Genomic DNA, 115,343 nt, shown 5'->3' on the forward strand with positions numbered 1-115,343 from the left:
ACTTATAAAAGGCCACCAAGCAAAAGCGCGGTAGCCTATGTTACCCCAACATTTGACGTAGAACCAAAAAATAATACCTGTAAATAAAACAGACCACCACATATTCCAACCATTATGATAGGTAATAAACCCTAGCTTACTGTTAACATATTCAATTAATAAATATATACCTGACCATAACAAAAACCATAAAGAGCGTTTTTTCCACCCTCTAGGAAACCTCCCTAAATATAGTAGTACTGTTACAGTGTAAGAAATAACCATTGCTAAAAGTGTAACCATCGTATGATTAGGTAAAATTACGTCATGAAAAATCCACATTGATTTCTCATAAAGCAAAAAGTTATATAACAAATCCCCTATAATGAAGAAAAGAAGTGTTGGATAATACTTTTTCCAGTTTCTCCAATCGCCCCATATAATCCCTGCTATCAAATAGATGGCATTTATTAAAATATACATAGGTTCATTCCTTTAGACAGATTAATCCTATATTCCCCAACAGGTAGGGAATTTATAATGGTTATACACTTAGGAGCTAAATGTAAATTTTCTTCTCTCCCCCACCTTTACTTCAATAAGTCTAAAAAATATAGGAGCTGCCGAAACAACTCCTATATTTTTTTACTCCAGCACCCTACTTGCTATAAAACAAGCTATTAGTAAGTGAAAAAATGCTTAAATAGCTCTGCAGACACACGAATATTTCGATTTTATAAAAACTTTATCTAGTTACAGTTTGAATTCCTATAAGTTAGGTGATAATTACTATTAGTTGTAAATACAATTGTAGATACAAGTGAGGGGGTCCACATGAATTTCGGTTACAAGCAAAATGCTGTTTTAATGGTAAGGGCCTTATATTTTTGCATGGAACAAAAGTGGGCTGAACTGGCGAAAACGTATAATATTTCACCAGCCCAACAACATATTTTATTTATCCTTTCCACTAATAACCAAACACTAACACCTTCTGAAATTAGCGAAATAGGTTGTTGGCATTTATCTACTGTAACAAGATTACTTAAACCGTTAAGAGAAAGAGGATTTATTACTATTAATCAAGATCCAAACCGAAATAGGTATAAAAAGGTCACCATAACCTCTTCAGGAGGAGAAATATTTCAGAAAATCATTGGTGCCATATTAGAAAAAGATTTCTTTCCTTTTGAGATGAATTCTTTGTCTGAGGAAGAATTAGAAAGTTTTCTGCGGGTCGGCCAGAAGATTCTCGATACCAATAAAGGAGAATCTTTCAGAGAAAAGATATTCAATGCTAAGATTGACGGGATTGATTATACTTAATGACTATTGATAGTTATATCTAACTACAAACTCACTCGGAGAAGTTAAAGTTAGGAGTAATATAATGCTTTTTGCCTACACAACTATCTCAATATTGTTTCTACTTGCTGTTTTCACCCCTAAAAAAATAGCTGGTATTGAAATTTATTCCACCTTCTTTTTCGCCTATTGGCTTGGAATTACATGCGATATTATCTTTGACTTAACTTACCACTTGTATGGGTATGTAGCAGAGGGTGCTCAGCTAACCAGCGTTTGTTTTATCACAGTTATTTATTTTTCGGTGAATACTTTGTTTTTAAATTCCTTTCCGTACAATAAATCAATACTAGCAAAAATAGTATATATATTGGCTTGGTCAATCTTTGCGACTATTTATGAATCAATCGCTGTAAATACAGCGTTCTTTTATTATAATGGTTGGAAGTTGTGGTATTCAGCGGTACTGTATCCCATTATCTTCACAAGCTTGGTATTAAATTTGTTATGGGTCCGAAAACTGTTATTTAGGTATATAAACAGAGAGCAAAGCAGCATGTAGTAAATAAAAAAAGAGCCTGTTTTTAAAGAGGTTTATCTTTAAAAAAACAGGCTCCTTTGAGTCGGGACAAATCACGATTTACTATTTTTCATTGTTTAGAGTGAAGAGAACTTTATTGATATTTTTGTTTAACCGTTCCATCCATTCATCAGCAAGATGAGATTCGCTTTGTTTTATTGTCTTTTATCAAGCTAGGGTTTTGGCATTTTTTCTATAACTTATCTTATGAATAGAAACTATAAATAGCCAAATGCTTAGTAAACCTATCACTACATACAGTGAACTGATAATAATTGGTGAAACAAATGCTCCTATTGTAATGAATAAAGAAGCAATAATGGAAGCTCCTCTAACAACGAAAGAATTAACAGCCATATACGAACTTCTTGCATTTTCGGGAATAAGGTCTGCCAAATAAGCCTGTCTTATCGGCCAAAACATAATTTCTCCAACCGTCGCAATAAAACCAGCTACCAATAATAGAATAGGCGCGTTACTAAAACCTAAAATAAAGGTGCCACCTGTATAAATTAACAAAGCAATTATTAAAACACGCAAGCTATTAAATTGTTTCATCATTTTTCCAATAATTAGCGTTGTTGCAACGACAAGAATCGTGTTTTCTGCATTTAACAGACCTACCATACTTGTGCCGTCAACATTGAGATGAAAAGAACCAAGAGTGAGTAGATTTTGAAATTCAAGCTCTTTTGCAAGGCGAATGCCGATATAGTTAGAAATTTGGAATTCCAGTGTGAAAAATAATAGCGTTGCTAAGGTAAAAATCATAAAAGTTACATCCATACTTACACGTTTATATTGTAATCCAATATCCTTTAGAACACCCCAACGTGATTTTACTGTCGATTCCCCCGCTGGTTTATATGTATCTGTAATAAAAAACGAAATCATCAAGACAGAGACTAACGAAAGAACGAAAGAAATAGTTAAGATGATTAAAAGATGCGTAGAGAAAAAATACCCTCCAATAACCGCACCAATAACTACAGAAAGATTACTGAACCAATACATTACACTATAAACAGACTTTCTGTTTTCCGTTGTCGTGACATCAATCACCATAGCTTCTGCGACTGGCTCTGTAATGGCACCACAAGCAGAAATAATTAGAACTGCAATAAACGTTATAACAGTAGACTGAAACATCGGTGTATTTGTTAAGATCATCAGCAACAAACCAAGAGACCTTGCAAAAGCTGCGCCAAGAATAATTTTTTTCCTACCAATCAAATCTGAAAAATATCCCGCATATAAACCAGCACCAAAACCAAAAATTACTGTGAAGATCATTAAAACACCAGTAAGTTCCGCTCCAAATCGAGAAGCAAAATAGATGGCCAAAAAAGGAAAATACATCGAACTTGATAAACTATTAATAAAAACATCAAGTAAACGAATTTTTACATTTTTATGTAGCTTGCTTAGCTCCATTTTCTATAACCTCGTATGTTATATTTTTTAATTTTATACAAAAACAGAATTTTAAAAACAATAGTACTATACTGATAAATCCAAGTCAATGAAGCATTTGAAATCAAAATGATTTTCTTGTCCACTAATAGCTATATATATATACTTCAACTAAAGAAGTTACTAAAAAAGGAAAGGGCCCTACCATTGTTTTGGTAATGCCCCCGTTCTCTAAATCTTATTTTATTTAACAAGCCTGCTTACGCCCCATTCGGTTTACTGTCTTCCCTTAAAATTTCTTCCAAGATGTTTTTTCTGGGTAAATTAGTACCTTTAGGTTTTGAAGAAAATAGCTATGTTGTCAAAAGCAACAATCTTTTAAAACACAGTCTTTTTTAAAGAGAAATATGTAACGATCCCCAAACTAAGATACATTAAACACAAGATAAAACCCACAACTATGGAGTAATTAAATACATTAAATAATGTCAGCGCCCCCATACATATCAATAGAACTAAGAAACTATATCCTCTTTTCGCATTTTTGCGAAATATTGAAGAGAATATAGTCAATGCCAAGGTAGTTGTTACTAAATGACAAATTAATAGTATTGCCCCCCATAGCACATTATTGTCCATGGATAACCACTCTGGATACATACCTACCCTCCTCCTCATGATATCTTTCTTTAAGAAAACATTAACGTCACCTAAGTAACCTATGTTGTTAGTAAAAAATGGTAGACACGCATTACTTTTTCGTTTTCTCAAATAAACCTATTGCAACAGCTATGGCAATACCTATTCCAATCCAAGAACCTACACTCAACACACTCGCCACCTTAAAACTCTTTGTCTTATTATACGATTTAAGACTAATAATGTTTCACTGACTACTACACTAAGGGACAACACTAAAAGGTAAATCAAAGGAATCTTTTTCATAACTGAAACGTACTAATTAATGCTAGTTACTTTAACGATAGGTTGTCATGAAAGTGAGGAGAAGTAATGACTGTTTTAGAAGTTAGGAATCTACAAAAATCGTTTGGTTCGATTCGTGCTGTACAGGACATTAGCTTTTCAATAGAAGCTGGTGAGGTGTTCACCATCATCGGACCTAACGGAGCAGGAAAGACAACGACACTTGAAATGATTGAAGGACTGGTTCCTCCCGATCAAGGAGAAATACATTTTGGAGAATGGAACTGGGAGCAGGATGCAGTAGCTATAAAAAAGAAGATTGGTGTACAGCCGCAATCAAGTGCGATGTTTGACCTGTTAACTCCTGAGGAAAATTTGAATCTTTTTGCTACGTTTTACGATAAGGCACGGTCTACCGAAGAAATTTTAGAATTAGTAAACCTAACGGATCACCGAAAAAATCAAGTGAAAAAACTATCTGGTGGCCAACGACAACGGCTCGCCATTGGTCTTGCGATGATTAGTGATCCGGAAATCATTTTCCTAGATGAACCAACAACCGGTCTTGATCCGCAAGCACGTCGTAATATTTGGGACATTATTTTAGAGCTAAAGAAGTTAGGAAAAACGACCATTTTAACCACTCACTATATGGAAGAAGCGGAAAAACTAAGTGATCGGGTTTGCATCGTCGACCAAGGACTCATCGTAACGCTAGATACACCGTCTGCACTCATTGAAAAGTTAACAGAAGAAAGAGAAGTCAGATTATCATTCCTTGATGGAGAAGAAGCTGCAGAAGCGGCTGATCTTTTTTCAAAAAGTCTTGATTCCGTCGCCCGGACAGAGCGTGAATGTACTGCACTAAAACTATGGACTGCAAGACCTGAAGATACGCTCTATGACTTGTTTAAATTCACAAAAGATAGGGAGTATCAGGTCGAACAGGTCTCTATTCGCGAAATGAGTTTGGAAGATGTCTTTATCGCCTTTACCGGCAAGGAATGGAGGGATTGAGATGAACAATTACAAACAATTTAAACAAATGTTCCTTGCTCAATTAAAGTTGACCCTTCGTGAGAAACAAGCATGGTTTTGGGGTATCTTTTTCCCCGTCATTTTAATGGTCATCTTTATGGTCATTTTTAGTGGCGATTCTAGTGATGAATTCCAATCAAAGGTTGCTATTGTTGATGAAAATCAAAATTCCACATCAGAAACGATGTTAGCTGGGTTAAAACAGATTCCTGTACTAGAGGTGAAAACAGACCAGACTGTCAGTCAAGAGAAAGCAACGGAATGGGTAAAAGAGCAAGAAGTTGATGCTGCAATCATCTTGCCAGCATCTAAAGAAGCAACATCTATCGAACTGATTGTGAATAAAGAAAACGAACAAAATGCCTCTACTCAAGTCGTTGCTGGCGTTCTCGATAAATTCGTTCAACAAGCTAACCTTTCTGCTGCTGGTGCAGCCCCTATTTATGAAGTGCAATTTGAATCAGTATCATCTGGAAATAACGAATTAGATTATACGGACTTCCTTTTAACCGGGATGATCGCTTTAGCCATTGCCCAAGGTGGTCTGTTTGGGATGGTTGATCTAGTAGAAATGCGCAGAAAAGGTTTGATTAAAAGGCTACGAATGACTCCAGCCAAAATGGGAATCTTTGGCCTAAGCGATATGGTCATGCGATTGTTATTTAGCATTATCCAAATTATTCTATTATCATTAATTGGCGTGTTTATATTTGGTGCCAATCTATACATCAATATTCTTAGTCTCATCGTTATCTTTTTAATTGGTGCCTTGTCCTTTAATGCTTTAGGCTATTTCATTTCTGCATTCAGCAAAACAACAGAAGCCTATATGGGAGTAGCAAACATTATAAGTTTTCTCATGATGTTTTTAAGCGGTGTATTCTTCCCGATCGAATCCATGCCAGAATGGCTACAACCAGTATCGAACATCCTCCCTCTTACCTATTTTGCTGAAGGTTTGAGAGATAGTATGGTTTACGATACTAGTATTCTTTCAAGTTCACTTTGGTTTGGCGTTGGGAACATGGCTATTTGGGGTGGAGTTGCCTTTATCATAGGCTCATGGTTGTATAAAAGAAAGTCGATTGTCGCGACTAGATGATAGAATTTCAGTAAAGGGGCATTACATCAACATTTTGCTGCTGGTACTGTATATAAGGGTGCGTTAATGTAATAAAGAAAGTTTCCGACTATTGTTACAAACGCACCTTTTATCATTTCCCGAAAGAAGACTCCCTCTTCAAGCGCGAGAAGGGATTTATCCCAGCGGTAAGGGGAGATGAATTTCGGTTGGCGATAGCCAAAATAGTCCTCACTATGGCATAATAAGAACAAACGTTCCTGATGGTGAGGTGAAAATCATGCAAGTCAAAAAAGCCTTTACGTTTCGTATCTTCCCGAATAGAAAGCAAGTTGATTTGATCAACAAAACCATTGGCTGTTCGAGATTCGTCTACAACTTCTTTCACGGTAAACAGAAAGAGAAGGATGCTTATTGGTACATCGTGGAGGAAATGAAGCAAAAGGGGTAGCTCCCAACCAATGAGTGGAAAGGTTCTTTTTTTAATAAGCATGAAACGGTAAAGGCAGTCCGCCAACTGAAAAAACACTATCCTTTTCTAAAAGAGGTAGACAGTATTTCGCTTCAAAAATCGGTTGAAAACCTAGCCGATTCTTACCAGCGCTATTACAAAAAACAAACGAAAGCACCTCGCTTTAAAAGCAAAAAGAATAAAGTGCAATCGTACACGACAAAACAAACGAATGGAAATATCGCTGTATTCGATAAGCACCTCCAGTTACCGAAACTTGGAAAGGTTCGTTTTGCGAAAAGTCGTGACGTAACGGGACGGATTATCAATGCGATGATTAGACGGAGCCCTAGCGGAAAATATTTTGTATCCATTCTTGCAGAAACCGAGGTAGAAGAATGGTCCAAAACAAATACAGCTGTCGGTGTGGACCTGGGATTAAAAGATTTTGCGACACTTTCAGATGGAACGGTATTCGGTAACCCCAAATGGTTCCGCAGATTGGAAGAAAAACTAGTAAAAGCACAGCGCATTCTTTCGCGACGGAAAACAGGTGGGGAAAATTGGGATAAACAACGAAAAAAAGTCGCTCGTATTCATGAAGCTACCACTAATGCGAGGAAGGATTACTTAGACAAAATTTCCACCGATCTCGTCAAAAACCACGACGTGATTGGCTTGGAAGATTTGTCCGTAAGTGGCATGTTGAAAAATAACCACATGTCCAAAGCTATTAGTGAAGTAGCTTGGTCACAGTTCAAACGGATACTCGAATACAAGGCAGAGTGGTACGGCAAGAAAGTTGTCGTTGTTGCCAAAAACTTTGCCAGTAGTCAACTCTGTTCGTGTTGTGGGTACAAAAATAAAGACGTTAAAAATCTCGCTTTGCGTGAGTGGACATGCTCTTCTTGTGGAAGTCATCACCAAAGGGATATTAACGCAGGATTGAATCTCCGAAACGAAGCCATTCGTCTCGTAACTGTCGGTGCGACAGGGATCGCCTAATCAATATCTGTTCGATAGAATGGAGTTCTTAGGAATCCCCCACTTCAAGCTTGCTAAGTGGGGGTAGTTCAAATGTACACTCCATTAATTTAGCTTATTTTAGAAACGCATGCTGCGCAGTAAAAATAAATTAATTTTTCTTATTCCATTCTGTTAACTCCATCATCTTGAAATCGATTTCCTCATCTATTTTCAGTGGGGCAATAAACTCTAAAGAGTTTCCATCAGGATCGTTAAAATATAATGCAGCATGTGATTGAGGATTGTTTGGGAGTACAATTGGTTGTTGTTCCGGTGCGAAGTTAAAAGCTTCCCTAACGTTTATACCTCTTTTTTCTAACCATTCTTTGGCTGCTGTTAAATCATTTAAGTCTACATGGAATGCAATGTGTCTTAGTGAAGGATGATAAGGGGTTTCAACTTTTTCCGTTTCCCATAAGCCAAGCCAACTCTTCCCTTTTTCAATCCAAAAGAAAGTCACTGCTTCTCCTTGATGAGCTAATTCCAACCCTAAGCTGCGATAAAACGCAATGGATTTAGATATGTTGCTTACTGGTAAATGTGCCTCATAAAGCCCTTTAATCATACCTATGAACCTCCCTTATCTGTATTTTGAATTACTTATTATTGTACAATAGGCACGATTTTTTATCTAATTATTCAGTTTATTTCACGAAACCGCTTGTATTAATTGAATAAAGTTAGAGAGAAAGGGAATACATTTAATCCCAAATATCATCCAACTTATTAGAGTAGAAGTCAATTGCTTTCTTATAGCTCAAGATGTCCTTGTCTGTTGTTGTGTCTAACAAGCATTTTAATAGTAACTCCATAGCAGTATGATGCTCATTAAGATTATATAAGGTCATGGAATAAAACACTTGAATTGCTCTATTGTTTGGAAATAATTCTATTCCCTTTAGAAATGTGTTCTTTGATTTTTCATACTCTCCTAATGTTCTATATGTACTCCCTAATCCCAATAAGGCCCCTTCTAAATCTTTTCCAGACAACCCCAATTTGATTGCATTTTCGTAAAAGGGTACTGCTTTCGATTCTTCTCCTAATACATCAAAACTCCAAGCACATTGATAGTTAATAGATGCATCATCGGAAAACTCCTTGACCAATTTTAAAAGTAATTTGTTAGATTCCTTTGGATTTCCATTTTTTCTTAAATCAATTGCTGTATCTAATTCTTTTTTCATTATTCCCATCTCCAAAACTTAGTCCGTTTAATTTACTCAGCCTCAACGGTTCTTCGAGTCTTGCGTCAGTTCGTTGCATTACTATTTTGCATTTATATAATAGACCAGATTGTCGGTCCATTCGCCAAATTCAAATATAAATCCTTTTCTTTTGCATTCAAACTTCATTCCTACGCTCTCTGCTAAATTCATAGAGGGAGTATTATCAACATTTATATGAGCTTCGATGCGATGGAATTTCAAGTCTTTAAAAGCGATATTGAGTGCTTCTCTGACCGCCTCTTTGCCATAGCCTTTTCTCCAATGCTGATTATGGATGGTGTAGCCTATCCTTGCCCATTGAAAATCGTCTCTTGCTAAAGTGGAGAAGTCTACCATACCTAAGTGTGTACCATTATCCTTTCGAAAAACGCCAAATACATGAGCAGTATCAGTCAATGCTAATTCTTGATGCTTTTTCACCAAATTAGTAAACCATTCCTCCGTACATTCACTCATATCAATCTTTCCTTTGTCATGTCTATGCTGAGATGGAAGTCTATTATTAAATTCATTAAGCCAATTTTTGTAATCCTCTTCTTTTAATGGTCGAACTACTAATCTCTCCGACTCTGCTACGTAATTAAATGTATTCAAATGAACACCCCACAGATTTTTCTTTTGTTGCTTAAGTTAAAGTAAAAAGTAAATGTATCTGTTACACCACTAACTAATTTCATAGAATAACCATTGGGCTAATTTACCACCCATTTTATTATAAAGAGATTGCGCAACAACGTTATCCTTTGCCGTTTCCCACGTCATGGATGAAAAATCATTCTCTCGTATGTAGTCTAAACTAGTTTGAAATAATTTCTCTCCAACCTTTTTCCCTCTTACATTAGGAGCAACGAATAAGTCATTTAAAATCGCTTGTCTCTTCACGCTTAATGTACTAAAAGTAAAATACAACGTAGCAAAGCCCACTAATTCCCCATTTTCTTCCGCTACAAATTGAAGTCCACTTGAAGGGTTATCAAGCAGATGGTTGATCAATCCTTTTAAATCATTTTCATTCGGTTCTGGCTGTTCATAAAAATCTACAATATACTGTCTCATAAGGTTATATAACTCCGGTACGTCTTGATTTGATGCAGGTCTAATTACAATGCCATTGCTCATTTTTTCTTTCCCCCTAGAACAAATGTAAACTATTACTATATTTCTTATTTAACAAAACTACTCCATTTACTTAGCGCATTACCGCTCAGGGTAGCCACATTAGCCATCCTAGAGCTCTTAAAATAAACGAATACATAATGGTAGTTCAACAAGAATAATTTGGATTACTACTCTAGTTTGGCATAAATACAAGTATCTGTTAGTTTCTTTCTGTCTGCTGACAAATCCTCGTTTCTGAGAGTGCCCTCTAAGTTAAACCTTAATCTTTCAGGGATAGCACGACTTTTTTCATTGGTAGACTCGCACCTAATTTCTAATCTCTTAAAATGCAGTTGCTCCAAACCAAAATTAGTTACTTCCTTTATCGCTTCTGTCATATATCCATGACCACTAAACTTTGTATTAATCCAATATCCAATTTCAGCTTTTGGTATGTCCCAATCTATCCCCTGAAGGCTCGCCGTACCAATAAATTCATTGGTATCTTTATGAAAAATAAGAAAACGAAAACTTTCTCTTTTTAAAAACTTAAGGTGAGCTTCTCTCAAATTAATTTCTGTTTCTTCAACAGCCGGGATATTCTGTGCAAATGGCAACCAAGCCTTTAATTCACTATAGGACTCCTTTATTGCTTCGTTTACGACTCTGCCATCCCCTGCTGGTAATGGCGCTCGTAGTATTAATCTTTCTGTTTCTAATTGGGACGGAACATCTAATAATATTGGATCCACTACATTTCTCCTCCAAATAGTCTTTTACCAAGTTAAATTTTAAAAATAAAAAACTCCCATCCCCAAGATAAATATCTTGAGGACGAGAGTTGTAATTTCGTGGTACCACCTCAGTTTGTTGATATATTGCTATATCAACCTCTTCGGGTACATTTATACCCTGTCTTTATATCGGTAGAATCCGTCTTACTATCCCTAATTATCGAATTAGCTTGGTAAGAAGCTCTGAGTCTTTATTCGTCAAGCTGATTATTACTCTCTTTTCAGCAGGATGAGAGCTCTCTGTCAATAACCATTCCTTAACTACTCTTCTCTTCAACGCTTATAACTATTTATTTTCAATTATGCTAACAATATTTTCTTAATTTGTCAATAATTCAAATAATTAAAGGCGCACTTCATTAACATCAAATAGTATACAAGTCCTGAATCAAAGGAATACATGAGTTATTTATTTTCTAAGTCTTTAATTCTTTTTTCCAATTTTTCTATTTTAGATAGTAAAAGTAATGCTAAACTCAAAGCACCTGCTGCAATAGAAAATGCCAAAATCGTCCCTACCCCATTTACTTGCCCCCTTCTTTTCGTATTGTCCCGTCCGTTTCATACGCTTTGTTTTTGAGTTAGTACCGCTACCAGCCTCCTAAACACTCATTCTCATAATATTTATGCCAAGATTTAGACAAATAGCCAATAGCAATGTTGTTCTTTACCACAGTCTATTAAAAAACAAGGTTGTTTTCATGAAATATGTTGTTTGGGGCACTAAACCGTTCCTTTCCGCTGCAGGCCCACAATGTTTTCAACTGTTGTAAAAGCAATAATCTTTGCGAAAACAGCCTAAAATAAAGAGCCTTCCTACCTATGCAGAAACGCCCTTGTCGTTTAAGAAACTCATTACGCAAAGAAAACTACTTGAAAGGTAACGAAGAAACAAAATAAGGAAGCAGCTATGCCCAAGTATCCATAGCCTTTCCTCCCTTTTTTAAGTTCATCTGCTCCCATCACTGCCATTAAAACACTTAGCAAAAAGATATTGTATGGCATAAACTCAAAGTTTCGAGTAATTAACATGTAGGTTGCTACAATAACAATAATTACTGATAGGCCAATTCGTGCTATTTTTAGCAAAGTCCATCTCCCCTTTTAATAAAAATTCCCTTTCTCCTATTCCTTTACTTTTTTAACACTATTTACGAATAAAAAATAATGTAGGTTCACTTTCTTTTCATTATTCTTCTTATAACTGCAAAAAAAGCTATTACCGACCCTTTAATGTAACAAGCCTAAAATATTTTTCAGCTAGAATTATAGTATTGCTCCACATTCAGCAAATACAGCCGTCGGGGGTCACTCCACTATTGAACCCGGCATTTTATAAACAATGCATTTCCCCTTCTGCCTCTTCCCAAGTCACGGTATAGCCTTGCCCTTTAGAACAGAATATTGACGAGGAAGTGTATTCAGAATCAGCATCTTTATTGTAACTAATCTGCTCTATTACCTCTTTTTCATTATGACATCGGTCGTAGCCAGCAAAGGTTAATTTTATTGAACCCTTTCCTTGTGTAAAAGAAGCTAGTTCACTAGTGTAGTTCATAAATGTAGCTACCGGCACGATTCCAGTTAGGATAGCTTTGTCTCCTTCTGTTTTTGGAGCATCAAAGCTTCCATGTGCAGTTTGAATGTCTGATAACACACGGCCCATTTGATCTACATCGACTTTAATTTTATAGTGATAATAAGGTTCAAGCAGGATGTTAGATGCCTTTTCCAGCCCTTGCCTCAACGCTCTGTAGGTCGCCTCTCTGAAATCACCACCTGATGTATGCTTATTGTGAGCTCTTCCAGTCAAAAGCGTCACTTTTACATCCGTCAGAGGTGAGCCTGTTAATAGACCACGGTGCTTCCGTTCAAAGAGATGGTGGCGAATTAAGTTCTGATTTCCGACAGTCAAGTCATCCGCGTGGCAATTGTTGGTAAACGTGATTCCGTTATTTCTTTCACCTGGCTCTAGCTTAAGATGGACCTCAGCGTAGTGCCCTAACGGCTCAAAGTGCCCATATCCAACTACCTCTGTATCGATTGTTTCTTTATAAAGAATTTCTGGATTATCAAAAGCTACATTTAAGTGGAACCGCTCCTTTACTAATTGTTCTAATACCTCTAGTTGAATCTTCCCCATTACATGGATATGAATCTCCTGCAAACTCTCTTCCCACGTTACGTTCAAAGAAGGATCCTCAGCATCTAAAATTTTAAAATAGTGCAATGCTTCCTTCATATTTATCGCTGGTTCGAAGATAACTTTGGACTTTAAGGTTGGAACCATTTCATACGTAGCACTTTCTTTTAGTGCTCCCACCCCATCACCGACAGATACATTCGATAAACCCGTTACTGCAAAAAGCTCACCTGCCGCTACGTGATCAACCGTTTTAAATTTACTTCCGCTATATACGCGTATTTGCGTTACCTTTTCTGAAATACCGTTCTCTTCATCTCCGTAATTTATTTCATCTCGCACTTTTAATGTTCCGCTCAGTGCTTTAATAAATGTGATCCTCGTCCCATTATCATCATGACGAATTCGGTAGACACGACCAGCAAATGCTTTTTCACTTGGATAATTGGTCATTGTTAACAAATCCAATTTCTCTAGGAAACTCTCTATTCCACTATCTTGAAGAGCAGAGCCACTTGCATAAGGGAAAATTTTGTTTTCCTTAATCATTTCTTGCATCGTTTTAAGCCACAAATTTTTATCGTAGCCGATTTCCATATACTGTTCTAAAAGCGCTTCATCACGTTCCGCAATGAATTCAACTAGTTCCTCTTTCATTCCACTCTCTTCAAAGGAATCGGTAATGTCACAAATATCGTCTGTTATATTCCTTTGAATGTCTTCTACCGTTTTATGCACATCTGCCCCGATCCGATCGGTTTTGTTAATAAAGAAAAAAACAGGTACTTGATGTTTTCGGAGAAGCTCCCAAACAGTTTCCGTATGCCCTTCTATTCCCTCAACGGCACTAACGATAATAATCGCATAGTCCATCACCTGAATCGCACGTTCCATTTCAGGAGAAAAATCGGCATGCCCCGGTGTATCAAGTAAATAATAGGTAGCGTCACGATACGAAAACATTCCTTGATCAGAAAACACCGTGATGCCCCGCTGCCTCTCTATATCATGGCTATCAAGAAACGCATCTTTATGATCAACGCGCCCTCTTTGTTTAATACTTTTTGTATGATAAAGAAGTTGTTCCGAAAATGTCGTTTTTCCAGCATCAACATGTGCTACGATTCCAATCGTCTTATTCATTTTGTAACCTCACTTCAGGTATTCACTCTACTTATTTTATTAACAATTATAACAAAACTAGCTGAAAGTGGATGTCCATTAGAGAAAGAGACATTGGATTTATTTTGGATTACTTGTTTATACTAAGCGAAAATACCTGTTAAAGGAGACGATTGCATGCCACATAAAAAGCAAGTTAATCGATTAACTAAACAAGAGGATACGTACAGCATATTCAAACAAGAAATGGAAGTCGACACGGACGTCAACGAAGACCCAAATCGCGAAAGATTATTGGATGAATCCGTTGATTCTTTTCTAGAATCGAGAGGGGAACGGTAATGCAAGGGGAGGAATTGTCGTGGCGCATGTTACGGTTCCTTTTAGCACCTAATGCCTTACGTATTAACTAGCCCACTCCGTTACTTCAGTAAAAAATCTTTTCTCTTATTTAAGAAGTTTCAAAATACCGTAATCAACCTTTACAACTCAATCACTTGTCAAAGTAAAAGTTTCCGATTTTCCGTTCCATGTTATCGTCGCTTTTATTTCATCATTCTCTTGTGTTACGGAGCATCCGGAACATCTATTTCCATTACCTGTTAGCGAAGAAGTCTCGGTGTCTAACGTGCGACCTGTTTCCGAGCTGTTACCTAAATTAAAATTAATGGTTTTAGTCCCTGGTTCATCTCCTACATATCGAATTGTATAGTCAATACTTTCGCTATCTGAACTGTGAATGTGCGCAATATATGTTACCGACCAATTCTCACCCTCTCCAGTGAATTCAAGCGTTTTCTCCTCCGAACAAGCCACTAATATAAAGGAAACAAATAGAATTAACAATAGCCTCTTTTTCAAGCTTTCCCCCCCTAAATCATTTTTTTCAAACAATAATTCATTAGGTCGTTACACAGCTACCTGTTTGCTTACTAATTATTTACAATTATTTCAACATAAATATTCGATAACCTTTTAGCTACATTGCACTTTTATATATTTAAAAACACACAGACTTTTCATCCCATGTGCTCTTACTTGCGATTTAATTGTTCGCACCGCTTCAGTGGATCCGTTACTACTTTAATAAGTTTTTTAGATAGTACGACTAACATCATCATGAATCTTGCAAGACTTATTATTACTTAATTAACTTTTGATGGTGGAGGAAGATACTTTGTAAAATAAGCCCCAAGTAGAATCAAACTAAAGGTAAGCAGCCAACTCACGATTCCTAAAGAGTTTAGCCAATAAGCTGTAAAATTGACAATGGCGATGAGAAAAAAGCAAATCGATGTTAATGCGCTTTTTATCCCCGTTACACCTGCCTTTTTCCTTCTCTTAAAGAAAAAGAAAATCGAGACAAGGAAGGTTGTAATAAATACTATCGATAGTACTATTCGATTCAATGAATTCACCTTCTTTCACACTTTCCTCTTAACATTGATACCAATATTTTACCATAAAAATGGCGGTTGCCTTCCTCCAGTACAAGAAAAACGGAACTTTGTAATGTTGCATAAAGTGGAAGTCTTTAGAAGGAATATTTGAAAATAGGAATGAGGTTACCATGAAAAGAATCACATCCATCCCTAATGACAAAACTATATGGGTGTCGAAGCTTTTAGACGGGAATCACGCAAAAATAAAAGGGGAGACCTAAAAGATTCTACAAAAGAACCTTTTGATGGTCGCCCCTTTCAGCTTTTAGAAATAACCTTTAAAACATCCTATGTGCCTTTGCATTGCTTAATGCTCTAATAATGGACTGTGATCGCATCGTATGTCCATTTACTTGAGAGCTTGCGTGCTTAGGTCTTGTCCAATTATGGTGAAACTTTTGAGAATGTGGATCTAAATGATCTTTATAGCTCATTCGTCATCACCTCTTAGTCAGGATAGGATATTTCTGAAACCAATTGATATTACAAGGAATATCATTTAAAAGTATGTGATAAAGTAGACGAAAAAATACACTCATTTCATTAGAAACAATTGTAATTTAGAATGACACTAGACAAGTTGTTCTTTCGATTGAAGTAAGTCAAGAATTCTTTGCCGAGTTTGGTAACAATTAAAAAATGCCCATTCCAAGCGCCAACAACACATACTTGGAACAGACACCTATTTCTACAATCATCCCTGTATATCTCGTTTTCTATACCCAATAAACCCAATAAAAATGGTAACTGCTGCAATAACCGTAAGAATCGAAGCCTTTGCAAAGTCCATGTCTTCAATAGGTAATTGCGGGATATGTGCGTAAGGGGAGATTTTCCCCACCCACTCTGGAAATTGGAATAACCCTCCTAAATATACGACGATGAAGGAGTATACTAAATAAAGCCAAGTCAATCCTGTTACGTTTGGTGCAATCCCAATCAACAGAACCCCAATTCCTATCATAATCCACATTGCCGGTAAATACACCATCGCTGCATTATAAAAGGTGCTAAAGACAATTTTTTCGTCCATTACAGAATTCCCTGCGACTCCAAGTCCAATCGCAGCAAGAGACAACATGACAAAACTAACAACAATCGAGATAATAAAATAACTAGCAAGTAATCGTCTACGAGAAACCGCACGTACAAGTAAGTGCTCGGTACGATTCTTTTTCTCTTCTCCCTTCAGTTTGAACAATGCCATTAGAGCTGGAATCGTACAAATCATTGCGATAATTGACATTAACATCGGGAGAAATTGTTCCACTAAACTAACCCCTTCTACTGGAGTTAAAATTAATTCGATTTCTGCAGAGAAAGATTCCAAGTCACCTAAAATGGAACCATAGGAGACACCTAGAATAAACACCCCAACTGCCCAGGAAATTAATCCAGTGCGCTGCAGTCTTAGTGCTAAACCAAACGGACTTTGTAAAAAGCGCGACGCATGTTTTCGACCCGGCTTAGATGGGAAAAAACCAGCTTCGATATCACGAATTGCATTCAAATAAAAAGTTAGCAAAATGATAGCAAGCGCAACCCCTATTGTTAAAAGAATTGGCCACCAATAATTAGTAACATACGTTTCTGTCCCCAAGACCCATCCTAATGGAGAAAACCAAGAAAGTGTTTCATTTCCTACATCTCCAATTGCACGAACAAGATATGCAATGCCTAACACCGTAAAAGAAAAACCAATCGTTCCCCGCGAACTTTCTGAAAGCTGTGCAAACAACGCAGTAATTGCCGTAAATAGTATTCCCGTTGCTCCTAAAGCTGCTCCATATAATAAGGATCCTTCTAAATCCATACTTTCAATACGTAAACTATACAACCCAAGCCCTATGATAAGTGCTAATACCACATTCGTTCCTATCAAATTACAAATCGTTGCATGCAAATTAGCTAACCGGCCAGATGGTAATGAACGGATCATTTCAATTCTGCCATCCTCTTCGGCAGCTCGTGTATGACGTGCAACAAGCAGAATACTCATAATCGCAACCGTAATCGCAGTAAACAGCAGCATCTGGTGTGCCATCATCGCACCATTTGTATAGTTGTCTAAGCCGTACCCTTTTCCAACCATTGCGGTCATTGCCGGGTTTACCATTGTTTCGGCAATTCCCTGTCTATCTTGGTCTGTCTTGTATAAGTCAGTAAGCGCCATCGCCGTCGCAATGGTTACAATCGCCAAAGACAACAACCAAATGGGAATACGTAACCGATCCAGCCGTAATTGGAACCGTGCGAGTTTTCCGGTGTTATAGAATAGCTGACTCCACACTATTTCACACCTCCCTTACTCTCTTTCCCATCCTTTCCATAATGACGCATAAACAAATCCTCTAACTTCGGTGGCGCACTTTCTAATTTGACTATCCCAAATTGACTTACATATTTAATCACATTGTCTAGCTCTTCCGTGTCTATCTGGAAGGAATACTGCGAACCTTTTGCCTCGATACCATGAATCCCTTTTACCTCATTTAAAGAAGGGATGAATTCTTTTGTCTCTACAAGCAAGTTCGTACGTGTTAAATGACGTAACTCCTCTAACGTACCCGTTTCAATAATGCTTCCTTGTCTAATAATCCCAACCTTATCACATAATTTTTCTACTTCCGATAAAATATGACTAGATAAAATAACACTCTTTCCTTGATTCTTCACTTCCATTACACACTCTTGGAAAACTTGCTCCATTAACGGATCGAGCCCTGATGTTGGTTCATCTAAAATATAAAGATCCGCATCAGATGAAAATGCTGCAACTAATGCTACCTTTTGCCGATTACCCTTTGAATACGTGCGACATTTCTTGGTCGGATCTAAATCAAATCGCTTAATCAATTGTTCCCGTCTATTTTTATTACTAGAGCCACGTAATTTCAAAAATAAGTCAATTACCTCTCCACCCGTTAGATTTGGCCACAAATTCACATCACCTGGTACGTAGGCAATATGCTGATGAATCTCGACTGCATCCTTCCATACATCTTTCCCAAATATTGTTGCTTCCCCTTCCGTCGCTTTTAAAATTCCAAGCAACACGCGAATTGTCGTTGATTTTCCCGCTCCATTTGGTCCAATAAACCCATACACTTCTCCTTTATTTACTTCCAAGTTCACACCGTTTAAGGCAGTAAACTTCCCAAATGTTTTCGTTAAATTACTTACTTTTACTACGGCCATTTTTCATCCTCCTCTTTTGTATGAAAACGGATGCCTTTCATTTGGTAGCTGTTTTCCATCTATAGCATTTTAACTATGCAGTTTACGAAAACAGCCTTTTTAAATAAGCTTCTGTATAAGTTATGAAATATATTAACTTATATGTTTCATAATATATAATGTTTTTTCATTTGACAATAGGTTTTGAACTATTTCATTTGTTATATTACATAACTTTGATTAAACTATAGAAAGAGGTGAAAAATATGGACGGATTTCAACGACGTAGAGAACAAAAGAAAACACATATATTAGAAGCAACACTAGCGTTAATTATGGAGTTTGGCGTACAGAAGGTTTCAATCGCTGAAATTGCAAAAGAAGCAAATGTATCTCAAGTAACGATTTATAATTATTTTGAAAGCAAGCATAATTTAATGCATGCAACCTTTATTTATTACGTAGATAAAGTGTGGGCTGAATATGAAGAGCTATTACAAAAAGACATCCCATTTCCAGAAAAAATCAAACAAATCATTTTTACTAAGAAAGAAACAGCAAAACAAATTCATCCTGACTTTTATGAACAGCTTATGAAGGAATACTCCGAAGGATTTCACTATCTTGAAAACTTGTACAATGAAAAAGCCATCCCCTATTTTATTGAATTATTTAACCAAGGAAAACAACAAGGCCACGTCGATCCGGATTTATCTAATGAGGCAATATTATTTTATATTCAAATGATGAAGGAATATATACAGCGGGAGGATGTGTATCAAAAGGTACTTCCTATAACGGAGGATTTAACGAAGCTTTTATTTTATGGGATTGTTGGGAAGCGAGATAATTGAAGATAGGGTGGTAGTTGGGTGTGATGCAACAGATCGTGATTCAACTGTTGAAAATAAGGAAAAATTCAACAGTTGAATTTACATAAGATTTCAACAGCTGATTTCAAGCAATCATTCAACTGCTGAAATAACGAAAATATTCTCCTGTTGAATAAACCAAAATATTCTCCTGTTGAATCAATATGTCGAATCAATAATTGAACTGTGTTGAATAACTTGCTCATCCATCCTTTTCTTGGTATCCGCCCACACCAGGAATAATCCGCTTATTCTAAACCATACTAACTTCGAATCACCAATAAGGAGGATGGTAGGATGATGCAAAATCAAAATCAACAAGGTCCGCTACATCAAAATATGCATACAGGTAATGTGCCTCAGCAACTGAACCATGGTGGGCATGAAGTGTTTGATGTTCATGAAGTGTTATCAGGTGCTATTGGCGCTTTAGATACTTATACGATGTTACTTCAGCATGTAAAGGATCCTGAATTGCAAGACATGATGAATCGCCAATACCAATTCATTCTAGATGAATACAATACAACGGTTGAATGTTTTCAATCTGGTCAAGACCCTTCTAAACCAACACAAAGCTATAAAATGCAGCAAGAAAATGACTTTGTGTATGGTATGAAGCCATCTCAACCAAAAAAACCGTTACAATCTGCAACAGAATTAACCGATGAATGTATTTCGGGCTTGATACTTGGAGCCGTAAAGGCATGTGCCACTGCTAAAACAAAGGCGGCACTTGAAACGACTAATCCAGTAGTGCGACGTGTGCTTGCCGATTCTGTACCAAATAGTATTGAAATGGCGTACGAGATTTCTCTTTATCAGAATAAGCACCATTACTATCAAGTACCACAGCTCGCACAGCAAGATATGCAACAAATGATGAATTCCTATAGTATGGCTCAGCCAAAGCCACAAATCCCAAACACTAACACGCAACATTAAAAAAATACCTATCCTCTTTTAAAATTTTAAAAGAGGATAGGCATTTTAAATTAGTTAAAGCTTCGCAAGTTTCTCTATATCATAAATTAAAATCCCTTGTCGGTCTGCCTTCAATAAACCTTGTTTTTTCATTTTCGTTAAGGCTCGGCTGATTGATTCTCTTGACGTTCCGACCATATTGGCAAAGTCTTGATTGGTAATCGAAATGTTAAGGTAAACCCCATTTTCCTGGTCCACCCCTTGTTCTTCTGCTAGCTTGAGCAACGTATGGGTAAACCGGTGTTGCACGTCCTTAGAGATGAAACCTTGGATTCGTTCTTGTAAATCAAGAATTTTCTGCCCGAGCATCTTCATCACTTTAATTGAAATTTGTGGATGTTTCATCATAAAATCTTCAAAATCATCAATTCGGATTACGAGCAGTTCCGCATCATCCACTACTTCAACCGTTGCTGGATATGGTGATTCATCAAAAAAACCGACATGTGGAAACATGTCACCCTCATGTAAAATGGAAATCACCTGTTCATTGCCTTCTTCATCAATTTTATATGCTTTTACAACTCCCGATAAGATAAAAAAGACAGCTTCACGAACCTCCCCTTCCATAAAAACATTCATGCGTTTTTTATAAGGACGAGTATTCGTTATCGTCGCAACTAGTTGTAATTCTTCCTCATTTAACCCCCGGAACACGGTGAATTTTTGCAAGAAGCTTTTTATATTTTTCACGACTTTCCCCCTACTTGAAAACATTCTGTAGTAGAGTATAACATTTATTGTTCATTGTAGGGTACAAAATACCCAATGTATCAACCCATTAACGTACTAGTAAGTAAATACTCATTCACTACTTTTTTCGACGTTAGTAAGACAAACTTCCGATAGTGCACCTACAATTTATTGCCCTTTTCTAACTTTTCGATTATCCCCCATGCATTTTCAGTAATTTTCCTTACTTCCTGTTCATCCTCTGATTCTCGGAAGGCATGAGACAACGAAATTAGTACACTTTCTAATAAAAATAAGCGTGGATGCTCCTCTTGAAATTCGTTCAGTAGAAACTGAATATAGTCCCGTTTTTTCGAGATGTCTTCTCCCTCTCTCTGATCGTTTTTAAGGAGATCTTCTAATTGTGTTACCACCTGTTTTATCATTTTATCCGTATCTGTTTCTACTTCCCTTGTAGCCAGGCCCAGCCAGTTTTCTGGGAAAAAGACTTCTTCTGACTGTATTTGCTCTTCGATAATCGGCTTGATTCGTGCGAGCGCAAAATGAATCACTTTTTCTGTTTCTATTTCTTCGCTTGTACCAAGTGTCCAGCCATGTAATAAATGATGAATGATTCCGAGAAGGATTACCGCATGATCCAATGCATAACGGTCTGTCTCCAATGGAAAAACTTCTATTAATCTTTTGGCTATCCACTCCAATTCTACGCAGTGTTCCCTTTTCAAATATGCTTTTAAATCGGCATCTTTTGATGAAAAAACGGATTCAAACAGTGCCACTAAATTGTGTTGACGGTTCGTATTCATACGGACTGCAATTTGTTTAATAAATACTTCCTCATCGTCTTTAGCTTTACCATGGGCAATCTCTCTCCGTTTTTGATTACCTTCTTCTCTAACAAATTCCAATATTGCGATGAGACTTTCATTCTTTGAAGTGAAGTAATTATAAAAAGTCCCTTTTGAAATTTCCGCTTCATTCAAAATATCTTGAATAGATGTTTGATGAAACCCTTTTGCAATAAATAACCGGTGTGCTGCATCGATAATTTGTTTTCTTTTTGAAGTCATATAATCACCTTTTATAACAGTAGTATACTTTTAAAAATAACAATCAAAACGCTTTAAATCAATATTTTTAAACATGGTAAATTTTTTTATTGCAGATTTTGTACCGATAGTATAATATTGTTACGTACTAAATGAGTATGCCTAATAATTATAAAAAGAAGGAAGGAAACAATAATGTCGGAAACAAAATCGATTGAAAAGAAACCGCCTTATGGAATGATTGCGATTTTATTTATTGGGGCTTTTGTTGCCATCTTGAATGAAACGCTACTCAATGTAGCACTCCCATCGATTATGGAAGACTTCGATGTTAATGCAACATCAGTCCAATGGCTTTCGACAGGATATATGCTTATAAATGGGATATTAATTCCTGCAAGTGCGTTCTTTATTCAACGTTTTACAAATAAAAAATTATTCATTACAGCAATGGGGCTATTTACAGCTGGAACATTGCTTGCAAGCTTAGCACCATCATTTGGTGTTCTTCTTACAGCACGAATGATTCAAGCGTCAGGATCTGCGATTATGATGCCGCTTTTAATGAATGTCATGTTGACAGCTTTCCCGGTAGAAAAACGAGGAGCAGCAATGGGAACATTCGGAATCGTTATGATTGTAGCACCTGCCATTGGTCCGACACTATCTGGATGGGTCGTGGAGCATTATAGTTGGAGAACACTATTTGATATCGTTTTACCATTTTCAGTTTTAACGCTTGTTCTTGCAGCGTTTAAATTGAAAAATGTTACCCCTCAGCATGATATTAAGCTCGATATTTTTTCGCTTATTTTATCAAGTATCGGTTTTGGGGGCCTCCTTTACGGATTCAGCACGGCTGGTGACAAAGGCTGGGATGATCCACTTGTATACGGAACAATCATTGCCGGAACAATTGCATTAATTTCCTTTGTACTTCGTCAGCTTCGGATGGATGACCCAATGCTGGAATTTAGAATTTATAAATACCCAATGTTCGCCTTATCATCTGCGATTTCGATGGTAATAGCTATTGCAATGTTCTCCGGGATGATTTTAATGCCAATTTATATCCAAACAATTCGTGGCATTTCCCCTATGGAGTCAGGACTACTTATGCTTCCTGGAGCTTTAATGATGGGGATTATGTCTCCGATTACAGGACGACTATTTGATAAATATGGTGCAAGAGCACTCGCTACTATTGGGTTAACGATTATGATCGTGACAACGTATTTCTTTAGCCGTTTAGATATGGAAACGTCTTATACAAGTCTCATCCTACTCTATACTATTCGATCTTTCGGTATGTCGATGGTAATGATGCCAGTAATGACAAATGGTCTTAATCAATTACCAATGAGGGATAACCCACACGGAACAGCATTGAACAATACCCTTCAACAAGTATCTGGTGCGATTGGTTCTGCCCTTTTAATCACTATTATGAATAACCGTACAGAATCAGAGGCGAAAGAATTAGCAGCCGACGCTATGGCCAATATGGATCCAAGCATGGCACAGCCATCAGCGGAAGCAGCAGCCGGAATGCAACAACAAATTATGAATGAAGCAATGTTACACGGGATTAATTTCTCTTTCCTTATCTCTACATTGATTGCTGTCATCGCTCTCGTTTTAGCCTTCTTCATTAAAAGAGTTAAACCCGCTACAGAAAAGAAAGAGGCAGACTTAACTCTATCTAACGCAAGTGCAAATGCAGTAAGTGAATAGTTTTCATTCTATCACTCTAACAATGCATACAAATGAACGGAATGAAATGTAGAAAACAATATTATTTATAAAAGAATCCCACTGGCTTGTCATCTTATGATAAAGTTCAGTGGGGTTTTTTACATATAGCAAATAGAGATGTATGCCCCTCCCCCTTTTAACCTATTAACGTACAAAGGAATAGAAATACAATTTAGTAAGCTTAGCATAGTGCCCGATACTATATTTATTGACAGTGTCTACTACCCATGTTATATTTATCTCGAATTAAAGATATATTAATTAAATGTAACCTCAATTAACTTTTTTAAAATAACGATGAAACAAATACAAATTTTCAGCTCCATTGGAGGAATTAAAATGAACGGATTAAAAGGAATACATCACGTAACAGCTATTACAAGTAGTGCAGAAAAGAACTATGAATTTTTCACGTATGTTTTAGGAATGCGTTTGGTAAAAAAGACTGTCAATCAAGATGACATTCAAACGTATCATTTATTTTTCGCAGATGATACAGGTAGCGCCGGAACAGATATGACTTTCTTTGACTTTCCTGGTATTCCAAAAGGCGTACATGGTACAAATGAGATTTCCAAAACATCTTTTCGTGTACCAAGTGATGCGGCATTAGATTATTGGGTAAAACGATTTGATCGTCTAGACGTAACCCACACTGGAATTAAAGAACAATTTGGGAAAAAGACGCTTTCTTTTGTTGATTTTGATGATCAACAATATCAATTGATTTCAGATGAAAACGATGAAGGTGTTGCCGCTGGTACACCGTGGCAAAAGGGGCCCATCCCACTAGAATATGCAATTACTGGCTTAGGACCAATCTTTGTTCGAATCGCACAATTTGATTACTTTAAAGAAATGATGGAGAAGGTTCTATTATTTAAAGAAACAGCTAAAGACGGTTCATTCCATTTATTTGAAGTTGGCGAAGGAGGAAACGGAGCATCAGTAGTTGTCGAACATAACACAATTCTTCCCCAAGCCCGTCAAGGTTTTGGTACGGTGCACCATGCCGCATTCCGCGTAGAAGATCGTTCTGTTTTAGAAGAATGGATTACACGCATGCAACGTTTCGGATTCCAAACATCCGGCTATGTCGACCGCCACTTCTTTGAGTCATTATACGCAAGAGTAGCACCTCAAATTTTATTTGAATTTGCTACAGATGGTCCAGGATTTATGGGAGATGAACCTTACGAAACACTTGGAGAAAAATTATCACTACCCCCATTCCTAGAGCCAAAACGGGAAGAAATTGAAAAATTAGTTCGCCCAATTGATACGGTAAGAAGTTCAAAAGAAATGATAAAAGAATAATAGTCATTAGGCACTTTCCTTTAAAAAATGGAAAGTGCCTTTTCCGTATGATGGATTTTCCATCTATATCCTTCCCTTTTTCTGTTTTATCCGATACTATATTTAGAGTATTATAGTAATATAGTAAGTAATGGATAATAGAAATGGAGATATATACCCAATGTTTAATAAAATTGATTCTCTAGATAACGTTGTTGCAATGATATCTATTATAAAAGCATCAATACCTGCTGATTTATCTATCGCTATATGTGATTTGGAAAAATTTATTGCCTATTCTCCTGGCGAGAACATAGATTTAAACATTAAAATAGGGCAAACCTTAGACCCGGAAGAACCCCTATCTGTTGCACTTCGTCAAAACAAACGTTTACAGGCAGAGGTACCAGCTGATTTCTATGGCTTTGAGTTTACAGGAACAGCACTTCCCCTTCATGATAAAACCGGTAAAGTGATTGGTGGCGTTGCCGTTCAGTTACGTAGACAAAGTGAATTACGAGCAATTGTCTCCCAAATTTCAGAATCATTAACACAAGCCAATGAACAAATTAGCAGTGTGGCCAATGGATCGAATTCACTCGCTACTTTCTCTCAAGAGCTTCTAGTCCAGTCGCATCAGGCAGGAGAAGAAGTTAAAAATACAGATGAAGTATTAACGATGATAAAAAGAGTGGCAGATCAAACGAATTTGCTAGGACTAAATGCAGCAATTGAGGCAGCACGTGCTGGGGAAAAAGGCAAAGGATTTGAAGTTGTCGCAAATGAAATTCGGAAGTTTTCAAAAGAAACAGCTACTTCAACGCAAAAGATACGGGAAACAATGGCTGAAATCCAATCCGTTACAAAGCAAATGGGAACTTCCATTGAACAAATAGCTGCTGTTGGTCAAGAACAGGCTGCTTCTATTCAACAAACCTCCACTTTTATAGAGGAGATTAAAGAGTTATCTAAAAAACTTAACGAGTTTGCTAATAAGTTATAAGACTCTTCCCTTCCACTTGGCTTTTTATAAGCTGTTTGTGAGCAATGGACCGTTCCACTCTAATTTTCAACTGTTGTTAAAAGCAACACTCTTTTAGACAACAGCTTGTTCCTAAGGTGGAATTTTCAGTGGGGATTGTTTCACCCCCACTGATTTATTTCTAACGGCTAGAAGGTTAGGTTTTTCGTCTCCTTCTATTCCTCTTTTTCTGTAAAACTACGAGGCATCACTACAGCGACGACTTCTCCTCGAGCACAAACAGCGTCATTCACCAATACCTCTGTCTCAATTTTCCACTTTTTCGGATGAATTTCTTCGATTGTACCAACTGCTTTTAATGGAACGCCATGTGGAGTTGGTTTTACATAGTCTACTTTTAGTGATGCTGTAACAAAACGTGGTGGTTCCGCTCCATCCCCTACTTCATGTCCATTTTTTCGATGTAATGCCAATGCCGCTGAGCCTGTCCCATGACAATCAATTAATGACGCAAGCAAGCCACCATAAACAAATCCTGGAATTGCCGTATGCTTTTGCTGAGGTGTATAGACTGTCACCGTTTGCTCCCCTTGCCAACCTGTTCGAAAATGATGACCATCTTCATTCAATCGACCACAACCATAACACCAAGCAAAATCATCTGGATAAATATCTTGAATCGCTTTATGTATCTTCTCCTCCATCATTACCCCTCCCTTTTTAGAATAGTATAAGCATTAAAAAGGCAACAGCATGTATACCGTTACCTCCTCCTTTTCATTTTCACCGATAGGAAATTGGGAACCCTTCAAAATATACAATTTGGGAAATTCGGATATGAACTGCTTTTTCTTCGCTAACATTCAGTTGGATATGGTCAACGGCCACGCCTGTCAGAACACCTTCCACTTTCCCTGCTGTTGTCATCACAACCATATGTTGACCTTGATGCCTGCTCAAATGGTCTACATAAACTGAGTCAAGTGGTGTCACATATTGAGTTGGTTGAGGTATTGATGGAACGGGGGATATCGGTGTAGCTGGGGCTGGTAGTTGATTTACATATGCAGGCTGAACAACTGGGTTTAGCTTTACAGGAACTTTTTGGTGTTTCGCTCTTTCATATTCACTTGCCATCAAATTTGGATGATTTTTATTAGCCATCATCAACACTTCCCCTCTAAAAGTCTAATCACTATACATATGATAGAAGTGTCTTTGCTATTCATTTTTAGGTAAAAAGAGCTTTTACTAAAATTTTTAGCTAATAATACATATTCTCACTAATAAAAGGTATGTTAAGTATGAAAAATAGTTTAAGAAAGCATTTCAAAATCAACAGTACATATAGTTACACTTGAATTTTCAAATAAAAATCACCTATTAAATGAACAATGTTACATAAAGAATTTTGGAATGATTGTACTAACTATTGGAGGTTTATTTTGTGGAAAATATTAGTCATAACGTTCGACTTACTTCAGCTGAAATAGCAAATCTTTGGACCCAATATATGAATGATTCTTTATCCATTTGTGTTCTAAGATTTTCTATTGAGAAGGCTCAAGATAAAGATATTAAGAACATTCTTAAATTCTCTCTTGATATAGCAGAATCTCATATTGACAAAATTAAAAAATTTTTTAATGAAGAGAACTGGCCTATTCCAAAGGGCTTTACAGAAGAAGATGATGTTAATTTTAGTGCTCCTGCCTTATTTACAGATACTTTTATGTTAGTATATATGCACGTTATGACATTACACGGATTAACAGGCTATGCTGGTGCTGTAGGAACATCCGCCCGTGCTGACCAGGTAACCTACTTTATGCAATGCAATAAAGAAACAATGGAGCTATACGAACGAATTGTAGATGTAATGCTGAATAAAGGAATTTACAGTAAGCCTCCCCGTATTGACGCACCTAACCAAATTGACTTTGTAAGTGATCAACGTTACTTAAGCGGTTGGTTTGGAAAGAAACGACCGTTAAGTGCTATCGAAATTAGCGGTGTTAGTTATAATATGCAAAAGACCATCGTTAAAGTCGTATTAGAAATTGCATTTGGACAAGTCTGTCAATCGAAGGAAGTTAAAAAGTACTTTCAAAAGGGGAAAAATATTTGTAAAAGTCAATTTAATCTTCTTAGTTCTATTTTATCAAAAGGAGATTTGTCCTCTCCTGCTTCATGGTCGTCTGAAGTGACAGATTCCACTGTTCCCCCTTTTTCAGATAAACTGATGTTGAATCATATCGTATCGTTGGTGTCTGCAGCAGTAGGATTTTTCGGAGCCGGTTTAGCCGTTACGCAAAGAAGAGACATCGCAATGGATTACACACGTATTATAGCGGAAATAGGTCTATATGCTGAGGATGGCGCCCAATTATTAATAAAGAATGGATGGTTAGAGCAACCACCTTTAGCAGATGATCGAGAAACTTTAGCCAATGATAAATAATTTATTTTTAAATACTTTGTCTCACTCATTAAGGTTGGAATGTTTCCCTACTTATTGTTACCTTCTCCCCGTAATTCCATATACATAACAAGACAGAAGTTTTTTAGTGAGGGGGGAAACAAATATGCCTAAGGAGATTTGGGGGGTAGATTCCGCAGCCAAAGTGACAGATAAGTTATATTCTTGTGTTGTCGATAACTTTGGAAAGCCGAAGTATTGGGGAAGGTACTTATCCACTGTACAAAATGCTTCTGACGGACTTACCAATGAAGAGGTTGGATTTCTTCATGAAAAAAACGTGAAGATTTTGCTTATTTATAATAACTTTAGTGCCGCGGTTGGCAATCGAAACGGTAGAGTTGCTGCGTTGAATGCGACCCATCATGCACGAAGACTTGGTGTCCCAGACGGAACATTTATTTTTGCCAATATCGAGAAGTTTTTTGATGTGGATGAAGCTTGGATACGAGGCTGGGTTAATGCTTTATATACAAGCGGATATCGTCCTGGTATTTATGCAGATCCAAGTAAAGCAAATTTTAATAAAGCTTACTGTACAGCCGTATCGAATGAAGCAAAGATTGGCGAACAAGTAGTCATTTGGAGTCAAGAACCAACACCTGGCGCTACAACGAAGGCAAAAGCGCCTACGTATAAGCCAATCTCACCACCCTGCATTGCTCATGTTTGGGCCTGGCAATATGGAGAAAACGCTAAGACATGCCCAATCGATACAAACCTTATGGAACCGAAGCTTTTTCAAGCAATTTGGTAAAGTTCAATAATCATCCTATCCCCAGCTTATTACTCGCCAAAAGCCCATCCATATTTCCACTTTAATTTTATTGCCGAAATGCCTGTTGATTATTTCTCTTAACAATTGTCATACAGATGCATTTAACAAAATAAACCTTGCAATAGAAGGAACATTTTGTTAAATTACAGTTAACTAAATATTTTTTTCTTATTTCAATACCTTTTGAAGTAAGGATAGAGGAGCAAAGACCATTAGTACATAATGTGAGGATAATGAGATCCAATGACTATTATGGAAAGGGGAATTTGCCGAAGTGGAAAGACTCTCATTTGTCTTGAAGCTGGTTCTGTTATTGAATAAATACAGGGCTGTCATATAGGAAGAATCTATATGGAGGGCTATCTTACGCACTGGAACGGTTTTTTGATGTTTCTACTGCAACAACGAATCCCTCGTTGTTGCTTTTTTGCGTTTACTTAGGACACCTCCTCTATTTTCAAAAAAATGATGAAAAGGGAGTCGTAAATTTATGAATTTTGGTCACGTATTAACAGCAATGGTTACTCCATTTAATTCTGAAGGTGAAGTTGATTTTAATGCTACGGAGACGTTAGTAAATTATTTGATTGCGAATGGTTCTGATGGACTAGTTGTAGCTGGCACAACTGGAGAAAGTCCAACATTAACAACAGAAGAAAAAATAAGCTTATTCCGATTTGTTGTCAAAATTGTTGACGGAAGAGTTCCTGTCATAGCTGGAACTGGTTCCAATAACACGAAAGCTTCTATTAGCTTAACTAAACAAGCGCAAGAAACTGGAGTTGATGGGGTTATGCTCGTTACTCCATATTACAACAAGCCTTCTCAAGAAGGATTAGTTCAACACTTTGAAACTATTGCCCACTCCACTACCTTACCGGTAATGCTTTATAATATACCAGGGCGAAGCAGTGTAAATATGTCGGTAGAGACGATTGTCCGCCTTTCTAAGATTAACAATATTGTAGCTGTAAAAGATGCTAGTGGCGACTTAGATGCTATGACACAAATCATTAGCAAAACCTCCAGTGATTTTGCGTTGTACAGCGGAGATGACGGACTAACATTACCTGTTTTAGCTATCGGCGGTGCCGGAGTTGTTTCGGTTGCTTCTCACGTTATTGGGAATGAAATGCAAGAAATGATTCACACCTTCCAAAATGGGAATGTTCGTGATGCCGCTAGCGCACACCGCAACCTTCTCCCTATTATGAACGCATTATTTGCTGCACCAAGTCCATCACCTGTAAAAGCAGCATTAACGATAAAAGGACTACAAGTTGGGGGAGTTCGTTTACCGATGCTACCTTTGAATAATGAAGAAATAGCAGCGCTTGAACGTACTCTAGCATCTTCTGATATAAAAATACCGGTCAATTAAAAAACAAGTATTTAAGCTCTTTAACTCTAGCGGCTGGAGCAAGACGTAAACTGTTCCGACAGAAAAGTTATCCACATGAAGAAAAGAAACTTCCTCTTCGTGTGGTTTCTTTTTTCCTAACTTTTCGGATAGTCACTTTGTTTCTTCTAACTAGAATTTTGACTAGATCTCCCATCCCCTTCTCATGGTTTGCCTTTATTGACAAGTTTGCACTATATATTTCGTTAACATTACTTGAATCATAGTAAAAATATGTATAAGCAACCATACACTTTGAACGGTCATAACTTTCTAATTGATAATACGTATTCACAATCTAAGATAACCCACACAGCAGGAAAACTCTTTACTCTGTTAATTCCTTTGTTAAATCAATAATTTTATAATAAGCCCTTTCCCTAATTGTTAACGGCAATTTTTCATTTTCAAATTGAGCAATTAAATCTCGAATTTTTTGAGCTATTGATTGGTCCTTCAAGTTGTTCGCTTCCACCTTTTCTAAATAATTTTGAACATCCTTTCGCATAGTCAACCTCCTAAACCTGTTTCTATTATTTATAGAAATAAAAATTTCCCTATTATACAGGAGATATACCACAAAAATTGGATTACAAACCAATAAAAAGAAAATAATTGAATTTTTTTGAATTTTTATTCCTACACGCTTAAACAGAATCCTTTTCTTATAATCATTGACTAGGACGTCTAACTACCGTATACCAATTTCACTTGTAAATCCCATCTCCTTTTAGGATAAGACTCTTTTCGGTCCATTAAGGAATAATATATGTTAAATTATAGCCCAGCCAAACAACTGGACAACCTAACGCCATTGCAGCATCAAACCTTTTTGTCTCAAAACAATAAAAAACTTGTAGAGAAAATTTATGTTTTCTCTACAAGTTAACTTAACGTAAGATTTCTTAGTTTTTCCCTTCATTAGGTGTGTGTAATGGTGGTGGGACAAGCCATCCCTTTTCTTTATTTAAACGAAGTAATTTTGCTCCAAGTTGTGCCTTTTGCGTATGCATTTGCCCATACATTGTGGCAATATCTTCTCTGATGCATTGTCCAATCATTTTACTACAAGCAACCAACCCTGCCGCAACATCTGCGGATAGACCAGCAGCAATCTCAGAATCTAAGAATCGAGCTCCGACAGGAATATCATCTAAATTCGCACTAGCACGTTCAGGTGGTGTAGGTGGTAAACCAACCGTATTTTCTTTTAGTAACGTTTCTAGTTGTTTTTCCTCTTGCTTACCTTGATCAATAAATTCATTTATTAACTTTTTTAAATCCGTATCCCCTGCATGGTTTAAAAGAGTTTGATGACCAGCTACCATCGCTTTTGTAGCTAAGAGAGCTGACCAAGTACCATAAACTTCTCCATAATGCATCGGTTCCTCTTTTGGATTACCACTCAAAATACCCATTGTATGTAACCTCCTACTCGTAGTCATTGATAGAATAAAGTCTATCTACCCTTAGAGTGCCCAAAAGGTAAGAGGTTATTTAAATTAATAAAAACTAGTACAAAAAACTTTTTTGTTTCCCTATTTCTCTATTCACAAAAATAAATAATAATTTGTACGCAATTACTTACTATTGACTAAGAAGCAAATAGTAAAGGACGAAAAAACCTTCCTACATAGACTGGGTAATCCCGCTTTTCTCCATAAGCACAGAACCACTTACTAGTAAGAAAGGTTTTTCCTTTACATTTCACTTTATAATTTAAAGTTACGCACTAATCCATTAAGTTCCTCAGCTAATTTAGAAAGGTCCTCTGAACTATTAGCTACTTCTTCCATTGAACTGCTCGTTTGTTGCGTTGATGCGGATGTTTGCTCAACTCCTGCCGCGGACTCTTCTGAAACAGAGGCAATTTCTTCAATAGTAGCACCCATTTCCTGACTATTAGCGGACATTATAGATAAGTTATTCGTTATATTTTGAATGTTACTAACCATTTCGGTTATAGCACTATTAATTTCTGTAAACGTATCACCTGTTGTTTTCATTTGATTGGTGCCTTTTTCTACTTCTTTATAGCCGTCTTGTAAGGATCCCGCAACACTTGCGGATTCTTGTTGAATACTTGTAACAATCCCTGAAATGTCTGTGACAGAATCAGATACTTGTTCTGCAAGCTTCCTTACTTCATCTGCTACTACAGCAAATCCTTGTCCATGTTCCCCAGCACGTGCCGCTTCGATTGCAGCGTTTAACGCTAAGAGATTTGTTTGATCCGCAATATCCTTTATGACCGATACTAACTTTGAAATTTCTTGCGATTGTGTATCTAATCCCTGCACTTTGCTGACAGCCTCTTTAACAATTTGGTCAATGACAGCCATTTGTTTAACGGACGTTTCCATCAGTTGTCCACCCTCTGTTGTTATGCCTAACACCTTATTAGAGGATTCGTAGACAAATTCCCCATTCGAATTTGCTTCTTGCATTTTTGCTGAGAATATATCCATCGCAGAAGAAAGTTCCGCTGAATTATTTGCTTGAGACTCCGCACCAGATGCCAACTCTTGCATTGTGACTGCAACTTGTTGAGAGCCTGCTCTTACTTCATTGGCCGATTGAGTCAATTCTTCACTTTGACCACTCACAGTCTCTGCTATTTCAGACACCTGTTGAATAATGGTTCTAAGATTTGTAGCCATCGTGTTCGTTGCCGTTGCTAATTGTCCAATCTCATCGTTACCATCATAATCAATTGTTTGAACAGAAAGCTCACCATCAGCTATTTTATTACTTACCGCTACCACTTCATTTAGATTGCGCGATACCACACGGCTAATGAAGAAGACAAGTAAGCCCCCTATAATAATCGAAATAGCCATGGAAGAAAGAAGAACAATAAAGGTTAGTTGTTGGCTTTCTTCTGCCTCTGTAATTGCTAAAGCCCGTTCTTCATTTACGATGGTACGCAAATCAGCTAATAAGTTAACTGATTCTAACTGAATCTCATTCGCTTGAGATACAAAACGGTTTACTGATTCTGTATCTCCACTATCCATAGCTTGTACAATATCCTTTGTGAATAAATCGTTCATTTTTTTATCATCCGCAACAATTTGATCAAACAATTCCAATTGTTCCGGTGTATCCATCTTTTCTCTTATTTCCGCTTCTAATGCGTTAAAACTCTCTCGACGCTCCTCATACTCATCGATATATTGTGGAATTGGATTTTGCGAATACCTAGCAACTCGAATATACTTCGCACGAGTGAGCGAGCCCATTTCTGTCACTTTAATTGCTCTGTCCCCTCGTCTTTCTAAAGCATCTACATCATTGCCTATTTCGTTCACTAAGGTAGTGACTACTGTTGTCGATATTCCAAATAGAATAAAGACAACAATTAACGTAAATCCATACTTCCAACCAATATTTAAATTTTTAAGTTTAAGTTTTTTCATTAGTTCATTCTCCTCCGTTCTAGCTACTTTTTTACTCCCTTGATAAAGTTAGATGAGTGAGGTACAACTGGTAAACATTCAATAAACGAACCTTATGTAAATTCACTCCATACTGCTCCTTATCCAGCCAAAAAACAATCACTTTAACTAGCTCTACTATCTGCATCTCCCCTATATAAAATATCTTCGGAATACGAATATATCCTCAAAACTTCATTAATACTAATTTGTAGACTCAATATATTATCGGTCTAATGTTAAATATCTTTAACGACTTATTAGGATGAATAAATTTTTCTTGATAAAGAAGGATTCTCCAATCAGCATTTTCTCCTTGTTTTCCTAAAGCAGAATAGAAAGCTCTTACTGATCCTTATAAGAAAATGAATTTACTCTAGACTTCTTAGCGTTATTATAGGCATTCTATCTTATATAAATTGTGATAGATGTCACAATTATGGTGATAAATTTAAACTAAAAAATGAGACACAACTCTGCTTAGAATTGTGCCTCACTTAAAATCTACCAATCCTGACAAACCATTAACATGTTTCTACCGAGACCCTTCAATACAAAAACTGATTATATATTATTTCCCTTTATGTAGTTTATTTCCGTACCTCAATACACTCACCTTATGGATCAAAAAAGATCTTTATACTTAAGACTTCTTTCTTAACTCTTTACGATCAAGTGCCTGAGGTGGTTCTTCCAACCAACCATTCTTCATTAGAATATCCGCCCCATCTTGCGCATATAAAGCAATTTCAACCGATAGCCTTTGGTAATTTAACACTAAATCATAACGCATACTTGCCGTTGAAGCAGTAGAATAATTCCCTTGTCCCGCTGCACTTAACACACTCTTAAAAAACATCATTAAGCGATCCGAAAATACTGGTGAGGTTGAATTGGTTACACAACCACTAGATGGCATCGGTGGCCTAATATCTGAATCCATCAATATATCGGCAAAAACTTTACTATGTTTTCGCGAAATTTGTTTTCCGCGTTCCATATAGGATTGAATTTTTTTCGATTTTGTTGTTTGTGCAAACCCTGTACAAATCATTTCTCCAATTGAATTCGTTTTTATGTTTTCAAAAAGGTGAATGAGTTCGACTGTGTTTAACACTCTCTTATTAAACGGACTAAAGTATTTCTTCCCCTCTACATATTCCACCTCGTCCTGTACATCAATTTGTGGAGGGCGTACATATAACCCCTTCGCTAAACCTGTATCTACGCTCATATTGTATAGCTTCATCGTATTTGTAGCACTTTTCGTAAATAAATCTCGCACATCTTTTCTTGAAGAGACCGCTAGAGATACTGCATGTGCCGCTGCCCCAGCTTTGCCGATACTTTCAAGAAACATTAATATAAAAGGATCTAAAAATAGTTTAGGTGCATTTACTTCCACATCCTCTTCTGTAAAACCTTTAGGAATAGGAAGCCCTTCCTCTTTGAAAAAACTCCTTGTATCACTCGTTACATCTCTAGCAATTTCTAAAGCATATGTAACAACTGCTTTAATTTCTTCATCTTCTACTGTCGCTAGAAGGTAACTCAATATTTGTACAGTCATACTATTTTGAACATACTGAGTCCAAAGCATGCCGATCTCACTTGACGTTAAATCTATCTTTTTCAAGGTAAATTCCCCCTTTGTCACTTTTGTATTAGCTTTCCATAGGGGGATATTTTTATGCCTTCATTAGCTACAGTAAACTACGTGTTAAAAAGATACTCAATATTTTTATATGTAAATAAGAAAATTACTCTCTTGCATAATGATGAAAAACAATATTTTATTTCTCTTGCATCTTTATAAATACGTTTGTGATAATTTTTGAAAAAAGGAATATGCCACAATAAGATATAAATAAGTGAAAAAAATTAGTACCCTTATGCAGTTCAAATAAATGATGTAAAGTTAGGATTGGTTTAAATATGAAAGACAAAAATAGGGACAAAGCTGTTGTGTATAAATAAAAATTTTTGTTGTGCTTTAACGTCCACTGATAAACTAACATAAATGCAATTGGAATTAGCGCAGCATCTAACGATAAATTCCCAGGAAGAAAGGGAACAAGTTGGTAAGGATATCCCCAATAACCTTGTTTATATCCCCAAGTGTCTATGTAACCAAACCAAACATGAATATTAAATCCATAAAAGCCTAATAGAAACATATTTCTTCTATCGATTAAAAAATACAACGTGACTAATGGAGCAATAAAAAGCAATAAAAAAATCACCCAAAATTGCCATGTTCCTAAATTCGAATACTGCTGCCAGTAGTCGGCATGTAATTGAGTTATTTGTTCTTGCATTGATTTTATTTTTTCATAAAGTTCTAGTTGTTCTTTTCCCACTAGATAATACACCTCATTAACAATTAATAATCGTTAGTTTTTACAAAACTCACAAGTATTATGAAGTGTAATCTAATGGGAATTATTTACACACAAAATTCAAAATACCCTACAGAATTTTCTCTAAGTTTCCATACATCTATCTCTTTTGATTACCTAGCATGACCTTTTTAAACTCACTAATAAACACTTCATGATTGAGCTTTATGGCAATTCTAGTCTTTCCATCCTTAGCGCCCGGCCGGAGATCAATATAAGACATGCCCTTTGCCTCAATGTCTTCTATTACTTTTGCATCGTAGTAGATGTACTCCACGATATTGTCATTAACGACTACCATTAATGTAACAAGATCATGAATTGGTGCACCTACAAGCCCCGGTACTTTTTCTTTATACGCTTTATAATAATAATTAAAGATAGGTTTTATCATGGAAGCATATGGATTGGTAGTACTTGCGGACATAGCATCTATAACATCTGGTGTTAAATACGCAGCATTCGTTACATTCAATGGGGTAATTGTTAAGTTGTGGGCAAATTTAAGAATATAATTCGATGATGTTGGGTCTCCATGGAAATTGGCTTCGGCTAATGGCGTTACATTACCTGGAGCAAAGAACGCTCCTCCCATCAAATAGAACCCCCCAACCATCTCCATCTGTTCTTTGTACAAAATAAATGCCGTTGCTAAGGTGGTAGACCGACCTGTATCTACGATAATAAGCTCATCTTTGTAAAACTCAATAAGTTTTCTAATCATATCAAATGGATATAATCGGTATTTAAGATCACTAGGGGGTCGAATAGGTCCTATCCCCTCTTCTCCATGAATTTCGGGATAGTACGTCACTTCTTCCTGTTGAACAGGCTGTGCTGCACCCGGAATGATAGGAATATTAGGTTTACCTCCTAAGCTCAATAAATAAGCAGCATTCGCAGTAGCTGTTTCTTTTGTAACATTTCCATAACTCGTTACTACCCCAACAAGTTCAAGTCTAGGATCCATGAGTGTATACATAATAGCTAAAGAATCATCAATACCTGGGTCACAGAATAAAAGAATTTTCTTTGGCATTTTCTCTCCATCTCCCTCATAACGACCTTATTGAAGTATATGCATTCTTTATTATATTAGTATCATTTCCATAGTAACAAACCTGAATTTTTCCAATATAAAAACCCAAAGAAGGACTTTGTTAATGTGTCCTTCTTCGGATCTTATTTAAAAATAGAGCTTTATCTAAAACTGATTATCCGGATGTAAGTTATTTTGCATAAATTCCTGTACTTTGCCAATTTGCTCAGGGGAAGCAATGTCTGTTTTATACCATCCTTTTTCATTCATCGTTTCGTATAACTCGTAGTGATTGCTACTTGCATTTTCCAAACACTGTGAATAAATGTCACGCAACTCTTTATGACTCGTTTCTAACATAGTATTCGTAATACTTCGACACCTGCCCTTCTCTAACTCTAAACAAAGCTGCAGCATTTCTCGATCCGTTAAGCCGCGGCCTTCCATGTTATTCGGCATATGCCATACCTCCCATTATTGAATCATTCTAGATCGGTTGAAATATTGTGCAAGGTCTGCGATTTTTAATTGATGACTCTCTGCAAGTTGTTCTAATCTCTTACGGAGTTCCTCATCTTCACACTGCGCGGCACACCAATTCATTGTTTTTGCCGTAATTTCCTCCGCTCTTATTTCATCCTCTATCAAAGCTAACTCTTTTGTCGTAAGCTGGTTCATTACCTTTCACCCCCACAAAAGTCGTAATTTATCTACTTGCTAGTATTCATTGAAACCATACTTTTTATCCGTTCTATGGGAGATTAGATGACACAAATTCCTCCCAAAGCTATTCCTTCTCCGTCCTCCCCCTATGCTTTAGGCGATTCGTCTCTTTATTTTCTTTTCAACTGCTGAAACCTAAGTGTTATTCAACAGTTGAATTTTATACATTATTCAACTGCTGATTTCCACCTGATATTCACCTGTTGAATCCTATACCAAAAATAAAACGGCAGGCTAAGCCATACCGTTTTGTTTTAATCTTAATTTTTCATTTGTATTTTTTCTAACTGTCCTGTAAATATTTCTCGCCATCTATCAGCCAATTCATCAATTTCGAGCACCCTTTTTATCGCTTCTGCATCATTATTGTTATGAAAATAAGTGTGAATCCCTTCTAATACAGATACCTTTTTTGGATGTTGTTCTATTAATTTAATCGTTGAATTTTTTCTGACAATGCCTTCTTCCAGTACTCGACACAAAAACCCACTGTAGCCTGTTTCTACAATTTTTTTAAGGAGTTCAGGTATATTAGTTCGTTTGTTTATCGTACTACATGGAATTCTACCTTGTGTTACTTGAATAACCGCTTCGCCTACTTGATAAATATCGCCGATACAGACATCTCGTTCTAGCATATTCGTAACAGTTAAATTTTCACCGAATGCGTTAGCTGGCAAGGATGTTTTAAACTCTTGCTCCCAAAGAGAATAATGTTCATAAGGGTATAGACAGACAGCGCGATCAAGACCGCCATGATGCTTTTTATCTGCCACTCCATCTCCACGAAAGCCTTCACTGGCTAAAAAAGCCTCCTCCACCTGTTCCTTGCATATCCCGGTACTCATTTCTTTCTCTTTCCCATACTTCATCTGTTTCGGTAATCCTATAGAAAAATTCACTAGTTCCATACGATTTTTCATGTTATGTATATCACTCACTTTCTTTCTAAAGATAAATAGAGTTCCTTTTAAAAATAGGCCCTTTTCTCATAGATTGTTGTTTTTACTTATATATTCAGCCCGTTGGTTAAACTTAGTTTTTCGTTAAAAAGCAACAAACTTTACGAAAAACTCCCATGGCGGCTGAAACCAAGTCGCCACCATCTACTATAAAAAAGCAAATTTGGTGCCAAAATGGTATAGAATTGATTCATTTTGGTTATCCTAAATGATTTTACGATGCTTAAAAATACTTTTTTCATACAAACAGCCTAAAAATAAGATCAATTCCAACAACTAATTACTTCTACAAAACCTTCCTATTTCCCTCTACTATCTAGTATAAAATCAACAAAGCCCACCCTGCACTTTTTAATTCTTCAAAGCCTTGATACAGGTGTTTTAATACCGGCCATTACATACTAAAAAAATAGAGTGCTAAATCCACAACGATTTAACACTCCATTTCTTATTATCTACTTTTTCCTATATAAAAATCAATGCACCATTCGATCATGATCCTTCCAATAATCTTTGCGAATGACGACTTTTTGAATTTTACCAGAAGCGGTTTTCGGCAGTTCTTTGGCAAATGTGATAGCTTTTGGTGCTTTAAAATGGGCTAACTTTTCTCGTGCAAATTCTACGAGTTCCTGTTCTGTTAAGCTGTGGCCTTCCCTTACGACAACAACGGCATGAGGTACTTCTCCCCATTTTTCATGTGGAATCGCAATAACGGCTGCTTCTAATACAGCAGGATGCTCGTATAAAGCGCCTTCTACTTCAATTGAGGAAATATTTTCTCCGCCGCTAATGATAACATCCTTCATTCTATCGACTATTTCTATGTAACCATCTTCGTCAACAGTGGCCATATCACCAGTATGCAGCCATCCATCTCGAATCGTATGGTTGGTGGCTTCTAGATTTTTGTAATAGCCTTCCATGACAGTGTTGGATCGTGTGACAATCTCTCCGATTGCTTTTCCGTCATGAGCTATTTCTTCACCGAGTTCGTCAACTACTTTCACTTTCGATCCAATCATTGCATATCCCGTTTTTGCTTTTAATCGATATTTTTCTTCCGGCGAGCGATTTTCCTGCTCTGTTCGAATAACAGAAGTTGTAATCAACGGAGATGTTTCTGTCATACCGTATACTTGGACAAATTCCCAGCCTAAATCTTCCTCTACTTTTCGAACGAATGCTGGCGGTGGTGAGGAGCCGGCAATCACAACCCGGACATCCTGATCCATAACAGGCTTCTCACGTTCATATTCTTCTAGCACCATGTTCAACACGGTTGGTGCCATATGCATGACCGAAACGCCATATTTTTTTACTTTTTCTAAAATGATCTTAGGATCTACTTTATGAAGCATCACTTGCGTAGCTCCATTGGCTGTATAATAGAAAGGGGAGCCCCATCCGTTAACATGAAACATTGGTAACACATGAAGTAGCGTGTCTGAATCGGATACACGCAAATGATGCATTGTAGACATTGCATGTAAATAGTTGGAGCGATGTGATAACAATACCCCTTTTGGATTCCCTGTGGTTCCACTTGTATATAATAAGGAGGCGATATCCGTTTCCTCTAATGGCGTTCGTTCAAATGGTTCGGATGAATAAGCACCTCGCCATTCCTCATATCCAACATGACCATCTTTTCCTTGTCCATGAACAATGACTTTCTTTAGATTTGGAAGTGCAGACAATACTGGTTTCACTAATTCATATAAATCTTCATCCACAAATAACACTTTACTTTCACTATGGCTTAAAATAAATTGGTAGTCAGCTGGTTTCAATCGTGTATTTAATGCTGTCATAACAGCTCCAACTTGAAAAACTCCATAAAAGCCTTCTAGCATTTCTGATGTATTCGGTGCCAAGTAAGCAACCTTATCACCTTTTTCAATTCCAAGATCCACTAACCCTCGTGAAAGTTGATTAACCCGTTTGTTTAACTGATTATACGTCAAAACACGCCGATCATCGATAATCGCCAGCTTCTCCCCGTACAACTCCACGGCGCGATCTAAGAAATCAGTTAGTAGTAATGGTACATGCATTTCGTAAAATCCCCCTTGCATTGTTTAAAATCTACTAAGCTCCCATCTTTTGTTGTAATCCTGTTATATAACAATCATACAATAAACCTAATAATTATGACAGTATTTTCTGATAATTTTTAAAAAACAACTATGGGCTATCCTCATATGTCTGAATTTGAAGTCTATTTTAATTTTAGGAGAAGGAAGTATAGGATTCGTCTATGTGACAAACTTCACATCCTATACATGCTCTGTTTGCTAAGATGCTGATATGAAATGCTCGTAATAAAAAATAACCTATTTTCTATATTGAAAGGAGAAAAAGAAATGGGGAGACAGAAAGTACAATTATCTCTTCAAACAGGTAGTTTAGTTGTTGGTTTTATGGTTTGGGTTTTACTATCCTCGTTAATGCCTAATATTCGAGAGGACATCGCCCTTACTAATTCACAAGTTTCCCTTGTAACTGCTATTCCCGTTATTTTAGGATCGCTGTTACGAGTTCCAATCGGTTTTTATACAAACCGGTTTGGTGCAAGAACAATCTTTATCATTAGTTTTCTTGCCTTGTTATTCCCTGTATTTTTTATCAGTATTGCCGATTCCTTAAGTGATTTAATTATTGGCGGGTTATTTTTAGGTATTGGTGGAGCGACTTTCTCCATCGGAGTTACTTCCCTACCGAAATATTATCCAAAAGAAAAACACGGATTAGTCAACGGGATTTACGGTGCTGGTAATATTGGAACAGCCATCTCTACATTTGCAGCACCAATACTAGCTGCTTCCCTTGGCTGGGTAACTACTGTTCGCATTTATTTAGTGCTATTACTTGTATTTGCGGTAGTGAATTTTATTCTTGGAGATCGTACAGAAAAGAAAGTGCATGTATCAATGATCAGCCAAATTAAAAGTGTTTATCGAAATCAAACATTATGGTTTCTAAGCATATTCTACTTTCTCACATTTGGTTCGTTTGTTGCTTTCACCATTTATTTACCAAATTTCCTCGTCAATCATTTCGGATTAGATCCAGTTGATGCTGGTTTACGAACAGCTGGCTTTATTGCATTGGCTACGTTTTTACGTCCTGTTGGCGGCTGGTTAGGAGATAAATTTAACCCATTTATGATTTTAATGCTTGTATTTTTAGGACTTACATTTTCAGGCGTTTTATTATCGTTCTCTCCCACGATTCAATTGTATACGATTGGAACATTAACGGTTGCTTTATGTGCTGGGATTGGAAATGGAACCGTGTTTAAATTAGTTCCGCTTTATTTTGCTAAACAAGCAGGGATTGTGAATGGAATTGTTTCCGCGATGGGTGGTTTAGGTGGATTCTTCCCTCCTCTTGTATTAACGACAGTATTTAGTCTTACGGGTCATTATGCAATTGGATTTATGGCACTTTCCGAATTTGCACTTGTTAGCTTTGTGCTCGTCGTTTGGATGTATTATCAAGATAAGCTGAGCTTAGAGAGCAAGCTTATTGAAAGTACAGCGCAAGGAATGATGGTAACGAATAAAGACGGTGTCATTCAGAAAGTGAATCCTGCTTTTTCTAGAGTGACTGGCTATTCACTAGAAGAAGTGATTGGAAAACGTCCAAATATGTTGCAGTCTGGTCACCATAACAAAACATTTTACGAAGCTATGTGGAGCAATATTCAACAAGAGGGATACTGGCAAGGAGAAATCTGGAATAAACGTAAAAACGGTGAAGTTTACCCTGAGTTACTGACGATAAGTGAAGTACGAAATGATGTTGGAGAAGTAAAAAATTACGTAGGATTCTTTAGCGATATTACAGATTCAAAAATAAAAAATATCAATATTGTAAAAGAAAGCTGAAGGTTTTTCTTCAGCTTTTTTTCGGTTTTATTTATTCCTGACTTGCTATATACAATCGATAATCTTCTGGTCGATTAATATTAATAAAGCTTTGGCTATTGCCTATGTCCGATACATATAGGCAGTTTATTCGTTGCAATAAGCTATGTAGCGACAGATCCCCTTGTTGAAGGATATCTTGAATTTTATTTTGTATACTATAATGATAGGCAGCGATGAGTGGCTGCTTTCTCCCTTCCATAACCGGAACAACAGCTTCTACCCCATTATCCATATTAGCAATCAATTGTTCGATGACATGATTATTTATAAAAGGTACATCTATAGGTAAAACGATATACCACTCCGCTTGAAATTCCTTCATTGCGGAATAGATTCCCGCTAGTGGTCCCTTTCCTTTAAAGCTGAGATCATCTTGAATCAATGTCAAAGAGTTGTCTACGTGAAATTGGTTTTGTACATCTTCATTGGTCACCACGACAAGCTTTGAGGTAAAAGGCTTTAACGCTTCTATTGAATACTGGTAAAAAGGCACACCTCGTCTTTTGGCAAACGCTTTGGGTTGTCCAAACCGTCTAGATTGTCCACCAGCTAAAATAACTCCTATTATTTCTTCTCTTTTCAAAACGATCCTCTCCTTTTTTCATTCGGATGCCCCCCTCACCCAGAGTTACTCCTACCCTTTCCATCTTAAGAAAATAATGGTCTATCCTAATAAAAAAGCTTCGACTTCCAAATATGATATATTTGTGAACTGTGATGTATATCACACTTCTTACATCAGCAGTTTGGTATTTTTTAAGCAATAAGTACTAAAAAACGAACGGAAATTTTTTTACTTGGTTTTTATAGATACTTCATTTTGCCTGAAGGAGTGTTACGCCATGCTAGCGAAAGCTTATAATAATGATACTAAATTAATGTCTGATAACCTACGTCAATTACTTATCTCGATTGGAAGGAAACGGAAGATAAGAAAAAACACGTATCTTTTCCAAGAAGGAATGGATGCAAAAGAAATTTACTTAGTTCAGTCTGGTCTTATCCAAATCGGGAAACTGACACCAGATGGCAAAGAGTTATCACTTCGAATATGTAAGAAGGATGATCTTGTCGGTGAACTTACCTTATTTTCTGATGAATCGAAGTACATGCTAAGCGCTCTTGCTCTTGATGATTGTGACATTATCACGATAAATAAAACGACTCTTGAACAAGAGTTGGCTTATAATAATGCCTTAACATTTGAATACATGAAGTGGATGAGCGTTCATCTTCGCAAAACACAGTCAAAAATTCGCGACCTTTTGTTAAACGGGAAAAAAGGTGCCCTTTATTCCACCTTAATTCGTTTATCGAATAGCTATGGAGTAAAGCAGGATGACGGTTTGTTAATCGATATCGTGCTAACGAACCAGGAGTTAGCCAATTTTGTCGCATCTGCACGTGAAAGTGTGAACAGAATGCTCAGTGACCTAAAAAAACAGAAGGTCATCTCCCTTAACGACACAGGAAAAATTATCATCCACAAAATTGATTTTTTACGAATGGAAATTGGTTGTGAAAACTGTCCAATTGAAATTTGTAACATTGATTAACTTACGTTTCCGCCACTGGGTTGATTGGAGCGGAAATCAACGGGCTGAATCTATAAGGAAAAACAACAATCTATGAGAAAAAAGCCTCTAAGTTTAAAACAGGAATGTCAAGTCTGCATTCCTGTTTTTTGCGCCAATCGATTGCCTCCAAATGCCCTATTCCTCTTCCAATCAATAATGGTAGCTTTACTAGAAAACAGTTAAATACATGATCATTGTCATAAAGAAAATAAAACTATTTCCTATCTCTAGTATACCCAACTTCATAATCGGCAACGGTTTCCCATACAATCCGATTGCTCGAATGAGACTTGGTACATAAGCAAGCGTTAGCCACATATGTCCAAACACGAAAACCATCACAACTAAACCTATGTGGTATCCCCATGAATACCATTTAAATGTTTGATTTTTCTTCTCCCGAATCATGGATTTCACATAAAACGTGCTACCTAAAAAGAAGAAAAAGGAATAGATAAAAATAAGCCAAGCCGTGCCATCAAGTGTGCCGCTACCTAAAAAATAACTCGCCAACCCACCGATTCCAAAAATGATAATCGCGGAGACATCATTAAGGAAAGCCCGCTCCTTCTTCCTCTTCGTGAAGTATACGTTAATAAGGAAAAACGGAATCATCGCAAAACTAAAAAATAGTAATCTCCACTCTTCGTACAATGGGAAAACGAGGAAAACAAGTGCAAGCGAAATATATATGATTGACCATTTTTTATGAAGGGCTATTTTCTTCTTTTTTAATAACATAAAGATTGGAACTGTAGCTAGATAAAGAAAAAGCCAACCAAAAAGGAAGGGAAGATGAAAAATAGTAGCTTCTCCTCCAAGCATTCCAAGTAAAAATGGTATAAGAAGCATTGCCCACGCTCCGTGCTGCTTAGGTAATAAAATCTTCATGTCTCTCCACCTCTCTCTAACGCCTATCATAGCAGCTAATAGACCCTCTAGATGTGACTTTTCTCATATTCTCGGTGTGAAAAGTGTCACAGAAGTGTGAAACAGAAACGAGTAAGATAGAAGAAAACTAAAGATATTATTCAAATCCATTAGAGTTTATAAAAAAAGGAACTCGAAGTAGTCTCACGTTGTTTTATTGTAGCGACTAGCGGCTTCTTCTGAGTGAACTTTTTCTATCACTCTTCGATTTTGAATGATAAAAAGGTGGAAATCATATGAATAGCTATGATTATATCTTTCAGTTAAAAAGACTCTCACTCTTTGAAGACCTACGATTGGATATTGTGGCGCAATTGACCAAAAAAGGGAACCTACTGAAAGTAAATCATGACGAGGAGTTAAGGGACATCCTTCTTCCAGAATCAATATTTATCATGTTAAAGGGAAAAGTGGAATTGCTAGATGTTCAGAAATCACATAATTCTTGGGTTGTAGCTCAATGGTCAGAAGGAGAGGTTATCCCTAATTACCACAAAAATGAAACATTTTCCCGTATTTTTAAAACGAAGGCAGTAGACGATAGTATCTTATTACAACTGCCTATCCATCTGTTCCTGAGTATTGCTAGCCAACATTCACATACGCACATTCTACTATTAAAACTAATGCACCTAAATTTGACGTTTTCTTATGGAGTACTTAGCACCTATTCTCACCGGTTACAAAAAAATAATGAAGAATGTGACATACATCAACAAAACGAAGGATAGAATGATTTACTCTACTAATAGGAGGTGCAGTAATGACTACAAAATTTAATGAAATGTCTATAGTTGGTGAGATCGTAACAGAATTTCCGAAAGCAAGTGATTTTTTCAAGAAAAATAAAATAGATTTTTGCTGTGGAGGGAATCGCCCACTTGGTGAGGTGGTTCGTGAAAGAAAATTACAAGATGCTCAGATTGTTGAGCAATTAAATGAGTTATATGAGAATAATTACGCAAACGATGATGCAATTGATTGGAGAGAAAAAGATTCAAACAAAATAATTGATCATATTATTACTAAACATCACGCCTTCCTTCGGGAAGAGTTAAGTATGCTATTGCCATATGTTAAAAAAGTAATGCTTGTCCATGGAGACGCACACCCATTTATGAAACGGGTTCATGAACTATTTATTGAGCTAACAGCAGAGTTGCTAGAACATACGAATAAGGAAGAAGAAATTTCTTTCCCTGCGATCCTATCTTTTGAATCGAAACAAGGTATGGATGCAGAAAGACTGAAAAATATCATTATCGAATTAGAAGCGGAGCATGACCGCAGTGGTAATATTATAAAAGAAATTAGAGAACTTACAAGTGATTTTACATTACCAGAAGGTGCTTGCCGTACATTTGAACTTGTTTATAATCGATTAGAATTTCTAGAGGAAGATACGTTCCAACATATTCATTTAGAAAATAATATTTTGTTTCCACGATATATGTAAAAGAGAAACGAAAATATTGTCTTAATCAAAAGCTAAAACGCAAAGGAGCGTTTTAGCTTTTTTCATTTAACCCAACATTTTTCTCCTTCTCTTTGTTCACTTGATAGATTTTCTTTAATGTTGCATTAATGTTATTCAAACTTAGTAAAATGAAGCCTAGCATAATAAATGTGACAAATTCCCTTGTAAAAAAAGCAATAATGCCTAGTACTAAAAAATAAAAACCGTACCACCAATTGTTCATTATTTCATGCCCACCTTCTTTTTCTCCATCAATCTACTTTTTGTCCCGAATTTCTTCCAATAGTTCAATCACACGATCATTCTGCTTTTCTATTGACTTTAATGTTTTTTCAATAATACTAGTTGAAAAAAATAGAATGAGTAAAATTGCAATTCCGACTAATGTCAATTTTATTTCCTCCGCATTATATATAGATATCTCTTTTTAATGCTAACATATAATGGAATTTTTTTCTTTCTATATTTACGATTACTTTAAATAGAAGAAACTCTTCGATTGTCGCCTAACCACAAATTCTCAAACAAATAATCAATGCGCCAATCTATTTCTGTTTTAACATCTATAAGGCTTCTACTTCCTTTCTCTTAACATAATTAATACTTATACAAAGGTTGTTTTAGTAAAGTCTATTGCTTTTCAACTACAAGCTAAGTTTAACAAACTGAGCTTATTGGAGCGGAGGGCGCTTGACTCCTGTGAGAAGAGAGGAAAGTGAGAAGGCCCCACAGGAGAAGCCGATGTCTAGCTCGCTGTGAAAAAGATATAATCCCCAAAAGGCAAAAAGCTCCTTTGGGGATTTTTCCTATTTTCTTCACGAGTTGAGCAAGCCACTTCCGCTTTTCTCAGAGACTCGCATCTAGTGCCCGTAGCGGAAATTAACGGGCAAAGTTTATAAATCAGAATAACAATCTCTGAGAAAAGAGCCTATACAAAAAACGCATGGATTTTACTTCCATACACCTTTCGTAAGTACAGTTTATCCGATGCAGCAACGTGCCTTACAAGCCCCGCATCTAACTTGTTTTCTTACTTTTATATTTTTCTAAGACGCTCCACACCCAATAAGCAACCATCGCCACGATAGGAATCACAGTAGGAACGAAATGATAATCACTTGAAAGGATTATAAACAAAAGAATTGCAATAAGTAGCGCTGGGACCATCACAAGAAACCACATTCTCACCCTTCTATTTTTAAAACTAAGTTCCATCCTCTCCATTCTACACCCCCAAGTATCCTGATTGCCTTTATCTTCATGCTAACATTAAGAAATTAAAAAGCACATAGACTTTTCCTAAAGTCCATGTGCTCTTCACCGTAGTTGTATTTATTTTTAGGAACGAGCTTTATCTTTTTTAATTTGTTTACTTCGTAGCTGGCCACATGCAGCGTCGATATCTGAACCTTGCTCTACACGGACACCACAGTTAATGCCATGGTTGAGCAATGTTTCATAAAACTTCACAATTGACTCTTTTGTGCTTCGTTGGTACTGATTATGCTCATCAACAGGATTATACGGGATTAAGTTGACATAGGATAAATGGCGTTTATCTTTTAGCAACTTCGCTAGTTGCAGTGCTTCTTCCTTATGATCATTAACATCCCGAAGTAAGATGTACTCAAACGTAATTCTGCGATTGGTTTTTTCTAAATAATAATCAATCGCCGGCATTAATTTTTCCAGTGGATACGCTCTATTTATTTTCATAATTTGCGTTCTAAGTTCGTTATTTGGTGCGTGTAATGACACCGCTAAGTTAATTTGAATATTTTCATCAGCAAAATCATAAATTTTGTTTGCTAGACCACTTGTCGATACCGTGATATGTCTTGCTCCAATGGAAAGACCTTTTTGATCATTTACCACGCGGAAGAAATCCATCATGTTATCATAATTATCAAACGGTTCTCCAATTCCCATCACAACAATATGGCTAACTCGCTCACCTTTTCCTACTTCATCAAGATGATGTTGAACATTCATAATCTGTTCAACAATTTCTCCGCTTGATAAATCACGATTTTTTTTCAGTAACCCACTTGCACAAAACGTACAGCCAATATTACAACCGACTTGCGTTGTCACACAAACAGATAAACCATAATTAAATCGCATTAATACTGTTTCAATTAAATTCCCATCTTGAAGTTTAAATAAAAATTTAATTGTTCCATCTTTTGATTCCTGTTTAATTTCCTGCTCTAGTGTTTGTATGAAATAATTTTCTTTTAATAATTCAATACAACTTTCGTTTAAATTTTTCATTTGCGAAAAATCTGTTACTCTCTTTTTATATAGCCAATCCCAAATTTGAGCGGCACGAAACTTTTTCTGTCCATTCTCAACTAACCATGATGTAAGTTGATCTAGTGTTAATCCATATATGGATTTCTTTTCCATTTAAAACCCTCATTTCGAAACTTTACCTTTTTCTACTGTTCTATACTACTTAATGTATTCCAATGTAGCAACCCATTTATACTGGAAAATCTTAATTTATTAGTATTTTGCCCTGATTTCTTCAAAAAAGCATACTTCTTATTGGTCAATTACAAAAAAACCACATATAGTAATCAAAATGAAAACTTTTGGAGGTTTTTATGTACCAGCATATTGTCAAGCCTAATGAAACGTTATGGTCAATTTCAGAAGATTACCGTGTACCGTTTTCATCCATCGTTCAAGCCAACCAAATCGGTAATCCCAACATGATTTATGTTGGGCAAGCGATTACTATTCCTGGTCTCCCTAACCCTGACCAAATTCCTTATTCCATCCACGTCTCGACTTCCAATAGAACATTAACACTTATGAAGAACAGCACTCCTGTAAAAACATATCCAATTGCTGTGGGAAGGGTTCTCCATCAAACACCCGTCGGCGACTTTGTCGTAATTAATAAAGCTCCCAATCCGGGTGGACCTTTTGGAACAATGTGGATGTCTCTTTCTAAAAAACATTATGGAATTCATGGTACAAATACCCCTTCTTCCATCGGAAAAGCAGTTTCAAGAGGTTGTATACGAATGTATAATTCAGATGTAGAAGAACTGGCAAACACGATTCCAATTGGAACTCGGGTTTTGATTCGTCCATCATTCTAACCCTCTTTATTAGAATATAGAAAAATTTTGCTTTAACCAGATTTCCTTAACAATGAAATAAGCAGACCTTGTACATACCAAAGGTCTGCTTTCATGTCTGCTTATCCCCTCGAGGTCAAATGGCATCCTCATTGGTCCGGGCGCCATTTGCTTATCAGAGCATTTGTCTATTACTCACCTAAATCTACATTGTGATACACTTGTTGAACGTCTTCTAGGTCTTCTATAGCATCAATCATTTTTTCAAATTGTTCTTGTGCATCTTCTGGAAGTGTTACGTCATTTTGTGCAAGCATTGTTAGTTCTGCAACGGTAAATTCTGTTATCCCAGCGCTTTTGAATGCTTCTTGCACGGCATGGAATTGGTCTGGTTCAGCATATACAATAACTGCTTCCTCTTCTGCTAAAATATCTCGTGCATCGACATCTGCTTCCATTAATAGTTCTAGCACTTCTTCCTCTGTTTTTCCTTCAACACCAAAAACAGCTGTGGCATCAAACATATAGGCTACTGATCCACTAACCCCCATGTTACCACCGTTTTTACCAAAAGCAGCGCGCACTTCCGATGCAGTACGGTTTACGTTATTTGTTAGTGCATCTACGATAACCATTGATCCGTTTGGTCCGAAGCCTTCATAACGAAGTTCGTCATAGTTTTCTTCTGAACCACCTTTCGCTTTTTCAATCGCACGGTCAATGATTGCTTTCGGTACATTATACGTTTTCGCACGTTCAAGTACGACTTTTAAAGCCTGATTTGATTCAGGATCTGGTTCCCCTTGTTTTGCCGCTACATAAATTTCACGTCCGAATTTTGCATATATACGACTAGTATTTGCATCTTTTGACGCTTTTTTTTCTTTAATATTGTTCCATTTACGTCCCATATTGAACACTCACTTTCAACTTTGAATCTACAATTTTAGTGCAATAAACTGCTTCTTCAACACTTTATTAATATAATTAGGCTCTTTTATGCTTGTCTAGTTCTAGCTAGAGATCATAAAGGATATTCCTATTTCTGCTGAATTGCTTGTCTCCCCTCAGCAATCTAATTTCCACCTACTAGTGAGAGTTGGTGACGATTCACTATTGCAGACAAACAATCCTTGTTGAAGATATCGCGTTTATTCACTACACTTTATTATACATCAATTACAGAAAAATTTGTTACGAGTTTGCTAATTGAAATAATCAGGCAGTTTTTTATGCATTTGTGTTCGGACAACTAATTGTTTTAACTTTTATTTACAAAACAAAAGCAATTCTTCTTAATGAAAAATTGCCCTATTCTGAATGATAGCAAATGCAGTTATTTATACTGCTGTATTCATTTCCGTAAAGCGAAGACACTCCATCAAAGTATCTTCGTGCGGTCTTTTGAATTCTCTAGTTGCATCTTTTCCAATTCAAGTCGCATTCTTTCCGTTTCTACCCGATAGTTTTCATGTTTTAGTTTCTCAAGTTCCAATTCATCTTGAATCATTTTGTGCTTCAACTTCGACTGTGTCTGAAAATGGCCTGTCACGATTGCAATAATAGGAATCGAAAATATCATGATAACTGCTACTAGCCCCGTCATTCTTCTCCCTCCTCGCTTTAAAAAATCTGCTTTTCTATTATACGTTTATGAAGCTGGTAAAGTTTCAACTGTAAAACTAGCAGGAAGGTAGCTCCCGAGTCTCACCACAGGGTTCCTCAAAGAATATACCTTCTATTTATTTCTTCATAAAAGAGGAAATCCCTTTCTCCCTTAGCAATATTGTTTCAAGAACCACTGCACCACTAAGTCTTGACGTTGTCTTGGAAAAAATGCAAATTGTTCTTTCGTATGTATGTCAAAAGGAGCAATAACCGCAATAATATTTTGCAAGTTCTCTAGCAATGGAAGGTCCTGCTCATCCCTCAGAAGGACAATCTTTGGATAATTCTCGTTTTTAAACCCTTCTAAAACTAATAAATCTATATCTACAAGAGAATAGAACGCAAGGATTTTTTCTAGCGTCCAATTTTCTTGTTGAATCGCTAACTGCAGCACACCATCCCCTTCTACACCAGAGACAACTGCCCCCGCCTGCCAGTGACGTGCACTATCAGTTTGCTCAACTTGTGTTGGTTTCCCTCCATGACCATGATGTTTGCATGAGGCTACTTTCCACCCTGCTTTCCTAGCAGATTCAATTAGTTCACATGCTAATGTCGTTTTGCCACTATTTTTATAGCCAACAACTTGTATAATTGAAAACGGTAGATTCATGTAATCACTCCTAGTAACGTCATTTTTTAGTATATCACTGATTAATCTGTACAATGTGACCGAATTCACATGACTATTTGTTCTACTTCGTTATAATAGAGGAAAAGCTAAATTTTTGAGGTGATTATGTTGGGAGAGTTCACACATTTTAATGAGCAAGGACGAGCAAAGATGGTTGATATTACGGACAAACAGGTGACTGATCGAAAAGCCCTTGCATGCTCTAGTATTAAGGTTAATGAAGAAACGTATCAGAAGATTATTCAACATGATTTTGCCAAGGGAGATGTCCTTGCCGTTGCCCAAGTGGCAGGAGTGATGGCAGCAAAACAAACAGCGAATATTATTCCAATGTGCCATCCAATCCCAATTAGCGGTGTTAATATTAGCTTCGAGTGGGATACGCTTGAGGAGAATGAGTACGAATTACATATCCAAGTCGAGGTAAAGACAAAAGGAAGTACTGGTGTTGAAATGGAAGCTTTAACGTCTGCATCCGCAACTGCACTAACTGTGTATGATATGTGCAAGTCTGTCGATAAAGGAATGGTAATTGGTCCTACCTATTTAATGGAAAAAACCGGTGGGAAAAACGGAGATTTTAAAAGAGGATAACGACCTTTAAGGGAACCTCACTGCGTATAGGGTTCCCTTTTTAATTTCGATTCACTCGATTAATTACGATAAGAAATAAAAAGGAAAGAGCAATACTAATAAATACATATTTCCACGCAAGTTCCGTATCACCAGATTCGAGTGCGACATAAATAGCAGTCGAGATTGTTTGCGTTTTTCCAGGAATATTTCCTGCAAACATAAGGGTTGCCCCAAACTCTCCTAATGCTCTCGTGAAACTTAGTATGACCCCTGTCATAAGCGAACGCCACGCGAGCGGAATGTTTATTTTTGTAAACACCATCCATTCTGATGCACCGTCCACCCTTGCTGCCGCTTCAATATCCAAATCAATCGAAGAAAAACCCGCTTTTGCAGATTGATACATTAGTGGAAAAGCCACCACAGCCGCCGCAAGTACTGCCGCAAACTGTGTAAACATAATCGATTGACCAAAAACATTTTCAATTCCTCGTCCAATCGGACTGTTCATACCGAAAACAATTAACAATAAAAATCCTAAAACGGAAGGTGGCAAAACAAGCGGCAAAACGAATAATGTTTCCACTACCGTTTTGCCTGGAAATGCTTTTTTATTAAATTGATAGGATAAAAATACGGCTAGTACAAAGGTTCCTATCGTTGCAATCATAGCTACTACTAACGATAGCCTAACAGGAAACCAAAACGATTCAATCATTCAAACCACCTTCTGTCTATAATCAGTTGCTGCTAGTAAATCCATAGTTTTCAAAAATAGATTGGTTGCTAGGACTTGTTATATAATCATAAAAAATTTTCGCTTCCTTGCTATGTTTACTAGTAGAGATAATCGACGCGTAATATTCAATTTTCGAATGTTTAGCAGGGTTAATTTCTTGTAAAATTTTCACCGAATCACCTGCACTCGATAAATCACTTTTATACACAATACCTGCCTCTACTGCCCCTTCTTCTACTAATGTTAGTACGTGGCGAACATCCTTCGCAAAAATAAATTGCTGTTGCAAAGCATCCCATACTTCCATATTTTCTAACGCTTCTTTTGCATAGGTTCCAGCTGGCACAACATCAGGTGTCCCTACTGCAACCTTTTTATTCGTTGAAAGAAGATCCTCAATTGAATTCAACCTTGCTTGCTTTTGCGAAATAACAACCAATTCATTCGTCAAAAAAACATTTCCTTCATTACGAGCAATTAATTCCTTATGGACTAATTCTTCATAATCTTCTCGAGAAGCCGATAAAAAAACATCAATCGGTGCTCCTTGTTCTATCTGTCTCCGTAATGCTCCTGTACTGCCAAAGTTGAATGTTACTTGAATATCAGGATAGTCTTTCTCCAATTGTTTCTTTAAATCTAGAACACTATCTTTTAAGCTTGCAGCTGCCGAAACCGTTAATGTCTCCGACTCGTTTGATTCTGTTTGCTTGCTTTGACAACCACTTAATACGAGTAAAAACATACAAAGTGTGAGTATCAAACTTTTTTTCATACGACCATTCCTTTTTAGTGTCAGCGACTAAGACTTTCAGGAGCTTCTAGAAGCTCCTGAAAGTTTGAATTACACCCTAGATAAGTTTCCCAAAAGTCACCTTTAAATAAGACGCTACCACCTTTTCTACAAATCTTTTTTCATTTCCATCACAATATGCCCAAGCTCTGGGATAATAAGTTTCTCCATCGCTAATCTTACTGCCCCAGTAGAGCCTGGCATTGAAAAAATGACAGTAGTATCAGAAACTCCTGCGATTGCCCGGGAAAGGATAGCCGCTGAACCAATATCTAGCTCGTAGCTTAAATAACGAAAGATTTCCCCAAATCCCACTAATTCTTTATCTAATAATGGCTGAATCGTTTCAATTGTGACATCGCGCTTCGCAATGCCTGTCCCCCCATTTAACAAAACGGCATCAATCAAAGGATTCTCTATTCCGGCTTTGACAGATGCTTTAATTCTGTCTTTTTCATCCGCAACAATCTCATAATCTTCTATTATATGCCCTTCTTGTAGTAGCAACTCTTTCAATAGCTTTCCACTTTTATCTGTATCTACTGTCCTTGTATCGCTTACGGTAATGATTTTACAGCTCACTTTTTGAGGGGATTGCTTTCGATGATTTTTTAGCACTCCATTTCCTCCTTTCTTCATCAGCCTCCACTTACAGGAGGAATAAATGCGACAACATCACCTGTTTGAATAGAGTCTACATCGGTTGCGTACTGCTCGTTAATAGCCGTCATTGCTTTGTCCAAGTGCGATACGCTGTAATGACTATTTATCCATGCTTTTAACTCTTCTACCGTCATATTCTCTGACTCAATCTGCAATTCTGTTTTCCCTATCTCTTCTTGAAGGTGAGCAAATAACAACACTTTTATCATATATCTCATTCCTTTTTAGTATGGTTTTCCATCAGGATATTGCGTTTGTTCTAGTTGGTCTCCAATCCATGTTTCGCCGTCTTCCCAATGCTCTTTTTTCCATATTGGCACAATCTGTTTTATTCGTTCGATAGCATATTCATTTGCTTCATACGCTATTTTTCTATGGGGAGAAGAAACCGCAATAACAACAGCGATATCCGATATCTGTAGATGCCCGACTCGGTGGCTGATCGCCGTTTGTGCAGTAGGCCATTTCTCTTTAATTTCGCCCCCAATTTGCTCAAGCATTTTCACTGCCATTGACGCATACGCTTGATACTCTAAAGATAGGGTTCTTCTTCCTTTTGTCCACTCCCGTACGGTTCCAATGAACGTTGTGATTGCCCCCGCTTCTCTTCGCTCAACCTTTTTTACAATTTCCTCGACTTTTATTGGCTCGTCGACTATTTCAAATAACTCTTTTTTCATAACGATTCATTCCTTATTTTAAAATAATAACACATTGACCGGATGAATTTATTGGCGAAAACCGGAAAGCCACCTAAATTCTAGAACGTCCCTGCTGGTCATCCAGCAATAAAACGTCGACCTTCATTCCTCGTTCGAACCCTCTTGTCCCACCAGGAAGCATGATGAACACATCTGCCGTTGCTAATGAAGAAACAACGCCCGACTTATCTAATCCAGACGGAATTGCAACTAACTGACCATCTTCGTATGAAAGAGCTCCTCTCACAAAACGAGTAAATGGATTCGGTTTCGGAAAATCACTTCCAAGAACAGCTGTTTCTTTCCGTAAATGAGGATTTACACTTTGTAAAAACGTCCGAATAACTGGTCGTGTAAAAAGCTCAAATCCTACATAGCAAGCAGAAGGATTTCCTGATAGCCCAAATAGTAATTTTCCATTTAGCTCGGCAACAGTTGTCACACTGCCTGGTCTCATTCCTATCTTATTAAATAGAACAGTTGCTTCTAATTTTTTATAAATCTCCGGTAAATAGTCAAAATCACCTACCGACACTCCACCTGTTGTAATAAGGATATCCACCTTATCTAGTGACTCTTTTACCTGCCCGTAACAAAGCTCGAGATCATCGCTAAATTGTCCAAGATAAATTGGTGTTGCCCCTGCACGTTCAATTTGCGATAACATCATGTATGTATTACTATTTCGAATTTTTCCTGGTTGCAGGGGTTCGTTAATTTCGAGTAACTCGCTTCCTGTCGCAATGACTCCAACTGTTGGCTTCACACTGACAGGTACATCTTTGTAGCCGAAAGTCGCCAACAATGCGGCAATTCCCGGATTAATATATGTTCCTTTTTTTGCTAATACGGTACCTTTTTTCGTATCTTCACCTTTAAAGGAAATATTGTCGCCTGATTTATAAGACCGCTTCAGCCGAATGAACTTTTTTCCATTTTCCTCAAACTCCTCCGCTAATTCAAGCATGACGACTGCATCACAGCCTGTTGGAATTTGTGCACCGGTCATAATTCGTACTGCTTCAAAAACACCGACTTCTTCTTCATGCACACTTCCTGCACCAATTTCACCGACAATTTCCAACACTACAGGATTCTCTCTCGTAGTTCCCGTTGTACCTTCCGCTCGAATCGCAAAGCCATCATATGGAGAGCGATTAAAGAAAGGAACATCATGATCGGCTATCAAATCCTCTCCTAAAAAACGACCAAACGCCTTCTCAATATCAACGAATTCGGTTTTGCCACTTGTAGCAAACTCCATCACTCGATCTACTGCATCTTCTACTGTAATTGGTGTTCGTTTTTCTAGCATCCTAAAACCTCCACTCCTTACCCGTATTAACTGACGGCAGTCTCTCGGTCTTCGGGTACCGTCGGTTGATTCCCCTATCCATCAATAGAAAAAATGCTCCATTGATGGAAGTTCCCTTTACCCGACTAATCGGTAATAAATACTTTTTGCTTTTTCAATATTATTCGTTCCATGCACAAACGTACGTCCATCTTGAAAAAAGACAATTCTATAAGACTCATATATTACTGATACAAGATAGGGATTTCGTTTTACCTCACCGAATGAAGCAAGTCTCTCAACTAATTCATCTAAAGATTCAGTTGCATGTTTCGGACGAATTTGGACGGTATCCCGACCACAAAGCACCTCTGTTTTCGTTTGATATTCATAACTTAGATGCGGATAGGTCGGAGCCACTCCACAGGACGGGCAATTTTCTTTTTTCGCCTTTTCAACGTTCATTGTATAATGTTGATTATTCCATAAATCAAATGTCACTAAAGATGGACGAATCGCTTGGTAATCTTCTACTAAAAGTTTTAATACCTCTGTTGTTTGATATGCAGCAACAACTTGAACGGCCGGGGAAATGACCCCTGCGGTATCACAAGTAGCTCCAGCAATTGGCGCCGCATTCAAAAGGCATTGTAAACAAGGCGTCTTCTGCGGAAGAATTGTATAGCTCATCCCCGTACTACTGACACATGAGCCATATACCCACGGAATGTTATGTTTTTGCGTTAAATCATTTATGATAAGGCGAATATCGAAATTGTCGGTTGCATCTACCACCACATCAACATCTTTCAGTAGTGGTGCCAATGACTCACTCGTCGCATCCATGACAACCGCTTGTATATCGACACTAGAATTCACTTGAGTTAATCGTTTTTTTGCAGCAATCGCCTTTGGTAAACCCTCAGAAGCATCTTGTTCACTATACAATTGTTGCCGCTGAAGATTACTCCACTCGACATAATCGCGGTCAATAATCGTAATTTTCCCAACACCTGCACGCACCAGTGATTCAGCATTCGACGTGCCCAAAGCTCCAGCACCAACCACTAAGACATGACGCTCAGAAATTTTCGCCTGCCCGCTAGTTCCAATCGGCTTAAATAATTGCTGTCGTGAATAGCGTTCTTTCACCACAAGTCTTCCCTTCTACTTCTTTTTTGAGATACCTATAATTTTTTATAACGATCAACCGCCAATATAAGACATCTCAATTTTTTTACGGTTTTTCACCGTTTCTTCCGTTCTTTCCGCTGAATATTGATCACTTCTTCGTTCCCAATTACCAATAATTTTGTCTTTAAGTTCGTTATCGTCCATCCCAGAACGAAGTAACGTTTTTAAATCAAATCCATTTGTCGCGAATAGACAATTATAAAAATGACCATCTGCTGCGATTCTTCCCCGCGTACAACTCGAGCAGAATGACTCCGAAACAGAAGTAATAAAACCAACTTCTGTATTCGTACCTTTATAGCGATACCGTTTTGCTACTTCGCCTAAATACGCTGGCTCAATTGGCTCTAGCACATGTTCTGTCTGCAAAAGGTCAAATAACTCTTGCTTTGTTACAACGTGAGAAAAATCCCAACCGTTCGTTTGACCGACATCCATAAACTCAATAAATCGGAGTGTAATTCCACGTTCTTTAAAAAGCCCTGCCATCGGTAAAATTTCTTGGTCATTCATTCCTTTTTTGACGACCATATTTATTTTTACTTCCATCCCTACGTCAACCGCTTTATCAATTCCTTTTAAAACAAAAGAAGTATTCACACCACGGTCATTTATCGATTTGAATACAGTATCATCCAATGCATCTAAACTAATATTAACTCGATTTAGTCCAGCTTTCTTCAAATTTTCTGCTTGCTTCACAAGATGGATACCATTCGTTGTTAACCCTAAATCATTCAAGCCATCTATTTTCGTTAATTTATTAATTAGTACGTCAATATCCTTGCGCAAAAGTGGTTCGCCACCTGTTAATCGAATCTTCTTTACACCAAGTTCCACAAAAATATTCGCAAGTCGTTCGATTTCTTCAAATGATAACAAGTGTTCCTTTGGCATAAACACATGGTCTTTCCCAAATAGTTCTTTTGGCATACAATACGTACAACGAAAATTACAGCGATCCGTCACAGAAATTCTCAAATCCTGAAGGGGGCGCTTGCGTTTGTCTACGATATCTTTCATTCGTACCCTCTCCTTTCACCCGGTAATTTTTTTAAAAAATAATATTCTTTTATCTAATTATTGGCTATTGTATTCTAGTTACTTTCCATATAAAATAATCTACTAGTATAATAGTACCTCAATTATACGTTTAACTAAACTACTCCTTGGAGTGATGAACTTGAATACGAAAAACGATCTTCATTTACTATCTAATAATCTTCGTGATTTTCTCATATCAGTCAGTACAAGCAAAAAAATAGCAAAAGGCAGCTATCTTTTCCAAGAAGGCATGGATGCCCATGAATTATATTTAATCAAATCCGGCTTAGTTCAAGTGACAAAACTTACAATTGATGGTGATGAACTCTCCATGCAGATTTGTTCTACAAATGATATTGTCGGTGAACTAACACTTTACGTTGATGATGCTAAATATATGCTTAATGCTAGTGCATTAGAAGAGATTGAAGTATATGCCATCAATAAAGAAATACTAGAAAAAGAATTTAGTAAAAACCCACCACTGGCATTTGAGTACATGAGATGGATGGGACTTCATCTCCAAAGAATACAATCCAAAATCCGTGACCTTGTTCTCAACGGCAAAAAAGGTGCCTTGTACTCGACACTCATTCGCTTATCTAATAGTTACGGCGTTCAGAAAAAGGACGGAATTTTAATTGACCTGCATCTAACAAATCAAGATTTAGCAAAATTTTGTGCTACTACTAGAGAAAGTGTCAACCGGATGCTAAGTGATTTACGAAAAAGAAAGATCATCACAATGGAAGCCTCAGGAAAAATGCTCATACACGATTTAGAACCTTTACGACTAGAAATTGGCTGTGAAAACTGTCCAATCGAAATATGTAATATCTTTTAAACTTGCCCCTCCTGTCTTTCGTCCAAACCTGTAATAATTATCACACCATTTTCCTTTTCATACCTTTATAATAATGAAAACAAGAAAACTTAGTAGTGATAAACTTCACACAAGGGTCTTACAACTAATGGAGGGAATAAAAAATGCTTTCGGTTTTACTTACATTCTCACAAAATAATAATCTCATAAAAATTCTTCAACAAGAAAACTTTAAAAAAGAAGCAACGTCTCTTGTTTATTGGAATCATACAAAAAAACTAATCACTGCAACTACTAGTGAGTCAAATTCTTCCATAAAATTAACATTCTCACCCGGTTTAAGCTTAGAAGAATACACAGAAATCCATCAAGTCATTGTTACGTTAGCAGAAAAATTAAATGCAGAAGTTGATGATCAAAAAGCTCTATTAGGTTACCTAAAGAATAGTGAAGGTGCCTACATCCTAACGAATTGGCAAAAGTGGTATGAATTTTTACAAGAGGCGAAATTTATCACGTTAAAAGGAAAAAAAATACGTGTGTTAGACGAAAACCAAATCGAAAAATCTTCTGGATTGTTTGTTCATTATAAATTAAATGAACAAACGAGAAATATTTGCGAATGTACCCTCATCACACTATTTGGCGAAAAAAAAATTACTGGTAATGATTTAACAATTGAACCAACAAACGAATGGTAAGAACAAAAGCGGAAGCGCCTTGAACAGCTCCTCTTATGACCCGAGGGGCTAGGCGCTGGAGCTAGATGTAAACTGTTCCAGTAGAAAAGTTATCCACATGCTAATATGTTATAGTTTCCCAACTAAGAACAAAAATGCCTGGTCTCTTCCTCTTTATTAGGGAGTGAAGAGTAACCAAGCATTTTTTAGGTTTTGGACATCTTGCTTTGATCTCATTCATCACTTTTGGGGTCTGGCACCTTGGGGTCTGACCCTTTCACCTCTTTTTGGGTCTGGCACCTCGGAGGCTGACCCTCTCACCTCTTTTTGGGTCTGGCACCTCGGGGTCTGGCCCTCTCACCTCTTTTTGGGTCTGGCACCTTGGGGTCTGACCCTCTCACCTCTTTTTGGGTCTTGCACCTTCGGGTCTGGCCCTCTCACCTCTTTGGGGGTCTGGCACCTCGGGGTCTGACCCTCTCACCTCTTTTGGGGTCTGGCACCTTTGTGTCTGGCCCTCTCACCTCTTTTTGGGTCTGGCACCTCGGGGTCTGGCACTTCCGGGTCTGGCCCTCTCACCTGTCCCCCCATTCCCCACTACAAGTTTTCTACTTCATCCTTTAATTGCTCCAACCTTTTTGCATTCCCTTCTGCAAAATTCTGCAGTCGTTCTTTTAACATTTTATTGTCATGAATTTTTTCCGCTGTCGTAATATAGTTTCTCATAAGATCATTTTCCACCTTATACGCGGACTCTAAGACATTTTTTAACGAAGCAGTGCTCATTATATCCTCGCGATCACCGTCTCGGTCATAGTCAAGATTATGATTCACATACATACCTCCCTTAATTACCCTTCGTTTTATTTTGTGTCATATCAAAATAATCATTCAGCATGGAGGGTTTTGTTTACGGACATCTACGGTCGACACTTCCCTTTCTGGGGCGTTTTACTTCACTCGGATTATATATTTTACCCGTTTTGGATTATTCCGCCGGTATTCTCGATTATTTCTTGCTCACTTCCCCAGTCAAATTCCATTACCTATTCTATAGCTCATAAAAAACACCTGGATTTAAGTAAAATCCAAGTGTTTCTCCCACTAACTATATTCTTTTTTTCTCCAAAACCAATACGTCAGGAAGCAGATAATCGATGATAGGACAGCAATGGCGGAATAAATCCATACATGCTCGTATTCCTGTCCATAGTATGCTTCGATCGTCCATTGTAGCATGACGACATTTACTGCAAGCGTAATAACGATGAAAATCCACGTCATTTTTTTACTCATGTCTAATCTTCCTTCCGACAGCGAAGATTGCTCCATCCTTTACTTGAAGCTCAATAAGTGGGAGCTCCCGCTGTGGAGGACCTGCAAGTGGATGGCCATTATCTAGGCTAAAGTATCCTTTATGACAGGGACAAAGTAGAACGGATTCTTCTTTTTCGTAAAATACTGGGCATTGCAGATGTGTACATTTATTATTATAGGCTTTTAGTTCACCTTGTTTTGTGTGAACGAGTATTGCCGGATCGTCTTTTGTTGGGTAAGTAAAATTCATCGAACTGTCTTTCGGTACGTCGGAAAGGTTCGCCACAAATACCCGATTTGAATCATCTTTTTTACTATTTAAGGCTAGAACAGAAAATGGTAAGGTTGCAAGACCGATAGCAACGGATGCCCCTACGGTTGATTTTAGAAACGCTCGCCGATTATACTTAACATCATCATCGCGGTTAAGGTTATCCACTAAGTTAATCATATCATCGTTTGAATCTTTTTTATTTCTTCCTAGTTTTTTGTCTTCTGCCATCTCGAGAACACACTTCCCTTCTTATTAATCTGTATAAACTCCGAAGAATTCCGGTACATACTCCCACTTGTTTCCTTCTTGTGGTTTCTTCCCTTCTACTAAATTCATCTGCGTACGACTGCGACGTAATTGTTGCATTTCCTCAAAATCTATAAAACGAATCGCATCACTTGGACACACAGAAGCACACATTGGCGCAATATCATGTTTCGAACGGTCATAACACATATCACATTTATACATTTTATTTTCTTCAAAATCGAACTTTGGAATTCCAAATGGGCAACCGAATGTACAGTTTCGGCAACCAATACATTTTTCTTCCATCGCCGATAACACGACACCTTCATCGGTGATTTGAATTGCATTTGCCGGACAAACTCGCGCACATGCTGGATCTTTACATTGCATGCATAACATCGGATACGTCTGACGGCTTTCTGTAAAATCAACATACTCCACATAGTTCCGCTCTTTCGCATCATGATCGCCACATTCACGGCAAGCAGCTTGACAAGCGCGACAACCGATACATCTTTCAAATTCTAAATACATGATTTTATTCATAGTCTTTACTCCCCCGTTCTCCAATATTAAAGCTTCTCTATTCTTACCGCACAAACTTTAAATTCAGGCATTCTAGATGTTGGATCTAATGCTGGATTTGTTAGTTGATTAACTGCTAATTCTTTTCCCCAATGATACGGAACAAACACAGTATCTCTTCGAATCGCTTTTGTTATTTTCGCTTTTACGACCATTTGTGATCTTGCTGTTACAAGTCTTACTTCCTCATCGTTTTCGATGTTGTACTTACTTGCAAGTGCTGGATGTAATTCTACATAAGGGTCTGGACATTGGTCATATAAGAACCCTACTCTTCTTGTTTGGTTTCCAGATAAATAATGGTAAACAACACGTCCTGTTGTTAAAAAGTTCGGATATTCCGTTGTTGGCGTTTCGTCTGCATCTTGCCATGGAACTGCTGCGAGATTTGCTTTGCCATCAGGTGTTCCAAATTCTTCTGTAAACATTGTTGGTGTCCCTGGATGATCTTCGGATGGACATGGCCAAAACACACCATTCTCCTTGTCAATTCGTTCCCAAGTGATACCGTAGTAATCCGCTTTTCCGCCTTTACTTGCGACACGGAATTCTTCAAAAATTTCACGAGAAGTTTTATATGGAAAATACTTGCCTTTCCCCATTCGCTCTGCAATTAGACTAAGGATCTCCCAGTCTGGCTTTGCGTCACCTAGTGGGTCTCTAACTTTACGAATACGAATGACACGACCTTCTAGGTTTGTTGTCGTACCGTCATCTTCCGCCCATGTTGTTGCAGGGAGCACCACATCTGCAAATTGTGCCGTCTCCGATAGGAAGAAATCACTCACAACAAGAAAATCTAATTTTTTAAAGCCATTCCAGATATGTTCAAGATTTGGTGCAGAGACTGCTGGGTTAGTACAGATAACATGCATGCCTTTGATCTCATCTTTTTGAATTTCATCAAACATTTCATACGCCGAAACACCTGGTTTTGGCATATCTTTCGGGTCAATTCCCCAAACTTTTGAAACATATTCGACCGCTTTTGGGTCCGTTAGTTTACGATATCCAGGTAAAAGGTCTGCTTTTTGTCCATGTTCCCTTCCTCCTTGGCCATTTCCTTGACCAGTAAACGTTGCAACACCAGAAGCAAATTTCCCAATTTGTCCACGGAGTAATGCCATGGATGTATATAATGCAACATTGTCTACACCTTTTATTTGTTGTTCAACACCACGAGCAAACATCACAACTGAACGTGGAGACATGCCGTAGATATGTGCAGCTTTAATAATTTTCTCGATGGATACACCCGTAATCTCAGAAGTGTATTCTGGTGTAAAAATTTCAACATTCGCTTTTAATTCTTCAAAGTTATTGCAGCGCTTTTGTACGTATTCATGATCTACATAACCTTCTTTGATTAAAATGTGAAGCATCCCGTTAGCAAGTGCCGAATCTGTTCCTGGTTTTAGGTCAAGGTGAACATCCGCTACCCGAGCTGTCGGTGTTTCACGAGGGTCCGCAACAATTAGTTTTGCCCCTTTGTCTTTTGCTTTCCATAGCCATTGAATACTTGTAGGGTGACACTCTGCTGTATTAGACCCTGCAATAAAGAAACAATCCGTATGTTCGAGTTCTGGCCACGGTACTGTTGAACCGCGATCTATTCCTAATGTTTTTAAAAATCCACCAGCAGCAGAACTCATGCAGAAACGACCATTATAATCGACGAAACGTGTACCAAGTCCAACGCGGGCATATTTACCAACAAGATAACATTTTTCATTTGTCATCGATACGCCACCAAATACGGCGACGGAATCTTTTCCATTTTCTTTTTGCAGTCGTTTAAAATTCTTCTCAATAACATCGAGTGCTTCTTCCCAAGATGACTCTACAAATTTTCCATTTTTCTTAATAAGTGGCTTTAAGATACGATCCTCGTGTTCAACCGTTTGATAAGCCGTAACTCCTTTTGGACACATTTTCCCTTTCGTAACAGGCCAATCATATCTCGGTTCCACCCCAACAACTTTTCCTGACTTCTCATTGACACGAATATGCATCCCACATTGCATTCCACAATAGCAGCAATGGGTTGTAACAAGTCTTTCCCCTGGTTTACGTAAATTTTTCACTCCATCTTTTACTAGAAAATCACTCACTCTTCTTCTCCTCCTTCATCTCGATATTTCTTTAACTGTTCTTGTACATGTTTTGGTAAATGGTAATAGTCATCTGTACGGTTTTTACTAAAACCAGAAAGATGAATACCGTTCATCGTCGAGATTGGATTATCGGCCATTTGACTCTCTATATTCATCTGCTTCATCACGCGAATTCTTCTTCGGCACGGCAAGCAATAATCAGACAAGTACGTTCCATCTTCGAGTTGAAAATCAAATTGTTGTACTTCTAAAATACCTTTAACATCTGTGATTTGATCATCAGAACTATAGGTGTTTCCGCAAGCCATACACGGTCTTGTATCGACTCTTAGCTCCTCTTGATAGTTCATCGGCACTGCTGTCGCAAGTGGACGGATTGGTAAATGAAACAGTTTTCCAAATGGAAAATACACAAGCAAGACGACAACCGTTACTTGGTGAATCAATGTTAAATAAGGATGCATCCACCCATCTAAAAAAGCATACGAAACCGTTAAAATTAATCCAGTGGCTGTTACCGCAAATAGTAAAGCTAATGGAAAAATATCGAACTCTGCTCGTTGTGTTACTTTGACGTCTTGGTTCACAATTCTTCTGACTAACGCCATACAAACACCGATAAGCACCATGATTGCGGTTATATTTAGTCCGTTATAAACAAGCTCTGCGAAAATCCCATGTGCTTTCATTGTGATTGTCTCTATTCCCATCACAACAATGACATAATGTTCTGGGTCAATTAATTCAAAGTGCATCCACCCAAACGTTAACCCGAATGTGATTGCAAACGATCCTACACAGCCCCAAGCAATCATAAAATGTTGAATCCCGCGATAAATCCCACGTTTAAAAATAAACTTTTGCAGAAAAATATTCTCAAATGCTGTTTTTACAATCGAACCAATATTTCGTTTGACTCTTTTTCGCTCTCTCATATTTTTTATGCTTCGCTTCACTACTTGTCTAGTAGCTGGTCTAATTAACCATGAACACATTCTCACGGTAAGCCCAATCGCAAAGATTAATGAAGAAATTAAATATCCTAAAAGGGCCATATCAAAGTGCAAGAATTTCTCTGTCCCAATCCAAACTGTAAAAAATAGAAATAAAATGACGATAAAAGAATACTGACTTGCTTTTGAATAAAAAGAACGTTCAAACGTCTTCATTTATTCCCCTCCTGTTTTCGTTAATGTAGTTTCTAGGGGCTCGAGCTGTTTTCGTTTTTTGTGTGTTTGGTTTTAGCAGCTAGACCCTCGAGTCATAAGCCATTCATCCCCAAAAGGCCAAAAGCGCCTTTCCGGGATGCCTGTCTTATGCTTGTCGGGTCTGATCAAGCCGCTTTCACTTTTCGGTGTGTCTAGTTCCAGCGGCTAGACCCTCGAGTCATAAGCCATTCATCCCCAAAAGGCCAAAAGCGCCTTTCCGGGATGCCTGTCTTATACTTGTCGGGTCTGATCAAGCCGCTTTCACTTTTCGGTGTGACTTTTGTCATAATCATTAGGGATATATTTGTTTATGATAGGGATATAACGTTATTACGTGACTAACTATCATTATTGTAATCATTAGATTTTCATCCGACTGTGAAGTTTGTCACATGATAAAGAAAAATTATAAAAGCTTTTTTCTTCGTAGCGGGAGTTTTGGTGACTGGCACCATTCACTACAGTCTACGAAAAGGAGGCTTACTAACAAAAGAGGTGTTTTACATGTTATCAGGTTCTGTTATCGCGGTGACTAGTGGAAAAGGAGGCGTTGGTAAATCTACCGTCTCTGTCAATCTTGCAACAGCATTGGCTCGTTCAGGAAAAAATGTCGCCCTTATCGATCTCGATATTTATGGGTTTAGTGTCCCGAACATCATGAATATTTCAAGTAGACCAAAGACAATTAATCAAAAGATTATTCCTATTGAAGCACATGGTGTCAAAGTCATGTCGATGGGGTTTCTTATTAAAGGAAATGACCCCGTTGTTTGGAGAGGTCCGATGCTAGGAAAAATGGTAGAACATTTTACAAAGGATGTTATGTGGGGAGAATTAGATTATGTTATTCTCGATATGCCTCCAGGAACAGGTGATGTTGCATTGGACATGCATAACTTCATTCCGCAAAGTAAGGAAATTATTGTTACAACGCCTCACCAAACAGCAACACATGTAGCAGAGCGTGCCGGAACAATGGCGATAAAATCAGAGCATGAAATTATTGGTGTCGTCGAGAATATGTCCTACTTTCAACCAATAGAAGGGCAAGATAAATATTATTTATTCGGGAAAGGCGGCGGCGAAGCGTTAGCAGAGAATCTTCATACCGAAGTATTAGCGCGTCTTCCAATCCAAGAACCACAAGAAGGTTCACCAACGCCTGCCATTTATGAAGAGGGAACGCAACTTTATACTGAGTATAATAAGCTAGCTGCTAAGATTAACGAGTTGCATTCTTAAAGTGCGTTGTCCCCATGTTTTTTCTTTCATGGGGCTTCTCTTTTTATCTTAGGCTGTTTTCGTAAGGTTTGTTGTTTGTGGGGAATGGTCCGTTCCTTTCCACTGTGTTTTCCATTGGTGTTAACAGCAACAATCTTTTAAAAAATAGCCTATCTTTAAAAATACGAGACTACTATTTTAAATGAAGTAAGGGAAAGCCTATACATAGCTCTACGAACAGGGGGATTCTTATGGGAAAGATGCGAAAAACATTAACATGGCAATTAGGACGTATCATTATCGGAATTATTTTTATTTCTCTACTTATCACATCTATTGCCACATACATAACAGCCTATGACAAAATTTACGAGGCAGCTGGAATTGAAGCTTATGGCTGCGCAAATATCACGACTGGACTATTGAATCCAAGCGATATCGAGAAAATAAAGACAGGTGATTCACAGATAGCAGAAAAAGTTAGCGAGACGATAAACTGGACAATTGGTCATAAAGATATATTTGAAACACAGTATATTATTGATGTGAATGGTGAACTGTTAGCACTTGATGATAATTTACGTGAAGCTGGTTATGAAGTTGGTGATTCTTTTTACATCGATAAAGAAGCAATTTCTATGTTAGTAGAAGGAAAACACTCCACTTATTCCGAAATTTACGAGTTTGGTGGCATAAAGCGTCTATCCGGATATGCTCCAATTTTCAAAGATCATGACCCTTCAAAAGAAATTATTGCGATAAGTGTCATTGATTTTGATGCAAGCATTGTCACAGAACGGACTTGGGATGTTATTAGCGGTGGTTTGCTTATTGGAATTATCCCGATGATTATTGCTTCTGTCATCACTATTATTTTATTAAGAAGAAAAACAAAACCTATTTCTGCACTAATTAAGCAAGCAAAACAAGTAGCAGCTGGTAATCTAGCAGTAGAGAAATTAGAAATTCACCGTAAAGATGAAGTTGGTGAATTAGCAGAAACAGTAGATGTGATGACGACGAACTTGCAAGACATTATTTCTATTTTAAAGAAATCTTCCCATCAACTATCCAGTAATGCAAAAATTTCATCTACTTCCTTACAAGAAATGAATCTAGCATTACATCAAGTATCTACTAGCATGGAATCTGTAGCAACTGAAACAGCTCATGGAACGGAGCAAGGTGCAACTGCAGCGGAATCACTACAAAAATTAGTAACTTTTGTCCAATCCACAAAGGAAAAGGCAATTTCAAGCGTTCAAAATTCTACTAATACGCTGCAAACTGCTCAACATGGAAAAGAAAAAGTAATAGAAATTACAAGTAAGATGGACGGGATTAAAACGGCGACATTGGAAACGGAAAAAGCTATTAATCATTTAAACGCCTATACTTCTGAAATTAAGCGCATTACCGAAACGATTAACGGAATTGCTGGACAAACAAATCTACTCGCCTTAAACGCGTCGATTGAAGCAGCACGTGCCGGAGAAAACGGTAAAGGCTTTGCCGTCGTCGCGGATGAAGTTCGTAAACTAGCAGAGCAATCTAATAGAGAAGTCGCAAGTGTAGAAGAACTCGTATTAAAAATTACAGACGGCATTCAAAAAACGGTAAAATCGATACATGAGAGCAGAAACAGCGTTGAACAGGGAGAAAACGCTGTACATGAAACTGGCACTGCTCTTGAAGATATATTAAAAGAAGTAACGAAAACGGTGCATGATATTAATGAAATTGCTTCGATAACAACAGAAGAAACAACAATTTCTAAAGAGACAAATGATAAAATTCAACAACTAGTAAAGGCGATGGAAAATGTTGCAGCACACACCATGGAAGTGTCGGCAGCAACCGAGCAATCGACTGCATCTATCGAAGAAATTACTAACCATTCCAATGACACCGTCGAAATGGCAACAGACCTAAATGAGATTGTAGAAAAGTTTAATGTATAGGCTCTTTTCTCATAGATTGTTGTTTTTACTTATAAATTAAGACCGTTGATTTCCGCTACGGACACAAGATTCCGCGGGGAGGAATGGGAGTCTCCTCGGCTTCGTCTTGCACTCCAATCAACAGTTAGAACAAGTTAAAAAGAAGAACAAATTTTATGAAGACTTATAAAAAAACCGAACTAATTCGCCTTCAAATGAAAGAATTAATTCGGTTTTTTATTCACCTAGAACACATTTGTCCCAGCCCCATTTTACTTTGGAATAGGGGTAAACACATCTACTACATTTGGATTAAAATGTGTACCTTCTCTCCCTTTAATGAATTCAATATTATGGTATAATAGAGAATACTAATTATTCTAATAACTAATGAAGCAAAACACTTCTATTTAATGGAGGTTTTAATTTGAAAGAAAAAATTGGAATGGCTATGAGAGAAGGGATCGGTTGGTTCATCACAGGGATAGGGTTTTATTTAGTCTTTGCCAAAGGATTCAACTTACTTAACCTTCTACTACTTTTTATTGGATTACTCGGGATATTCCTTAATTTTCCTTATAAGAAAACATCAAAAAATAATTAGTGCTAAAACATAGACTTATTTTGGAGAAACAGTATAATAAAAACACACAGGTTATCAAAAAAACCTGTGTGTTTCATCCTCATATCTATCCCATTCTAATCATCATCGGTCTCTGTATCTTTTTCTAGTACTTTACCAGTGTTTCCATCAATCTTCATTTCAGTTTCTTTGTTACCATCATGAATTTCCACTTCATAATGACCGTCATCAAGTTCGATTTCCGTAATGGTGCCTTTTTGTTCTTTCTGTGCAATTTTTATTGCTTGTTCTTTTGTTATTTTTACATCTGCACTAGCTTCACTGTCATTATCATCGTCTCTATCATCACGATCATAGTCAACTTTCAGTACTTTCCCATTGACAGCATTGATTTCTACGTCAATATCATCATCTTTTTCATTATGAAGGTCCACATCATACTCCATACGTCCATCTTCTTCATCTAGTTCGATATTTTCCACTGTTCCTTTTGTCTCTTTGCTAGCAATATTTTTGGCTTCCTCTTTTGAAATTAGCTCTTGTTGCGCTGAAACAGCCTTTCCCGTTTTATCTCCTGAATTAGAAATCGCTCCTACGCCAACGGCTCCACCTAACAACACTACTCCTGCAATTCCACCAATAACTAATTTGAACTTACTTTTCATTTCCTGTTTCCTCCTTCATTTAGCGTTACTTACATCATAACCAGCCAAAATGAGAAGACAGATAGACGAATCTGAGAAATTGATGAGAGAAACCGAAAAGTGAAAGCGGCTCGATCAGGCCCGACAAGCATAAGACCAACACCCTGGAAAGGCGCTTTTTGCCTTTTTAGGATGTTGGGCTTATGACCTCGAGGGGCTAGCCGCTGGAACTAGACAAACCGAAAAGTGAAAGCGGCTCGATCAGGCCCGACAAGCATAAGACCAATACCCTGGAAAGGCGCTTTTTGCCTTTTTAGGGTGTTGGGCTTATGACCTCGAGGGGCTAGCCGCTGGAACTGGACAACCGAAAAGTAGAAGCGGCTCGATCAGACCCGAAAAACATAAGACGAGCATCCCGGAAAGGCGCTTTTACCTTTTTGGAATGCTCGTCTTATGACCTTTCAAGGGGCTAGCCATTGGAACCGAACGACCCGAAAAGTACGACTACTTTTCTACTCATCCCAAACAATACTAATAACTTCCCCCGAAATAGAATTAATTTGGACAGTTGCTTCTTGTTCATCCTCCCGTTCTATTTCAACCAAGTAATAGCTGACTCCGTTTAACTCTTCTAGCTCCACGTCATCAAGTTTCCCTTGGACCTTTTGCAATGCAATTTTAGTCGCCTCTTTTTCCGTCAGCTTTTTCGCTTGCTCCTGTGGTGTCGGCATCGTTTCTTTATCTGGAATCTTTTCGGTCACTTTGTCAATGACCTTGCCTGTTGCACTTTCTAGTTTCACAATCGTTTTTTCCGTTTCACTTTGCACAACAGCATAGTAGAAAGATTGACCCTTTTCCTGTTTTTCTTCTACACTTTTAATGTCCCCTTGTTGATTTTCACGAACGATTTCCCTAATTTCTTTTTCACTGAGTTTTTGTTCCGTCTTATCTTTTCCTTTAGAAATTCGAACAAGATTGGCAATTTCCCCAGTCTCTTGATTTACCTTGACCTCGTATTGATTATCATCGAGTTCCATCGTCATCACGAACATATCTTTGTCTTCGGAAACAGTTAGGACTTCACCTTTATACTGGGCTTTAACCATTTCACTCGCCTCTGCTTTTGTAATTGGATCTGTTCCGAAAAAAATGCCACGTAGCTGCCAGCCTACTAATATAAGAAGAATAATTCCTAAAACAGCACCAATCACTTTGATTGAACGGTTCATGTTCTCACACTCCATTTTGTTCTTACTCTTCACCATAACGGAAAAGAATGAGAATTTACTAAGAAAAAGAATTTTTATAAGGCTGTTTGTATGAAAAAAAGTATTTTTTAAGCATCGTAAAATCGTTTAGGATAACGAAAATGAATCAATTCTATACCACTTTGGCACTAAATTTTCTTTTTTTATACTAGATGGTGGCGGCTTGGTTTCAGCCGCCATGTGAGTTTTTCGTAAAGATTGTTGCTTTTTAGCAGAAAACTAAGTTTACCCCACTGAGTTGATTCTCGCTGCGGGCACTTGACTCCTGCGGAAGAGATGGAAGTGGGAGACAGACCCCGCAGCCTCCTCGAGGAGGCTTGTGTCTGTAGCGGCAATCAATGGGAAAAATTCATAAGTAAACACACCGATCTATGAGAAAAGAGCCTTTAAAAAACAACTTCTAATAAAATAGAAGCCTTCGTTCCTAATCCTTCTTCACTTTGCAGTCGAACATCTCCGTTCATCGCAACTGCTATTTCTTTAGCAAGCGAAAGCCCTAGTCCGGATCCGCCTTTTTTTCTTGTCCTCGCCTTATCTACTCGGTAAAAACGGTCGAACACTTTTGGCAAATCTGAAGTCGGAATTCCAATCCCTCTATCGACTACCTCGATAAAGGCGGTATCCTGTTTTGTTTTAACATTGACCTTAATTAGTTCGTCACTATATTTACATGCATTATCAAGCAAAATGAAAAGAACTTGTTTTAGCTTTTGTTGATCTGCTTTGACGATGATGGGGTGGTCTTGTTGATTTTCAGCCTCTACATTCACAACAATCTCCCTTTTATACGCCTCACGGAAGGACCGAACAGATGTATTCACAATATCAATGAGAGAAATATCCGTCATTACTAAGTTCCACTGCGTATCGCTTCTCGCTAACTGCAATAACTGTCTTGTCAGCTCCCTCATCCGTACTGCTTCGGAGTGAATCGCTTCGACTGACTCGTCAAATGTTTCTGGCTGTTGTTTACCTCGTCGTTTTAATAGACTTGCATACGATTCAATAATCGTCAGTGGTGTGTTCAGTTCATGAGAAGCATTGGAGACAAATTGCTCTTGTTTTTCGTAGTTATTTTTCAACAAGCGCATCATGTCATTGAACGTCGTACCCATTTGGTAAAGCTCATCTTTTGATTGCTTCGGAAGTTGAATTTGCTTGAATTCACCGTTTTTTTGGATTTCTGTCATGGTATCAATCATTGATGTAATCGGTCTTGTAATAAAATTGCTCAGCAGTCTTGCAGATAGAAAGACAGGAATCGTTGCAATTAGCGTCACGGCGATAATGACAACTCTGAGTACATTCAAGTTTTCGTGTGTCGCTGCAAGGCTTTCCATCACTTGAAGATTAACAACTTCACCATTCGTCCATATAATTGGATGTGAAATAAATGTATAGGGAATCCCATCATATTCGATGATTTCTCGACGTTCTCCCTTATAAAAATAAATGGTTTTATCGACAAGCTTCTCTTGGCCTTTTGCTGTGACGGAAATATCAGACTTCCCATTAGAACCAATTATTCTAATCATTCCGTTTACTGGAACGTATGCTCTCAATAAATCCTGTGGTTCTACAGCTTCGGGAGCTTGATTGATTCCTTCTGCGATTTGCGAAGTTTCAGCATTTCCTCTTTCAAGTTCACTAGTAAACAGCATTCGACTGAATGAAAAATAGATTGCTACCGATAAAAGGATAAGTAAAGCAATGAATAATACCGTTGTAAAAAGATGAATTTTATTAGCGAGTTTCATTGTAACTCCTTCATGACATATCCGACACCTCGAACAGTATGAATCAATGTGTGCTTGTATGGTTTATCCATTTTATTTCGCAAGTAACGTATATAAACATCGACAACATTTGTGTCCCCATAATAATTAAAGCCCCAAACCCCATCTAGAATTTGTTCTCTATTCAACACTTGGCGACGATGTTTCATTAAATATGCTAAAAGGTCGAATTCACGAGGCGTGAGATCAATGGAATCGTCCCCTCTATATACTTCACGTGTTTTTTCACTCAGTCTTAGGTCGGCAACTTGAATAAAATCATCTTGCTTAGTCTCTTCGGAACGTCGTTGCGTACTGATTCGAAGTGTCGCCCTAATTCGTGCCAACAGTTCTTCGATTTCAAATGGTTTTGTTATGTAGTCATTAGCACCAATATCCAATCCTGACACCTTTTCTTCCACTGAATCTTTTGCCGTCAGTAGGATAATTGGTGTATGTTGATCCTTATCCCGAATCCTTCGCAACAATTCCATCCCACTGATTCCCGGCAGCATAATATCAAGCAAAATCAAATCCCATCCTCGTTCCCTGTAGATACTAAATGCCTCGACCCCATCCATACATTTAGTCGTTTCATACCCTTCAAATCCAAGCTCTAGTTCTAACAACCTTGCAATTTTCTCCTCATCTTCCACAATCAAAATCGTTGGCTTTCCCATCCAAATCCCTCATTTGTCTATTTTATTTACCAATAGTTTAGCACAGAAAAAGCCTTAAACATTCTTAAAATATTATGAATTTTTCTACGTACAAGCAATTTACTGAATGACTGAAAAATAACACAAACAATAACCATATTATGTAAATAATGATGGTCTTAACGATGTTCCTCTTAAAGCCACAAAGAGGACACGTGCTCTTCACCCACTACATAGATACCTCCAAGCAGCTGATGTCACGTGTCCTCCTATCTATTCTATCTATTGATAAATCCTCCGTATCTCTTCACTCTGAACCGGTTTACTAAAGAAATACCCTTGTCCAATTTGACAGTTATTCTCTTTAAGAAATAACAATTGATCTTCTTTTTCTATTCCTTCCGCAACTATTTCCATCTTTAAGTTTTTCCCCATGTCAATAATAGTTTTAACAAGGGATTCACCATCAATATTTATTTTATCAATAAACGATTTATCAATCTTTAAATTATCAATTGGTAAGTTATCTAAATAGCTTAAAGAAGAATATCCCGTACCAAAATCGTCAATGGCAAGATTAATACCAAGCGTTTTTAATGCTTCTAATACCGGTTTCACTTTGTCTATTTCGCTAAACAAGCTTTCCGTCAATTCTAGTTCTACTAGTTCAGGCTTTATATTATTCTGTTGCATAGTGTCTTTTACGCTATTAATGAACAGATTGTTTCCTAATTGTTTTAGAGAAATATTTATAGCTACCTTCATTTCCAAACCTTGATCCAACCAGTTTCTTAATTGCTCCATTGCTTTTGTCAACACCCAGTTTCCAACAGGGACAATTAATCCGTTTTTTTCCAATACCGGGATAAATTCACTTGGCGGAACCAAACCCAATTTTTCGTTTTTCCACCGTAAAAGAACCTCTACTCCAACAAGCTTTTCGTCAGATATACGAAATTGCGGTTGATACACTAAGAAAAACTCATTATTCTCTAATGCCTGATGGATTTGACTTTCTAAAGTAAATTGCCTTACTACTTTTTCACTTTTATCTCTTGTAATAAATTCAAAACCGTTACCACCTAGTTCTTTTACATGATACATCGCAATATCTGACTTTTGTATTATTTCTTCAATAATATCTTCTATTTCCACATTGCCATGCCTATGTAGCTTAGTGGTGGTACTAAAATTAATCCCTATACTCGTCGATAAAAAAGTTCTTTCTCCATTGCTATAAAATGGTTTAGATAATTCATTAATGATTCGGTTAGCAACTAGATTTACGCCTTCTTTATCCTGAATGTTATCCAATACGATGACAAACTCATCACCGCCATGACGACATACTAAATCGCTTTCTCTTATACAGGCCTTTAACCGTTTTCCTACTTCCTTCAATAATAAATCCCCAGCCGAGTGCCCTAGTGTATCATTGATTGTTTTAAACCGATCTATATCAAGAAAAAGAACAGCAAATGCTTCACTACTTTTCTTTTCCAAAAGACTTTTTAAATGGGTAATTAAGTAATTTCTGTTTGGCAAGTTAGTTAGCGAATCATAGTAAGCCATGTGCCTCATTTCTTCTTCCATATTTTTACGTTTCGTAATATCATGGCGAATCGAAACATATTGATATGGCTTTTTATTTTCATCCAACATCGGTACAATCGTCGTATCTACCCAATAATGCGTCCCATCTTTTGCAAGGTTTTTGATTTCGCCTTTCCAAACCCTCCCATTCCCAATCGTTTTCCACATATCTTGAAAAAAACATTTAGGATGATAATTTGCATTAATAATTTGATGGTCTTGCCCCATTAATTCTTCACGTGTATATTTAGAAAGTTTGCAAAACATGTCATTCACAAACGTGATTCTTCCTCTGCGATCGGTTATCGCAACAATAGAAGATTCGTTTAAAGCAAACTCTATATCTTTTAATTGTTTCTCCTTATTTTCTAATGCTTGCTTCACATTCAGTTGTCCCATATAGAACACCTCTTTTATAAAATCATGATGGTTATCTATTTTTATACTAGCAACAGGTTAAAAGTGACTATGTGACTTTTATCACAATTGTTTTAAAAAGAAGCCATATTGCTAAAAAATCTAGTTAAATGGAGACAGTAATCAACAAGCATTAGTAGTTCTAATTGCATATAACTCCAATATACTGTGCTCATTTTGCTAAGTATTTTTCTATCTAGCAAAGAAGTACTAAAGTGAAATTTTTAAGAATGAATTGGAACAAGTGGGCAAAGATAACAGGAAGATAATATTGGATGGCGGATTAAACTTTCACTATCACATTTAAATGAATTTTTGGGGGTGATGCGTATTTTAAAACGAAAGAAGCAAGCAGCTATTCAAAAGAAACGAATAACTACTGATTTAAAAGAAAATGTGCAAAAGTTAGAGGAGATCCTGCTCGTTCCCCAAAATAGTGATATTGCTATTAGAACGATTACTGTTTCACAAATACATAAAAAAGCAAGCCTTGTTTACATACAGTCCATTACCAACACAGATAAGCTAGAAGAGCATGTTATCACTCCTTTAACAACAGGCCAAGCAAGGGTGGATAACAACCTAGATGAAACGTATTTGATTAAATCTATTATTAATAGTCAAAGTGTGGAAACGCATGATTCTTTAAATGACTTACTTACACAGCTTAACAACGGCAATACCATACTAATGGTAGACGGTTTGTCAGAAGCATTTGTTTTAGGAACATCTAAATTTGCCCATCGGTCAATAGAAAGTGCACAAGACGAAAAGGTAATTAAAGGACCAAAAGAAGGCTTTACTGAAGATGTTACCTCTAATATCTCGTTAATAAGAAAACGACTCCGTGACAAAAATTTAATCATAGAGTCGGACACTGTCGGAGAACGTTCCAAAAACAATGTGTCTATTTTATATGTAAAAGACATAGTGAATGAAGACATTTTAAGCAAAGTGAAGGAGCGAATAGAGCAAGTCGAAGCCGACAATGTGCAAGGCTTGTCTTTATTAGAACAATACATTGAAGATAGGCCGAATTCACTGGTACCTACAATCCTTAACACGGAACGCCCCGATAGAGCTGTCTCCTATTTAGAAGAAGGTCATGTTGTTTTATTAATGGATAGCTCACCGGGATGTTTAGTCTGCCCAGCAACCTTTTGGACTTTCTTTCACTCTCCAGAGGACCATAACTTAAAAAGACATTATGGTAATTTCGGTAGACTAATCCGAATGCTCGCTTTCTTTATATCGATATTTGTTCCTGCTATCTATATTTCTATTTCGACTTATCATACAGAAATGCTGCCAACAGATCTATTGCTAGCTGTTGCTGCTACAAGGGAAAAAGTTCCGTTCCCAGCCATTATCGAAGTCTTTTTTATGGAGATTGCTTTTGAAATCTTAAGGGAAGCAGGAGTTCGTATACCAAGCCCAATAGGACCAACAATCGGTATCGTTGGTGCTTTGATTTTAGGACAAGCAGCAGTAGAAGCAACATTAACGAGCCCAATAATGGTTATCGTTATCGCGATTACGGGTCTCTCATCATTTGCAATAAGTGACATCAGCTTCAATTATATGTTAAGAATTACACGTTTCATTCTTACCCTTTCCGCTGCCTTATTTGGTATTTTTGGAATTGCTATTACCTTTTTGGGATTATACTCCTATTTAGTTATGGTCGAATCTTTTGGTGTGCCTTTCTTATCACCATTAGCTCCTTATATGCCTTCATCAAAGGACACATTTTTCCGAAGGGTTTTATCTAAAGAAAAACTTCGACCACTCAATTTATCACCTAAGGATAAAGTTAGAGAATAGTTTTACCATGACTAACGGGCCATAATCCCCCGCCTCCATACTTAGAAGAATCGAAGAGATGCAAGGGAGGAAATAACTGCCCGTATACGCCCGATTGGTTCAATGAACAATCAGTGGAAATAAGAGAACCCTCCACTGATTGAAGTTTCACTTTATGGAGAGATTACTTATGAAAGTCAATGAAAAAAGCAAATTTGGTATGAGAGAGCTTATTGCCATCATTTATATTGTAATCGGCAGTAAATTTACGGATATGACACCAACAATGTTATTCCAAACGGGAGAAAATGCATCATGGATGATACCTATTATTTCCATACTCATTATGACCATTCCCTTATGGTTTCTCTATCAATTATTAAAAAATTACAGAGATAAAAATTTAGTAGAAATAGCAAGACGTGTTGTAGGAAGTAAACTGGGATTTTTTATTGGAGTTGTTTTATTTGTTACAGCTCTCGTATCAACGATTATTGATACGAGAAGCTATACAGAAATTATTGGGACATTATACTATCCAAGTTCACCAATAATTGCTCTTTACTTTATCTACTTAGTGGGGGCCTATCTTGTTGCAATAAAAGGAATAAGTGGAATTTCAAGAGTGTCTTGGAGTATATTTCCTTATGTTTTATTTTCAGTTCTGTTACTTATTTTTTTCACCTTTAAAGAATTCGTATTTTTTCGGACATTGCCGATTCTCGGACCTGGTCCTGAACCTATACTGAAAGAAAGTATTATCAAAGTCTCCATTTTTGCAGAATTGATTTTCTTTGGTATGCTTTACCCTTTTATAAAAAATGAGCAGTCCTATAAGAAAGGAACGATTTTTGGTGCCGGATTATCCGTTATTTGCATAAGCTGCTTTATTTTCTTGTACAGTGCCCTATTTGATTTTCCAACAGTGCAAAGGGTGTCTTTTCCTTTTCACGAAATGGCCCGATACGCTTCTGTTGGTGACTATATAACCAATACGGAAACATTTTATTTAACTTTCTGGCTATTAGCCTCCATAGTAAAGTATTCTATTTATCTCTACATTACAATTTTGATATTTTCAGCGACGTTTAAAATAAAGAATCAAAAAAAGCTGTTTCCACTGTTTTCACTATTTATCTTTTTTGTCGGGTTACTACCGAAGAACACCCCTATAATCATGCATTATCGGGAAATGCTTCTACATACAGCATCATTACTAATACCAATAATTCCCGTTCTGCTTTGGATTATCGCCAAATGGAGAGGTGAATTTAAACGTTGAAAAAATATATTATTATGTTTGCCCTTATTCCACTTTTAAGTGGTTGCTGGGATCAAACTGAAATTGAAGAACAATCTTACATTATAGCTATGGGATTAGATAAAGGAGAAGGTGACAAAGTAAAAATAACGTTTGTTAATGCGAACCCAGAAGTAGGGATTGCACAAGGAGGAGGGGCAGATGAGCCACCTACTGAAATAGTTTCCTTTGTGGCAAATGACTTTGTCTCTGCAAGAGATACAGCAAATTCTATTATTGCGAAACAATTAACTTTTCATCATGCTCTAGTACTAGTTGTATCGGAGGAGTATGCAAAAACAGAAAAATTTTTAAAAGACATCTATTCCACTTTGAGAGAAACACAACTTAGAAGAGAGATGAAGGTCCTTGTTTCCAAAGAAAGCGCAAGTGATTTTCTTAGAAAGAATAAACCATTAATGGAGACGAGGCAACACAAATACTACCAATTTATGGTGAACAGAGCAATGGAAACAGGACTTGCTCCTCATTCCGATATCCACCGCTTTATGCAAATAACAGAAGGGGACGCTGATCTTTTTTTAGCGATGTATATAACAGCCGTACAAAATGATGAAGATAATAAGATTGCGAACGAGGATGAGTATTATGCTGGACAGCTTAGTAAAGAAGGTGGGAATCCTACAGAGGCAATTGGATCAGCTGTTTTTAAAGAAGGGAAAATGATTGGAAAATTAACTGGAGAAGAAACGAGAATGGCTTTATTATTTGATAAAAGTAGTCAGGTGGAAACAATGCTTGCAACCTATCCTGACCCACTTCATGAAAAGCGCCGTATTGCGGCACGAATAATTAAAAAGAAAGAAACAGACATAGAACTGAAGAAAAACACTCCAACACCAACAATAAAAGTTACTGTTCCATTGTCACTTGAATTATTAGCGATACCAAGTCTTGAAGAGTATGTAATGAACAAAGATAAGCAATTACTTTTAGAAAAAAGCATTGAGAAACACATGGAGGAAGAAGCGAAGAAATTAATAAAAAAAACGCAAGAACAATTTAAAGGACAGCCCTTTTACTGGTCATTAAGTGTACGGTCAGCATTTTTAACGAATAAGAATTATAAACAATTTAATTTTGCGGAGAAGTATCCAAATATGGATATCGTTGTTGATTTCCACGTTGATGTTACAGAATTTGGACAACAAATTCGTACTCCAGAACTTCCGGAAGTGAGGGATTAACATGAAATTACTCGTATGGCTATTCGCAATTGGGGTATGCGGATATAGTTTGTTCGTCGCAAAAGACTTATTTCAAGAGAAAAATAAGCTTGGTGCGATAGTAGTGGCATTGTTTTCACTTAGCCTGTTAGTTTTTCCTTTTATTATTAAATACAGGTAAAGGAACAGATTAGTTCTTGTTCGCTCCGTAATTTCAATAAAGTTTGATACTAGCTTTTGATGCTAGTTGCTTGTGTTTTTTCATCTTACTTCTTGTATAACTTCCCTTATTCAGGATAATGGAAAATATTAAAACAAAAGGTCCGTCCCTCACCACGTTAATACGCTAGTGCAGTGAGGGACGGACCTATGATTTAGTTGACCAAAACACTACTTACGTCCACTTACTTTCATATAAAAAAGAGCTGATTAACATAACCGTCAATCAGCTCCTTGTCGTTATTATAGATTTTTTATACTGTTTCTCAATATTTCATTAAATAAAAATTAAAATCCTTTTTCCTCATACCATTTTGCCGCTGCCTCTACCTCGTCAAACGTCAATTGATGGCCTCTGTTTTCCCAATGAATTTGAACATTCGCATTTGCTTTTTCTAATAATGCTTGGAGTTCTGTTGATTCACTGGAAGGACATATCGGATCATTTGTACCAGCTCCAATAAACACAGACGTACCAGTCAAATCAGGTAGTTCTATTCCCCTTCTTGGTACCATTGGGTGGTGTAAAATAGCTCCCTTTAATGAATTTTCATAGTGAAATAATAAACTAGCTGCTATATTTGCCCCATTGGAATATCCAACTGCAACAATGTTTTGTCGATCAAAATGGTATTTTTCCGCCGCCTCATCCAAAAACTCATTTAATTCATTTGTACGAAAGACAAGATCTTCTTCATCAAATACACCTTCTGCCAACCTGCGGAAAAAACGTGGCATACCATTTTCGGATACATTTCCTCTTACACTTAATATGGAAGCTTCTTCATCAATCTTACTTGCTAAAGGCAATAGATCCTGCTCTGTTCCCCCAGTACCATGAAGCAATAGTAATGTTGGTTTTGATGCATCCTTACCTTTTTGAAATATATGTTTCATTTCAATCTCCTTCCAAAATACGAACAATTTTTTCTTTCTAGTTTACACCAATTATATTTATTCTACCTCTCTAACCTCAAACGGTAGCAATACACTCTCTATTTTATCTCTATGCGGCTCAAATTGAGCAGGCAGCATTAACTTTTCTCCCATTTTTTCATGTGACTCATCGAGAGCAAACCCCGGTTGGTCCGTTGCAAATTCAAACAAAATTTCACCGTGCTCTCTAAAATAGATGGAATTAAAGTAGTTTCTGTCTTTAACAGATGTAGGAGCATATCCTCTTCCTCTTAGAAATTGCTTCCAATCTAACTGATCATTATCATCACTTGCTCGGAAAGCTATATGATGAACAGTCCCAACACCCATGAGACCACGACCAACAGAAGTACGTTTTAGATCAATTACATTTCCTATATCTGCGGGAGCTTGAAAACGAACGATATCCCCTTCTTCCCCAACTTCCTCGAGCCCCATAACATCTTTCAATAGTTCAGCTGTTTTTTCTGGCTGTGCAGACAAAAGTGTTGCACCTCCAAATCCTTTAATTGCTACGTCAGAAGTAATATCCCCAATACTCCAAGTGTTTTTTTCTCCAGCTTCTCTTTCTACTAATGCTAAATGAAGACCATGCGGATCATTAAACTCTAAATAAAGCTCTCCGAATCGTTTTATTTTTGTAAAAGGTATAGTAAACTTTTTTAGTCTTTTTTCCCAAAACGATAATGCACCTTGAGGAACGACGTATGAAGTAACTTCAACTTGACCATCTCCAATTCTTCCTTGACGAGCACCAGCCCACGGGAAAAAGGTAATAATCGTCCCTGGTTTCCCACCCTCGTCACCGAAATAAAAATGATACGTGCCAGGATCATCGAAATTGACGGTTTGTTTGACCAAACGTAAACCTAAGACACCTGCATAAAAATCAACATTTTCCTGCGGATGCCCTACAATTGCTGTAATGTGGTGAATACCCATTGTTGTCTTGCTCATCTTGTCTTTCTCCTTTGTGCATCTTAAAGTTTTCTCATTATCTAGTTAATCAATTAACTTAATTCCATATTCTCAAAATCAAACTATTTACTAAAAAATATAGGACGTTTCTTAACACTCATATATCTTGAATTTGAGATAATTATAGTACGTGACATTATTGCTGTCAATCCATTCTTTAAGTAAACAAGTTAAAAATAGGAAATACTATCGCATAAAGGAGGGATTCGGATGTACAAAAAGAAATTTTTCGATGGCACATTGTCCACTTTCTTAACATCAGGGGTTCTTTATAGTTATGACGACTTTAATGAAGATGAACCAATCCAAAGTGAAGAACCTATTGACGAACACGAAGATGAAACTCAATAAACTTAAAAAGGATGGGATGGCTGATGGGTATAATGACGACTGTCCCATCTCTTTTGCTGTCATTAACTAGGAAAAACACCCTAATTGGTCTACTTTTTAATTTCAGAAAGTGACTTCCAATCAGCCTCCACAATGGTGTCGTGAGGATTATTCATTACTTTGTTTCCTCCAACTTTTCTTACTTTGAAATAATAAATCTTCACTTAGATGCCTTTAATTCCTCGTTCCTTAATAAAAAGTCTATCATTAACGTATTGCGTCTCACCGTATTAGGTTAACCCATTCGCTCATTTAGATAACTTTTTTATTATTAAATAAATGATCAATATGATTACTAATACAGGAACAATCCAAAACAAAACTCCAATCGAAAATAAAGAATTCGGTCCTAAAGGCATTTCCCATCTCCCACCTTACATTTTTCACCTATTACTGTATTCAACGTTATATATATATCCAGTATCCTACTTAATCAAATCTCCGAACAACCTACGAAGGTTCATATAAGCTTCACCATATAATACTCATCAACAAATTCACCGTCTAACAAAAGAGAATCTTTTTTTGTCCCTTCGATTTCAAATCCCATTTTTTGATACAGTCCTACCCCTGCATCATTTTGAGTTACAACCGTCAATTCCAATCGATGTAGCTTATGGTTTTCCGCCCATTCCTCTAATTTCCTAAATAACCTTGTCCCTATGCCTTTCCCTCTATATGATTGCAAAATTCCAATTACTAAATAAACGGAATGGCGTTTTCTCTTTGCCTTATTACCAATAGCTATTAAATAGCCAACTAGTTCTGCATTCTCTTCAGCAACGAAAATAGTAGAATGGTTTTCTTTTAAAATATTCTCTATCATTTTCTTTTGTTTATCTATGCTTGTGTTTCTTTCTCCCGGCTCAAGCAACATATACTTTGCCTCTTTTTCAACACGTTGGACTAATTGCATAAACTTTTCTGCATCATCGACTCTAATATGTCGTATCTCCATTTTCCCTATCCCCTTTCCTCTTTTCACTAAGCTAAATAAACAGCGGTGCAATAACATGAATCACTATATCTGCTGTAAAATGGGCGATCATCGCATACTCAAGTCCCACAAACACAAAGATTGCTCCAAACACTATTCCTCCGATGCCATTAATCAGCAACATACTTGCAAATAACCCAACTGTCATATCGAAGGTAGAGGCTGCTATCCCGTAGTGCAACACACCAAATAGAAGAGCAGAAAAGGTAATGGCGACCCAAATAGAAAAAGCAGTAACCTCTTTTTTTCTTATTTTTGAAAATAACCAAATAAAGAATGTAACAAGAAACAGGCGAAATATTGTTTCTTCTGTCGTGGCAGCTCCAAAGGAACCAAGCACTCCAAGCCACCAAGACGGCTCGTTAATGGAAGAGTTATCAATATTAAGTGGTTTCGATATAAAATAACTTATTAGAAGGATAGCACATCCTGTTAAAAGGCCATACATAATAGAGGAGCCTATATTCTTTTTATAATGATGAATGGACGTTTGAGGATGAAAAAGAGATTCAATAAGAGGAGCCTTTAAATTGACTTTTTTCGCCATCCATAATGCTAGAAATAGTAAAACACCTGTTTCTACCAATGTTTGTAGTGTGAAAACACCAGTAAAAGCTAACTTCGATAACCCCATCTCTTCATGAAAGTTCTCTCTCGCAATCGCATAAGGGGCCATTGCTAAAGCACCAAGTAAATTAATAAATAGAATAACATAATATAATTTCCAATTTATTAATGGTTTTTTTACTATTTTTTCTTTATTCACTTCTTCTTCAGGAAGCTCTTCTTGATGTGTATTAATTTTATGTTGCAGTAATTCTACAAACTCATCAGGTTGGTCTATATAGAGGAGGGCCTTCGTAATTTCTTTTTTTGTTCCGAAATAACCTTTTGCCAGTACAGGGGATTTAAATAGAATTTCATATGTCAATTCATCACTCATGCCGAATACCCTTGTGAGAACTCGTGGAAACGCAGTAGCATGAAATACTCCTTTTTCATGAATAATTCCTCCACTGCTATTATATTTAATAGAAGCTTTTTGAATATAATCAATATCATTAATGTGGAAGTTTAACTCCCTCCTTGCACCAATTTTCATTTGAATATTGTTTCGTTTTACAAGAATAGGAGAGTTTCTCACAAGATTATAATCACCCATAATATAGAAAATACTATAGATGTGAAGGGCAGACATGATGTTCGCGAACGTAGGATCTTCCTCCTTAAGGTATATATGAAAGACAATCATTTCAATCACTTGTTCATGCATCAATGCTAAGAACATCCAAAAATAATTGGATTTCTTATAATAAGAGAATACAGAAACATTCTCAGGATATCGCCATTTCTTTTTCCATCTAAAAAACGCATAAAATAAGATGGTCCATTCTTTTTGTAAAATCGTGATAAATGGATTTTCATCGATTTTCCCTTGTTTATATTTTATGAATAAAACGACGATAAAAACCTCTAACAGCACCACTAAAGTTATTACTGAAATCATTGTCTGCGTATCGATATCGCTCATCTCCTATTCAGTGTAAATTTTTCCTTATCTATTCAAAACACCACCTCAAATTCTAGTTAATTCCAATTTAGTTTTTTATTTACTTATAGTCAATAGGAAATACATTTTGTCCATATTTATGTAACAATCTTGGAGACCGGAACAATTCTTAGTAAAATATTACTATTAAGATACAGGAACTTTTCTTCAGTAGGTGAATATCCTACTCATGTGAGGAGGATTATGATGTATTATAATGAGAATAACCAGATGTATCCTGAAAACCATTTGCAATTTGATTATGATTGGAGAAATGTAAAGCATTTGTGTCATAAGTATAGGAACTATTATGTAATTGGACAAATGCAAGATGGTACACAAATTGAAGGCATTATTGAGGATATGAATGATGATGCTGTTACGATGTTAATACCTGAAATGGTAGAAGAAGACGCTTTTGACAACCGTCAATATATTGTTGGTGCTGTTCCAGCTGGAGGGTATAGAAGACAATATCGTCGCTACCGTAGACGACGTTTTCCCTATCATCGATTTGTATTTCCCTTCATCATTCCATTCCCTTTTTACTACTAGTTAATAAACAGTATCGCAAAAAGCACCTCTTTTGGTGCTTTTTTTCATGAAAATAACGTAATGGCCCTTCCTAAACTATTCCTTTTATAGGAAAAACAAACAAGCAAAACTATTCCTCCTATCATATAACAATAGTAGAGGTGATAAACGTTGAAAAATATAATTTTATTTGCTGATACTGGTATTGATGATGCGATCACCATCATCTATGCTCTTCAAAATCCAAACATAAATCTACTAGCCATTGTTGCAGGGTATGGAAATATTGATCGTAATAAAACGTATCGTAATACAAAATATCTGCTGGAACTGGCGGATAGAGAGGACATCCCTGTTATTGCTGGTGCAACAAGACCTTTAGATGGATCTGACCCGACATTCTTTCCAGATATACATGGAGTAGAGGGACTTGGACCGATTAAACCTCCAATTCCCGAAGAGAGATTCGCCGATCAAACGAACTTCAGCCGTTTATTCCAAATCATTAAAGAGTTTTCTGAAGATATAACTATTGTCAATACTGGCAGGCTGACGTCGCTAGCAATGGCCTGGTATTTAAGTCCCTCCACGATGGAAAAAGTGAAGGAAACATATGTTATGGGAGGTGCTTTCCTTGTACCTGGAAATGCAACCGAAGTAGCGGAAGCAAACTTCAATGCGGATTCTCTAGCGGCGAATTTTGTTAGTCAAAACGTTCCTGACCTCACGATTATTCCTTTAAATGTTACAAGAGAAGCACTAATTACTCCTTTCATGGCTGAATTGATAAACGAACAAGCGGATACTCCTCTTCAAGAGCTAATCTTTCCAATACTAGAATTCTATTATAATGCCTATCAACAACTTGAGCCTGGTATACAAGGGACACCACAGCATGACTTGGCCGCATTAATGGCCGCATTGCAACTTGAAGGACTCTTCCACTACGAACGTCGCTATGTAAAAGTCCAACATGAAATGGGTTATGCTAACGGACTAAGCATTGCAGATTTCAGCCCTGGCTCTTCGGATTGTTTTGGGACAAACTGTGTGAAAATAGCCACTGAAATAGATTATGATTTATTCGCCAGCAATGTGATGGAGATATTAACCTCTTCCTAATTGGAAACATCCTATTTAGGAACAACAGTAAATAGCCTGATTTTGAAATCCCGTTCAAAATCAGGCTATTTTAGTGTTTGATGATTCGAAACGCAACTAAAAAAACGTTTTAATCACGTCTTCCTCCTTATTACATTCACTGCATCGATATTCTATTTCTAGTGCATCCTCACTTATTGTGTGGATAGTCTCTTTTTTACACCGTTCACAATACTTCTTTTCCTGTTTCCGTTCCATTCTAATCACCACTAACTTGTTTTGTTCTTTCTACTATTGTTTTAGCCAACAAGATTAACATTTAAACATCAAGGAGTAGATAGCTATTGTATAGTAATATAAAAACTGCACCCATTTAATGAGTGCAGTTCTGTAATTAGTGATTTGCAACTTTTTCAAGACCACCTGGTTTATTATGTGTTGCCAACTTATCTATCAGTTTATTACTCTCCGAATTTAGACCGACTAAATTGACTTTCACACCATTTTGGTGATACTTAATGACAATTTTATCGATAGCACCAACAGCAGAGTCATCCCATAGATGGGCATTTGTTAAATCCACTACTACCTCTTTCACATCTTCATTGTAGTTAAAACTTTCGACGAACTCTGTTACAGATGCAAAGAATAGTTGACCAGATACACGATAGATTTTTTTGCTAGCATTATCGGAAGCCAAAGTAGTAACCTTAACTTTTGAAATTTTTGCAGCAAAGAAAATCGCACTTAAAATAATTCCTACTAATACCCCTTTAGATAAATCATGTGTCATAAGAACCGTTACAACAGTTGCAATCATCACAATTGTATCCGTAATTGGTGTCTTGTGTATATTTATGATAGAAGACCAGTCAAATGTGCCAATCGATACCATAAACATAACTCCTACTAAAGCTGCCATAGGAATTTGTACTAAGAAGTCATTTAACAAAAGAATTAATATCATCAAAAAGCCACCAGCAACAACAGTAGATAATCTTCCTCTACCACCTGACTTTACATTAATAACAGACTGGCCAATCATCGCACAACCAGCCATACCACCGAAGAAGCCAGAAACAATATTTGCAATCCCTTGCCCTCTCGCCTCTTTGTTCTTATCACTTGTAGTATCTGTCATATCATCCACAATTGAAGCTGTTAATAACGATTCAACTAGCCCTACAATTGCAATAGATAAAGAGTAAGGGAAAATGATTTGCAATGTTTCAAAGTTCAGTGGAATGTCAGGAATCAAAAAGAATGGCAATGTTTGTGCTAGCTCGCCCATATCCCCGATAGTGCGAACTCCACTTCCGGTCATAACAGCAATAATAGAGATAGTGATAATTGCTACTAATGGAGATGGAACAGCTTTAGTAAAGCGCGGTACGATATAAATAATAGCTAATGCCCCTGCTACCATTGCATACATCGGCCAAGACTCACCTGAAAAATGCGGTAACTGTGATGTAAAAATAAGAATTGCTAATGCATTAACAAATCCCACCATAACAGAGCGTGGAACAAACTTCATTAAGCGTCCTAATTTTAGGACTCCCATCACAATTTGAATCACACCGGTTAAGATTGTTGCAGCTAACAGATATTGTAATCCGTAATCAGCAACCAATGTCACCATTACTAAGGCCGTTGCCCCTGTTGCAGCAGAAATCATTCCAGGACGTCCTCCGACAAATGCAATGACTACAGCAATACAAAAGGATGCATAGAGACCAACCATTGGGTCCACTCCAGCAATGAGAGAAAAAGCAATTGCTTCTGGTATCAATGCCATCGCAACTACTATTCCCGCTAGCACATCACCCTTGATGTTACCAAACCACTCGTATTTAATTTTTGAACTTAAATTCATAATGCACCTCTTCCTATTATTTTTGTGACTTTCAACTCTCATGAAAGTCGGGGCCGTTTTTCACATCGCCCATTATATATCGATTTGGCCATTATGTGAAGTAGTTATGTAAACGCAAACATATATATTTTTCTCTGTTTTTCGCTCACTTACAATGATATTCTATCTATAATATAATTTTAAAAAGTTTATCTAGAGGAATTTTAGTAACGTAAGAGAATTATTATTGGGATAGTGAGAGACGGAGGGAGAGTTAATGTTTACTAAAATATTACTAGCTGCCGATGGATCCGCACACTCCGTACGAGCAGCAGAGAAAGCATTTGAACTTGCAACTTATAATAAAGAAGCAAAAGTAGAAATTGTTTATGTAATTGATAGCAAACATTCAAAAGACGACGTTATTCACAACTGGGGTGGGGATGCTTCTGATAAGAGAAAAGAGAAAGTACAACTTATTAAACAAAAAGCAAAACATCTTGGAGTCGATTACGAAGTAGTTTTTCTACACGGTGAGCCAGGTCCTGCCATTGTAGACTATACGAATAAATATCCATTTGACGTCGTGGTAATTGGAAGTCGAGGATTGAATACGTTACAAGAAATGGTACTTGGAAGTGTTAGTCATAAAGTCGCTAAAAGAGTGAATTGTCCTGTACTAATTGTAAAGTGACGCTAAACATCTCTACAGTTTAGCAACGAAAAAGAGCGATACCTTTTGGTACAGTATCGCCCTCTCTTCTTTCTACTACTACCTTAAAAATCAAAGTTATCCGGATCTGGACCTACACGATGATTTTGATTTAGTCCATCAATTCGTTCCATCTCGTCATCCGTTAAAGTAAAATCAAATATATCAGCATTTTCCTTAATACGATGCTCTTTCGTAGATTTTGGAATCGTTACAATCTGGTTTTGCAGATCCCAACGTAAAATCACTTGTGCAACTGTTTTGTTATGCTTCGTAGCAATCTCTTGCAAATCTTGATTATCGAGAATCTCCCCTTGCATTAATGGAGACCATGCTTCTAGTTGAATCCCATTTTCCTTACAATAATCTTTCAATTCTTTTTGAGTTAAACGTGGATGACATTCTACTTGGTTCACCATTGGTTTAATTTCTGCATTTTTCATAAGATCTTCTAGATGGTGAATTTGGAAGTTACTTACTCCAATTGCTTTAATTTTTCCTTCTTTATAAAGTGTTTCTAATGCTCTCCAAGCATCTTTATATTTACCTTCTACCGGCCAGTGGATAAGGTATAAGTCTAAATAGTCTAACCCCAGTTTTTCTAAACTTGTTTCAAATGCCGCTATCGCAGATTCATAGCCTAAGTCACTGTTCCATACTTTTGAAGTAACGAAGAGGTCTTCCCTAGAAATACCAGCTTCCTTTAACCCTTCACGGATTCCCTCTCCAACACCTTCTTCGTTCTGATAAATAGCTGCGGTATCAATACTACGGTACCCATGTTGTATTGCTGTTTTTACTGCATTTACTAGTTCAGGCCCTTCTTCTACTTTAAATACTCCAAGACCAAACCAAGGCATTTTTACACCATTATGCAGAGTTGTTGTTGATTGTAAATTTTCCACTTTATATTCCTCCATATTATCGTAATTATATTTTTCGTTTTTATAGCCTGCTCCTGTATAGTAGAACCACCCCCTTTCAAGAGGCAGAGCTAGCCTTTTCCAAATCTTTCATCTTTTATTAGCTTACAACGAAGCTCCTCTTTTTTCTAACAAACTGCTTTGTTTCCACGTTCTCTATCTTTTTTATCTAACACACGACTCCAACCTGTTAATACCACTGCACTGACTACCATTAAAGCACCTATCCATGCTGTATGGATAAGCCCAATGGAGTCTGTAATAACTCCACCTAAATAAGAACCAATTGCTATTCCTGCATTAAAAGCAGCAATATTAATAGCAGAAGCAACATCCACCGCACTAGGAACAAATCGTTCTGCCAGCATGACGACATATACTTGTAAACCAGGTACATTCATAAAAGCAAGTAACCCCATCGCAATGATTGTTAGTAAACCTGCTATTTTAAATGGAGCTGTAAAGGTTAATAGGATAAGAACGATAGCTTGGACAATAAACATGTAAAATAAGGCGTTAATTGGATTTTTATTAGATAACTTTCCGCCAACCATATTCCCAATAGCAATTGCGACTCCATAAACTAAAAGAATAACCGCAACAGTTCCTTCTTTAAAGCCTGTTATATTTTGTAAGATAGGAGATAAATAAGTAAATACGACAAATGTTCCTCCATACCCTAATGCAGTTATAATAAATACTAATAATAATCGACCATTGGTTATTAATTTAAATTGATCACCAAAGGTTGTGCGTGTACCTTTACGCAAATCAGATGGAACGAGAATAGTATTTGCAATGAAAGCAATAACACCAACCGCAACAATAATGATGAAAGCCAGTCTCCAACCAAATTGTTGTCCAATAAACGTTCCAAACGGTACCCCTGTAACAGTTGCTACGGTAAGTCCGGTAAACATAATAGAAATGGCACTAGCTCTTTTATTTTCTGGTACTAAATCTGCTGCAATCGTTGACCCTATCGACATAAACACACCGTGGGATAAGGCAGAAATAACACGAGCTACAAGTAGTACACCAATAGTTGTAGCACTAGCCGCAATACTATTTCCGATAATAAATACAACCATAATCCAAAGTAATAATGATTTCCGAGACATACTAGAAGTTAAAGACGTTAAGATTGGTGCTCCAAATGTTACTCCTAGAGCATATAACGAAACGGTTAATCCAGCTGTTGTAACAGAAATGTGTAAATCCTTTGCGATAAGTGGTAACAAACCGACACTTATAAATTCCGTTGTTCCGATAGCAAACGCACTGACTGCTAATGCCAACAGTGCAAGGGTACTTCTTTTTTTATCTATAGTCATTTTTCTTCTCCTTATCTCTTTCCAATTCTCGAGAATTTTAATGATAGTTTTTAATGAAATAATAGAATAAATCAACCGGCAAATGTTATTATGGTACATATCAATAATAATGAAAAGTACGTACTTTTAAGTACTATAGTAACCAAGAAGTACTATAGGAACTTTAAAGTACCTATAGCAAAGGAGCGTTATTATGCAAAAAAAGAAATACAATATATCAGTAGAAGCTACACTAGAGGTAATCGGAGGAAAGTGGAAATGCGTAATTCTTTGCCATCTCACACATGGTAAAAAACGCACGAGTGAATTAAAGCGATTAATGCCAAACATTACCCAAAAAATGCTTACCCAGCAATTACGGGAGTTAGAAGATGATGGCGTCATTAATCGAATCATCTACAACCAGGTTCCACCAAAGGTTGAGTATGAGCTAAGTGAATATGGATGGGGATTAAAACCTATTCTAGATTCGTTGTGCGCTTGGGGAGAAAAACATATTACAAAAGTGTACGGAGATACAACCTCTGTACTGGAAGATAGTGTTTTGAATGAGAAATAGGTTTGTTTTAGTATAAAAAAAGAGCTGGTAACTCGCCTTTTACAAAAGGGAATTACCAGCTCTTTTTCGTTGCTTCTCTTTATTTATAGTAAAGAGAACATTCCTGATGGCATCATTGCTGCAAATATTCCACCTAAGATACTAATAACGCTTGAAATAATAACCGTTTAAATAGACCAGGATGGTGATAGAGCCAAAAAGAAGGAACAGGCCAATTAAAATAAAGGCAACTGTTATTCCTTAGATTCTCATGTTCATTTTTCTCCCCCTCTATAATTTGTGTTAAAATATCTTAGTTGTAATTAATATGTTGGAGGTACAATGTAGAACATGAAACTTTTAAAAAAGAACATAGCCGTTTTTCTCCTCACCTTGATTGCGTTTGTGTATGTACCACAATCCATTCATGCAGAAGAAAAACTTCCTATTAATGCTGATGCGGCTATTTTAGTTGAAGCAGATACTGGAAAAATCATCTATGAACAAAATGCCGACAAAGCACTCGGTATCGCTAGTATGACGAAAATGATGACGGAATACCTATTATTCGAAGCAATCGAGTCAGGAAAAGTGGAGTGGGAGCAAACATACACACCTAGTGAAAAAGTGTATACGTTATCTACCGCTCCTGGTTTAAGTAATGTGCCGTTACGTCCAAATGAGCAATATACGGTGAAGGAATTATATGAGGCGATGGTAATTAAATCTGCTAATGGTGCTGCCATTGCCATATCTGAAATCGTCGCAGGTTCAGAAGGTGAGTTTGTCAAGATGATGAATCAAAAGGCGAAAGACCTTGGACTTGAGCATTATCAATTTGTCAATTCCACCGGTTTGAGTAACTACGATATGCTTGGAATGTATCCAAAAGGGACAGGCGTTAATGATGAAAATCTATTATCAGCACAAGATACGGCGACATTAGCTTATCATCTAATGAAGGATTTCCCTGAAGTACTCGACACAACTAGCCTTCCCACAAAAAAATTTAGACAAGGAACAGCTGAAGAGATGATTATGAATAACACCAATGCGATGTTAAAAGGACGCAGATATTCGTATGAAGGTGTCGACGGTTTGAAAACGGGGACAACTCCATTTGCAGGTTCGACCTTTACTGGAACAGCAAAACGCGATGGTACCCGCTATATTACCGTCGTGATGGATTCCAAAAACGAGCTAGGACAACCGAGCGGGGCTGACCGTTTTAAACAAGCAGCAGACCTTTTTGATTATGGATTCAACCATTTTACAACAGTAAATTTCACTCTTGATGATCTCGATAAAAAAGACAACCATTCTTTCCCTATCGCAAAAGGAAAAGAAGAACAAGTCAAAATGCAAACAAAAGAATCCATCCAGTTATTGTTGGAAAAAGAAGCGAAAGACAGCATCCATGTAAAAATAAAAATGGACGAAAATAAGTTAAATGAGGATGGCGAGCTTCAAGCCCCTATCAAAAAAGGCGAAAAAATTGGTGAACTATTCATCGAAAATCCAAAGAAATCAGAGTATTTAATGGAGCTAACCCCAGAAAAAGAGAGAATTTCTATTTATGCTGCCGATTCAGTAGAAAAAGCAAACTGGTTCGTTCTAACGACTAGAGCGATAGGAGAATTTTTTGAAGAGGTTTTTTAGTAAGATTTATGTTTCACAAACAATTAAAAGAAGCAAACCCATGGTCGTGACATGTGGTTTGCTTCCCTCATTAATTACTAATGAATACTTTGCTTTTTAAAACGTCCACCTCTTACTTCAGCTATATCCGCAATCGCAAGAAAAGCTGTTGGATCGTGTTCGACTACAATATCTTTCAATTTTGCTTCTTCTAGTCGGTTGATTACACAGAAAATGACTTTTTTATCATCTCCGGAGAACGCACCTTCCCCATTTAAGTACGTCACTCCTCTTCCTAATCTATGTAGAATAGCATCCCCAACTTTGAGATAGTTTTCACTAATGATCCAGACACTTTTTGATTCATCTAACCCTTTAATCGTAATATCAATCACTTTGTAAGCAACATAATAAGCTAACAAGGAATACATTGCACGGTCCCAACTAAATACAAACCCTGCACTTCCTAAAATAAATAAATTCATAAACATGATTATCTCGCCAACAGAAAAAGGCAGCTTCTTGCTTGCTAGAATCGCAAGTACTTCCGTTCCATCAAGCGTACCACCATAGCGAATAACCATTCCCACTCCGATTCCAAGTACGATGCCTCCAAACAACGTTGCAAGTAGAATATCTTGCGTAAATGCAGGTACAGGATGTAAAAAACTTGTAGAAATCGATAACACAACAATCCCATACAATGTAGAGAGAGCAAAAGTTTTCCCTATTTGCTTATAGCCAATAAAGAAAAATGGAATATTCAGTAGGAAAATAAAAAGCCCGAGTTTTATACCTGTTACATGGGAAAGCATGATTGAAATACCAACAATTCCTCCATCAATAACATTGTTTGGCACAAGAAAGATTTCCAATCCAACAGACATAATAATCGCACCAATAGTAATTAACAAACCTCTCTTTAGTATTTCTTTTAACGGTATTTTTCTATGTTGTACTTTCTCTACCTCTAGTCCATCAAGTGTAGTTCCTTCGCTCATTCGTTCTCCCCCTTAATTTATTAAGGATGCACGCCCGATTTTTCTATAAAAAAATCACGTAACACTTATCCCTATCACTTTTCTATAAAATTGATAACTGTTACTATATCCTCCAACAAAATGTCAGAAAAATAAACACAATACTTTTACCGCTCATTTCTCCTGTAATGATTTAAATGCAAAAATAAAGAGATAACGAAAGTATGCATTTATATATATTTACTTTTGTAAGAGTAAATTCTTTACATATAAAATCGTTATTTATCTTTAAGTCTTCCGAAAAAAGATTTAAAAAGAAAGAAATTTTCCAAATAAATACTCGAAGAGAAGAAGCCCATTTTAGAGGAGTTGAAATTAGGAGAGGTCATTAGAATCATTTATTACTTTTACGCAGATTCGGTAGAATCCAAAATAAGAACCTAAAGAGTGGTATGTAATCTGATTGAAACAAGTAACAGCACAAACAATAAAAAACATAAGAAGCATTATGCCCTTCATTGTTTTCCTCTCCTCAAAAAGGATACTCTTTAATTTTACTATAAAACGCACAAGCCAACAATGAAATTACAAAGCAATGTGGGAATCAGCAACCCTATTTATTAAATTCCCCACCCTTTTTAACATAAAAATGCACAAGAAATGGTAAAACTCCACCCTATTTTATAAGGTGAACTTCAATCAGCCATGATTTTACCGTCCGATAAAAAAGAGCGGACAGATAACAATGGATAGCTACCTGTCCGTCCTACTTATTGTCTCAGTCATGGAGTACGATAAATCACAAGGAAAAATCACACCTTCTCACTCTAATTTTTTTCATTAAAAACGCAATTAAATAACCAAAAAGAATAGCTGAAATACAAACAGGGATACTGCTAAAATTAATCTGATAAAAACCTGTATAGTGGCTCCCAATAATCAATATACTGTACATTCCACCAAAGCTTACTAGCATTTTTGTAATATCCTTCTCAAATACAAACCCAGTAACACACCCCGAAAAGATGATAGAAAAATAATCTAAACTAATAGTGCTCGAATTAGAATGGAGATTCATTTCCCAACACCCGAACAACGCGACACTCAAAAAAAATAATAGTAGTTTACTCCTGTATCTATTGAATTCCAATACCCTCACCCTTAATGTCTAACTCCATTATTTCCTTCCCCAGTGCTATTCTAAAAAATTACTAATTCATCCTACTCCATCATTCTAAAGTTATTTCCTGCAAAGTTTTTAAAACTATTACATCGGAGACAAAATTACCTAAGAACTTTATTTTGGTGACTTTTTATCCTATCAATAATTTCTTCATAATAAGAATCATCATGAGGAACAAAACTATTTTTACCAACGGTTGTATGTAGTAATGTTTTTTCTCCAACATGATTGATCTCGAATCCTTTTACTTCCAGTTGATCTGTTTTTCCTGTGAATAGCTTTGAAAAACTCTCAAAGTCAGCTTTTACAATACCCGACACCTCTTCCGTTTGTAACAAGAAATCATCCATCGTTTTTTTATAATCGTATAAAAAAACATTAGCTAACTCATTATCTATTAAGTCACCTTGTAAGGCACTATACTTTATTTCACCTAACGAGACTAATTCATTGAAAGAAAGTTTTATTCCAACTTCTTCCTCCACTTCTCGAACCCCATCGGCAATTGATTCATTTGCTAAAATATGACCGGCTGCTGTAATGTCAAAAAGGTTTGGATAATCTTTTTTGGAGTTACTGCGAAGTTGAAAAAATATATACTTCTTCTCCTCTTCATGACTAACAAACCAACAATGGAATGTTTCATGCCAAAGACCTTTTTTATGGACTTCCGCACGTGTAGCAATACCAACTAAATTTCTATTCTCATCAAAAACGTTCAGTTTTTCTGTTTCCATTAATACTCCCTCCATATTACTGTCTTTTCTTCATTACACTGATAGAGCGGCATTTTAATCAGTTGTCTAATCCTTAAGATGGAGGCTTACTGTCCGTTAATGCAGGATAAACTTAGCTAACATTAAAATTTTAACATTTTTGTTATATATTAACTATAATTAATCTCGATAAATAACCAATCAATACCTAAATTCTATCCACATTCGTTTACCTCAAGTTGAGAAAAACCTCTTTTTTTAACCTAGTAATAATCGCCCCTTTCAATTAGCACCAAGAATACCTTTACATTTATTTGGAAATAATCTTATAGGAATAAAGCTTTATGTATACGGAAGATTGGGCGTGTTAAATTTGTTCATCAGTATTATTTATGCTTGTATCTATATCTTAGCAGCATGGAAATGGGGAGATTGGAGAAATTGGAAGGAATATTATCCAACCATTTTATTTTATATTTTGGGAGACCTATTGTATCAATTCCTTTTCTTTAACTATTCTATGTGGGAATTCCATCCCGTTTTAATGGATCATGATGTTCCAGGTCAGCATACCTTTACTGATATTCTCTTGGTCTGCACAAGATATCCAGCAACTATATTGATCTTCTTGTATCATTTCCCAAAGAAACGCACCATTTCTATACTAGTTTACCTACTATTTTGGGTCGGTCTTTACGCCTTCAATGAATGGATAAGTTTTTCATTTGGTTTGATAGATCATCACCATGGTTGGAACTTTGGATGGTCCATTCTATTTAATTTTGTCATGTTTTCTATCCTTCGAGTTCATCACCACCGCCCTCTCTTTGCATTGATACTTTCCATTATTTTCGCTGTATTGCTGTGGAATGCCTTAGAAGTCCCTCTTGATATTTTAAAATAACAATTTCTTCCTCATAGAGAAAGAGCGATTCTGCGATAAACAGAAACGCTCTTCTACACTTAAATAATTTTACAATAATGACTGTTTGGCTATGCTGCATGCAACTCGGCTTCTTTTCGATGAATTTTTCGATATTTAACTATTTGTCCCACATACCATAATAGTACGATGAATGCTAATGAAAATCCGATAACAAGGGATAAGTGATAATTTAGACTTAACCCCTCTGGTGCATAAAAAATGTATGTACAAACAACACCAGTCATAAACATTGCAGGGACTCCGCAAATCCAATGAAACTTGCCGTTTTTCAATAAATACATTGTGCCTGTCCAAAGCATAACAGAAGCAACTACTTGGTTCGTCCACCCTACATATCTCCATAAGAATGTATAGTCGATGGTTGCAAGATAAAAAGTTGGTAACGCAACAGGAATCGTAACGAAGAGAACTTTGTACTTTTTATCCATTTTATAAAATTTTGATACTAAATCTGTTAAGATCATTCTAGACGATCTTAATGCTGTATCCCCTGTTGTGATTGGTAAAATAATAACACCTAAAATTGCTAATATCCCACCTAATGTTCCAAGTAAAGAGGTAGAAATTTCATTTACTACACCAGATGGTCCTCCTGCTGCTAATGCTTCTTGTAAGCCACCCGTACCATTGAAGAAAGTCATTCCCGCTGCCGCCCAAATTAAAGCAATAACTCCCTCAATGACCATTGCACCATAAAAAATTTTACGTCCGTCTGTTTCTTTTTTCATTGTACATGCGATAATTGGACTTTGTGTACAATGAAATCCAGAAATTGCCCCACACGAAATGGTTACCATTAAAAGAGGCCAAATAGGTAATTCACCAGGATGAAGGTTTTCGATTGTTAGATTAGGGATCTGTTTATCCGTAAACAAAAGGGCAACTCCAATTGCCACTGCCATAAATAATAAGATTCCTCCTAATAAAGGATAAATCTTCCCAATTATTCTATTGACAGGCAATACTGTCGCCAATAAAAAATAGCCAAATATTAACACCAATGCTACCGTAAAGCTTACCGGTGTTATCTGAGAGATCAACTGTGCCGGCCCAGCTGTAAAAGCTGCCGCTACCAGCATCATTAGTACAAGGGATAATAGATTTATGAATGATTTCACCGTATTTCCTAAATAGCGTCCGACAAGGGAAGGATACTGTGCCCCGCCATGCCTCATTGACAACATCCCGGAAAAATAATCATGAACCCCTCCAGCAAAAATAGTTCCGATTACAATCCAAATAAAGGCTACTGGCCCATACAACGCACCTGCCACTGCACCATAAATCGGTCCAAGTCCTGCAATATTTAGTAACTGAATTAAATTCCCTTTCCACCAGCTCATTGGTACATAATCAAGATTATCCCTTTTCGTATAAGCCGGGGTAGGCGTTTCATCATTAACAACGAATACACGTTCAACGAACTTGGAATAAACTGCGTATCCGACTATAAGTAATAGAAGTGCTCCAAAAAATGTCAACATCTTTAATTCCTCCTGTTGTGTATGAATGTTAGAATATAGGGAATTTTATCACCTTTTCTGCAGGAAGGAAATAGATTTTTCAGAAAAAATATATAATTTAGTCAATTAAAGCGTTTTCAATTTATTTTTTAGAGAAAATTATAGTGAAAAAAGATTTCTAGGGAATTATCAGCAATTTTAAACATTACAAACTACAACACAAATAGAGGGATGTTGGACGCTAAATAAACATAGCGACCATGTTGATAACTTTTTTTCAAAACAATTTCTTGTATTATAATTAAAGCAACACACTACACGAAGGAGTTAACATCTATGAAAAAATTAGATAATTTATTTTTCAACAAAATTAATTTAGTCATTATCATTACCATTTTTGGGATACTTTTAACTGCTTGTGATAGTAGCGAGCGCGAGATAGATGGATTATCTCTTCTTACTAACAAAGAGCATCCTAAAATGTGGGAGAAAGAAGATAAATTTTTAAATTATGCAGAGAAAATGGGTGCAGAGAAAAAGGTTAGGTTTATGGAAGAAGATTATAATGATGAAAGCCTCATAACTTACTCACATCATGAATATGGGGATGAAATTGTGTACTCTATATGGCTACAAATCACCCGCATAAAAGAAAAGAGATTGGGTTTAGATAAATCATTAGAAATAGCGAAAACGTACTTACCTTCTTTTATCGATAATGGGAAATATAAATCGCCTATATACAGTATATACCAAGATAAAGAGGATAAAGATAAAAAGTATTATTTAATAACCTATAAATATAAAGATTATTATGAGGATAACCCTAATAAATTACCAGCACATGTCTATATAAAACTTTACACGGATGAAAAAGGAGTATCTGACATATTTATTACAAATAGACGAGGGTATACTTATTCTACTTTTAAATCTGGAAACAAATTAATTAGTGAAACTGATCAGTTTGTAAAATAAAAATGGGAGTGCTAAAACCATTGCTATTTAGCACTCCTTCTTCATTAATATTTATTGTTTTCTCCACAGTAAGTGAATTACTTGAACAAAATCCAAGCTCTTTCCTATCACTCACCCTATAGGCATCGCAGCATAATCTATCTCAAACCCAAGATCCTGAAGCATTTCGTGATCCTTCGTACTTTCTTGTCCATCCGTTGTTAAATAATCACCAACAAATATCGAGTTTGCTGCATACAACCCTAACGGCTGCAAGCTTCTCAAATTAACCTCACGTCCCCCAGAAATTCGAATTTCTTTCGCAGGATTAATATAACGGAATAATGCTAAAACCTTTAAACAATACCTTGGATCTAACTCATCTGTACCTTCTAACGGAGTTCCGTCGATTGCATGAAGAAAATTAACTGGAATGGAATCTGCGTCTAATATTTTTAGGCTTCTTGCCATATTTACAACATCTTCTTTTGTTTCTTTCATCCCGACGATAACTCCGGAACAAGGAGAGATGCCTGCCTCCTTCGCTACTGATACTGTAGAAACACGATCTTCGTATGTATGAGATGTTGTAATTTTGGGGTGATGTTCCTTCGATGTATTTAGGTTATGGTTATAACGGTCAACTCCTGCTTCTTTTAAGCGAGTCGCTTGCTCTGGCTTCAATATTCCAAGACAGGCACAAATTTTTAGTTGATAGTTATCTTTAATTTCCGTAACTGCTGATACGACTGTATCTACATCCCTGTTAGTCGGGCCTCTTCCGCTTGCAACAATACAGTATGTCCCAGCATTCATTTTGTGAGCTTGTTCCGCTCCCTTTAGAATCGTCTCTTTATTTACCATCGGGTATGCCTTAATAGGTGCCGTTGAAACCAATGACTGTGAACAATAGCCACAATTCTCAGGACAAAAACCTGATTTTGTATTGATAATCATATTCAGTTTCACTTTTTTCCCAAAATGCTTTTTACGTATTTTAAAGGCACCATCTAGTAATGGTAATAATTCATCGTCATCACAGTTTAAAATCGATAATGCTTGTTCATCAGTTAGTTCCTTCCCCTCTAATACGCTTTCCGCTAATTCAGTCCAGCTATTTCCCATACAGAACATCCCCTTTCTTTTTGTTACGCGGCAGATTTTTGCTTTAAGGATCCAGTGCTTTTTTGAATATTTTTATAAAGGCGTGGAGCTACTACACCAGCGACAACACTTAATACAATATCTTTCGGTAATGGTACTGCCATCCAAGCCCATGCCACTCCATAGCTGAACGCCTCGGGAGCCTCAGCCCATAGTTTCATTGCAGCATACATCCAGTTCGTTCCGATAACATAATTGATTACCATCCCCACCAGTGCAGCAATAACAAATCGATTCTTACTAGAACTTGCTTCTACCATTTTTCCAACTACATAGGCTACAAGAATATAAGACAAAATAAAACCAAACGTAGGACTAATCAATGCCCCAGGTCCGCCTTGAAATTTGGAGAATATAGGAACACCAACTAATCCAATGCATGTATAAGCAACCATGGAAATGGCACCAAGTCTACTTCCTAGAATCAAACCTGCTAATATACCAAAAAATGTTTGTAGTGTAATCGGCACCCCACCGATTACTAATAGTGATGTTACATTTGCACCGACTGCCATTAATGCGACAAAAACAGCCGATAAAGTTAAATCGATTGCTCTTAACTTCATTCCCCTTCCTCCCCTGTCTAATTCTAGTGGCTAGAGGCGACAAGCCACTCTACTTTTTGATTAAAACTTTTCTGAAAATAGCATAATAGATTCATAACACTTATGTCAACCTTATAATACATAAAGTTAACATATAAAAGATAAAAAAAAACGAATCAGCTTTGTTTCCTTCGCCGATTCGTTTTCATTTTTTTAATTATTCTTTGCGATTTCTGAAATAATCTCATATGAACGAAGACGTGCATGATGATCAAAAATTTGCGAATTGATCATGACTTCATCTGCATCCGTCTCCCGTACGAATGATTCCAACTTATTTTTTACTGTTTCTGGGCTTCCGACAATATTAGAGCCAAGCCTTTGTTCTAGAAGAGTCTTTTCATATGGGGTGATCAAGCCCTCCATGCTATCCACTGGCGGCTTTACTTTTCCCGGTTTATTGCGAATCAAACCAAGGAATGACTGTTGCATGGATGTGGAAAGATACTCTGCTATCTCATCACTTTCTGCTGCGAAAACATTCACCGCCACCATTGCATATGGTTTTTGTAAAACCTCTGACGGGCGGAATGAACGACGATAAATATCTAAGGCACCTAGTGTATTTTCAGGTGAAAAATGGCTAGCAAATGAAAATGGCAACCCAAGTTCTCCTGCTAAACGGGCACTAAATCCACTTGAACCCAATAACCAAATCGGAATTGAAAGACCTTCTCCAGGTATAGCCCGAACTCGGTTTTTACCAGGACTTCGAGTAGGATCGAAGTATTCTCTTAACTCTTCAAGTTGTTGAGGAAAATCCTCCCCATTACTCGGTGTTCCTCTCCGTAGTGCATAGGCTGTTAGTTGATCCGTACCTGGTGCACGACCGAGCCCTAAATCAATTCGACCTGGAAAAAGTGTTTCCAATGTTCCAAAATGTTCTGCAATAACAAGTGGAGAATGATTTGGCAGCATTATCCCCCCAGAACCGACACGCATAGTGGAAGTTACTGATGCAACTTGGCTGATAAGGACACTTGTCGCAGAGCTGGCGATTCCCTCCATATTGTGGTGCTCAGCAAGCCAAAACCGATGATAGCCTAAGTTTTCTACATGCTTGGCAAGGTCTAATGTGTTACGAAAAGAATCACGCGGCGTCTCTCCTTCTAGTACTGGAGAAAGATCTAGCACAGAAAGTTTAACATCACGAAGTTGTTTAGTTGACATAATTTCATCTTCTTTCACTTTAGTTTACTAATATGTTTACACTTTAAACAATTGTTGCAAATTACAAGTATTTAATATACCTTTAAAGTTTTTCCTTCGAAGAAGCACAAACTCTTTTCCATACCTTTTCCATATTCTCATTAAGTAGCTTCAGTGACCTTATTACTGTTTCCTTTTCAAACTCATTCATGTGAGAAAATATTTCATTTAAGTATTCATTTACTCTCTTTTCTATTGTAGAAACGACCTTCGTTCCTTCTTCTGTCAACGACAAAATAGAAACTCTTTTATCATGAGAACATGGTAACTTCTTCACAAGGTTTTTCTGTAGTAATGTTTGAATTTGTCTACTGAATGTTGTAATATCCATTCCAAGAATTTCAGCAATTTCCTGCATAGATGGCTCATGCTGACAATCAATTTCATAAAGAATATGACTTTGAACCAAAGAAACCTCCGTACCACCTGCAGAACAACAATTCTTATCCAGTAATCCGAAATGGCGAATAATTTGCTGAAACTGCCACCTTATGTCTTCCACATTTTCCACCTCAGTTGAATTATGCTCCTATTTCGTTGCAAAATGCAAATAAAATGATTAACAAAATAGTGTATCCCCATCAAAAGAAGCTGCCCCTATTCAGCCAGCCCCTTGAAAACTATTCGATTAACATTGGTTTTATTCAAGCTCCTTCTTTCCTCGTTAGAGTTCCACTTTCAGTCATTCTTTTCTCACTACATCATTTTTTCCAATGCCCTCTTTTCTAAAAATAAGATCCAGCGAAAAAAGATAATGAGAATAGCAAATAACACTGGGTCTAAAAGAATAGAATGAACAATGGTCCACCAACCATAATGGAAATATCCCCATGGCTCCGGAAGTAAAGCAATTAGTTCATACACAAGGATAATCGCTACCCATATTCCAATATAAATTAGCCTTTTGAAGAAGGGTTTCTTTAATGGATAATAGTTTAAAAATAGAATATTCACTGGAGGTACAATAAGCAAATGCGATAGTAGTCCAAGAAAGTCTATTTCCTTGTCGAAATACCAATAACCTCCGTATTTAAATTCCACAAAAATATCAAAGAAAGTCTGAAAGGCTACGGTAAAGCACCATATATGTAAGATTTGGTTTCCTGTTAATACTTTGTCAATCTTTATTACAATGAAATTAAGAATAATAATGGCTGTAAACAGACCTATCATATTTTAGACCTCCACAGATCTAACTAATTAAGTGTTCTACATGAATCGTTCTTCTTAATGTGCACTTTTCGTAATGGAAATATAAGTATTTCTATAAAATAAACATATTAGTCTCCCTATCATAAAGTGAGACTTCCATTAGCTTGGTGGGGATTTTCTAATAGAAAAGAGAGTGCAAAACACACACTGCACTCTCTCGCTTCCCTTCCTTCATGTAAAAGTTTGTTGTAAACAAAAACTAGAAGAAATTATTCTTGGCTTTCCTTTTTCCGAAGTTCAATAATTGTCTTTATTATTTTAGCTATACTCGGTGCAACGTATATTCCATCTTTTTCTACACCGTATTTTAAACAATCAACCAAATATTTATTTTGCATAAAAAATCCCCCTTTTACCTTTATTAAAAGATATTGGGGGAATGAAAGAGTTATTCGGTATATTTTAGACAGTAGGGTAAAATATCCTTCCCCACATGCCGTATAATAATTAGCATTTTACTTTTGATAAAGTCCTACTTTGATGCGGAAGAGCTTGGACTCCCAGGCTCTTTTCCCATAGGTTGTTGTTTTTACTTATGAATGTTGCCCGTAGTGGAAATCAACTCAGTAGGTCCAACTTAGCCTTCAGCTAAAAACAATACTCTTTACAAAAACAGCTTTTTTTATTCATCTTGCCTTTTTTCATCCTCGACCAAATATTGTAATATTTGCAGTTTATTGTCCCAATATTGATCAAAGTATGAAAGCCAGTTCTTCATTTCTTTAATAGGTTCTGGTTGAAGTGTATATCGCTTCTCTCTTCCTATTTTTTGCCCGTTAACAAGTTTTGCCTCTGTTAAAATACGTAAATGTTTAGAAACGGCCGTACGGCTCATCGGAAACTGGCTACTAATTTCGGTAACAGCCAAATCCTTTTTTGCAAGTAATTCTAATATTCTTCTTCTTGTAGGATCTGCAATCGCTTGAAAAACATCATGCTTTTCAGCTGCGGACATTACTGTTCTACCGCTTTTCTTAATTTTTCGTGAACAATTTTCTCCCATCCACCGTTCATCCTGTTTCTGATTACTTCATGTGACTCTCCTGGCGTTTCCACAACATCTTCCGCTTGTTTCCAGCCTGAATGAGTGAGGGCAAAGAGCGTTTTTCCATCTTGCTCTTTCAATTCAAATGTGACAACCCAACCATCCTTGTCCCAAGAAAAAACAAGTTTGTTCGGCGGATCAATTTCTAACACTTTACACGGAGATGGTCCAAATGGTGATTGTAAATGAAACTCATATCCCTCATTTGGTTCAAAATCATTCGGCATAAACCAAGCAGCAATCCCTTCTGAAGTAGCTACTGCCTTCCATACCTTATCAATTGGTGCATTAAAAACTGCTTCTTTTTTTATATCTGGTACAATATTTTTGTCATCCATTGGTATTCCTCCTTTTATATGTAACCATTTGGTTTCACATTAATAATACGCAACCAAATGGTTTCCTGTCAACTAATGATAAAAAAAGCTATCTTTTATATAAAAAGAAAGCTTCCCTTAGTTACTATTATTTAGTGATTCACAAAAATTCACCTTTAAATCCAGTCACCAACATTTCTACTTTTTCCATATCAACATGTTTTCTTACATGGTCAGCAATTTTATCGTATGCTTCTTCCCTAATTTGGTTAAAAGATGGCCTGTTGTCAATCGGTTGTAGACCTTTCTCCAATCGAGTTTGGTTCAACAAAAACCAACGAAAAGTATCATTGTGAAAAAGGCCGTGAAAATAGGAACCTATTACGGTTTCATTGTTGTTTATGCACCCATCCCACTCATTATTAGGTTTGTTAATAAGCGGGCTAAAACCACCACTTGTTAGGTTTGTATTTCCCATATGAATCTCATATCCTTCTACATGAAAAAACATATTATGTAGTTTAAGTTTCCCTTTTGACCTAACTGTTGTCTTCTCCTGACTCAAGACAGTCGTGATCGGTAACAGCGTTAATCCCTTTTCTTTTCTCTTCTCCCCCTCCACTGCTTCAGGATCAGAAACAAGCTCTCCAAGCATCTGGTAACCACCACATATTCCGATAATCTTTTTCCCATGTTTAGCCAATTGCTGAATTTTCTTTGCGATACCGGTCTTTTTAAGATACTGAAGGTCTTCAATTGTATTTTTACTTCCTGGTAAAATGACAATATCGGGATTCCCTAGCTGATGGCTATACTTTACATAACGAATATTACAATCCTCTTCTACCGAAAATGGGTCTGCATCCGTAAAGTTAGAAATTTTCGGATATTGAATAACAGCAACATCAATTAGGTTCTCTTCCCCTTTTCGATTGGAGTAACTCTCTAGAATGACTGAATCCTCCGCATCAATATTTAGATTCGGCAGGAATGGAATGACGCCTAATACGGGTTTCCCAGTATACTTTTCAAACCAATCTAATCCTGATTGAAGCAGAGAAACATCCCCTCTAAACTTATTAATAATAACGCCGACAACACGGTCTCGTTCTTCTTCTGACAGTAGTTGCAGTGTCCCGACAAGGCTTGCAAATACTCCTCCACGGTCAATATCACCTACTAAAATAACCGGAGCCTCCGCGATTTTAGCCACTCGCATATTTACAAGCTCACGATCATTCAAATTAATTTCGGCAGGACTCCCTGCTCCTTCGATAACAACCCTGTCATACTCTGCTGATAAACGTCTATAGCAATTTTCAATCACTGACAAACCTTGCTCATAAAAGTCTTGACGATAATCTCCTGCCTTCATATTTTGTAACGGTCTTCCATTGACAACAACCTGGGATGTATTTTCACTTAACGGTTTAATTAATATTGGATTCATGTCTGTAGTGGCATCTGTTCGAGTGGCATCTGTTCGAGCAGCCTCTGCCTGCACACCTTGTGCCCGCCCAATCTCTTTTCCATCATTTGTTATGTAGGAATTCAACGACATGTTTTGCGACTTAAATGGTGCAACTTTATATCCATATTGAGAATATATCCGACAAAATGCAGTGGTAATGACACTTTTTCCAGCATCAGAATGTGTCCCTTGAATCATAACAGGTATTGCTTTTGACATTTACCATCACTCTTTTCTTCAAAATAATTCACTTATTCTTTATAGCAATCTATATAGCTATGGCACCTGCCCCCCACAACCATCGAACCAATTAATTTAATAAATCTTTTTTAGTCAACGATTTATTTTGGTTATTCTAAGCGATTTTACGATGCTTAAAAATACTTTTTTTGCATCCAAACAGCCTTTCGTAAAGTCTTTTCTAATAAACAAATAGATTGCTAGCCATAACAATAAAAGAATGCCAAAGTGAGTAACTGGATTCATCAAGACTCCTCTATTTCAGCTAATATCTCTTGGAAACAATGACGAAAGATAGGAATACAGTGGAGATAGTTAATGCGATCAGAATATTGACAAGTTCTAACGCAGTAATTGAAATAATCTCAAACTGAAGCAGTGTTGAAAAGATAATATAGTAGCTTAAGATAGCAAAATAGGAAAAAAACATTCCTTTCTGTCTAATCAACTTCATCCGCTCATCCTTTTGTTTAAACTGGGGAGACAAATAACTCAGACAAAAACTCATAACTGCCATCGATCCTGTTATATAAACAGAAGATGTCGGTTTATCCTGTGCCATCATAGCAACAAAAACGTAAAATCCCCCTAATAGGGTAAATAAGATCCCCATGACAAAATAAAGTTTTGGTAAATAATCTACTTCTTGTTTTTCACTTTCCACTTTATTTCTCTCCCTTCTCCTCATAAATAAAGATGTTTTCTATTCTAGTATCAAATGTTTTCGCAATCTCAAAAGCAAGCGGAAGTGACGGATAATATTTCCCTTTTTCAATAGAAATAACCGTCTGTCTTGAGACACCTAGTTTACCTGCTAGCTTATCTTGAGAATAACCATATTCTTTCCTATACTGAACTAGCTTGTTTTTCAATCCGCACTCTCTCCTTCTCTTCCCCTACATCATATAGGTAAAGGAACCTTGACGTCAAGGTTCCTTTACCTATATGATACCTCTCTTCAACATGGATGAAACTACTTTTGCAACCTCTATAGATCATTTAGATTCGTCTGTATCATCTTCATAATGTTCATTGAGATACGGATTTTCTATTCCGGCATAATTCTCTGTCTGAAGACTTTCTTCTGGTTCCATTCCATAGTATCCCTTAACTTTTTCTTCAAGAAGGTTGTCCCCCTCAACAATACTCTCCTTCCGATTCATCCCATAATACCCTTCCACTTTTTCATCTGTAAATTCGTTATTGAGAAAAGAATCTTCTTTTTTCTTCCTATCCATATTTTCACCTGTCTTTCCTTTTTCCTTATTATGCTTCCAATTCTTTGTGTTTAGTATTAAATGAGTAAGATAAGTTTTCACCCTCCCTATTCCTTTAGAACCCAGAAAAAATGTTTGTCCTTCTTGTCCACTTTCTTGCATATAATGTAAAAGCACTTTTATGTAATGGGAGGTTATTATGTTTATTTTTATTGAAAAGGCAATAGTCGGAATGGCATTATTAAGGATGATATCAGGCAGTGTTGAAGTGTTAGCTGCACTGTTGATCCTAAAAGTAAATGAGGTAGAAAAAGCCTTAATTATAAACAGTTCGCTTGCCATTATCGGTCCGATTATTTTGATTGCTACGACTACAATCGGTTTGTTTGGGATGGCTGATAAAATATCCCTTTCAAAAATATTTTGGATTGTTTGCGGTGTTTGTTGTATTTTGTATGGAGTAAAAAGCGGCAATTAACCGCTTATACAAGCCTATATTTTGACTTTTTTAATATAGAATATCCCTTAATAATCTCAATCCCCCTTAGGTTCTTTTTACATTTTTTATTTATTCTCTTGTAGTGAACTCTGAGTATTGTGTGCTACTCAGAGTTTTTTCTTTTTACTCAAATTAATCCCACTCTCTTTTGTAAAGAATTTGTAAATAATATTAGTATTGAATTGCTTTTTACATTTTTCCTTGTTACTATAATATCGAATTGCGATATCGAGTTTCGATATTATAGTAGGAGGAAGCAACATGGAGGATAAAGTACTGCGAAAATTGTTTCTTGGATTTATTCATATTCATATTTTACATCATGCAATGGAGCATCCGATATATGGTGCGTGGATGGTTGATGAATTGAAGGAACACGGCTACAACATTAGTTCAGGAACTCTTTACCCTATCTTGCATTCGATGGAAACCGATGGTCTTTTAAGCAAAAAAGAGCAAAAGGTGGAAGGTAAAATCCGAAAATATTATACAACGACAGAAAAAGGAGGGCATGTGTTAGAGGAAGCAAGAAAAAAAGCATATGAACTTTTTAAAGAAATTAAAGACTAAGGATAGAGAGGAGCTTTAACATGAATACAGATAGAAGTCTTAAATCATTTATGGAAATTCTACTTGTTTCGACGAGACTAGGATTCACTTCTTTTGGTGGACCTGTTGCACATTTAGGTTATTTTCACGAAGAATATGTACGCCGAAGGAAGTGGATGGATGAACGAAGTTATGCAGACCTAGTTGCCCTCTGTCAATTCCTTCCTGGTCCTGCAAGCAGTCAAGTTGGAATGGGGATCGGCATTGTTCGAGGTGGGATACTAGGAGGAATACTAGCATTTATTGGTTTTACATTACCGTCTGTCATCGCTTTGATTTTATTTGCACTTGTTTTACAAGGACTGGATGTCTCTGATGCCGGTTGGATTCATGGTCTAAAGATTGTCGCGGTAGCAGTTGTTGCCCATGCAATTCTAGGAATGGCTAAAAAGCTTACACCAGATTTAAATCGTAAATCGATTGCATTATTTGCTTTAGTATCGACATTGATTTGGCAAACTGCCTATGCACAAATTGGCCTTATTTTGCTTGCTGCCATTATTGGTTTTTTACTTTATCAACAACATGAATCCAAGGACGACTCTATTATTTCCGTACCAGTTTCTCGTACTGTTGCTACAATATGTTTAACTGTTTTCTTTAGTTTATTAGTAGTGTTGCCATTACTCAGTGAGCTTTCGTCTATAAGCTGGATAGCAATGTTTGATAGCTTTTACCGCTCAGGTGCACTTGTTTTTGGCGGCGGCCATGTTGTGTTACCACTATTAGAAAGAGAATTTGTACCAACAGGCTGGCTGAGCGAAGAGGCGTTTCTCGCAGGATACGGAGCTGCTCAAGCTGTACCAGGTCCACTCTTTACATTTGCAGCATATTTAGGAGCTGTTATTAGCGGTTGGAAAGGTGGCTTGTTGGCAACCGTGGCAATTTTCTTGCCTGCATTCCTTTTAGTCGTCGGAACACTCCCGTTTTGGGATTCCCTACGTCGTAACCCTAAAATTAAAGGAGCATTAATGGGGGTAAATGCTGCCGTCGTTGGAATCTTGATTGCAGCATTTTATCATCCTATCTTTACCAGTTCGATATTTACCCCAATAGATTTTGCATTTGCCGCCGTCTTGTTTAGTATGCTTGTCTATTGGAAATTACCACCTTGGATCATCGTTGTCACCGGGGCAATTGGTGGGTGGCTTATGACATATTTATAATGCATGAGCTAGTAACGGTTGTGCCTGGTTTTAATGGGAATTTTCTAGTTTACATCTTTCTTGAATATGGTATCTTAATGTAGATGTATTTTTTTCAGGAGGAAGGCCGTAGATGTTTGATAGTTCTCTTTTCACACATAATATTATTTCCTTTTTAAAGGAAAATGGTGGTAATCATTTATCACATCTTATTTTATTACAAGATAAAAAAGTGTTCTGGGCTCAGCAGAAAAAAGTGTTAATTACCTATAAGCAAATTGCTAATAAAACCGTTGTATTAGGAGACCCAATTGGTGAAGAATCACTAATACAAGGTGCGATAAAAGAATTCTGTGACTACAGTAAAAGTAAAGGACTAAAACCAATTTTTTATCAAATTAGCCCTAAGTTCATGCATTATTATCATGAACTAGGTTATCGATTCTTGAAGTTGGGTGAGGTTGGACTGGTCAACCTCCCAAACTTCTCCCTAGAAGGAAAACAGGGAGCAAAATTACGGACAAGGCTTAATAAATTTTCTCGAAATTGCTATACATTTAACGTCATGTATCCGCCATATTCAGAAGAACTTCTTTCAAAGTTAAAGCTTGTATCAGATTCGTGGCTAGGCACTCAATACGAAAAGGGATTTTCGGTAGTTTCCTTTAGTGAAGAATATATTTCTTGTTTTCCAATAGCTCTTTTAAAAGGTCCTGATGGGAATATTATCGCTTTTTCAACGTTAGCAATGGATTACAAAAATAATATCAGTATTGACTTAATGCGAAAGTGTGCCAGTAGTCCCCATGGAACAATGGATGTTTTATTTATTCATATTTTTAAATGGGCAAAAGAAAAAGGTTATCTAAACTGTAGTTTAGGCATGGCTCCATTATCAAATGTTGGAAACCACAAAGATCCGTTTTTAAGCGAAAGAATTATGCGCTTAGCCTACCTCTACGGGAGTATATTTTATAACTTTAAAGGGCTTAAGGAATTTAAAAATAAATTTGCTGATAGATGGGAGCCGAAATATTTAGTTTATAAAAAAACATTTCTACCAGCTATGTTTATGCAATTAATTTTACTCATTAATGCTACACCGAATTCTAAACCTAAAGCAATGGAAAGGATTAAATACTTGTTAAAAAGAGCAGGGTAAAATTGGCTTGAGCTTTATATATTTTTGAAGCAAAGAAAATGAAGTTTAAATAAAGTAAAAATTCAATGAGTGGGGTCTCTTCCCCACCCATTGTTAGCTACTTTCCTTTTATATCACTTTCCTTACCCTACTTTTTACTAAAAAATAATAAATCATATATCGTTGCAAAAGCAATGAAAGCAATTTTCCATTCATCACTTACATGTCTGTTAATAGAAACAGTATACCCGCCCCCTGTCGTAAAAAGTTCCTTCATGGAGCTTGGAAATCCTTTTTTCGTTATTGTCATCTGCACTTTATCATCGATGTCAATGATATCGACTCTATCACCAAACATATCTCCTTTTAAACTGGCAATCTTGCCTCCTACAGAATCCTCGATAATAACTTGGGGATGGCTCATATTCATTTTATCATCATAGGTAAATAAGACATTGCCATCCAAGGCTTTTAGCTGAAATTTCTTTGAAAACCCAGTCTCTCTTTCTAATTTATAAACCAGTGTTTCCTTATCATCACATAAATAATAATGATGGCTCGAAAAAGAATGAAGACCAATCATTTGGAAGATTCGATTCATAATCGTTTTGGAGACGTTCTTATTTACTTTCGCCATCGCAAGTACTTTCTTTTGATTGGAGTAGTAAGTATAAGTATTACTAAATCCTACTGATTGTTGAATATAAAATTCATTTAATTCTTTAAATGCCTTCAGCAACAAGTGCTCTCCCCTTCACCAAGCATTATAGTCTTTTTAAAAATTCCTGGAGCAGTTCTTCACCTGATATGGATGGTTCTCCTCCACCTTGTACAAAAGATTCTTTTCCGCCACCTTTTCCATTAATAAGCGGCAGAACGTCATTCATCATATTTCTCATATTTACTTCTTCTGCTTCTCCTCTAGCAGCGACCAGCTGAGTTTTATCCGTGTTTTCTGCTACCAACACGACAACACAACGATCATTTTCTTTAACAATATAACGAGCAAGCTTTTGCAATTCAGTTATTGGTCGATTTTTAAATACTTTACTAATTATTTGTTCGCTAGCCACTTCTGCTAGTTCCTTCGCTTCATAGCTTAAAAGTTGTTCCTTTGCTTCTTCTAAGGCTTTATCTGTTTCTTTTTCTTTCTCTAATAAGCGTTCAACTGCATTCTTCATTTCTTTCTCAGGAGCATTTAAATATTCCGTCAAATTGGAAAGGATTGTTTGTTTTTCGTGTAGCTGCTTCCGTACTCTGTTTCCGCAAACGAACGTAACCCTTATTTTTTTCCGTTGTCTTTCCCACCCTAAAATGGTAATAGAACTTACTTCTCCGGTTGACCTTGGATGCGTCCCACCGCAACCGTTATAATCAAATTCTGGTATAATCACAAGCCTAACATTATCGGAAACGGCTAATTCTTTTCGTAACGGGTAACGATTGGCTTCCTCTGCCGTCATCCATGTTGTTTCGATCTTTCTATTTTCTAAAATAATATCATTAGCCAATTTCTCTGCAGCATCAGCATCCTCTTTTGATAAGTCGCCTATATCCAAATCAATTGTCGAATGCTCTTTTCCGAGATGAAAACTTACCGTTTTATACTGAAACAATTCTTCAAATGCAGCGGACAAGATATGCTGCCCAGCATGCTGCTGCATATGATCAAATCTCAGTTTCCAATCAATAACCCCTTCAACTTTTGTTTCACCTTCAGAAATTGGCTCCGAAGTATAATGACGAATTTCCCCATCGATTTCCTCTACGGCAATGACTTCGGTGTTATGTAAAAAACCTTTATCAGATGGCTGTCCCCCTCCAACAGGATAAAAAGCCGTTTCCTCTAAAACACTATACCAATTTCCATCTTTATCTTGTTTTTGCTTTAAAATTTTACTAGTAAACGTTTTTATG

121 protein-coding genes, 2 pseudogenes, 1 riboswitch and 1 other annotated feature (1 of these 125 running past the window's edge) are annotated in these 115,343 nt (G+C 36.9%); of the genes and pseudogenes, 41 read left to right on the forward strand and 82 right to left on the reverse strand.

Annotation, left to right across the window (positions count from 1 at the left end; all coding sequences use genetic code 11):
- The coding region (locus ACFSUL_RS06025; protein ID WP_377933627.1) for a CBO0543 family protein at positions 1-462 on the reverse strand (462 nt) is incomplete at its 3' end.
- Between the two features lie 351 nt (positions 463-813).
- Between ACFSUL_RS06025 and ACFSUL_RS06030 the strand changes: the two genes are divergently transcribed.
- Positions 814-1,305: a MarR family winged helix-turn-helix transcriptional regulator gene (locus ACFSUL_RS06030; RefSeq protein WP_377933629.1), complete on the forward strand. Its 492-nt coding sequence runs from the start codon at positions 814-816 to the stop codon at positions 1,303-1,305.
- 64 nt (positions 1,306-1,369) lie between these two features.
- Complete coding sequence (locus tag ACFSUL_RS06035; protein WP_377933631.1) at positions 1,370-1,846, forward strand: CBO0543 family protein; 477 nt, start codon at positions 1,370-1,372, stop codon at positions 1,844-1,846.
- Between the two features lie 186 nt (positions 1,847-2,032).
- Here the strand turns inward: ACFSUL_RS06035 and ACFSUL_RS06040 are convergent, their stop codons facing one another.
- A complete protein-coding gene (locus tag ACFSUL_RS06040) occupies positions 2,033-3,298 on the reverse strand; it encodes an MFS transporter (protein WP_377933633.1) in 1,266 nt (421 codons plus the stop codon).
- Between the two features lie 990 nt (positions 3,299-4,288).
- On the opposite strand from ACFSUL_RS06040, the gene ACFSUL_RS06045 reads away from it, so the two are divergent.
- From ACFSUL_RS06045 to tnpB, 3 genes and pseudogenes are all read left to right on the forward strand, one after another.
- A complete protein-coding gene (locus ACFSUL_RS06045; RefSeq protein ID WP_071411825.1) occupies positions 4,289-5,218 on the forward strand; it encodes an ABC transporter ATP-binding protein in 930 nt (309 codons plus the stop codon).
- Between the two features lies 1 nt (position 5,219).
- Entirely contained in the window at positions 5,220-6,341 is a 1,122-nt protein-coding gene (locus tag ACFSUL_RS06050; RefSeq protein ID WP_377933635.1) for an ABC transporter permease, read from the forward strand.
- A gap of 259 nt (positions 6,342-6,600) precedes the next feature.
- Positions 6,601-7,776 (forward strand): annotated as a pseudogene (gene tnpB / locus ACFSUL_RS06055) (IS200/IS605 family element RNA-guided endonuclease TnpB).
- 130 nt (positions 7,777-7,906) lie between these two features.
- On the opposite strand, the gene ACFSUL_RS06060 reads toward tnpB, so the two are convergent.
- The 7 genes from ACFSUL_RS06060 to ACFSUL_RS06090 all read right to left on the reverse strand — a co-directional run bounded on the left by ACFSUL_RS06060 (position 7,907) and on the right by ACFSUL_RS06090 (position 14,204).
- A complete protein-coding gene (locus ACFSUL_RS06060) occupies positions 7,907-8,362 on the reverse strand; it encodes a VOC family protein (RefSeq protein ID WP_071411824.1) in 456 nt (151 codons plus the stop codon).
- 136 nt (positions 8,363-8,498) lie between these two features.
- A complete protein-coding gene (locus tag ACFSUL_RS06065) occupies positions 8,499-8,984 on the reverse strand; it encodes a tetratricopeptide repeat protein (RefSeq protein ID WP_377933638.1) in 486 nt (161 codons plus the stop codon).
- An 81-nt stretch (positions 8,985-9,065) separates the two neighbouring features.
- A complete protein-coding gene (locus tag ACFSUL_RS06070) occupies positions 9,066-9,620 on the reverse strand; it encodes a GNAT family N-acetyltransferase (RefSeq protein WP_377933640.1) in 555 nt (184 codons plus the stop codon).
- A gap of 69 nt (positions 9,621-9,689) precedes the next feature.
- Positions 9,690-10,145, reverse strand: coding sequence for a GNAT family N-acetyltransferase (locus ACFSUL_RS06075; protein ID WP_377933642.1), 456 nt, complete (start codon positions 10,143-10,145; stop codon positions 9,690-9,692).
- A 167-nt stretch (positions 10,146-10,312) separates the two neighbouring features.
- Positions 10,313-10,876 carry a GNAT family N-acetyltransferase gene (locus ACFSUL_RS06080; RefSeq protein ID WP_377933645.1) on the reverse strand — a complete coding sequence of 188 codons (564 nt, stop codon included), beginning with the start codon at positions 10,874-10,876 and terminating at the stop codon, positions 10,313-10,315.
- 75 nt (positions 10,877-10,951) lie between these two features.
- Positions 10,952-11,204 (reverse strand) — a binding site (T-box leader).
- A gap of 569 nt (positions 11,205-11,773) precedes the next feature.
- On the reverse strand, positions 11,774-12,007 hold the full coding sequence (locus tag ACFSUL_RS06085) for a DUF3953 domain-containing protein (RefSeq protein WP_071411819.1): 234 nt from the start codon (positions 12,005-12,007) through the stop codon (positions 11,774-11,776).
- Positions 12,008-12,251: 244 nt separating this feature from the next.
- Positions 12,252-14,204, reverse strand: coding sequence for a GTP-binding protein (locus tag ACFSUL_RS06090; RefSeq protein WP_377933647.1), 1,953 nt, complete (start codon positions 14,202-14,204; stop codon positions 12,252-12,254).
- 156 nt (positions 14,205-14,360) lie between these two features.
- On the opposite strand from ACFSUL_RS06090, the gene ACFSUL_RS06095 reads away from it, so the two are divergent.
- A complete protein-coding gene (locus ACFSUL_RS06095; RefSeq protein WP_377933649.1) occupies positions 14,361-14,525 on the forward strand; it encodes a hypothetical protein in 165 nt (54 codons plus the stop codon).
- Between the two features lie 147 nt (positions 14,526-14,672).
- Here ACFSUL_RS06095 and ACFSUL_RS06100 read toward each other — a convergent pair whose 3' ends face one another.
- The 5 genes from ACFSUL_RS06100 to ACFSUL_RS06120 all read right to left on the reverse strand — a co-directional run bounded on the left by ACFSUL_RS06100 (position 14,673) and on the right by ACFSUL_RS06120 (position 18,823).
- Positions 14,673-15,044: a hypothetical protein gene (locus ACFSUL_RS06100; protein ID WP_377933651.1), complete on the reverse strand. Its 372-nt coding sequence runs from the start codon at positions 15,042-15,044 to the stop codon at positions 14,673-14,675.
- 284 nt (positions 15,045-15,328) lie between these two features.
- Positions 15,329-15,592 (reverse strand): hypothetical protein, encoded by a 264-nt coding sequence (locus tag ACFSUL_RS06105; protein ID WP_377933653.1) that lies wholly within the window; start codon positions 15,590-15,592, stop codon positions 15,329-15,331.
- A 311-nt stretch (positions 15,593-15,903) separates the two neighbouring features.
- Complete coding sequence (locus ACFSUL_RS06110; protein WP_084778272.1) at positions 15,904-16,059, reverse strand: YpzG family protein; 156 nt, start codon at positions 16,057-16,059, stop codon at positions 15,904-15,906.
- 260 nt (positions 16,060-16,319) lie between these two features.
- Positions 16,320-17,915: an ABC transporter permease gene (locus ACFSUL_RS06115; protein ID WP_377933656.1), complete on the reverse strand. Its 1,596-nt coding sequence runs from the start codon at positions 17,913-17,915 to the stop codon at positions 16,320-16,322.
- Entirely contained in the window at positions 17,915-18,823 is a 909-nt protein-coding gene (locus tag ACFSUL_RS06120; RefSeq protein WP_377933658.1) for an ABC transporter ATP-binding protein, read from the reverse strand. Before ACFSUL_RS06120 ends, ACFSUL_RS06115 begins: the two co-directional genes overlap by 1 nt.
- Positions 18,824-19,068: 245 nt before the next feature.
- On the opposite strand from ACFSUL_RS06120, the gene ACFSUL_RS06125 reads away from it, so the two are divergent.
- Positions 19,069-19,656, forward strand: coding sequence for a TetR/AcrR family transcriptional regulator (locus ACFSUL_RS06125; RefSeq protein ID WP_071411807.1), 588 nt, complete (start codon positions 19,069-19,071; stop codon positions 19,654-19,656).
- A 318-nt stretch (positions 19,657-19,974) separates the two neighbouring features.
- Entirely contained in the window at positions 19,975-20,619 is a 645-nt protein-coding gene (locus ACFSUL_RS06130) for a spore coat protein (RefSeq protein ID WP_071413896.1), read from the forward strand.
- A gap of 54 nt (positions 20,620-20,673) precedes the next feature.
- Here the strand turns inward: ACFSUL_RS06130 and ACFSUL_RS06135 are convergent, their stop codons facing one another.
- Positions 20,674-21,351, reverse strand: coding sequence for a Crp/Fnr family transcriptional regulator (locus ACFSUL_RS06135; RefSeq protein ID WP_377933660.1), 678 nt, complete (start codon positions 21,349-21,351; stop codon positions 20,674-20,676).
- A 161-nt stretch (positions 21,352-21,512) separates the two neighbouring features.
- Positions 21,513-22,421 carry a TetR/AcrR family transcriptional regulator gene (locus ACFSUL_RS06140; RefSeq protein WP_377933662.1) on the reverse strand — a complete coding sequence of 303 codons (909 nt, stop codon included), beginning with the start codon at positions 22,419-22,421 and terminating at the stop codon, positions 21,513-21,515.
- Positions 22,422-22,595: 174 nt separating this feature from the next.
- Here ACFSUL_RS06140 and ACFSUL_RS06145 point away from each other — a divergent pair, with 174 nt between their 5' ends.
- The 3 genes and pseudogenes from ACFSUL_RS06145 to ACFSUL_RS06155 all read left to right on the forward strand — a co-directional run.
- Positions 22,596-24,134 (forward strand): DHA2 family efflux MFS transporter permease subunit, encoded by a 1,539-nt coding sequence (locus tag ACFSUL_RS06145; protein ID WP_377933665.1) that lies wholly within the window; start codon positions 22,596-22,598, stop codon positions 24,132-24,134.
- A gap of 360 nt (positions 24,135-24,494) precedes the next feature.
- A complete protein-coding gene (locus ACFSUL_RS06150) occupies positions 24,495-25,472 on the forward strand; it encodes a ring-cleaving dioxygenase (RefSeq protein ID WP_377933667.1) in 978 nt (325 codons plus the stop codon).
- 667 nt (positions 25,473-26,139) lie between these two features.
- Positions 26,140-26,454 (forward strand): annotated as a pseudogene (locus ACFSUL_RS06155) (methyl-accepting chemotaxis protein); the annotation flags it as partial.
- Positions 26,455-26,648: 194 nt separating this feature from the next.
- On the opposite strand, the gene ACFSUL_RS06160 reads toward ACFSUL_RS06155, so the two are convergent.
- Together ACFSUL_RS06160 and ACFSUL_RS06165 are read right to left on the reverse strand one after the other, a co-directional pair.
- Positions 26,649-27,137, reverse strand: coding sequence for a PaaI family thioesterase (locus ACFSUL_RS06160; RefSeq protein WP_071411801.1), 489 nt, complete (start codon positions 27,135-27,137; stop codon positions 26,649-26,651).
- A 79-nt stretch (positions 27,138-27,216) separates the two neighbouring features.
- Complete coding sequence (locus tag ACFSUL_RS06165; protein WP_377933669.1) at positions 27,217-27,600, reverse strand: DUF2642 domain-containing protein; 384 nt, start codon at positions 27,598-27,600, stop codon at positions 27,217-27,219.
- Between the two features lie 280 nt (positions 27,601-27,880).
- Between ACFSUL_RS06165 and ACFSUL_RS06170 the strand changes: the two genes are divergently transcribed.
- The 3 genes from ACFSUL_RS06170 (at position 27,881) to dapA (ending at position 31,071) form a co-directional block, all read left to right on the forward strand.
- Positions 27,881-28,894 (forward strand): DUF3231 family protein, encoded by a 1,014-nt coding sequence (locus tag ACFSUL_RS06170; RefSeq protein ID WP_377933671.1) that lies wholly within the window; start codon positions 27,881-27,883, stop codon positions 28,892-28,894.
- Between the two features lie 124 nt (positions 28,895-29,018).
- Positions 29,019-29,669: a glycoside hydrolase domain-containing protein gene (locus ACFSUL_RS06175; RefSeq protein WP_071411799.1), complete on the forward strand. Its 651-nt coding sequence runs from the start codon at positions 29,019-29,021 to the stop codon at positions 29,667-29,669.
- Positions 29,670-29,877: 208 nt separating this feature from the next.
- A riboswitch (Lysine riboswitch) is annotated at positions 29,878-30,060 on the forward strand.
- Between the two features lie 120 nt (positions 30,061-30,180).
- Positions 30,181-31,071, forward strand: coding sequence for a 4-hydroxy-tetrahydrodipicolinate synthase (gene dapA / locus ACFSUL_RS06180; protein WP_071411798.1), 891 nt, complete (start codon positions 30,181-30,183; stop codon positions 31,069-31,071).
- Positions 31,072-31,417: 346 nt separating this feature from the next.
- Here dapA and ACFSUL_RS06185 read toward each other — a convergent pair whose 3' ends face one another.
- From ACFSUL_RS06185 to ACFSUL_RS06230, 10 genes are all read right to left on the reverse strand, one after another.
- Positions 31,418-31,597, reverse strand: a complete 180-nt coding sequence (locus ACFSUL_RS06185) for a hypothetical protein (RefSeq protein ID WP_071411797.1) — start codon at positions 31,595-31,597, stop codon at positions 31,418-31,420.
- Between the two features lie 397 nt (positions 31,598-31,994).
- Complete coding sequence (locus ACFSUL_RS06190) at positions 31,995-32,507, reverse strand: DUF3231 family protein (RefSeq protein ID WP_377933674.1); 513 nt, start codon at positions 32,505-32,507, stop codon at positions 31,995-31,997.
- 294 nt (positions 32,508-32,801) lie between these two features.
- Positions 32,802-34,508, reverse strand: a complete 1,707-nt coding sequence (locus tag ACFSUL_RS06195) for a methyl-accepting chemotaxis protein (RefSeq protein WP_377933676.1) — start codon at positions 34,506-34,508, stop codon at positions 32,802-32,804.
- 661 nt (positions 34,509-35,169) lie between these two features.
- Positions 35,170-36,162: a DUF3231 family protein gene (locus ACFSUL_RS06200; RefSeq protein ID WP_377933678.1), complete on the reverse strand. Its 993-nt coding sequence runs from the start codon at positions 36,160-36,162 to the stop codon at positions 35,170-35,172.
- Between the two features lie 157 nt (positions 36,163-36,319).
- A complete protein-coding gene (locus ACFSUL_RS06205) occupies positions 36,320-36,886 on the reverse strand; it encodes a CBO0543 family protein (protein ID WP_377933680.1) in 567 nt (188 codons plus the stop codon).
- Between the two features lie 139 nt (positions 36,887-37,025).
- Positions 37,026-37,964, reverse strand: a complete 939-nt coding sequence (locus tag ACFSUL_RS06210; RefSeq protein WP_377933682.1) for a nucleoside hydrolase — start codon at positions 37,962-37,964, stop codon at positions 37,026-37,028.
- 165 nt (positions 37,965-38,129) lie between these two features.
- Entirely contained in the window at positions 38,130-38,423 is a 294-nt protein-coding gene (locus ACFSUL_RS06215; RefSeq protein ID WP_377933684.1) for a spore coat protein, read from the reverse strand.
- A 15-nt stretch (positions 38,424-38,438) separates the two neighbouring features.
- Complete coding sequence (locus ACFSUL_RS06220; RefSeq protein WP_071411792.1) at positions 38,439-38,642, reverse strand: hypothetical protein; 204 nt, start codon at positions 38,640-38,642, stop codon at positions 38,439-38,441.
- Between the two features lie 305 nt (positions 38,643-38,947).
- Positions 38,948-39,610: an MOSC domain-containing protein gene (locus ACFSUL_RS06225; protein WP_377933687.1), complete on the reverse strand. Its 663-nt coding sequence runs from the start codon at positions 39,608-39,610 to the stop codon at positions 38,948-38,950.
- 515 nt (positions 39,611-40,125) lie between these two features.
- Entirely contained in the window at positions 40,126-41,706 is a 1,581-nt protein-coding gene (locus ACFSUL_RS06230) for a long-chain-fatty-acid--CoA ligase (RefSeq protein WP_377933689.1), read from the reverse strand.
- A gap of 309 nt (positions 41,707-42,015) precedes the next feature.
- On the opposite strand from ACFSUL_RS06230, the gene ACFSUL_RS06235 reads away from it, so the two are divergent.
- The gene (locus ACFSUL_RS06235; protein WP_071411790.1) at positions 42,016-43,542 is read left to right on the forward strand and encodes a nitrate/nitrite transporter; all 1,527 of its coding nucleotides are present in this window, start codon (positions 42,016-42,018) and stop codon (positions 43,540-43,542) included.
- A 31-nt stretch (positions 43,543-43,573) separates the two neighbouring features.
- Here the strand turns inward: ACFSUL_RS06235 and mobA are convergent, their stop codons facing one another.
- Positions 43,574-44,167 carry a molybdenum cofactor guanylyltransferase gene (gene mobA, locus ACFSUL_RS06240; protein WP_377933691.1) on the reverse strand — a complete coding sequence of 198 codons (594 nt, stop codon included), beginning with the start codon at positions 44,165-44,167 and terminating at the stop codon, positions 43,574-43,576.
- Positions 44,168-44,426: 259 nt separating this feature from the next.
- Here mobA and ACFSUL_RS06245 point away from each other — a divergent pair, with 259 nt between their 5' ends.
- Complete coding sequence (locus ACFSUL_RS06245) at positions 44,427-45,140, forward strand: Crp/Fnr family transcriptional regulator (RefSeq protein WP_071411788.1); 714 nt, start codon at positions 44,427-44,429, stop codon at positions 45,138-45,140.
- Positions 45,141-45,329: 189 nt separating this feature from the next.
- Here the strand turns inward: ACFSUL_RS06245 and ACFSUL_RS06250 are convergent, their stop codons facing one another.
- The gene (locus tag ACFSUL_RS06250; RefSeq protein WP_377933694.1) at positions 45,330-46,052 is read right to left on the reverse strand and encodes a YwiC-like family protein; all 723 of its coding nucleotides are present in this window, start codon (positions 46,050-46,052) and stop codon (positions 45,330-45,332) included.
- Between the two features lie 275 nt (positions 46,053-46,327).
- Here ACFSUL_RS06250 and ACFSUL_RS06255 point away from each other — a divergent pair, with 275 nt between their 5' ends.
- The gene (locus ACFSUL_RS06255; protein ID WP_071411786.1) at positions 46,328-46,822 is read left to right on the forward strand and encodes a hypothetical protein; all 495 of its coding nucleotides are present in this window, start codon (positions 46,328-46,330) and stop codon (positions 46,820-46,822) included.
- Between the two features lie 32 nt (positions 46,823-46,854).
- Entirely contained in the window at positions 46,855-47,547 is a 693-nt protein-coding gene (gene ric, locus ACFSUL_RS06260; protein ID WP_071411785.1) for an iron-sulfur cluster repair di-iron protein, read from the forward strand.
- Between the two features lie 52 nt (positions 47,548-47,599).
- Here the strand turns inward: ric and ACFSUL_RS06265 are convergent, their stop codons facing one another.
- The 4 genes from ACFSUL_RS06265 to rlmN form a co-directional block, all read right to left on the reverse strand.
- Positions 47,600-47,791 (reverse strand): hypothetical protein, encoded by a 192-nt coding sequence (locus ACFSUL_RS06265; protein WP_071411784.1) that lies wholly within the window; start codon positions 47,789-47,791, stop codon positions 47,600-47,602.
- A 33-nt stretch (positions 47,792-47,824) separates the two neighbouring features.
- Complete coding sequence (locus ACFSUL_RS06270; protein ID WP_377933697.1) at positions 47,825-47,959, reverse strand: hypothetical protein; 135 nt, start codon at positions 47,957-47,959, stop codon at positions 47,825-47,827.
- A 626-nt stretch (positions 47,960-48,585) separates the two neighbouring features.
- Complete coding sequence (locus ACFSUL_RS06275) at positions 48,586-48,792, reverse strand: hypothetical protein (RefSeq protein WP_377933699.1); 207 nt, start codon at positions 48,790-48,792, stop codon at positions 48,586-48,588.
- A gap of 114 nt (positions 48,793-48,906) precedes the next feature.
- Positions 48,907-49,977 (reverse strand): 23S rRNA (adenine(2503)-C(2))-methyltransferase RlmN, encoded by a 1,071-nt coding sequence (rlmN, locus tag ACFSUL_RS06280; RefSeq protein ID WP_071411782.1) that lies wholly within the window; start codon positions 49,975-49,977, stop codon positions 48,907-48,909.
- Positions 49,978-50,177: 200 nt separating this feature from the next.
- On the opposite strand from rlmN, the gene ACFSUL_RS06285 reads away from it, so the two are divergent.
- Positions 50,178-50,681: a L,D-transpeptidase family protein gene (locus tag ACFSUL_RS06285; protein ID WP_377933701.1), complete on the forward strand. Its 504-nt coding sequence runs from the start codon at positions 50,178-50,180 to the stop codon at positions 50,679-50,681.
- 170 nt (positions 50,682-50,851) lie between these two features.
- Here ACFSUL_RS06285 and ACFSUL_RS06290 read toward each other — a convergent pair whose 3' ends face one another.
- From ACFSUL_RS06290 to mobB, 3 genes are all read right to left on the reverse strand, one after another.
- The gene (locus tag ACFSUL_RS06290) at positions 50,852-51,571 is read right to left on the reverse strand and encodes a YebC/PmpR family DNA-binding transcriptional regulator (RefSeq protein WP_071411779.1); all 720 of its coding nucleotides are present in this window, start codon (positions 51,569-51,571) and stop codon (positions 50,852-50,854) included.
- A gap of 470 nt (positions 51,572-52,041) precedes the next feature.
- Positions 52,042-52,266 carry a hypothetical protein gene (locus ACFSUL_RS06295; protein WP_377933703.1) on the reverse strand — a complete coding sequence of 75 codons (225 nt, stop codon included), beginning with the start codon at positions 52,264-52,266 and terminating at the stop codon, positions 52,042-52,044.
- Between the two features lie 171 nt (positions 52,267-52,437).
- Positions 52,438-52,941: a molybdopterin-guanine dinucleotide biosynthesis protein B gene (mobB, locus tag ACFSUL_RS06300; RefSeq protein ID WP_377933705.1), complete on the reverse strand. Its 504-nt coding sequence runs from the start codon at positions 52,939-52,941 to the stop codon at positions 52,438-52,440.
- A 129-nt stretch (positions 52,942-53,070) separates the two neighbouring features.
- On the opposite strand from mobB, the gene moaC reads away from it, so the two are divergent.
- Positions 53,071-53,556: a cyclic pyranopterin monophosphate synthase MoaC gene (moaC, locus tag ACFSUL_RS06305; RefSeq protein WP_377933707.1), complete on the forward strand. Its 486-nt coding sequence runs from the start codon at positions 53,071-53,073 to the stop codon at positions 53,554-53,556.
- A 40-nt stretch (positions 53,557-53,596) separates the two neighbouring features.
- On the opposite strand, the gene modB is transcribed toward moaC, so the two are convergent.
- From modB to moaA, 8 genes are all read right to left on the reverse strand, one after another.
- Complete coding sequence (modB, locus tag ACFSUL_RS06310; protein ID WP_377933709.1) at positions 53,597-54,256, reverse strand: molybdate ABC transporter permease subunit; 660 nt, start codon at positions 54,254-54,256, stop codon at positions 53,597-53,599.
- Positions 54,257-54,278: 22 nt separating this feature from the next.
- Positions 54,279-55,052 (reverse strand): molybdate ABC transporter substrate-binding protein, encoded by a 774-nt coding sequence (gene modA, locus ACFSUL_RS06315; protein WP_377933710.1) that lies wholly within the window; start codon positions 55,050-55,052, stop codon positions 54,279-54,281.
- A 126-nt stretch (positions 55,053-55,178) separates the two neighbouring features.
- A complete protein-coding gene (locus ACFSUL_RS06320) occupies positions 55,179-55,688 on the reverse strand; it encodes a MogA/MoaB family molybdenum cofactor biosynthesis protein (protein WP_377933712.1) in 510 nt (169 codons plus the stop codon).
- Positions 55,689-55,708: 20 nt separating this feature from the next.
- A complete protein-coding gene (moaD, locus tag ACFSUL_RS06325) occupies positions 55,709-55,942 on the reverse strand; it encodes a molybdopterin converting factor subunit 1 (RefSeq protein WP_377933714.1) in 234 nt (77 codons plus the stop codon).
- 15 nt (positions 55,943-55,957) lie between these two features.
- Positions 55,958-56,413: a molybdenum cofactor biosynthesis protein MoaE gene (locus ACFSUL_RS06330; protein WP_377933716.1), complete on the reverse strand. Its 456-nt coding sequence runs from the start codon at positions 56,411-56,413 to the stop codon at positions 55,958-55,960.
- A gap of 73 nt (positions 56,414-56,486) precedes the next feature.
- The gene (locus tag ACFSUL_RS06335) at positions 56,487-57,749 is read right to left on the reverse strand and encodes a molybdopterin molybdotransferase MoeA (RefSeq protein ID WP_377933718.1); all 1,263 of its coding nucleotides are present in this window, start codon (positions 57,747-57,749) and stop codon (positions 56,487-56,489) included.
- A gap of 117 nt (positions 57,750-57,866) precedes the next feature.
- Positions 57,867-58,880: a MoeB/ThiF family adenylyltransferase gene (locus ACFSUL_RS06340; RefSeq protein WP_377934195.1), complete on the reverse strand. Its 1,014-nt coding sequence runs from the start codon at positions 58,878-58,880 to the stop codon at positions 57,867-57,869.
- A gap of 54 nt (positions 58,881-58,934) precedes the next feature.
- Positions 58,935-59,945, reverse strand: coding sequence for a GTP 3',8-cyclase MoaA (gene moaA, locus ACFSUL_RS06345; RefSeq protein WP_377933720.1), 1,011 nt, complete (start codon positions 59,943-59,945; stop codon positions 58,935-58,937).
- Positions 59,946-60,099: 154 nt separating this feature from the next.
- On the opposite strand from moaA, the gene ACFSUL_RS06350 reads away from it, so the two are divergent.
- Both ACFSUL_RS06350 and ACFSUL_RS06355 read left to right on the forward strand, forming a co-directional pair.
- A complete protein-coding gene (locus tag ACFSUL_RS06350; protein ID WP_377933722.1) occupies positions 60,100-60,810 on the forward strand; it encodes a Crp/Fnr family transcriptional regulator in 711 nt (236 codons plus the stop codon).
- Positions 60,811-60,953: 143 nt separating this feature from the next.
- Positions 60,954-61,490 (forward strand): hypothetical protein, encoded by a 537-nt coding sequence (locus ACFSUL_RS06355; RefSeq protein ID WP_377933724.1) that lies wholly within the window; start codon positions 60,954-60,956, stop codon positions 61,488-61,490.
- Between the two features lie 573 nt (positions 61,491-62,063).
- On the opposite strand, the gene ACFSUL_RS06360 is transcribed toward ACFSUL_RS06355, so the two are convergent.
- The 6 genes from ACFSUL_RS06360 to ACFSUL_RS06385 all read right to left on the reverse strand — a co-directional run bounded on the left by ACFSUL_RS06360 (position 62,064) and on the right by ACFSUL_RS06385 (position 67,174).
- Entirely contained in the window at positions 62,064-62,306 is a 243-nt protein-coding gene (locus tag ACFSUL_RS06360; RefSeq protein WP_071411765.1) for a hypothetical protein, read from the reverse strand.
- Positions 62,307-62,570: 264 nt separating this feature from the next.
- A complete protein-coding gene (locus ACFSUL_RS06365; RefSeq protein WP_071411764.1) occupies positions 62,571-62,762 on the reverse strand; it encodes a hypothetical protein in 192 nt (63 codons plus the stop codon).
- Positions 62,755-63,285 (reverse strand): QcrA and Rieske domain-containing protein, encoded by a 531-nt coding sequence (locus ACFSUL_RS06370; RefSeq protein ID WP_377933727.1) that lies wholly within the window; start codon positions 63,283-63,285, stop codon positions 62,755-62,757. Before ACFSUL_RS06370 ends, ACFSUL_RS06365 begins: the two co-directional genes overlap by 8 nt.
- Positions 63,286-63,309: 24 nt before the next feature.
- Positions 63,310-63,852: a 4Fe-4S dicluster domain-containing protein gene (locus ACFSUL_RS06375; protein ID WP_071411763.1), complete on the reverse strand. Its 543-nt coding sequence runs from the start codon at positions 63,850-63,852 to the stop codon at positions 63,310-63,312.
- 26 nt (positions 63,853-63,878) lie between these two features.
- Positions 63,879-66,002 (reverse strand): formate dehydrogenase subunit alpha, encoded by a 2,124-nt coding sequence (fdhF, locus tag ACFSUL_RS06380; protein WP_377933729.1) that lies wholly within the window; start codon positions 66,000-66,002, stop codon positions 63,879-63,881.
- On the reverse strand, positions 65,999-67,174 hold the full coding sequence (locus ACFSUL_RS06385; protein ID WP_377933731.1) for an MFS transporter: 1,176 nt from the start codon (positions 67,172-67,174) through the stop codon (positions 65,999-66,001). The genes fdhF and ACFSUL_RS06385 overlap by 4 nt, the downstream gene beginning before the upstream one ends.
- 543 nt (positions 67,175-67,717) lie before the next feature.
- On the opposite strand from ACFSUL_RS06385, the gene ACFSUL_RS06390 reads away from it, so the two are divergent.
- The 3 genes from ACFSUL_RS06390 to ACFSUL_RS06400 all read left to right on the forward strand — a co-directional run bounded on the left by ACFSUL_RS06390 (position 67,718) and on the right by ACFSUL_RS06400 (position 70,978).
- Complete coding sequence (locus tag ACFSUL_RS06390; RefSeq protein WP_377933733.1) at positions 67,718-68,455, forward strand: Mrp/NBP35 family ATP-binding protein; 738 nt, start codon at positions 67,718-67,720, stop codon at positions 68,453-68,455.
- A 230-nt stretch (positions 68,456-68,685) separates the two neighbouring features.
- Complete coding sequence (locus tag ACFSUL_RS06395) at positions 68,686-70,395, forward strand: methyl-accepting chemotaxis protein (protein WP_377933735.1); 1,710 nt, start codon at positions 68,686-68,688, stop codon at positions 70,393-70,395.
- Positions 70,396-70,801: 406 nt separating this feature from the next.
- The gene (locus ACFSUL_RS06400; RefSeq protein WP_377933737.1) at positions 70,802-70,978 is read left to right on the forward strand and encodes a hypothetical protein; all 177 of its coding nucleotides are present in this window, start codon (positions 70,802-70,804) and stop codon (positions 70,976-70,978) included.
- A gap of 95 nt (positions 70,979-71,073) precedes the next feature.
- Here ACFSUL_RS06400 and ACFSUL_RS06405 read toward each other — a convergent pair whose 3' ends face one another.
- From ACFSUL_RS06405 to ACFSUL_RS06425, 5 genes are all read right to left on the reverse strand, one after another.
- The gene (locus ACFSUL_RS06405) at positions 71,074-71,622 is read right to left on the reverse strand and encodes a PepSY domain-containing protein (protein ID WP_377933739.1); all 549 of its coding nucleotides are present in this window, start codon (positions 71,620-71,622) and stop codon (positions 71,074-71,076) included.
- A gap of 491 nt (positions 71,623-72,113) precedes the next feature.
- The gene (locus ACFSUL_RS06410; RefSeq protein ID WP_377933741.1) at positions 72,114-72,830 is read right to left on the reverse strand and encodes a PepSY domain-containing protein; all 717 of its coding nucleotides are present in this window, start codon (positions 72,828-72,830) and stop codon (positions 72,114-72,116) included.
- A gap of 425 nt (positions 72,831-73,255) precedes the next feature.
- On the reverse strand, positions 73,256-74,626 hold the full coding sequence (locus ACFSUL_RS06415; RefSeq protein ID WP_377933743.1) for a sensor histidine kinase: 1,371 nt from the start codon (positions 74,624-74,626) through the stop codon (positions 73,256-73,258).
- The gene (locus ACFSUL_RS06420) at positions 74,623-75,324 is read right to left on the reverse strand and encodes a response regulator transcription factor (protein WP_377933745.1); all 702 of its coding nucleotides are present in this window, start codon (positions 75,322-75,324) and stop codon (positions 74,623-74,625) included. Before ACFSUL_RS06420 ends, ACFSUL_RS06415 begins: the two co-directional genes overlap by 4 nt.
- Before the next feature lie 261 nt (positions 75,325-75,585).
- The gene (locus ACFSUL_RS06425; RefSeq protein WP_377933747.1) at positions 75,586-77,295 is read right to left on the reverse strand and encodes a sensor domain-containing protein; all 1,710 of its coding nucleotides are present in this window, start codon (positions 77,293-77,295) and stop codon (positions 75,586-75,588) included.
- 342 nt (positions 77,296-77,637) lie between these two features.
- Here ACFSUL_RS06425 and ACFSUL_RS06430 point away from each other — a divergent pair, with 342 nt between their 5' ends.
- The 4 genes from ACFSUL_RS06430 (at position 77,638) to ACFSUL_RS06445 (ending at position 81,784) form a co-directional block, all read left to right on the forward strand.
- Complete coding sequence (locus ACFSUL_RS06430; protein WP_377933749.1) at positions 77,638-79,137, forward strand: spore germination protein; 1,500 nt, start codon at positions 77,638-77,640, stop codon at positions 79,135-79,137.
- 169 nt (positions 79,138-79,306) lie between these two features.
- A complete protein-coding gene (locus ACFSUL_RS06435; protein ID WP_377933751.1) occupies positions 79,307-80,398 on the forward strand; it encodes a GerAB/ArcD/ProY family transporter in 1,092 nt (363 codons plus the stop codon).
- Entirely contained in the window at positions 80,395-81,624 is a 1,230-nt protein-coding gene (locus tag ACFSUL_RS06440; RefSeq protein ID WP_377933753.1) for a Ger(x)C family spore germination protein, read from the forward strand. Before ACFSUL_RS06435 ends, ACFSUL_RS06440 begins: the two co-directional genes overlap by 4 nt.
- A gap of 1 nt (position 81,625) precedes the next feature.
- Complete coding sequence (locus ACFSUL_RS06445; protein WP_377933755.1) at positions 81,626-81,784, forward strand: hypothetical protein; 159 nt, start codon at positions 81,626-81,628, stop codon at positions 81,782-81,784.
- Between the two features lie 326 nt (positions 81,785-82,110).
- On the opposite strand, the gene ACFSUL_RS06450 is transcribed toward ACFSUL_RS06445, so the two are convergent.
- On the reverse strand, positions 82,111-82,719 hold the full coding sequence (locus ACFSUL_RS06450; RefSeq protein ID WP_377933757.1) for an alpha/beta hydrolase: 609 nt from the start codon (positions 82,717-82,719) through the stop codon (positions 82,111-82,113).
- A 57-nt stretch (positions 82,720-82,776) separates the two neighbouring features.
- The gene (locus ACFSUL_RS06455) at positions 82,777-83,715 is read right to left on the reverse strand and encodes a ring-cleaving dioxygenase (RefSeq protein ID WP_377933759.1); all 939 of its coding nucleotides are present in this window, start codon (positions 83,713-83,715) and stop codon (positions 82,777-82,779) included.
- A 231-nt stretch (positions 83,716-83,946) separates the two neighbouring features.
- On the opposite strand from ACFSUL_RS06455, the gene ACFSUL_RS06460 reads away from it, so the two are divergent.
- Complete coding sequence (locus ACFSUL_RS06460) at positions 83,947-84,087, forward strand: hypothetical protein (RefSeq protein WP_377933761.1); 141 nt, start codon at positions 83,947-83,949, stop codon at positions 84,085-84,087.
- Between the two features lie 499 nt (positions 84,088-84,586).
- Here the strand turns inward: ACFSUL_RS06460 and ACFSUL_RS06465 are convergent, their stop codons facing one another.
- Positions 84,587-85,084: a GNAT family N-acetyltransferase gene (locus tag ACFSUL_RS06465; protein ID WP_377933763.1), complete on the reverse strand. Its 498-nt coding sequence runs from the start codon at positions 85,082-85,084 to the stop codon at positions 84,587-84,589.
- Positions 85,085-85,115: 31 nt separating this feature from the next.
- Positions 85,116-86,654 (reverse strand): CPBP family intramembrane glutamic endopeptidase, encoded by a 1,539-nt coding sequence (locus tag ACFSUL_RS06470; RefSeq protein WP_377933765.1) that lies wholly within the window; start codon positions 86,652-86,654, stop codon positions 85,116-85,118.
- Between the two features lie 225 nt (positions 86,655-86,879).
- Between ACFSUL_RS06470 and ACFSUL_RS06475 the strand changes: the two genes are divergently transcribed.
- Both ACFSUL_RS06475 and ACFSUL_RS06480 read left to right on the forward strand, forming a co-directional pair.
- Complete coding sequence (locus ACFSUL_RS06475) at positions 86,880-87,227, forward strand: hypothetical protein (protein WP_377933767.1); 348 nt, start codon at positions 86,880-86,882, stop codon at positions 87,225-87,227.
- Between the two features lie 150 nt (positions 87,228-87,377).
- Positions 87,378-88,328, forward strand: a complete 951-nt coding sequence (locus ACFSUL_RS06480) for a nucleoside hydrolase (RefSeq protein WP_377933769.1) — start codon at positions 87,378-87,380, stop codon at positions 88,326-88,328.
- A 373-nt stretch (positions 88,329-88,701) separates the two neighbouring features.
- Here ACFSUL_RS06480 and ACFSUL_RS06485 read toward each other — a convergent pair whose 3' ends face one another.
- Entirely contained in the window at positions 88,702-90,183 is a 1,482-nt protein-coding gene (locus ACFSUL_RS06485) for a SulP family inorganic anion transporter (RefSeq protein WP_377933771.1), read from the reverse strand.
- 256 nt (positions 90,184-90,439) lie between these two features.
- On the opposite strand from ACFSUL_RS06485, the gene ACFSUL_RS06490 reads away from it, so the two are divergent.
- Positions 90,440-90,856 carry a universal stress protein gene (locus tag ACFSUL_RS06490; RefSeq protein ID WP_377933773.1) on the forward strand — a complete coding sequence of 139 codons (417 nt, stop codon included), beginning with the start codon at positions 90,440-90,442 and terminating at the stop codon, positions 90,854-90,856.
- Between the two features lie 83 nt (positions 90,857-90,939).
- Here ACFSUL_RS06490 and ACFSUL_RS06495 read toward each other — a convergent pair whose 3' ends face one another.
- Both ACFSUL_RS06495 and ACFSUL_RS06500 read right to left on the reverse strand, forming a co-directional pair.
- Entirely contained in the window at positions 90,940-91,734 is a 795-nt protein-coding gene (locus ACFSUL_RS06495) for an aldo/keto reductase (protein WP_377934197.1), read from the reverse strand.
- 191 nt (positions 91,735-91,925) lie between these two features.
- Positions 91,926-93,131: an MFS transporter gene (locus ACFSUL_RS06500; RefSeq protein ID WP_377933775.1), complete on the reverse strand. Its 1,206-nt coding sequence runs from the start codon at positions 93,129-93,131 to the stop codon at positions 91,926-91,928.
- Positions 93,132-93,324: 193 nt separating this feature from the next.
- On the opposite strand from ACFSUL_RS06500, the gene ACFSUL_RS06505 reads away from it, so the two are divergent.
- A complete protein-coding gene (locus ACFSUL_RS06505) occupies positions 93,325-93,690 on the forward strand; it encodes a winged helix-turn-helix transcriptional regulator (protein WP_377933777.1) in 366 nt (121 codons plus the stop codon).
- 330 nt (positions 93,691-94,020) lie between these two features.
- Complete coding sequence (locus ACFSUL_RS06510; RefSeq protein ID WP_377933779.1) at positions 94,021-95,328, forward strand: serine hydrolase; 1,308 nt, start codon at positions 94,021-94,023, stop codon at positions 95,326-95,328.
- A 77-nt stretch (positions 95,329-95,405) separates the two neighbouring features.
- On the opposite strand, the gene ACFSUL_RS06515 is transcribed toward ACFSUL_RS06510, so the two are convergent.
- The 3 genes from ACFSUL_RS06515 to ACFSUL_RS06525 all read right to left on the reverse strand — a co-directional run bounded on the left by ACFSUL_RS06515 (position 95,406) and on the right by ACFSUL_RS06525 (position 98,207).
- Positions 95,406-96,308, reverse strand: coding sequence for a YitT family protein (locus tag ACFSUL_RS06515; protein WP_071411739.1), 903 nt, complete (start codon positions 96,306-96,308; stop codon positions 95,406-95,408).
- 778 nt (positions 96,309-97,086) lie between these two features.
- Positions 97,087-97,365, reverse strand: a complete 279-nt coding sequence (locus ACFSUL_RS06520) for a hypothetical protein (RefSeq protein ID WP_377933782.1) — start codon at positions 97,363-97,365, stop codon at positions 97,087-97,089.
- 206 nt (positions 97,366-97,571) lie between these two features.
- Positions 97,572-98,207 (reverse strand): NUDIX hydrolase, encoded by a 636-nt coding sequence (locus ACFSUL_RS06525; RefSeq protein ID WP_377933784.1) that lies wholly within the window; start codon positions 98,205-98,207, stop codon positions 97,572-97,574.
- 343 nt (positions 98,208-98,550) lie between these two features.
- Here ACFSUL_RS06525 and ACFSUL_RS06530 point away from each other — a divergent pair, with 343 nt between their 5' ends.
- Complete coding sequence (locus tag ACFSUL_RS06530; protein ID WP_377933786.1) at positions 98,551-99,090, forward strand: CBO0543 family protein; 540 nt, start codon at positions 98,551-98,553, stop codon at positions 99,088-99,090.
- Between the two features lie 89 nt (positions 99,091-99,179).
- Here ACFSUL_RS06530 and ACFSUL_RS06535 read toward each other — a convergent pair whose 3' ends face one another.
- Entirely contained in the window at positions 99,180-100,616 is a 1,437-nt protein-coding gene (locus tag ACFSUL_RS06535) for a carbon starvation CstA family protein (RefSeq protein WP_377933788.1), read from the reverse strand.
- Positions 100,617-100,931: 315 nt separating this feature from the next.
- Between ACFSUL_RS06535 and ACFSUL_RS06540 the strand changes: the two genes are divergently transcribed.
- Positions 100,932-101,573: a hypothetical protein gene (locus ACFSUL_RS06540; protein WP_377933790.1), complete on the forward strand. Its 642-nt coding sequence runs from the start codon at positions 100,932-100,934 to the stop codon at positions 101,571-101,573.
- A gap of 111 nt (positions 101,574-101,684) precedes the next feature.
- Here the strand turns inward: ACFSUL_RS06540 and bioB are convergent, their stop codons facing one another.
- The 13 genes from bioB to ACFSUL_RS06605 form a co-directional block, all read right to left on the reverse strand.
- On the reverse strand, positions 101,685-102,677 hold the full coding sequence (gene bioB, locus ACFSUL_RS06545; RefSeq protein WP_377933792.1) for a biotin synthase BioB: 993 nt from the start codon (positions 102,675-102,677) through the stop codon (positions 101,685-101,687).
- A gap of 23 nt (positions 102,678-102,700) precedes the next feature.
- Complete coding sequence (locus tag ACFSUL_RS06550) at positions 102,701-103,282, reverse strand: biotin transporter BioY (RefSeq protein ID WP_377933794.1); 582 nt, start codon at positions 103,280-103,282, stop codon at positions 102,701-102,703.
- 192 nt (positions 103,283-103,474) lie between these two features.
- Positions 103,475-104,491, reverse strand: coding sequence for an LLM class flavin-dependent oxidoreductase (locus ACFSUL_RS06555; RefSeq protein ID WP_071411734.1), 1,017 nt, complete (start codon positions 104,489-104,491; stop codon positions 103,475-103,477).
- An 82-nt stretch (positions 104,492-104,573) separates the two neighbouring features.
- On the reverse strand, positions 104,574-105,032 hold the full coding sequence (locus ACFSUL_RS06560; protein WP_377933797.1) for a MarR family winged helix-turn-helix transcriptional regulator: 459 nt from the start codon (positions 105,030-105,032) through the stop codon (positions 104,574-104,576).
- 194 nt (positions 105,033-105,226) lie between these two features.
- Positions 105,227-105,703: a hypothetical protein gene (locus ACFSUL_RS06565; protein WP_071411732.1), complete on the reverse strand. Its 477-nt coding sequence runs from the start codon at positions 105,701-105,703 to the stop codon at positions 105,227-105,229.
- A gap of 248 nt (positions 105,704-105,951) precedes the next feature.
- On the reverse strand, positions 105,952-106,080 hold the full coding sequence (locus ACFSUL_RS06570; protein WP_377933799.1) for a hypothetical protein: 129 nt from the start codon (positions 106,078-106,080) through the stop codon (positions 105,952-105,954).
- A 284-nt stretch (positions 106,081-106,364) separates the two neighbouring features.
- A complete protein-coding gene (locus ACFSUL_RS06575; protein ID WP_377934199.1) occupies positions 106,365-106,697 on the reverse strand; it encodes an ArsR/SmtB family transcription factor in 333 nt (110 codons plus the stop codon).
- Positions 106,697-107,125, reverse strand: coding sequence for an SRPBCC family protein (locus ACFSUL_RS06580; RefSeq protein WP_377933801.1), 429 nt, complete (start codon positions 107,123-107,125; stop codon positions 106,697-106,699). The genes ACFSUL_RS06575 and ACFSUL_RS06580 overlap by 1 nt, the downstream gene beginning before the upstream one ends.
- A 139-nt stretch (positions 107,126-107,264) precedes the next feature.
- The gene (locus tag ACFSUL_RS06585) at positions 107,265-108,794 is read right to left on the reverse strand and encodes a cobyric acid synthase (protein WP_377933803.1); all 1,530 of its coding nucleotides are present in this window, start codon (positions 108,792-108,794) and stop codon (positions 107,265-107,267) included.
- A 114-nt stretch (positions 108,795-108,908) separates the two neighbouring features.
- On the reverse strand, positions 108,909-109,061 hold the full coding sequence (locus ACFSUL_RS06590; RefSeq protein WP_377933805.1) for a hypothetical protein: 153 nt from the start codon (positions 109,059-109,061) through the stop codon (positions 108,909-108,911).
- Positions 109,062-109,080: 19 nt separating this feature from the next.
- On the reverse strand, positions 109,081-109,428 hold the full coding sequence (locus tag ACFSUL_RS06595; protein WP_377934201.1) for a permease: 348 nt from the start codon (positions 109,426-109,428) through the stop codon (positions 109,081-109,083).
- Between the two features lie 52 nt (positions 109,429-109,480).
- The gene (locus ACFSUL_RS06600) at positions 109,481-109,687 is read right to left on the reverse strand and encodes a helix-turn-helix transcriptional regulator (RefSeq protein WP_377933807.1); all 207 of its coding nucleotides are present in this window, start codon (positions 109,685-109,687) and stop codon (positions 109,481-109,483) included.
- Positions 109,688-109,810: 123 nt separating this feature from the next.
- Positions 109,811-110,134: a hypothetical protein gene (locus tag ACFSUL_RS06605; protein WP_377933809.1), complete on the reverse strand. Its 324-nt coding sequence runs from the start codon at positions 110,132-110,134 to the stop codon at positions 109,811-109,813.
- Between the two features lie 97 nt (positions 110,135-110,231).
- Between ACFSUL_RS06605 and ACFSUL_RS06610 the strand changes: the two genes are divergently transcribed.
- From ACFSUL_RS06610 to ACFSUL_RS06625, 4 genes are all read left to right on the forward strand, one after another.
- The gene (locus ACFSUL_RS06610; protein WP_071411724.1) at positions 110,232-110,510 is read left to right on the forward strand and encodes a YqhV family protein; all 279 of its coding nucleotides are present in this window, start codon (positions 110,232-110,234) and stop codon (positions 110,508-110,510) included.
- Between the two features lie 282 nt (positions 110,511-110,792).
- Positions 110,793-111,101 carry a PadR family transcriptional regulator gene (locus ACFSUL_RS06615; protein WP_377933811.1) on the forward strand — a complete coding sequence of 103 codons (309 nt, stop codon included), beginning with the start codon at positions 110,793-110,795 and terminating at the stop codon, positions 111,099-111,101.
- 20 nt (positions 111,102-111,121) lie between these two features.
- Positions 111,122-112,306 carry a chromate transporter gene (locus ACFSUL_RS06620; protein ID WP_377933813.1) on the forward strand — a complete coding sequence of 395 codons (1,185 nt, stop codon included), beginning with the start codon at positions 111,122-111,124 and terminating at the stop codon, positions 112,304-112,306.
- Between the two features lie 112 nt (positions 112,307-112,418).
- Positions 112,419-113,447: a phosphatidylglycerol lysyltransferase domain-containing protein gene (locus tag ACFSUL_RS06625; RefSeq protein ID WP_377933815.1), complete on the forward strand. Its 1,029-nt coding sequence runs from the start codon at positions 112,419-112,421 to the stop codon at positions 113,445-113,447.
- Between the two features lie 127 nt (positions 113,448-113,574).
- Here ACFSUL_RS06625 and ACFSUL_RS06630 read toward each other — a convergent pair whose 3' ends face one another.
- Positions 113,575-114,168, reverse strand: coding sequence for a hypothetical protein (locus ACFSUL_RS06630; RefSeq protein ID WP_377933817.1), 594 nt, complete (start codon positions 114,166-114,168; stop codon positions 113,575-113,577).
- 22 nt (positions 114,169-114,190) lie between these two features.
- On the reverse strand, positions 114,191-115,343 hold the 3' portion of the coding sequence (locus ACFSUL_RS06635; protein ID WP_377933819.1) for an alanyl-tRNA editing protein. It continues 32 nt past the right edge of the window; the window shows 1,153 of its 1,185 coding nt (coding positions 33-1,185); its start codon lies beyond the right edge, outside the window; its stop codon occupies positions 114,191-114,193.

It is taken from the genome of Bacillus seohaeanensis, assembly GCF_042684945.1.
In the GTDB taxonomy this organism is placed as follows: Bacteria; Bacillota; Bacilli; order Bacillales; family Bacillaceae_B; genus Rossellomorea; species Rossellomorea seohaeanensis.

Excerpts from the sequence above, each read along its gene's own strand:
- ACFSUL_RS06030 (WP_377933629.1), top strand. The coding sequence starts at position 814 with ATGAATTTCGGTTACAAGCAAAATGCTGTTTTAATGGTAAGGGCCTTA.
- ACFSUL_RS06035 (WP_377933631.1), top strand. The coding sequence starts at position 1,370 with ATGCTTTTTGCCTACACAACTATCTCAATATTGTTTCTACTTGCTGTT.
- ACFSUL_RS06040 (WP_377933633.1), bottom strand. The coding sequence starts at position 3,298 with ATGGAGCTAAGCAAGCTACATAAAAATGTAAAAATTCGTTTACTTGAT.
- ACFSUL_RS06045 (WP_071411825.1), top strand. The coding sequence starts at position 4,289 with ATGACTGTTTTAGAAGTTAGGAATCTACAAAAATCGTTTGGTTCGATT.
- ACFSUL_RS06050 (WP_377933635.1), top strand. The coding sequence starts at position 5,220 with ATGAACAATTACAAACAATTTAAACAAATGTTCCTTGCTCAATTAAAG.
- ACFSUL_RS06060 (WP_071411824.1), bottom strand. The coding sequence starts at position 8,362 with ATGATTAAAGGGCTTTATGAGGCACATTTACCAGTAAGCAACATATCT.
- ACFSUL_RS06065 (WP_377933638.1), bottom strand. The coding sequence starts at position 8,984 with ATGAAAAAAGAATTAGATACAGCAATTGATTTAAGAAAAAATGGAAAT.
- ACFSUL_RS06075 (WP_377933642.1), bottom strand. The coding sequence starts at position 10,145 with ATGAGCAATGGCATTGTAATTAGACCTGCATCAAATCAAGACGTACCG.
- ACFSUL_RS06090 (WP_377933647.1), bottom strand. The coding sequence starts at position 14,204 with ATGAATAAGACGATTGGAATCGTAGCACATGTTGATGCTGGAAAAACG.
- ACFSUL_RS06095 (WP_377933649.1), top strand. The coding sequence starts at position 14,361 with ATGCCACATAAAAAGCAAGTTAATCGATTAACTAAACAAGAGGATACG.
- ACFSUL_RS06110 (WP_084778272.1), bottom strand. The coding sequence starts at position 16,059 with ATGAGCTATAAAGATCATTTAGATCCACATTCTCAAAAGTTTCACCAT.
- ACFSUL_RS06120 (WP_377933658.1), bottom strand. The coding sequence starts at position 18,823 with ATGGCCGTAGTAAAAGTAAGTAATTTAACGAAAACATTTGGGAAGTTT.
- ACFSUL_RS06125 (WP_071411807.1), top strand. The coding sequence starts at position 19,069 with ATGGACGGATTTCAACGACGTAGAGAACAAAAGAAAACACATATATTA.
- ACFSUL_RS06130 (WP_071413896.1), top strand. The coding sequence starts at position 19,975 with ATGCAAAATCAAAATCAACAAGGTCCGCTACATCAAAATATGCATACA.
- ACFSUL_RS06140 (WP_377933662.1), bottom strand. The coding sequence starts at position 22,421 with ATGACTTCAAAAAGAAAACAAATTATCGATGCAGCACACCGGTTATTT.
- ACFSUL_RS06145 (WP_377933665.1), top strand. The coding sequence starts at position 22,596 with ATGTCGGAAACAAAATCGATTGAAAAGAAACCGCCTTATGGAATGATT.
- ACFSUL_RS06150 (WP_377933667.1), top strand. The coding sequence starts at position 24,495 with ATGAACGGATTAAAAGGAATACATCACGTAACAGCTATTACAAGTAGT.
- ACFSUL_RS06160 (WP_071411801.1), bottom strand. The coding sequence starts at position 27,137 with ATGGAGGAGAAGATACATAAAGCGATTCAAGATATTTATCCAGATGAT.
- ACFSUL_RS06165 (WP_377933669.1), bottom strand. The coding sequence starts at position 27,600 with ATGATGGCTAATAAAAATCATCCAAATTTGATGGCAAGTGAATATGAA.
- ACFSUL_RS06175 (WP_071411799.1), top strand. The coding sequence starts at position 29,019 with ATGCCTAAGGAGATTTGGGGGGTAGATTCCGCAGCCAAAGTGACAGAT.
- dapA (WP_071411798.1), top strand. The coding sequence starts at position 30,181 with ATGAATTTTGGTCACGTATTAACAGCAATGGTTACTCCATTTAATTCT.
- ACFSUL_RS06185 (WP_071411797.1), bottom strand. The coding sequence starts at position 31,597 with ATGCGAAAGGATGTTCAAAATTATTTAGAAAAGGTGGAAGCGAACAAC.
- ACFSUL_RS06190 (WP_377933674.1), bottom strand. The coding sequence starts at position 32,507 with ATGGGTATTTTGAGTGGTAATCCAAAAGAGGAACCGATGCATTATGGA.
- ACFSUL_RS06195 (WP_377933676.1), bottom strand. The coding sequence starts at position 34,508 with ATGAAAAAACTTAAACTTAAAAATTTAAATATTGGTTGGAAGTATGGA.
- ACFSUL_RS06210 (WP_377933682.1), bottom strand. The coding sequence starts at position 37,964 with ATGCCAAAGAAAATTCTTTTATTCTGTGACCCAGGTATTGATGATTCT.
- ACFSUL_RS06215 (WP_377933684.1), bottom strand. The coding sequence starts at position 38,423 with ATGCCGAATAACATGGAAGGCCGCGGCTTAACGGATCGAGAAATGCTG.
- ACFSUL_RS06220 (WP_071411792.1), bottom strand. The coding sequence starts at position 38,642 with ATGAACCAGCTTACGACAAAAGAGTTAGCTTTGATAGAGGATGAAATA.
- ACFSUL_RS06225 (WP_377933687.1), bottom strand. The coding sequence starts at position 39,610 with ATGAAAAATCGTATGGAACTAGTGAATTTTTCTATAGGATTACCGAAA.
- ACFSUL_RS06230 (WP_377933689.1), bottom strand. The coding sequence starts at position 41,706 with ATGCATGTACCATTACTACTAACTGATTTCTTAGATCGCGCCGTGGAG.
- ACFSUL_RS06235 (WP_071411790.1), top strand. The coding sequence starts at position 42,016 with ATGGGGAGACAGAAAGTACAATTATCTCTTCAAACAGGTAGTTTAGTT.
- ACFSUL_RS06245 (WP_071411788.1), top strand. The coding sequence starts at position 44,427 with ATGCTAGCGAAAGCTTATAATAATGATACTAAATTAATGTCTGATAAC.
- ACFSUL_RS06250 (WP_377933694.1), bottom strand. The coding sequence starts at position 46,052 with ATGAAGATTTTATTACCTAAGCAGCACGGAGCGTGGGCAATGCTTCTT.
- ACFSUL_RS06255 (WP_071411786.1), top strand. The coding sequence starts at position 46,328 with ATGAATAGCTATGATTATATCTTTCAGTTAAAAAGACTCTCACTCTTT.
- ric (WP_071411785.1), top strand. The coding sequence starts at position 46,855 with ATGACTACAAAATTTAATGAAATGTCTATAGTTGGTGAGATCGTAACA.
- ACFSUL_RS06265 (WP_071411784.1), bottom strand. The coding sequence starts at position 47,791 with ATGAACAATTGGTGGTACGGTTTTTATTTTTTAGTACTAGGCATTATT.
- ACFSUL_RS06275 (WP_377933699.1), bottom strand. The coding sequence starts at position 48,792 with ATGGAGAGGATGGAACTTAGTTTTAAAAATAGAAGGGTGAGAATGTGG.
- rlmN (WP_071411782.1), bottom strand. The coding sequence starts at position 49,977 with ATGGAAAAGAAATCCATATATGGATTAACACTAGATCAACTTACATCA.
- ACFSUL_RS06285 (WP_377933701.1), top strand. The coding sequence starts at position 50,178 with ATGTACCAGCATATTGTCAAGCCTAATGAAACGTTATGGTCAATTTCA.
- ACFSUL_RS06290 (WP_071411779.1), bottom strand. The coding sequence starts at position 51,571 with ATGGGACGTAAATGGAACAATATTAAAGAAAAAAAAGCGTCAAAAGAT.
- ACFSUL_RS06295 (WP_377933703.1), bottom strand. The coding sequence starts at position 52,266 with ATGACGGGGCTAGTAGCAGTTATCATGATATTTTCGATTCCTATTATT.
- mobB (WP_377933705.1), bottom strand. The coding sequence starts at position 52,941 with ATGAATCTACCGTTTTCAATTATACAAGTTGTTGGCTATAAAAATAGT.
- modB (WP_377933709.1), bottom strand. The coding sequence starts at position 54,256 with ATGATTGAATCGTTTTGGTTTCCTGTTAGGCTATCGTTAGTAGTAGCT.
- modA (WP_377933710.1), bottom strand. The coding sequence starts at position 55,052 with ATGAAAAAAAGTTTGATACTCACACTTTGTATGTTTTTACTCGTATTA.
- moaD (WP_377933714.1), bottom strand. The coding sequence starts at position 55,942 with ATGATAAAAGTGTTGTTATTTGCTCACCTTCAAGAAGAGATAGGGAAA.
- ACFSUL_RS06330 (WP_377933716.1), bottom strand. The coding sequence starts at position 56,413 with ATGAAAAAAGAGTTATTTGAAATAGTCGACGAGCCAATAAAAGTCGAG.
- ACFSUL_RS06335 (WP_377933718.1), bottom strand. The coding sequence starts at position 57,749 with ATGCTAGAAAAACGAACACCAATTACAGTAGAAGATGCAGTAGATCGA.
- moaA (WP_377933720.1), bottom strand. The coding sequence starts at position 59,945 with ATGAAAGATATCGTAGACAAACGCAAGCGCCCCCTTCAGGATTTGAGA.
- ACFSUL_RS06350 (WP_377933722.1), top strand. The coding sequence starts at position 60,100 with ATGAACTTGAATACGAAAAACGATCTTCATTTACTATCTAATAATCTT.
- ACFSUL_RS06355 (WP_377933724.1), top strand. The coding sequence starts at position 60,954 with ATGCTTTCGGTTTTACTTACATTCTCACAAAATAATAATCTCATAAAA.
- ACFSUL_RS06360 (WP_071411765.1), bottom strand. The coding sequence starts at position 62,306 with ATGTATGTGAATCATAATCTTGACTATGACCGAGACGGTGATCGCGAG.
- ACFSUL_RS06365 (WP_071411764.1), bottom strand. The coding sequence starts at position 62,762 with ATGAGTAAAAAAATGACGTGGATTTTCATCGTTATTACGCTTGCAGTA.
- ACFSUL_RS06370 (WP_377933727.1), bottom strand. The coding sequence starts at position 63,285 with ATGGCAGAAGACAAAAAACTAGGAAGAAATAAAAAAGATTCAAACGAT.
- ACFSUL_RS06375 (WP_071411763.1), bottom strand. The coding sequence starts at position 63,852 with ATGAATAAAATCATGTATTTAGAATTTGAAAGATGTATCGGTTGTCGC.
- ACFSUL_RS06385 (WP_377933731.1), bottom strand. The coding sequence starts at position 67,174 with ATGAAGACGTTTGAACGTTCTTTTTATTCAAAAGCAAGTCAGTATTCT.
- ACFSUL_RS06390 (WP_377933733.1), top strand. The coding sequence starts at position 67,718 with ATGTTATCAGGTTCTGTTATCGCGGTGACTAGTGGAAAAGGAGGCGTT.
- ACFSUL_RS06395 (WP_377933735.1), top strand. The coding sequence starts at position 68,686 with ATGGGAAAGATGCGAAAAACATTAACATGGCAATTAGGACGTATCATT.
- ACFSUL_RS06405 (WP_377933739.1), bottom strand. The coding sequence starts at position 71,622 with ATGAAAAGTAAGTTCAAATTAGTTATTGGTGGAATTGCAGGAGTAGTG.
- ACFSUL_RS06410 (WP_377933741.1), bottom strand. The coding sequence starts at position 72,830 with ATGAACCGTTCAATCAAAGTGATTGGTGCTGTTTTAGGAATTATTCTT.
- ACFSUL_RS06415 (WP_377933743.1), bottom strand. The coding sequence starts at position 74,626 with ATGAAACTCGCTAATAAAATTCATCTTTTTACAACGGTATTATTCATT.
- ACFSUL_RS06420 (WP_377933745.1), bottom strand. The coding sequence starts at position 75,324 with ATGGGAAAGCCAACGATTTTGATTGTGGAAGATGAGGAGAAAATTGCA.
- ACFSUL_RS06425 (WP_377933747.1), bottom strand. The coding sequence starts at position 77,295 with ATGGGACAACTGAATGTGAAGCAAGCATTAGAAAATAAGGAGAAACAA.
- ACFSUL_RS06430 (WP_377933749.1), top strand. The coding sequence starts at position 77,638 with ATGCGTATTTTAAAACGAAAGAAGCAAGCAGCTATTCAAAAGAAACGA.
- ACFSUL_RS06435 (WP_377933751.1), top strand. The coding sequence starts at position 79,307 with ATGAAAGTCAATGAAAAAAGCAAATTTGGTATGAGAGAGCTTATTGCC.
- ACFSUL_RS06445 (WP_377933755.1), top strand. The coding sequence starts at position 81,626 with ATGAAATTACTCGTATGGCTATTCGCAATTGGGGTATGCGGATATAGT.
- ACFSUL_RS06450 (WP_377933757.1), bottom strand. The coding sequence starts at position 82,719 with ATGAAACATATATTTCAAAAAGGTAAGGATGCATCAAAACCAACATTA.
- ACFSUL_RS06455 (WP_377933759.1), bottom strand. The coding sequence starts at position 83,715 with ATGAGCAAGACAACAATGGGTATTCACCACATTACAGCAATTGTAGGG.
- ACFSUL_RS06460 (WP_377933761.1), top strand. The coding sequence starts at position 83,947 with ATGTACAAAAAGAAATTTTTCGATGGCACATTGTCCACTTTCTTAACA.
- ACFSUL_RS06465 (WP_377933763.1), bottom strand. The coding sequence starts at position 85,084 with ATGGAGATACGACATATTAGAGTCGATGATGCAGAAAAGTTTATGCAA.
- ACFSUL_RS06470 (WP_377933765.1), bottom strand. The coding sequence starts at position 86,654 with ATGAGCGATATCGATACGCAGACAATGATTTCAGTAATAACTTTAGTG.
- ACFSUL_RS06475 (WP_377933767.1), top strand. The coding sequence starts at position 86,880 with ATGTATTATAATGAGAATAACCAGATGTATCCTGAAAACCATTTGCAA.
- ACFSUL_RS06485 (WP_377933771.1), bottom strand. The coding sequence starts at position 90,183 with ATGAATTTAAGTTCAAAAATTAAATACGAGTGGTTTGGTAACATCAAG.
- ACFSUL_RS06490 (WP_377933773.1), top strand. The coding sequence starts at position 90,440 with ATGTTTACTAAAATATTACTAGCTGCCGATGGATCCGCACACTCCGTA.
- ACFSUL_RS06495 (WP_377934197.1), bottom strand. The coding sequence starts at position 91,734 with ATGCCTTGGTTTGGTCTTGGAGTATTTAAAGTAGAAGAAGGGCCTGAA.
- ACFSUL_RS06500 (WP_377933775.1), bottom strand. The coding sequence starts at position 93,131 with ATGACTATAGATAAAAAAAGAAGTACCCTTGCACTGTTGGCATTAGCA.
- ACFSUL_RS06505 (WP_377933777.1), top strand. The coding sequence starts at position 93,325 with ATGCAAAAAAAGAAATACAATATATCAGTAGAAGCTACACTAGAGGTA.
- ACFSUL_RS06510 (WP_377933779.1), top strand. The coding sequence starts at position 94,021 with ATGAAACTTTTAAAAAAGAACATAGCCGTTTTTCTCCTCACCTTGATT.
- ACFSUL_RS06515 (WP_071411739.1), bottom strand. The coding sequence starts at position 96,308 with ATGAGCGAAGGAACTACACTTGATGGACTAGAGGTAGAGAAAGTACAA.
- ACFSUL_RS06520 (WP_377933782.1), bottom strand. The coding sequence starts at position 97,365 with ATGAATCTCCATTCTAATTCGAGCACTATTAGTTTAGATTATTTTTCT.
- ACFSUL_RS06525 (WP_377933784.1), bottom strand. The coding sequence starts at position 98,207 with ATGGAAACAGAAAAACTGAACGTTTTTGATGAGAATAGAAATTTAGTT.
- ACFSUL_RS06535 (WP_377933788.1), bottom strand. The coding sequence starts at position 100,616 with ATGTTGACATTTTTTGGAGCACTTCTATTACTTATAGTCGGATACGCA.
- ACFSUL_RS06540 (WP_377933790.1), top strand. The coding sequence starts at position 100,932 with ATGAAAAAATTAGATAATTTATTTTTCAACAAAATTAATTTAGTCATT.
- bioB (WP_377933792.1), bottom strand. The coding sequence starts at position 102,677 with ATGGGAAATAGCTGGACTGAATTAGCGGAAAGCGTATTAGAGGGGAAG.
- ACFSUL_RS06550 (WP_377933794.1), bottom strand. The coding sequence starts at position 103,282 with ATGAAGTTAAGAGCAATCGATTTAACTTTATCGGCTGTTTTTGTCGCA.
- ACFSUL_RS06555 (WP_071411734.1), bottom strand. The coding sequence starts at position 104,491 with ATGTCAACTAAACAACTTCGTGATGTTAAACTTTCTGTGCTAGATCTT.
- ACFSUL_RS06565 (WP_071411732.1), bottom strand. The coding sequence starts at position 105,703 with ATGATAGGTCTGTTTACAGCCATTATTATTCTTAATTTCATTGTAATA.
- ACFSUL_RS06570 (WP_377933799.1), bottom strand. The coding sequence starts at position 106,080 with ATGCAAAATAAATATTTGGTTGATTGTTTAAAATACGGTGTAGAAAAA.
- ACFSUL_RS06575 (WP_377934199.1), bottom strand. The coding sequence starts at position 106,697 with ATGTCCGCAGCTGAAAAGCATGATGTTTTTCAAGCGATTGCAGATCCT.
- ACFSUL_RS06580 (WP_377933801.1), bottom strand. The coding sequence starts at position 107,125 with ATGGATGACAAAAATATTGTACCAGATATAAAAAAAGAAGCAGTTTTT.
- ACFSUL_RS06585 (WP_377933803.1), bottom strand. The coding sequence starts at position 108,794 with ATGTCAAAAGCAATACCTGTTATGATTCAAGGGACACATTCTGATGCT.
- ACFSUL_RS06590 (WP_377933805.1), bottom strand. The coding sequence starts at position 109,061 with ATGAATCCAGTTACTCACTTTGGCATTCTTTTATTGTTATGGCTAGCA.
- ACFSUL_RS06595 (WP_377934201.1), bottom strand. The coding sequence starts at position 109,428 with ATGGGGATCTTATTTACCCTATTAGGGGGATTTTACGTTTTTGTTGCT.
- ACFSUL_RS06610 (WP_071411724.1), top strand. The coding sequence starts at position 110,232 with ATGTTTATTTTTATTGAAAAGGCAATAGTCGGAATGGCATTATTAAGG.
- ACFSUL_RS06615 (WP_377933811.1), top strand. The coding sequence starts at position 110,793 with ATGGAGGATAAAGTACTGCGAAAATTGTTTCTTGGATTTATTCATATT.
- ACFSUL_RS06620 (WP_377933813.1), top strand. The coding sequence starts at position 111,122 with ATGAATACAGATAGAAGTCTTAAATCATTTATGGAAATTCTACTTGTT.
- ACFSUL_RS06625 (WP_377933815.1), top strand. The coding sequence starts at position 112,419 with ATGTTTGATAGTTCTCTTTTCACACATAATATTATTTCCTTTTTAAAG.